We start from the raw sequence: 115,343 nt of genomic DNA on the forward strand, positions 1-115,343 counted from the left end.
TGCCGGACCCGGTGTCGCTGGAGCGGCAGGCGGAGCTCCGCCGGCCGTCTGATCTTCCGGGTCAAGGGATCACCGCCCGGCTGGGCGCCGGGCGGTGACCGGGTCGGTGGTGCCGGGGGGCCGTCAGGCCAGGCCCGCCACCAGGTCGGCGACGCTCTTGCGGCGGCCGGTGTAGAACGGGACCTCCTCGCGGACGTGCATCCGCGCCTCGGAAGCCCGCAGGTGACGCATGAGGTCGACGATGCGGTACAGCTCGTCGGCCTCGAAGGCGAGGATCCACTCGTAGTCGCCGAGCGAGAAGGAGGCGACGGTGTTGGCGCGCACGTCCGGGAAGCCGCGGGCCATCTTGCCGTGGTCGGCGAGCATCCGGCGGCGGTCCTCGTCCGGCAGCAGGTACCAGTCGTAGGAGCGCACGAACGGGTAGACCGAGACGTAGTCGCGCGGGGTCTCGTCGGCCAGGAAGGCCGGGATGTGCGACTTGTTGAACTCGGCGGGGCGGTGCAGCGCCATGTTCGACCAGACCGGCTCCAGGGCGCGGCCCAGGCGGGTGCGGCGGAAGAGGTTGTACGCCTCCTGGAGCTCGTCGCTCGTCTCGGCGTGCCACCAGATCATGACGTCGGCGTCGGCGCGCAGACCGGACAGGTCGTACGTGCCGCGGATCGTGATGTCCTTGGCGGCGAGCTGGTCGAAGAGCTCCTGGACCTCGTCGGCGTAGCCGGCCCGGTCCTCGGGCAGATTGTCGCGCAGCTTGAAGACGGACCACAGGGTGTAGCGGATGACCTCGTTGAGGTCCTTCGCCTTCTTACCGGCGTTCGGGATCTTTTCGGGCGCACTCATACGCCTATTCTCGCCCGTCACGAAGAGTGCCCTGCACCAGGGTGGGTGGTTTTCGACGTGGCGATGATCTCGTCGGCGGCGCGGTCGCCCGAGGCGATGCAGGCGGGGATGCCCACGCCCCCGTACGCGGCGCCCGCGAGGGCGAGGCCGGGCAGCCCGGCGACGGCGGCGCGGACGCGCTCCACCCGGGCGAGGTGGCCGACCGGGTACTGCGGCAGGCCGTCGATCCAGCGGGTCACGGTGGCGGCGACGGGCCGGGCGGCGAGGCCGGTGGCGGCGGCCAGGTCCTTGAGCGAGACGTCGACGAGGTCGGCGTCCTCGCGGTGCACCTGCTCCTCCTCGCCGTACCGGCCGACGGAGGTGCGCAGCACGAAGAGGTCGGGGGCGGAGTCGGTCACCCACTGCCACTTCTGGCTGGAGAAGGTGGACGCCTTGATGGTGTGGCCGTCGACGGGCGGGACGAGGAACCCGGAGCCGGGCAGGCCGGGGCCGCCCTGGACGTCGGTGCGGCGGAAGGCGAGGGTGACCAGCGCCATGGAGGCGTACTCGACGGCGGCGAGCTCGGTGGCCGCGGCCGGCGCGTGGCCGGCGAGCAGCGCGGCGGCGGGCCCGGCGGGGGTGGCGAGGACGACGGCGTCGGCCGCGTACGTACGCTCCGGGGTCACGACCTGCCAGCCGGTGGCGCCGGTGCGGTGCAGTGCGGTGACCGGGGTACGGGTCAGGATCGTGCCGCCCGCGGCCCGGATCGCGTCGGCGACCGCGCCGGGCAGGGTGCCGACGCCGCCCCGGATGCCGGCGAACACGGCCCCGCCGAGGCCGGTCGCGGCGCCGGCGACATCGGCCGGCGTGGCCGCGCCGGCCTGCTGCACGGCGCGGACGGCCTCGGTGAGCGTGGGGTGACGGCGCGCGGCGGCGAAGAGCGCGGGCACGGCGGCCTTCATCGAGATGCGGTACGCGTCGCCCGCGTACACCCCGCCGAGGAGGGGCTCCACGAGCCGGTCGACGACCTCGTGGCCCATGCGCTCGGCGACGTACGCGCCGATGGCGATGTCCTCGCCGATCTCGGTCGGCGGCAGCTCCCGGTCGCGGCCGATCCGCGCCACGGCCTCGGCGGACAGCAGGCCCTCGACGGCGTGACCGTCGCCGGGGACGCCCATGACGTGGCCCTTGGGCATGGGGACGAGTTCGCCGCGTGACCACACGGAGGCGGTGGTGGTGGCGGGGGCCTGGAGGCGGCCTTGGAGGCCGACCCGTTCGGCGAGCGCGACGGCCTCGGGGCGGCGGGCGAGCAGCGACTCGGCGCCGAGGTCGACGGGGGCGCCCGCGATCTCCCCGGCGAGCAGCTTGCCGCCGAGCCGCTCGCCGCCCTCCAGGAGGGTGACCCGCGCGCCGGACGTGACCAGGCGGTGGGCGGCGGCGAGGCCCGCGATGCCGCCGCCGATGACGACGACGTCCGGTCCGGGTGCGGGGTGCGACTTCGCGTTCGTGGGGCCGTTCATGGGACCACTCTCTCAAATCGCCCCCGGCGCTCCCGATCCGAGGCCGGACCGTGACCGCTTCGCGATCGTGGAACGGCAACCCGCTCCGTGGCCGGGACGTCCAACCGGCACCACGACACCATCACCTTGGGGGGTACGGATGCGAGGAACGCGTACGGCGAGAAGGCGCGCGGCCGTGGCGGCGGCGCTGCTGACCGCGTCGCTCGTCCTGACGGGCTGCGGCTCGGGGGACGGCGGGGCGAGCGCCGCGGGCGACAGCAAGAGGGACATGAGCGCGGCGAAGCCGGCGTACGGAGGGCCCGAGGCGGCGGACGGGTCCGGGACGGGGGGCGGGTCCGGGACGGCGGCGGACGGGTCCGGGACGGCGGGCGCGAGCGGGGCGAAGGGCCGGGCTCCGGCCCGTACCCCCGCGGTCGCCCAGCACGTCATCCGCACCGCCGAGCTGTCGGTCGAGGTCAAGGACGCGGCGAAGGCGACGGCCGCGGCGCGGCAGGTGGCCACGCGTGCGGGCGGGCACGTCGAGAACGAGTCGACGGAGCGGGTCGACGACACGCACGTCGTCTCCCGGATCGTCCTGCGGGTCCCGCAGGAGCGCTACGACTCCGTCCTCGCCGAACTGGCGGGCGCGGGCAGGCTGCTGTCCCGCAAGGCGGACGCCAAGGACGTCACCGACCAGGTCGTGGACGTCGACAGCCGCATCGCCACCCAGCGGGCGAGCGTGGCGCGGGTGCGGACCCTGATGGACCGGGCGACGAAGCTGGCCGACGTGGTCACCCTGGAAGGCGAGCTGAGCCGCCGTCAGGCCGACCTGGAGGCGCTGCTCGCTCAGCAGGCGGCGCTGAAGGACCAGACGACACTGGCGACCGTCACCCTCGAACTCACGGAGCCGGAGTCCGCCCCGGCCGACGACGACAGCGACCGCCCGGGCTTCCTCGACGCCCTGGCCGGCGGCTGGAACGCCCTGGTCTCGGCGGCCGCCTGGCTCCTCGTCGTCCTCGCCGCGCTCGCGCCGTGGCTGGCGGTGGCGGCGCTCGCGTACGCGCTGTGGCGGTGGCTGGTCCGCCCGCGGCTGCGGCGCCGCCGTCCGCGGCCGGAGCCGCAGTCGCGCCCCTGGAGGGTCAACGCGGCGGGCGTCCCGGCCCAGCCGACGCCCCCCGAGGGCGAGCGGACGGCAGGACCGGTGGCCGAACCGGTGGCCGAACAGGAGGGCTGAAACCGCCCGGAAGCCCGGGAAGCCCTGAAAGATGGCTCCCATGAGCGAACGACTGGTGGTCATCGGTGGTGACGCGGCGGGCATGTCCGCCGCGTCGCAGGCACGCAGGCTCAAGAAGCCCGGGGAGCTGGAGATCGTCGCCTTCGAGCGGGGGCACTTCAGTTCGTACTCGGCCTGCGGGATCCCGTACTGGGTCGGCGGCGGGGTCGGGGCCCGGGACGAGCTGATCGCCCGGAGTCCCGAGGAGCACCGGGCGCGGGAGATCGATCTGCGGATGCGGACCGAGGTGACCGAGCTGGACCTGCCCGGGCAGCGCGTGCGGACCCGGGACCTGGAGTCGGGCGCGGAGGGCTGGACCGGCTTCGACAAGCTGGTGATCGCGACGGGGGCGCGGCCGTCGCGGCCGCCGCTGCCGGGGATCGACGCGCCGGGTGTGCACGGGGTGCAGACGCTGGACGACGGCCAGGCGCTGCTCGACTCGCTGGGCCGGGCGCCGGGGCGGCGCGCCGTGGTGGTGGGAGCCGGGTACATCGGCGTGGAGATGGCGGAGGCGCTGCTCGGCCACGGCTTCGAGGTGACGGTGCTGAACCGGGGCGAGCAGCCGATGGCGACGCTCGATCCGGACATGGGGCGCCTGGTGCACGAGGCGATGGACGGGCTCGGCATCACGACGGTCGGTTCCGCGGCCGTGACGGAGGTCCGCGGGGGTGCGGACGGGCGGGTGCGCGCGGTGGTCACCGCGTCGGGTGACGAGTATCCGGCGGACGTGGTGGTGCTCGGCATGGGCGTGGTGCCGGAGACCTCGCTGGCGCGGGCGGCGGGGCTGCCGGTGGGCACGTACGGCGGTCTGCTGACCGACCTGTCGATGCGGGTGCGCGGCCACGAGAACGTGTGGGCGGGCGGGGACTGCGTGGAGGTCCTCGACCTGGTGTCGGGACGGGAGCGGCATGTGCCGCTCGGCACGCACGCGAACAAGCACGGCCAGGTGATCGGCTCCAACGTGGGCGGCGACTACGCGACGTTCCCGGGTGTGGTGGGGACGGCGGTGTCGAAGGTGTGCGACCTGGAGATCGCGCGGACCGGGCTGCGCGAGAAGGACGCCCGGGACGTCGGGCTGCGGTACGTGACGGTGACGATCGAGTCGACCAGCCGGGCGGGCTACTACCCGGGGGCGGCGCCGATGACGGTGAAGATGCTGGCGGAGCGGCGGACCGGGCGGCTGCTCGGGGTGCAGATCGTGGGCCGTGAGGGCGCCGGGAAGCGGGTCGACATCGCGGCGGTGGCGCTCACGGCCGGGATGACGGTGGAGCAGATGGTGGCCCTCGACCTGGGCTACGCGCCGCCGTTCTCGCCGGTGTGGGACCCGGTCCTGGTGGCGGCGCGGAAGGCGGTGGCGGCCGTTCGGGCGGCGGGCTGACCCGAGCGGCAGAGTGACCGCGGGTGACGAATTGCGACCATGGCGGCACCGTGCGTGACTCTTCACATGATCAGACACAACGTCGTGCGTGCGCTCTGCGCCGCCTCGCTCGCCCTCGCCCCGCTCACCCTGGCCGCCACACCGGCGTATGCCGTGACCTCGTGCACGGTCAACGGCGTGCCCAGCTCCGGCCCGAACGTGAACGGCACCGCGGGGTCCGACTACATCGTCTGCTCCCGCGTCGAGAGCGGAACCACCGTCAACGGCCTCGGCGGCGGCGACTCCATCAACCTCACCGGCCCGATGAACGGCGTCGTGATCGGCGGCACCGGCAACGACAGCATCACCGCGTCGTCGGGCGTCACCGTGAACGGCATCATCGACGGCAGTGACGACGGCGACTTCATCAGGGTCCCCGGAACGAACAACGGCATCGTCGCCGGCAGTGCCGGCAACGACTACCTGCAGGTGGGCACGAACAACAACATCGTGGACGGCGGCACCGGCCTCGACTTCTGCCGGGTCGGCTCGGGCAACCCGCCGACCCACTGCGAGGGCTGAGCCCAGCCCTCGCAGCTCCTCAGTCCCCGCACGCGCGGGCGGTCGTCAGCGGGCCGTCCGCGTGTGCACGTAGTCGACCAGGCGGGTCAGCGCCTCCGGATCGGTCGTCGGCAGCACCCCGTGACCGAGGTTGAAGACATGGCCCTCCAGGTCCTTCGCGGCGGCCAGGACCTCGTCCGTCTTGGCCTCCACGGCCTCCCGCGAGGAGAAGAGGACGGCCGGGTCGAGGTTGCCCTGGAGCGCCTTGCCGGGGCCGACGCGGCGGGCGGCCTCGTCGAGCGGGACGCGCCAGTCGACGCCGACCACGTCGGCGCCCGCCTCGCCCATGAGGCCGAGCAGCTCGCCCGTACCGACGCCGAAGTGGATGCGCGGGACGCCGTACGAGGCGACCGCGTCGAAGACCTTCGCGGAGGCCGGCATCACGGAGCGGCGGTAGTCGGCGGGGGCGAGGGCGCCCACCCAGGAGTCGAAGAGCTGGACGGCGGAGGCACCGGCCTCGATCTGCACCTTGAGGAAGGCCGAGGTGATCTCGGCGAGGCGGTCGAGCAGGTCGGCCCACAGCTGCGGGTCGCCGTACATGAGCGCCTTGGTGTGCTCGTGGTTGCGGGACGGGCCGCCCTCGACGAGGTAGCTCGCGAGGGTGAACGGAGCGCCGGCGAAGCCGATGAGCGGGGTGGACCCCAGTTCGGCGGTGAGCATCCCGATCGCCTCGGTGACGTAGTGGACGTCCTCGGGGGTCAGGTCGCGCAGCCGGGCCAGGTCGGCGCGGGTGCGGATGGGCTCGGCGACGACGGGGCCGACGCCGGGCTTGATGTCGAGGTCGACGCCGATGGCCTTGAGGGGGACGACGATGTCGCTGAAGTAGATGGCGGCGTCCACCTTGTGCCGGCGGACCGGCTGCAGCGTGATCTCGGTGACCAGCTCGGGCCGCATGCACGACTCGAGCATGGGGATGCCCTCGCGGACCTTGAGGTACTCGGGCAGGGACCGCCCGGCCTGCCGCATGAACCAGACGGGCGTGTGGGGCACGGCCTCGCGCCGGCACGCCTTCAGGAACGCGGAGTCGTACGTCTGCGGCTGGTGCTTCGTCTGGTTCGTCTGGTTGCCCTCGGGGCTGTGGTTGGCGCTCACGCCCAGAATCTTCGCATGTGGCGAGAAGCCGCTCGCCCGGCCCGGGTGTCCCTCCCTGCGCGCGGGCCCCGTTCCGCCTACTCTTCCCCGCATGGCTGCGGCTCAGGGACATTCTTCCGATCATTCCGACGGCATTCGAGGGACGGAGAAGACGGCGGGCGACAGGGTGGACCCCACGGACACGAACCCGCTGCCGCCCGCGTTCCGGCGGGCGGTCGAGGGGCTGCGCGCGGTCCGGCTGCGGCCGGAGATCGAGGTGGACCCGACCCGGCCGCCGCAGCGGCTCGCCCCGTACGCGTACGCCCTGGAGGCGGCGGTCGTGGCGGGCGAGGAGGACCTGGCGGACGGGCGGCTCGTGCTGCTGCACGACCCGGCCGGGCACGACGCCTGGAAGGGCGCCTTCCGGCTGGTCACGCTGGTGCGGGCGGAGCTGGAGCCGGAGATGGCGGCGGACCCGCTGCTGCCGGAGGTCTGCTGGTCGTGGCTGACCGGGGCGTTCGAGGCGCGCGGGCTCGCGTACGAGGAGGCGAGCGGCACCGTCACGATGGCGGGCTCCCACTATTTCGGGGGACTCGCGGAACGGCGGCCGGCGACGCAGATCGAGATCCGGGCGTCGTGGACGCCGCGGGAGGGTCCGGCGGGGGTGCCGGACACGGGGACGCACCTGGCGGCCTGGTGCGATCTGCTGTGCCAGGTCGCGGGGCTGCCGCCGTCACCGGCCGAGCCGGGGGCCGGGCCGGGGGCGGGGACGACGTCGGGCGCGGGGGTCGTCTCGCTGCCGCAGCGGCGGGGGCCGCAGCACCCGTAGGCCGCGCGGAGAGCGCGGCGGGGGCCGGCGAGGCTCGAAGAGGGTCGTTTTTCGGACACTTTCGAGTGGGGCGGGACCCCGGTTCGCATGAGGCTCGTACGATGATCGATCGCGCGTCCGAATTGCCCCAATTGTTACTCACTAAATCGTGATCTTTCCCTAAAGGCGGGCGGCCCTGCTGCCGAAGGAGTCAGTGACCCCTTCAAAGCAACGGGTTCGCCCCCGGCTTCTTCCCCGAGCCGGCTCCGTCCCGCACCTTCCCCAGGAGGCCTGGTGTCCGTTCTCCTCGAGCAGCCCGCAAGCCTGGTCGCCTACCGCCCGAACAAGCCGACGGCCATGGTCGTCGTGGCCGACCCGCGCGTCCGCTCCACCGTCACCCGCCACCTGTGGGCGCTCGGGGTGCGCGACGTCATCGAGGCGTCGTCCATCGCGGAGGCCCGTCCCCGCGTCGGCAACCCGCGCGACATCTGCGTGGCCGACGTCCACCTCCCCGACGGCAGCGGCCTGACCCTGCTGTCCGAGACCCGCGCCGCGGGCTGGCCCAACGGCCTCGCCCTCTCGGCCGCCGACGACATCGGCGCGGTACGCAACGCCCTGGCCGGCGGCGTCAAGGGCTACGTCGTCACCGGCACCCGGACGAACATCGGGCACCCCACCCGCCCGGGCGCCGCCCCCATCGGCTCCGCGGCCGCCCGCCTCGGCCACCGCCGCCCCCCGGGCGCCCCGAGCCACCCGGGCGGCTACCGCGAGCTCTCCGGCCGCGAGGTCGAGGTGCTGCGACTCGTCGCGGAGGGCCAGTCGAACAAGGCCATCGGCGTCTCCATGGGCCTCTCGGCCCTCACCGTGAAGTCCCACCTCGCCCGCATCGCCCGCAAGCTGGGCACCGGCGACCGGGCGGGCATGGTCGCGGTGGCGCTGCGCACCGGGATCATCCACTGAGCGGCGCACCGCGAGGTGTGATCCGCCCGCGCGCCGCCCCTCCCGTGTGACGGTGGGTGACGGCTGTCGAGCGCCTGTCGACGGAACGTTCCCTCTCTGTCCGGCCAGTCGGCCGTTCCGAGCGTTCCTTCGATGGGCGCTTGCCATTGACGGATACCCTTGACAGGTGACCGACGCCCAAGACACCGCGAGTGACACCGCACTGCGAACCACCGGGGGCGCCCCCTCGGACGACGACGTCCCTGCGCATGGGCTGCCGATCCCGCTGCTCGAACCGCGCGAGGGCATTCCGCCCGTCGTCGCGACCGACGACGCCCTCGCCGAGGTGATCGCCGCCTTCGCCGCAGGCCGCGGCCCGGTCGCCGTCGACGCCGAGCGCGCGTCCGGCTACCGCTACGGGCAGCGCGCCTATCTCGTCCAGCTCCGCCGCGAGGGCGCGGGCACCGCGCTGATCGATCCGGTGGGCTGCCCCGATCTGTCCGGTCTCGGCGAGGCGCTCGCCGGCACCGAATGGATCCTGCACGCCGCGACCCAGGACCTGCCGTGCCTGCGCGACATAGGCATGGTGCCGACGCGGCTCTTCGACACCGAGCTGGCCGGCCGGCTCGCGGGCTTCCCCCGGGTGGGTCTGGGCGCGATGGTCGAGTCGGTCCTCGGGTACGCCCTGGAGAAGGGCCACTCCGCCGTCGACTGGTCCACCCGGCCGCTGCCCGAGCCCTGGCTGCGGTACGCGGCGCTCGACGTGGAGCTCCTCGTCGACCTGCGCGACGAGCTGGAGAAGGAGCTGGACCGGCAGGGCAAGCTGGAGTGGGCCCTGGAGGAGTTCGACGCCATCGCCTCGGCGCCGCCCGCCCCGCCGCGCAAGGACCCCTGGCGCCGTACGTCCGGGATGCACAAGGTGCGCAGGCGCCGCCAGATGGCGGTGGTACGGGAGCTGTGGACGGCCCGTGACCGCGTGGCGCAGCGGCGCGACGTCTCCCCCGGCAAGGTGCTGAGCGACTCGGCGATCGTGGAGGCGGCGCTCGCGCTGCCCCCGAACGCGGGCGCGCTCTCGGCGCTGCCCGGCTTCGGGCAGCGGATGGGCCGGCGTCAGCTGGAGCAGTGGCAGGCGGCGGTGGACCGGGCGAAGGGCCTGCCGGACGCCGAGCTGCCGCAGCCGGGCCAGCCCGTGGCGGGCCCGCCCCCGCCGCGCGCCTGGGCCGACAAGGACCCGGCCGCGGCCGCCCGCCTCGCCGCGGCCCGCACGGCGGTGTCGGCGCTCGCGGAGGAGCTGAACCTCCCCCAGGAGAACCTGATCACGCCCGACACGGTCCGCCGGGTCTGCTGGGAGCCGCCGGCCCCGGTGAACCCGGACACGGTCGCGGCGGCCCTGACCGGCTACGGCGCGCGCGCCTGGCAGGTGGGCCTGGTGACGCCGCTGCTGGTCACCGCCCTGGCGGCGAAGGCCTGAGCGGGAGACGTCCAGAAGAGACGAGCATGGCGAAGCCCCCGGTGCACGGCACCGGGGGCTTCGCCATGTCCCGGTTCTGTCACCGCTCGACTGAAGCGCTCTTGGTCCGGCCCACTCCTGGCTAACTTTCTGAACATGATCAAAAATGCGACCACGACGGGAACGGCGAACGACGGCTACGCGAAGTGGCTCGACGACTTCACCACCGAGCGCGAGCGCCGCGCCGCGCTCGGCGACCCCGCCTGGGAGGCGGGCGCCCGGCTGCCGGACGCGCTGATACGGAGCATCCAGCGCTTCCAGGTCGGCGAGGACGGGGACGGCGCCCGGCTCAGGGCGAAGGCGCGGCGGGCCGGCGACCGGGTCTACGCCGAGGCGATCGACCTGTTCGTCGCGGAGGAGCAGAACCATGCCCGGATGCTCGCCCTGCTGCTCTCCGCGGCCGGGGCGCCGAGGCTGGCCGGCCACTGGAGCGACACCGCGTTCCTGCGGCTGCGGCGGCTGCTCGGGCTGCGTGCGGAGCTGCTGGTCCTGATGGTGGCCGAGGCGGTGGCCCTCCGTTACTACCGGGCACTGCGCGACGGCTGCACGGACCCGCTGGCCGTGGCGGTCGCCGCCCGGATCCTGGCCGACGAGGAGCGGCACGTCCCGTTCCACTGCCGGCGGCTGCGCGAGGGCTTCGCGCGACTGCCCGCCCCCGGCCGACGCGGCGCGACCCTGGTCTGGCAGGGCCTGCTGGCCACGGCCGCACTCGTCGTCGCCTACGACCACGGCCCGGCCCTGCGGGCCCTCGGCGTGCGCCGGACCGCCTTCGTCGGGGACGTACTCCGAGACTCGGGGGCGATGGCGGCGGCAATGGACGGGCGGGGCCCGCTGCCGCGCCGCTGATGCGGCCCACCGATGTCGACGCGCGGACGCCCCTCGTCCGCGCCACGGCGCCGGCTCGCCTGTCGGACCGCATCAGGATCGTGTGGCGCGGGCGGCCGATGGCGCGACCGGGCGCCGATGTGTGGCGGCTCCGGGGGCCGGGCGGGGTGTGACGTTCGCCGCTCCCGGCCCGGGGACTGGGCAGCTTGGTTACTCGTAAGTAGCATGGGGGTAGCAAGCGCGCGCTTAGCCGCGTGCCGGGCGCCACGCGTCCGCGCAGCAGCAGTGCCATCCCGCACCCTGGAGGAGAGCCATCGTGCCTCGTACCGTCAGGGACGTCGTCTTCGTCGACGGCGTCCGTACCCCGTTCGGCAAGGCGGGCCCGAAGGGCATCTACCACGAGACCCGCGCCGACGACCTCGTCGTCAAGGCCATCCGGGAGCTGCTGCGCCGCAACCCGGCTCTCGACCCGGCGAAGATCGACGAGGTCGCCATCGCCGCGACCACGCAGATCGGCGACCAGGGCCTGACCCTCGGCCGTACCGCCGGCATCCTGGCGGGTCTGCCGCAGTCCGTGCCGGGCTACTCCATCGACCGCATGTGCGCCGGCGCGCTGACCGCCGTGACGTCGGTGGCCGGTTCGATCGCCTTCGGCGCGTACGACGCCGTCATCGCCGGTGGCGTCGAGCACATGGGCCGCCACCCCATGGGCGAGGGCGTGGACCCGAACCCGCGCTTCGTCAGCGAGAAGCTGGTCGACGAGTCCGCCCTCTTCATGGGCATGACGGCGGAGAACCTGCACGACCGCTACCCGAGCATCACCAAGCAGCGCGCCGACGAGTACGCCGTGCGCTCGCAGGAGAAGGCCGCCAAGGCGTACGCCGACGGCAAGATCCAGCAGGACCTGGTGCCGATCTCGGTGCGCCGCACCGACCCCGCCGGTGGCGAGACCGGCTGGGGCCTGGTCACCGCCGACGAGCCGATGCGCCCGGGCACCACCCTGGAGTCGCTGGCGAACCTGAAGACGCCGTTCCGCGTCCACGGCAACGTCACCGCGGGCAACGCGGCCGGCCTGAACGACGGCGCCACCGCCTCGATCATCGCCTCCGAGGACTTCGCCCGCGAGAACAACCTCCCGGTGAAGATGCGCCTGGTCTCCTACGCCTTCGCCGGCGTCGAGCCCGAGGTCATGGGCTACGGCCCGATCCCGGCCACCGAGAAGGCGCTGGCCAAGGCCGGCCTGTCCATCTCGGACATCGGTCTCTTCGAGATCAACGAGGCGTTCGCCGTCCAGGTCCTCGCGTTCCTGGAGCACTACGGCATCGCCGACGACGACGCGCGCGTCAACCAGTACGGCGGCGCCATCGCGTACGGCCACCCGCTCGCCTCCTCCGGCGTCCGTCTGATGACGCAGCTGGCCCGCCAGTTCGAGGAGCAGCCGGAGGTCCGCTACGGCCTCACCACCATGTGCGTCGGCTTCGGCATGGGCGCCACGGTCATCTGGGAGAACCCGAACCACAAGGACGCCGGAGGCAGCAAGTGAGCACCACCGCAGAGCTTCTGAAGGGCGCCGCCGAGCTCTTCCCGGACGAGGTCGTCACCTCCGCCCACGTACGGCACTTCGAACTCCCCGCGGGCGCGGGCCGGTTCGCGCTGATCACGCTGGACAACGGCTTCGACCACACCAAGCCGACCACCTTCGGCCCCGCGTCGCTGGCCAACCTCAACACGGCGATCGACCAGGTCGAGGCGGAGGCCGCGAACGGTGAGATCGTCGGCGTCGGGATCACCGGCAAGCCGTTCATCTTCGCCGTCGGCGCCGACCTCAAGGGCGTCGAGCTGCTGAAGAAGCACGAGGAGGCCCTGGCCATCGGCAAGGGCGGCCACGACGTCTTCAAGCGCCTCGCGGGCCTGGCCGTCCCCACCTTCGCGTACTACAACGGCGCGGCGATGGGCGGCGGTGTCGAGGTCGGTCTGCACTGCACCTACCGCACCGTCTCCAAGGCCCTGCCGGCCTTCTCGCTGCCCGAGGTCTTCCTCGGTCTGGTGCCCGGCTGGGGCGGCTGCACGATCCTGCCGAACCTGATCGGCGCGGAGAAGGCCGTCCAGGTCATCATCGAGAACTCGCTGAACCAGAACCGCCAGCTCAAGGGCAAGCAGGTCTTCGAGCTCGGCATCGCCGACGCGATCTTCGAGGGCGCCGACTTCCTGGAGCAGTCCCTCATCTGGACCGCGTCCGTCCTCAAGGGCGACGTGTCCGTCGAGCGCCCGGAGATCGACCGCGGCGAGGGCTGGGACCAGGCCGTCGCCAAGGGCCGTGCCGTCGCCGACTCCAAGGTGCACGGCGCCGCCCCGGCCGCCTACCGCGCCCTCGACATCATCGAGGCGTCGAAGGACGGCGACCTGCAGAAGGGCTTCGACGCCGAGGACCAGGCCCTCGCGGACCTGATCATGGGCGGCGAGCTGCGCTCCGGCATCTACGCCTTCAACCTGGTGCAGAAGCGCGGCAAGCGCCCGGCCGGCGCGCCGGACAAGTCGCTGGCCCGCCCGGTCACCAAGGTCGGTGTCGTCGGCGCCGGTCTGATGGCCTCCCAGCTGGCCCTGCTCTTCCTGCGCCGCCTCGAGGTGCCGGTCGTCCTGACCGACATCGACCAGGAGCGCGTCGACAAGGGCGTCGGCTACGTGCACGGCGAGATCGACAAGCTGCTCGGCAAGGGCCGGATCAACCAGGACAAGGCCAACCGCCTCAAGGGCCTGGTCTCCGGTGTCCTGGACAAGGCCGAGGGCTTCTCGGACGCGGACTTCATCATCGAGGCCGTCTTCGAGGAGATGTCCGTCAAGCAGACGGTGTTCGCCGAGGTCGAGGCCGTCGCCCCGGCGCACGCGATCCTCGCCACCAACACCTCCTCGCTCTCCGTCAGCGAGATGGCGTCCAAGCTGAAGCACCCCGAGCGCGTGGTCGGCTTCCACTTCTTCAACCCGGTCGCGATCCTCCCGCTCCTGGAGATCGTGCGCGGCGAGCAGACGGACGACGCCTCGCTCGCCACCGCCTTCGGTGTCGCGAAGAAGCTGAAGAAGACGGCCGTTCTGACGAAGGACGCCCCGGCGTTCGTCGTGAACCGCATCCTGACCCGCTTCATGGGCGAGATCCAGAACGTCATCGACGAGGGCACCTCCGTCGAGACGGCGGAGAAGGCGGTCGAGCCGCTCGGCCTGCCGATGTCCCCGCTGGTCCTCCTGGAGCTGGTCGGCCCGGCGATCGGTCTGCACGTCTCCGAGACCCTGAACCGCGCCTTCCCGGAGCGCTTCAAGGTCTCCCCCAACCTGAAGGCCGTCGTCGAGGCCGGCAAGCGCGGCTTCTACGTCTACAACGCGGAGAACGGCTTCAAGCCGGAGCTCGACCCCGAGGTCGCCGCGCTCCTCAAGCAGGGCGACGTCGTCCTCACGGAGGAGCAGGTCCGCGACCGCGTCCTGGACGCGGTGGCCCAGGAGATCGGTCTGATGCTGGAGGAGGGTGTCGTCGCCGAGGCGCAGGACATCGACCTCTGCCTCATCACCGGCGCGGGCTGGCCCTTCCACCTGGGCGGCATCACGCCGTACCTGGACCGCGAGGGCGTCTCGGAGCGCGTCAACGGCAAGCGGTTCCTGGCGCAGGGCGTGGCGAGCGTCCCGGCGTAAGGCGCTGCCGGAGCAGTAGCGGCGCAAGGCAGTCGCCGCGTGACTGCGCGGCGGACGAAGGCGGATGCCCGTCCCTCGACGAGGGGCGGGCATCCGTCCGTAGGGCCCGTGTCGTCCCCGCTCCACCCACTCGACCCTCTGTTCGGGAGGTGATCAAAGGGTGGCAGAATAGCGCGTCTTGTCCTCGACAGAACGGCTTTCGCACCATGTCGAACCACGACTCCGGCCCCAGCCGCCGCACGTTCCTGGTGGCGGGCACCGCCGCCCTGGCCGTGGGCGGCCTCGCCGGAATCGCACTGTGGGGAGACGACGAGACCGACAAGAGCAGGAACGTCCCGGCGGCCCCGGCGATCGCCGGCGCGTTCGACATCGCCCGGCCGACCCGGCTGTGGCAGCCGACCCCGCTGAGCAACGTCACCGGGCCGCAGTCGCTGGCCTTCGACGACACCAACCGGTGCGTGTACGTGGTCCAGCTGGTCCAGGGCGGGCTGCGGCTGAGCGGTGAGGAGGCCCCGGTGGACGCGGCGGGGCGGAAGCGCGCCGGGGACCTGTGCGTCACCCGCTTCTCCCGCTCCGGGGAGCAGCTGGGCCGGATGTACCTGCGGGGTTTCGGGCACGGCATCTCCATGGGCGTGGAGCCCCGCGGCGCCACGGTGTGGCTGTGGATGGAGTCCGACGCGCACCCCAAGAGCGGGTTCGGCCGGGCGGTCGCCCGGATCCGCTTCGAGGACGGGGCGGTGGTCGACAACGACGACGCGTCCGTGCGGCACCACCGGATCGCGCCGAAGGGCAGTACGCGGGTCCATCCGGCCGTGGACATGACGACCGGGCGGCTGCTGATCAGTTACGTGGGCACCGACGGGACGCACGGGTATTCCGTACATTCCCTGGACGACGTCGTCGCGGGAGACAGGACGCCGTTGCACAGAATCGACAACGCCGCTTTCCTGGAGAGCGAGACGTTCCAGGGGTGCGCACTGCACGGTGATTTCATCTACCAGCTCACCGGAAATCCCTACAGTAAACCGGGGGGCCGGAATCCCCGTGATTCCGGGGGAAACACCTTCATTTCCTCGATCGATATCCGCACGGGTCGGGTGGCGGGTCATCAGCATGTTTCGGTGGATCCCTCGCTGCGCTTCCGCGAGCCGGAGGGAATTGCCGTGCGCATGGCCCCGGACCCCCTTCTCTGCATGGGCTTCTCGGTGAAGACGGCGGGCCGCAGGAACATCGCCCTCTACGGGTTCCAGCCCGCCGCCACCCGTCACCACGGGTGATCACCCGACGACTTTGCGCAAGGGTTGTACGGGCGAAGGACACTCTTGCGGCATGGTTCGATAACTATTCGGTGAACGGCTGCACCATCTTCACTTCGCGGACACCCCGCGTACCTCGGCCCGTCACCCTTGCCTATACTTTGCGGACGCTTTATGGCGTCTTCACATCCCGACGGTCACGCCCCCCACCGTGGCGCGGTTTCGGCGCGAAGTGACACGCGTCACGGCAACGGCAAGGAGGGGCCGCACGGCCATGAACAAGCAGCAGCGTCAAGCCCTGCTGGGCGCCGTCATCTCGGGCGCCCTGGTGCTGAGTTTCCTCGGCATGATGGTCGCGGTGGTGATGCCGTCCCTCAGGGTCTTCGCCGCCTCCGCCGCCGTCAGCTACCTCGCCGACCTGATGCTGCACAGCGCCCAGTCCTCCACCCTGGACCGGCTGCGCGACTCCCGCTTCGGTCTGACCATCCGCTTCATCATCCGTCAGTTCCTGCTGCTGGCACTGTGCGGTGCGATCGCGGACATCGACTCCTTCGTCGTCCAGATGACCTCGGTGGGACTGCTCCTGCTCTTCGTGCTCCAGCTCGCCTACGGCGCGGTGCTCAAGCACGTCCGCAAGAAGCGCGCGGAGCTGCCGTACACCACCCGCGGCCTCGACATGGAGGTCCTGGGCATCCGGCGCATGCCGCACCCGTTCCTGATGAACAAGCACGTCCGCAAGACGCTGCACCTGGACGTCCCGCTCTTCGCCGGCGCGCTCGGCACCATCGCCACCGACAACTGGCGGTTCGTCACCTACGGCGGCATCCTCTCCGTCTCGGTCGCCTACCTGGCCCTCCTCGTCCTGCTGCCCGGCGCCCGCAACGCGCTGATCCTGCCCGACACCGACGAGGCCATCGACCTGCTCAACGAGGAGCTGTCCCGGTACCGTCCCCAGGTCGCCCTGTACTTCACCTTCGCGGCGATCTCCAAGGACTTCATGTACCAGGTGAACATGTGGCTGGAGTCGCTGGAGGCGATGGAGCTGCGGCCCGTCATCGTGCTGCGCGAGCGGGCCACCCTGCGCTACCTGGACGCCACCGCCGTCCCCGTCATCTGCGTCCCGAAGGCCGAGTACCTGGCCCGGGTCGAGATGCCCGAGCTGCGCGTGTGCCTCTACCCCGGCAACGCCGGCAAGAACGTGCACATGCTGCAGCGCCATGACGTCAAGCACGTGTTCATCGGTCACGGCGACAGCGACAAGGCCGCCAGCAGCAACCGCGTCAGCAAGGTCTTCGACGAGATCTGGGTGGCCGGCCGGGCCGGCCGCGACCGCTACGAGCGCATCAAGCACGCCGTCCGTCCCGAGCAGATCGTCGAGGTCGGCCGCCCCCAGCTGATGTCCCTGCACCGCTGGACCGGCCAGGCAAGCCAGCCCGTCCCCACCGTCGTCTACGCGCCGACGTGGGAGGGCTGGACCGACGACGCCTGCTACACCTCGGTGATCCCGGCCGGCGAGAAGCTGATCAAGGCGCTGCTCTCGCACGAGCAGCAGCTGCGCGTCATCTACAAGCCGCACCCCCTCACCGGCTCCCGGTCCGCCGCGGCGGGCGCCGCGCACCGGCGCATCATCGCGCTCCTGAACGAGGACAACGCCCGCCGCTTCGGCCGGAGGATGACGGACTCGAAGAGCGCGGCGAAGAAGCTCGCCCGGATCGACAAGCGCATCGCCGAGCTCTCCGAGCGCGGCGTCCGCTCCCCGTACCCGGACCTCACCGAGGCCGAGCGCACCGCCCGCATCCGGCGCAGCCGCAACCAGGCCGGGGAACTGTACTGGAGCGCCGTGCCGGACGCGGCCCACCACGTGGTCCTGGACCGCATCCCCGCGCTCAACGACTGCTTCAACCACTCGGACCTGCTCATCGGCGACATGTCCAGTGTGGTCTCGGACTTCATCGCGACCCGGAAGCCGTACGCCATCTTCAATCTGGAGGGCCTGCCGGACCACCAGTTCCGCAACGAGCAGCGCACGGCGTACGCGTCCTATCTGCTGGATCCGGACTGCAACGGTCTGGACGCGGCGCTCGACGCGATGCTCAATCCGGAGCGGGACACGATGGCCGCCTATCGCGAGCAGTTGAAGGATTATCTGCTCGGCCCGGACTATCCGCCGTCCGTCGTCCGCTTCAACGCGGCGGCGACCGACCTGTACGCGCGCGGTCTCGGGGATTTCCCGATCGAGTATCCGGACCCGGCGCAGATCCACGCGTAGCTCCACTCCGAGGTCCAACCGCAGGTCCACCCGCAGGTCCATGCACAGGCCGCGCCCGGCACCCCGCGTACCGGCGCCGCTTTCCGACCCAGGTCGGCACCACCCCTTCACCCAGGAGACCGAAAGACCGTGACCAGCCCCGCCACCCGTCGTCGTACTGTCGCTGTCGTCCTCGCCGGCGGCACGGGCCAGCGTGTCGGACTCTCGATCCCCAAGCAGCTCCTGAAGATCGCGGGCAAGTCGATACTCGAGCACACCCTGTGCATCTTCGAGAACGCCCCCGAGGTCGACGAGATCATCGTGCTCATGGCCGCCGACCACACGGCGGAGGCGGAGAAGATCGTCGCCAAGGCCGGTCTGGGCAAGGTCACCCGGGTGCTGGCCGGCGGCTCGACCCGCAGCGAGACCACGAGCATCGCCATCCGGTACGTCACCGAGAGCCTGGCGGAGGGCGAGGACGCGAGCCTGCTGTTCCACGACGCCGTGCGCCCGCTGCTCTCGCAGCGCGTGGTCAAGGAGTGCGTGGAGGCGCTGGAGCGCTACCAGGCGGTGGACGTGGCGATCCCGTCCTCGGACACCATCATCGTGACCCGCACCCACGGCGACGACGGCGAGTTCATCACCGAGGTGCCGGACCGCTCGCGGCTGCGCCGCGGCCAGACCCCGCAGGGCTTCCACCTGTCGACCATCCGCCGGGCCTACGAGCTGGCGCTCGCGGACCCGTCGTTCGAGGCGACCGACGACTGCTCGGTCGTCATCAAGTACCTGCCGGACGTCCCGGTCCACGTGGTCATGGGCGACGAGTACAACATGAAGGTCACCCAGCCGGTCGACGTGTTCATCGCCGACAAGCTGTTCCAGCTCGCCTCGTCGGCGGCGCCCGCGGCGGCCGGCGAGGACTCCTACCGGGAGGCGCTGCACGGCCGCACCATGCTGGTCTTCGGCGGCTCGTACGGCATCGGCGCGGACATCGCCCGGCTCGCCGAGGGATACGGCGCCACGGTGTACGCCCTCGGCCGCTCCAGCACGGGCACCCACGTGGAGAACCCGGAGCACGTCGAGGAGGCGCTGGCCAAGGCGTACGCGGAGACGGGCCGGGTCGACTACGTGGTGAACACCGCGGGCGTGCTGCGCACCGGCCGGCTGGCCGACACCGACAGCGAGACCATCCGCGAGGCGACCGCGGTCAACTACCTCGCCCCGGTGAACATCGCCCGCTTCTCCTACAAGTACCTGGCCGAAACGCACGGCCAGCTGCTGCTGTTCACCTCCAGCAGCTACACCCGGGGCCGCTCCGAGTACAGCCTGTACTCCTCCACCAAGGCGGCCGTGGTCAACCTGACCCAGGCGCTCGCCGAGGAGTGGGCGGAGGACGGCGTCCGCGTCAACTGCGTGAACCCCGAGCGCACCGCGACCCCGATGCGCACCAAGGCGTTCGGCCAGGAGCCGGCCGGCACCCTGCTGTCCTCCGCGACCGTGGCCCGCAGCGCGCTCGACGTCCTGGTGTCCCGGATGACGGGCCACGTCGTGGACGTCCGGCAGCAGGACCCGACCGGCAGCTCCTCGGCGCAGTCGGGCTTCGAGCGGGCGATCGCCTCGGTCCTCAGCAGCAGCCAGGAAGCGCAGGAGCTCTGAGTTCCGGTCCGCGCCGCGAGGTGGGACGAGAGGGGACGCAGGAGGGACAGGACATGACGTACACGGACGAACAGCCGGGCCACCGGACCAGGCTCTTCCTGGCCGGTGGTTCGGGAACGGTCAGCCGGCCGGCGAGCCACCTGCCGATGATGGGCTGGGGGCAGGCACTCGACCTGTTCCTCACCGACGACCTGGAGGTCGTCAACTGCGCCCGGGGCCGGGCGAGCAGCAAGAGCTTCCGGGAGCGCGGACGGCTCCAGTGGATCCTGGACGCCATGGCGCCCGGGGACTACCTGGTCATCGCGTGGGGCCAGATCGACTGGAAGCCGGACCCGGGCCTGCACACCGAGCCGTTCGAGGACTTCATCGAGCACCTGCGGGCGTACGTCACGGGTGCCCGCGAACGCGGCGGACACCCGATCCTCATGGCGCCGTTCGAGCGGCGCCGCATCGACCGGCACGGCAACGTGAGCCGGTTCCTCGGCGACTACCCGGTGGCCATGCGGCAGCTGGCCCAGGAGGAGTTCGTCCCGTTCGTGGACGTGTACGGCCAGAGCCTGCAGTGGTGGGAGGAGCTGGGCCCGGAGGACACCAAGCACGTGTTCACGTATCTGCGGCCCGGTGAGCCCCTGCTGCCCGTGGTGCAGGACGCCGACAACGTCCACGTGCGGCCCGAGGGCGCCATCGAGGTGGCCCGGTTCACGGTCCGCGCGCTGCTGACGCAGCAGCTGATCCCGGCCCACTGGGTGAAGGACCTCGACCGGCGGACGTTCTCGTACGACGAGATGGGCTGGCTCGACGACGCCACCTTCCTGCACCGCACCAAGTCCCGTGTCACTCCCGCCCGCGATCTGTAAGGCCGGTCCATGAACCACCTGCTGTGCGCCGGCAAGGCCGTCGGCACCGAAGAGAACTCCCCCGGCGTGGTGCACGCCGCGCTGTACTGCTCGGTGCCGCCCTTCAGCGGTGTCGCCCCCGGGGACATCGTCCAGTTCGCGCTCTCCGTCGCCGTCGAGAACGCGCCGTTCGGCTACGCCTATCTCCAGGAGAAGCACTTCGCCGACGCGGCGGAGGTCCTCGCCGTCCAGGACGTGGACTGCTTCCCGAAGCAGCGCTGGTACCGGGTACGGGCGGAACCGGGCCGCAACGGCGTCGGCTTCTTCTCGGTCCGGGTGAGGCGGCCGAAGAAGCAGGAACCCCGGCTGCGCCCGCACATCGCGGTCGCCGTGCCCGACCGGGACACCCGCAAGATCGTCCGCACCGCGTCGCTGCGCGACCGCTCGCTGCTCATCCGCACGATGTTCGCGCCCGGGCTGCGGCTGGTCACCGCCCCCGGCGTGCCGGGCTCGCTCGACGTGCTCGCCGCGGTCCCGCCGGGCAGCGCGCCGGTCTCGGTGACCCAGCCGCGCTCCGGGTCCGCCCAGCTGGGGCCCGACGGCCGGCTGGACTACCTCCCGTACCAGGGGTTCACCGGCTACGACCGCTTCGAGTACACCGTGGCCACCCCGGACGGCGGGAAGGTCACCGCACCCGTGAACGTGTACGTGGGCAACCTGGAGGACCGTCCGGGCGTCTTCCCCGAGCACGGGCTCACCACCGACTTCCGGCCCTGGCAGTGGCCGGAGCTCACCGGCGAGATGCCGTGGCCCAGGACCACCACCACCCCGCAGAACGGATAGCAGGCCCATGACCACCTCCGTGCCCGTGCACCCGCGCGAAATACGCGACGTGACCGTGGTCCTGCACGTCAGGGACCACGAACGCACGCTGCAGGCCTGCCTGGAGTCGCTGCTCGGCCAGACGATCGGTGCCGAGCGGATCGAGGTCATCGCGGTCGACGACGGCTCGACCGACAGCAGCAGCTCCTTCCTCGCGGAGGCCGAGCAGCGGTACGCCGGCTGGCTGCGGGCCGGCCAGTTCCGGCGCGGACTGTCCACCGCCGACGCCCGCAACTGGGGCATGAGCCAGGCCACCGGCCGCTATCTCCTGTTCCTGACGGGCGCGGACCGGCTCACTCCCAGGGCGCTGGAGCTGATGGTCGGCTCGGCCGACGCCAACGAGGCCGACGTGGTGCTGGGCAAGTTGGAGAGCTCCGGCAAGCACGCCGTCGCGACGTCGATGTTCCGCAGGACCCAGGGGTCCGTGGACCTCTACGGATCGCGCGTGTACTGGTCGCTGACGCCGGACAAGCTGTTCCGCACGAGCTTGGTGCGGCGCTGCGGCCTGGAGTTCCCCTCCGACATGACGATCGGCGAGGACCAGGCCTTCACCGCCGCCGCCTTCATCCGCGCCGACAACATCGCCGTCGTGGCGGACGAGCCGTGCGTGGTCAAGGGCCCGGGGCAGACCGGGGCCGTGCCCCTGCCGCAGCGGGTCGCCCTGGTCGGCCGGATGATCTCGCTGCTGACCGCGATGCTGCCCCCGGGCCCGGGCCTGGACCTGCTGATCTCCCGCCACCTGGAGGCCGATCTCGGCAAGGCCACCGGGGCGATGCTGCTCGCCTCGGAGCAGCCCGCCGAGCGGGAGCGCACCCTGTGGGCGGCCGCGGAGCTGCTGCGCGGCCAGGTGCCCGCGAGCGCCCTGGCACTGCTGCCGCGGCCCCTCGCCGTGCGGTACGCGCTGATCGCCGCCGGCCATCACCAGCAGGCCGAGTGGATGGCGGCGTACGAGGCGGACAAGGACCGGCCGGCGCCGAAGAAGACGGTCGAGAACGGGCGGGTCTACTCCCTGCTGCCGTTCTTCCGCGATCCGGCGGTGAACCTGCCCGACGAGCTCTTCGACATCACCGACAAGATGACGGTGAACCAGCAGCTGACGAGCATGCGGTGGAACGGTCCCCTGCTGCTCCTCGACGGCCACGCGTTCTTCGAGCAGCTCAGCACGCGCGAGCGGAACACGAAGGTCGTGCTGCGGCACCGGCTGACCGGGGCGGAGGAGCGTTTCTCCGTCACGGCCCGCCGCGACGACACCCTGCTGAACTCCAAGGGCAAGACCCGGGCGATGGGCCGTTTCTCCACCCGGATCAACCTGCGCCAGATGTCCGACGGCTGGCCGCTGCGCACCGGAGTGTGGGACGTCCACCTGGCGGTGAGCTTCGAGGGGGTCACCCAGGAGGTGCGGCTCGGCCGCAAGCGGTCTCCCGAGGTCGACGTGGTCAGCCGGGCACCGATGGTCTTCGCGCCCTCGGCGACCACGCCCGGTCACGAGCTGGCGGCGACGCCGTTCTACACCCCGGAGGGCGACCTGTCCCTCGAGGTGTCCGAGCGGCTACCGCTGCCCGGAACGCACTGACGACGCATGGTCTCCCACCCGTTGCCACGGTCCGAAGACGAGGCCGTCCTGTGTCAGGTCCTGACGGGACAGCAGCAGGGCGCCCGTGCCGTCGAGCGCGGCGACGACCAGCCGTCCCGCGCCGTCGACGCCCGGCTGCGGGGCGTGCGCGGTGGTCGCCGGGTCGCCGATGGGCGCCCACCAGGTGCCGTAGCTCTCGTTCTCGGTGACGTAGGCGGTGACCTCGATCCCGCCGTGGGCGCCGCACTGGGCGAGCACCGTGCAGTCGTAGTCGCCGATGACGGTCCGCGCCGCGCCGGGGCGGCCCCGGCCGCCGGGGCCGCCGAGCGCCATGACACCGGCGGCCTGGGCGCCGCCCGTCGCGGCGCGCCAGGCGACCAGCGAGTCGTCCCCGGGGTAGCGCCACAGGTACGTGGCGCGCTTCCTGCCGGTTTCGAGGGCGGTCAGGGTGCCGTCGGCCACGGCTATGCCGAAACGATCCCTCAGCTCGAAGCGGCCGCCGCCGGCACCCGCCCAGCGGTCCACGGAGCCGTCGGCGCCCACGGCGAGGACCTCCAGTGGGCCGCCCGTCGGCATGACCGCGGTGAACTCCCCCGTGTACGGGCGGTCGGTGACGTTCTTCCAGCGACCCCAGCGGCCTTCGGCGGAGCGGCTGCGCCGCACGATCCCGCCGTGCCGCAGGGACACCAGGACGTGCACGGACCCGGAGGTCTGGTTGACCACGACCAGGGGTCCGCCGACGACCGGGTCGCCGCTGCCGCCGCCCTCCCCGGACGGCACCCCGAGGTCGTACCAGTCGGTGAGCGGACGGCCGGTCTGGTACTGGGTGCTGACGATCACATGGCCGGCGTCGCCCTGCGGCGCGCGCCGGAGACCGGCGAAGCAGACGTATCCCTCGGTGCTGCGCGCGAGGCTCAGCGGACCTGCCCAGCCCGGGACCTCGACGGACCGGGGACCCTCGAAGGAACCGTGCGCGGTCTCGGTCCAGCGGACGAGGCCGGTGGCGGTGGTCGCGTAGGCCGTCAGGCGTCCGTCGCCGCCGGTGAACAGCCAGCGGCCGGCCGGCGGGCGGGCCGTGACCGGCCCGGGAGCCTCGGTGTCGAGAGGGGCGACCACGCCGGAGTCCGTGTTCCCACCCCTGTTCCTGCCACGGATCACGATCACCATCCGCCTCTCCGCCTGTCCGTCGCCCCGAAGTTTGTCACACGCTTCACCGGGCGTTCACGGGCGGCCGACGGCTCCAGATTCCCGACAAAACCCGATCTGCACACTTTCATACCGTTGCGCCACGAAGGAAGAGACTCAACCCAGCCATGACCGACCACAACACGACGGTGAGCGGCTCGCGCCGCAGGGCTCCCCGCAAGCGCAGGACCGGCCGCATCGTCCTGCTGACCCTGCTCGTGCTCGTCCTCGCCGCCGGCGGGACCGTGTACTGGATGTACTCGAGCATCGACGGCAACATCAAGGCCGTCGACATCACCAAGGAGCTCGGCGACAACCGGCCGCCGAAGCTGCCGACGTCCGGACAGAACCTGCTGGTGCTCGGCTCGGACTCGCGGGCCGGTGCGAACGCCGCGCTCGACGGGGCCGCGGTGAGCGGGGCGCGCTCGGACACGGCGCTCGTGGTGCACGTGCCCGAGGGGCGGCAGAAGGCCACGGCGGTCAGCATTCCGCGCGACACGCTGGTGACGCGGCCGGAGTGCACGCGGCGCGGCGGCGGGACGGCGCCCGAGGCGAAGCGGGTCATGTTCAACTCGGTGTACTCGGGCTTCGGTCCGGCGTGTGTGGTGAAGACCGTCGAGAAGATGTCCGGGGTGCGGCTCGACCACTACATGGAGATCGACTTCGCCGGGTTCAAGGACCTCGTCGACGCGATCGGCGGAGTGACCGTCGACGTCGACAAGCCCATCAAGGACAAGCACACCGGTCTCGACCTCGCCGCCGGTCCGCAGCGCCTGGACGGCACGCAGTCGCTCGCCTTCGTGCGCACCCGGTACGCCGTCGGCGACGGCAGCGACCTGGGCCGCATCGGCAACCAGCAGAAGTTCCTCACCGCGCTGCTCACCGAGGTGAAGAAGCAGGACCTGCTCGGCAGCCCGACCAAGACGTACAAGATCGCCGACTCGGCGACCAAGGCGCTCACCACCGACTCCGAGCTGGCCTCCCTGACCGCGCTCAGCGACTACGCCCGCAGCCTCAACGGCGTGGACCCGGGGAACATGGAGACGATCATGCTGCCGGTCGCCTACGACAAGAAGGACCCGAACCGGGTCGTCGCGTACGAGCCGAACGCCACGCAGCTGTGGACGGCGATCCGCGAGGACAGCGACATCCCGGCGTCGGCGAAGAAGTCCCCGGCGACCGGCGGCTGATCAGCTGGCATCCTCGGGGCATGACACTCCCCCTGCTCGTCGTCGACGGTGCCAATGTGGTCGGTTCGGTTCCCGACGGCTGGTGGAAGGACCGGCGCGGCGCCGCCGAGCGCTTGCGGGACCGGCTCGCCGAGCGCGGCGGGCCGGCGGAGGGCCCGTACCCCGGCCCGTACGAGATCGTGCTCGTCGTGGAGGGCCGGGCCCGGGGTGTCGCCCCGGTGCCGGGGGTGAGGGTCGAGGAGGCGCCCGGCAGCGGGGACGACCTGATCGTGGAGCTCGCCCGGAACGCGGCCGGCCGGCCGTGCCTGGTGGTCACGGCCGACCGGGAGCTGCGGCGGAGGGTGGCGGAGACGGGCGCGCGGTGGGTCGGCCCGCGCGCCCTCCCGTAGGACGTCCCGTCAGTACTTCGCGTCCTGCCCCACCCGGCCGAGCCGGCTGTGCTTGCGCCCGTACAGGAAGTAGACGACGAAGCCGACCACCATCCAGACGGCGAAGCGGAACCAGGTCTCGGCGGGCAGGTTGAGCATCAGCCAGAGCGAGGCGGCGATCGAGGCGATCGGGATCACCGGGACCCACGGGGTGCGGAAGGCGCGGTGCAGGTCGGGGCGCTTGCGGCGGAGGACCATGACGCCGGCGGCGACCACGACGAAGGCGAAGAGGGTGCCGATGTTCACCAGGGTCGCGAGCTCGTTGATGCTGGTGAAGCCGGCGACGATGGAGATGATGCCGCCGAGCAGGATGGTCGGCCGGTACGGGGTCTTGAAGCGCGGGTGCGTGATGGAGAAGAAGCGCGGCAGCAGTCCGTCGCGGCTCATCGCGAAGAACACGCGGGTCTGGCCGAGCAGCAGGATGAGGCAGACGGTGGTCAGGCCGATGGCGGCGCCGAAGCTGATGACGCCCGCGTAGAAGGGGTGGCCGACGGCCTTGAAGGCGTCGGCGAGCGGGGCGCTGACGGAGAGTTTGGTGTAGTGCTCCATTCCGGTGACGACCAGGGCGACCGCCACGTAGAGCACCGTGCAGATGAACAGCGAGCCCAGGATGCCGCGGGGCATGTCGCGCTGCGGGATCCGGGTCTCCTCGGCGGCGGTGGCGACCACGTCGAAGCCGATGAAGGCGAAGAAGACGACGGAGGCGGCGGTGAAGATGCCCATGACGCCGAAGTTGGTCGGCTGGTAGCCGAAGATCAGCTGCACCAGCGGCGCGGTCCAGTCGCTGCCGCCGCCGGGCGGGGTGACGGCCGGCGGGATGAACGGCTTGTAGTTGTCGCCCACGATGAAGAACAGGCCCGCGATGATCACGATCATCACCACGGTCACCTTGATGGCCACGACCACGGCGGTGATCCGGGCGGACAGCTTCATGCCGAGCACGAGGACCGCGGTGAGCACCAGGACGAGCAGGAAGGCGAGGATGTCGAAGGTGCCGCCGGGCACGTCGGGCCCTTCGAGCGCGGCCGGCAGGTGCCAGCCGATGTTGTCCATGAGCGAGCGGACGTAGCCGGACCAGCCGACGGCGACCACGGCGGTGCCGAGCGCGAACTCCAGGACGAGGTCCCAGCCGATGATCCAGGCCGGCAGTTCGCCGATGGAGGCGTACGCGAAGGTGTACGCCGAACCGGCGACCGGCACCGTGGACGCGAACTCGGCGTAGCACAGGGCCGCGAGGGCGCAGACGATGCCGGCGGCGACGAAGGCGAGGGCGGTGGCGGGGCCCGCGTTCTCCTTGGCGACCTTGCCGGTGAGGACGAAAATGCCGGTGCCGATGATGACGCCGACGCCGAACACGGTGAGGTCCCAGGCGGAGAGGGACTTCTTGAGCGCGTGCTCGGGTTCCTCGGTGTCGCGGATCGACTGTTCGACCGACTTGGTCCGGAACAGGCCGGAGTTCCGCGTGGATTGCTGGTCCGTGCTCACGGTCCTACCTCCCTGGCTCGCCCTGGGGCTGCCCGCTCTCAGGCCAGGATGCACGCGGAAGGGCCGGTCGGCACCCCAGGGGGTGAGCCGACCGGCCCAATGGTGACACTCGGTGAGGGAAGCCGGCGTCAGTCCCGCGCGGGCTCCACGGCCTTGGCGCTGCTCTCGAACTTGCCGTCCAGGCGCGAGACCAGACCGGTGACCTGGCGCGCGATGTCCGGCGCGGTCAGGCCGATCTCGGCGAGCACCTCGCCGCGCGAGGCGTGGTCGAGGAAGCGCGGCGGGATGCCGAAGTCGCGCAGCGGCACGTCCACGCCCGCGTCGCGCAGGGCCTGGGCGACGGCGGAGCCGACGCCGCCGACGCGGCTGTTGTCCTCGACGGTGACGACGACGCGGTGGCCCTCGGCGAGCGGGGCGAGGGCCTCGTCGACGGGCTTGACCCAGCGCGGGTCGACGACGGTGGTGGAGATGCCCTGCTTGTCGAGCAGGTCGGCGATCTCCAGGCACATCGGCGCGAGCGCGCCGACCGAGACGAGCAGCACGTCGGGCGTGTCGCTGCCGGCCTCGCGCAGCACGTCCATGCCGCCGACCCGGCGCAGGGCGGGTACGGCGGGGCCGACCGCGCCCTTGGAGAAGCGGACCACGGTGGGGGCGTCGGTGACCTCGACGGCCTCGCGCAGCTGGGCGCGGACCTGGTCGGCGTCGCGCGGCGCGGCGAGCCGCAGGCCGGGCACGACCTGGAGGATCGACATGTCCCACATGCCGTTGTGGGAGGCGCCGTCCGTGCCGGTGATGCCGGCCCGGTCCAGGACGAAGGTGACACCGCACTTGTGCAGGGCCACGTCCATCAGGACCTGGTCGAAGGCGCGGTTGAGGAAGGTCGCGTAGACGGCGAAGACCGGGTGCAGGCCGCCGGTGGCGAGGCCGGCCGCGGAGACCGCGCCGTGCTGCTCGGCGATGCCGACGTCGAACACGCGCTCGGGGAAGGCCTTGGCGAAGCGGTCGAGGCCGACCGGCTGGAGCATGGCCGCCGTGATGGCGACGATGTCCTCGCGCTCCTTGCCGAGAGCGACCATCTCCTCGCCGAAGACGCTGGTCCAGTCGGCGCCGGAGGAGGCGATCGGCAGACCGGTGTCGGGGTGGATCTTGCCGACGGCGTGGAAGCGGTCGGCCTCGTCCTGGAGCGCCGGCTGGTAGCCGCGGCCCTTCTCGGTGAGGCAGTGCACGATGACCGGGCCGCCGAAGCGCTTGGCGCGGGTGAGCGCCGACTCCAGGGCCTCGATGTCGTGACCGTCGATGGGGCCGACGTACTTCAGGCCGAGGTCCTCGAACATGCCCTGCGGGGCGATGAAGTCCTTCAGGCCCTTCTTGGCGCCGTGCAGCGTCTCGTAGAGCGGCTTCCCGACGACGGGCGTGCGCTCCAGGATGTCCTTGCCGCGGGCGAGGAAGCGCTCGTAGCCGTCGGTGGTGCGCAGGGTGGCCAGGTGGTTGGCGAGGCCGCCGATGGTGGGCGCGTAGGAACGCTCGTTGTCGTTGACGACGATGACGACCTGACGGTCCTTGGCGTCGGCGATGTTGTTGAGCGCCTCCCAGGCCATGCCGCCGGTCAGCGCGCCGTCGCCGATGACGGCGACGACGTGGTCGTCCCTCTTCAGGACCTCGTTGGCCTTGGCGAGGCCGTCGGCCCAGCCGAGGACGGTCGAGGCGTGCGAGTTCTCGATGACGTCGTGCTCGGACTCGGCCTGCGACGGGTAGCCGGACAGGCCGCCCTTCATCTTGAGCTTGGAGAAGTCCTGGCGGCCCGTGAGCAGCTTGTGGACGTAGCTCTGGTGGCCGGTGTCCCAGAGGACCTTGTCCTTGGGCGAGTCGAAGACGCGGTGCAGGGCGATGGTCAGCTCGACCACGCCGAGATTGGGACCGAGGTGCCCGCCGGTCTTGGAGACGGCGTCCACGAGGAAAGTCCTGATCTCTTCGGCCAGCTGGTCCAGCTGTTCCGAGGAGAGCCGGTCCAGATCTCGCGGTCCCCTGATACGGGTCAGCAGAGCCACCCGTGCCTCCTTGCTTTGAACTGGTCGAGCTTGCCGATTTGTCGAGTCTAATGTTCCGTCTTGGATCGTGGGCATCGGGCCGGGGGCTTCACCGCCACCCGGATGGCCGACACACCGATGATCCGTGCGGTCGCCGCACTGCTCCGGACGCAGCAGTGCCCGGCGCCGGTTCTCGGCGCCGGGCGGACTGTACGGGGTCCGGGTTACGCGGTGGTGACCGGCGTCACGCGCGGCCCGCGGTCTTCTGCGTGCGGCGGGAGACCGAGTCGATCACGACGGCGGCGAGCAGCACCGCACCGGTGATCATGTTCTGGATCGCGTTGGACATGCCGATCATGTTCAGACCCTGCTGGATCGACTGGATCACGATCATGCCGAGCAGCGCGGACCAGACCTTGCCCCGGCCGCCGAAGAGGCTGGTGCCGCCGATCACGGCAGCGGCGATGACCAGCATCAGCGTGTTGCCGCCGCCGAGGCTCTTGGTCGCGCCGCCGGAGAGGCTCGCGATGAACAGGCCGCCGAAGGCGGCGAGGGTGCCGGAGATCGCGAAGACGGCGATCCGGATCCGGTCCACGTTGATGCCGGCGCGGCGCGCCGCCTCGGCGTTGCCGCCGACCGCGAAGACCTTGCGGCCGAAGAGGGTGCGGCGGGCGACGAAGTCGGCGATCACCAGGACGGCCAGGAAGAGCACCAGGGCGAGCGGCAGGCCGCGGGCGCCGGCGGGCTCGTTCATCACGTACGCGACGACGAAGACCAGGACGGCGACGACACCGGTGCGCAGCAGGATCTCGCTCATCGGGCGGGCCGGGAGCTGGGCGGCCTTGCGGCGGCTGCTGTCGCGCAGCTGCGAGAGCACGTAGAGGGCGACGGCGAGCAGGGCGAGGCCGTACGCGGCGATCTTGTCGGCGAAGAAGTAGTTGGTGAGGTTCTCCACCACGCTGCCGGACGGCGTGTTGATGGAGCCCTCGCCGCCCATCAGCCATTCCTGGAGGCCCATCCAGCCGAGGAAGCCGGCCAGGGTGACCACGAAGGCGGGGACGCCGATCTTGGCGAAGAAGAAGCCGTGCAGCGCGCCGATGACGGTGCCGGTGAGCACCGCGAGCACGATGGACAGCCACTCGTTCATGCCGTGGGTGACCTGGAGGCCGGCCCAGACGGCCGCGCCGACGCCGGCGACCGAGCCCATGGAGAGGTCGATCTCGCCGAGGACGAGCACGAAGACGATGCCGACGGCCATGATGCCGAGGCCGGAGGCGTAGACGGCGACGTTGGCGACCGAGCTCGCGGACAGGAAGTTGCTGTTCTGGAGCTGGAAGACGATCGCGATGACGATCAGGCCGAGGATCACCGGCAGGGAGCCGAGCTCGCCGCCGCGGATCTTGCGGGAGAACTCGGTCAGGTAGCCCTTGAGGCCCTCCTCGCGGACGAGGAGGCGGGGGTCGACGGCCGGGACCGGCGCGGCGGACTGCTCGACGCCCCCGTTCTGCGCGGACTCTTCGGGCGTGGTCTTGGTGAGGTCGCTCACTTCGCGTCCTCCTTCGCAGCCGTACGGGCCTGCCGGCGGGTCACGGCGTTGTCCGTGGCACCCGTGATGGCGGCGATGATCGTCTCGTGGGTGGTGTCGGCGACGTCGAAGACGCCGTTGTTGCGGCCGAGCCGAAGCACGGCGACCTTGTCGGCGACGGCGCGCACGTCGGCCATGTTGTGGCTGATGAGGATGACGCCGTGGCCGCGCTCGCGCAGCCGCTCCACCAGGTCGAGCACCTGTGCGGTCTGCTCGACGCCGAGGGCGGCGGTGGGCTCGTCCAGGATGACGATCTTGGGGTCGCCGATCAGGGCGCGGGCGATGGCCACGACCTGACGCTGGCCGCCGGAGAGGGCGGCGACGGGGATCCGGACCGACGGGATCCGGATGGACAGGGTGTCCAGGAGCTCCCGGGCCCGCTTCTCCATGGCGATCTCGTCGAGCACGGAGCCGGAGCTCAGTTCGCTGCCGAGGAAGAGGTTGGCGACGACGTCGAGGTTGTCGCAGAGCGCGAGGTCCTGGTAGACGGTCGCGACACCGAGGTTCTGGGAGTCGTGGGGCTTGGTGATCTGGACGGGGCGGCCGTCCCACTCGATGGTGCCCTCGTCGATCGGGTGGACGCCCGAGATGGTCTTGACGAGGGTGGACTTGCCGGCGCCGTTGTCGCCCACCAGGGCGACGACCTCTCCGGCGTGGATCTCCAGATCGACATCGGTGAGCACCTGGACGGCGCCGAACCGCTTGGAGACCCCGCGCAACGCCAGCACGGGCGCAGCGGACACGTGAATCATCTCCTTCGCCGCCTGACCGGCGGGGATGTGGTGCAGAAAGACTGAGGGGGTGCAGAAGAGAGGGGAGTCCGGCGCCCCGCCCCCGCTTGCGGGGCGTGGATGTCGGGGCGGGTGCGCCGAACCGTTTCTGCGTGGGGGGCGGGGCGGGACGAGCCGGGCCCGGCGGGCTACTTGATGCCCGCGGCGTCGCAGGCCGCCTTGTACTCGGCGGTGCAGATGTCGGCCGCCTTGTAGACGTTGTCCGCGATGATCGTGGAGGCGATGTTCTCCTTGGTCACGACCTGCGCGTCGTACAGCTTCGCCGGGATGCCCTTGAACTCGCCGGTGAGGCTGTCGACCTGGACCGGGGTGAGCTCGTCGATCTTCTCGCCCTTGAGGAGCTTGACGGCGATCTCGGCGGTGGTCTCGGCCTCGGGCTTGATCTGCTTGTAGATCGTGAAGGCCTGGTCGCCCTTCAGGATGCGCTGGAGACCGGCGAGTTCGGCGTCCTGGCCGCCGACCGGGACCTTGACGGCCTGCTTGTTGAGGGCGGTGATGATGCCGCCGGCCATGCCGTCGTTGGCGGAGTAGACGCCCTGGAAGCCGGTCTTGCCCAGCGAGTCGATGGCGGCGCCCATCTTCTTGTTGGCCTCGTCCGGGGACCAGTCCGGGATGTCCTGCTCGTAGACGACCTTCTTCACGGCGCCGTCGATGACGCTGTGGGCGCCCTTCTTGAACAGCGGGGCGTTCGGGTCGGTCGGCGAGCCGTTGATCATGACAACGTTGGCGGACTTGGCGCCGGCACCGAGGGCCTTCACCAGGGCCTCGCCCTGCAGGCGGCCGATCTTCTCGTTGTCGTAGGACACGTAGGCGGAGATCGGGCCCTCGGCCAGGCGGTCGTACGCGACGACCTTGACGCCCTTGGCCTCGGCCTGCTGGACCCAGGACTTGGTGGCCTTGTAGTCGACCGAGTCCAGGATGATGACCTTCACGCCCTGGGTGACGAGCGCGTCGAACTGCTTCTTCTGCGTCTCGGTGTCCTGCGCGGCGTTGTTGTACTTGACCTCGCAGTCGGAGCACAGGGCCTTGATCTTCGCCTCGATGATCGGGCGGTCGAAGGTCTCGTAGCGCGTGGTCTTGTTCTCCGGCAGGAGCAGACCGATCGTCTTGCTGTCACCGCCGGCCGAGCCGCCGGAGCCGTTGTCGCCGGCCTTGCCGCAGGCGGCGAGGGAGAGGGCCATGGAAACCGCGGCCGTGCCTATGACGACGCGACGCGTCACTGCGTTCATGTGGGGTTGCCTCCCTGACGAGGCCGCGACGTTGCGGCCGAGGTGGCTGGAAGTCAACTCGGCCGTACGTCCGACGTCAAGGAGTAAATCCTTAACGAGACGACAACGGTGCCATTCGTTATCTAAGTGAAGGCAGGAGACTTCGTCTTCATCGCCCCCGACAAACCGCCCATAGCGCCCACAGCGCCCTCCAGGAGCGTCGACTCGCCCATCTCGCTCAGTACGAGCGCGAGCGCGCCGAGCACCTCGGCCCGGCCGCCCAAGGCCCCGGGAGCCACGGAGAGCTGCCGGGCGGCGCTGGGGATGGCGTAGCGGGAGACGGAGTCCCTGATGGGCGCGAGCACCAGCTCGCCGGCCTCGGCCAGATCGCCACCCAGGATCACCCGGCTCGGGTTCAAGAGGTTGCAGAGGTTGGCGACGCCGCTGCCGATGTGCCGGCCGACGTCGGCGATCACCCGGCGGCAGCCGGGGTCGCCCTCGCGGGCCAGCTGGACCACCCGCTCCATGGTCAGGTCGGGCCCGTGGCTGGGCTGGAGCAGCGGCAGGACGTAGCGGGCGGCGGTGAAGGTCTCCAGGCAGCCCCGGTTGCCGCAGCGGCACACCGGGCCCGACTCGTCGAGCGTGATGTGGCCGATCTCGCCGGCCGTGCCGCCCGGGCCCCGGTAGACCCGGCCGTCGATCACCAGGCCGGCGCCGACACCGCTGGCGACCTTGATGTACGCGAGGTCCTTCACGCCCCGGCCGCTGCCCCAGACCAGCTCGCCGAGCGCGCCGAGGTTGGCGTCGTTGTCGACGTGCACGGGGACGCCCAGGCGGGCGGAGAGCTCGTCGGCGGGGTTGATCCCGCTCCAGCCCGGCAGGATCGACGTGGAGCCGAGCAGGCCCGACGACACGTCGATCGGGCCGGGCACGCCGAGGCCGACGCCGATGACCTTGTCCCGGCCGATGCCGGTGCTCGCGATCAGCCGCGTGACCAGCTGTTCCGCCCGGTCGAAGCCCTCCGCGGCGGAGGCGTCGACATCCAGCGGCTCGGCCTCCTCGGCGAGCACCTGGTGGGCCAGGTTGCCGACCGCGACGCGCAGGTGCGTGTGCCCGAAGTCGACGCCGATGACGATGCCGGCGTCGCCGCTGAGCGAGACGCTGCGGGCCCGGCGGCCCCCGGCGGAGGTCGGGGTGACCTCCACGGTGCCGCCGTCCTTCAGCTCCCGCACGATGTTGGAGACCGTGGCGGCGGACAGGCCCGTCGCCCGGGCGATCTCCGCCTGGGTGAGCGATCCGGCCATCCTTACCGCCCGGACGACCCGCTCCAGATTGGCCCGGTGCAGCGAGGACTGCGACCCCGGAGTCTCCATTGACTCTCTCCACCCTACGACGTGTACAAGTTATGAACTCCAAGCTCCGCTGTGGGGCTTGTCGGCGTCAAGTCCTACAGCGGAGCGGAATGCGGACGCAAAAGATCCGGCCCCCGGGGAAGTGAGTCCCCGGGGGCCGGACGGAACGCCGACTCGTTACTTGAGCGTGGCCGAGGTGAGACCTGCCTGGACCTGGCGCTGGAAGGACAGGTAGACCACCAGCATGGGGATCATGGCGATCGTGACGCCGGCGAAGAGCACCGGCAGGTCGGAGGCGTAGCCCTGCTGCTGCTGGAGCTGGATCAGGCCCTGGGTGAGCACGTACCGCTCGGGGTCGTCACCCGTCTGGGGCTGCATCAGCACGGTCGGCAGCAGGAACTGGTTCCACTGCCCCAGCGTGTTGAAGATGCCGACGCTCACCAGGCCCGGCTTCGCCATCGGCAGCATCACCTGGAAGAAGGCCCGGGTGTGCGAGGCGCCGTCCAGGATCGCGGCCTCGAAGACGGCCTCCGGCAGCGTCCTGAAGAAGGAGTGCATGAAGAAGACGGTGAACGGCATCGAGTAGGCGACGTACACCAGGACCAGGCCATGGTAGGTGTTGAGCATCCCGAGCATCTTCACCATGAAGAAGAGCGGGACGAGCGCCAGGAAGACCGGGAACATCGCGCCGGCGACGAAGAAGTAGTAGATGAGCCGGTTGCCCCAGAAGCGGTAGCGCGCGAGCACGTACGCGGCCATGGAGCCGAAGAGCATGGTCAGCGGCACCGAGAACACCAGGACGATCACGGTGTTGAGGAAGTAGTCGCCGATGCCCTTGTGCCAGGCCCGGGTGAAGACGTCGAAGGACCAGTGGGCGGGCCAGCCGAAGGCCGAGCCGGCGATCTGTGAGTCGGTCTTGAAGGAGCTCAGGACGAGCCAGACCAGCGGCAGCACGATCATCAGCGCCCAGAGGGCGAGGAAGCCGTGCGAGAAGACGTTGAGGACGGTGCCCTCGCGGGCGGGGCCGGACGCCGGAGCGCCGCTCTTGCCGGTCTTGCCGCCCGCGCGCTGGCGGGGCACCCCGGCCGTGGGGGTGTCGGACTTCTGGATGGGTGCAGTCATCGTCGGTTCTCCCGCTCAGAACTCGAGGCGCTCGCGGCGGGTGGCGCGCAGCGTGACCACGGACACGATCAGGGTGAGCAGCAGCATCACGACGCCCATGGCGCAGGCGTAGCCGCTCTTTCCGAAGTAGAGGAAGTTCCGCATCATCACGGTGGACATGACCTCGCTGTGGTGGTCGGGGCCACCGCCGTAGTCGCCGGAGGTCATGGTCGAGACGAGGACGAACATGTCCATCGCCACGATGCCGAGGTAGACCCAGGCCGTCTGCACGGAGTCCCACAGCAGCGGCAGGGTGATGCGGAAGAAGGACTGGGCGCGGCCGGCGCCGTCGATGAGCGCGGCCTCGTAGATGTCCTTGGGGATGGACTGCATGGCGGCGGAGAACAGCACCAGGTAGAAGCCGACGCCGTGCCAGACGACGACCGCCATCAGCGCCCAGAGCACGAAGTTCGGCTCGTTCAGCCACTCGACCGGGTTCTCCGCGTCGATGAGGCCGAGCTTGAGCAGCACCCCGTTGAGCATTCCGCCGGTGTCGCTGCGGTACACGGCGCCGAAGAGCACGGCGAGGATCGCGAGCGAGAGGACCTGCGGGAAGAAGTAGACGATCTTGTAGAACTTCGATCCGCCGACGCCGGCCACTCCGCCGGCCCGGCTGCGCCCGCCCGCGTTCACCATGAAGGCGAAGAAGAGGGCGAGCAGGATGGTGATCACCGGGATGAACACCAGGAACAGGATGTTGTGCCAGACCGCTCCCAGGAAGACGTCGTCCTTGAAGAGGGCGACGTAATTGTCGAGTCCGACGAAGGAGAAGGTCTGCGACTGGCCTTTCCAGTCGGTCAGCGAGTAGCCGAACGTCTGGAGGTACGGCCAGATGACGAAGACCAGATAGAGGGCCACGGGGACGAAGAGGAATCCCGTGACGAACTTGTACTGCCCTTTGCGCATGGCGTGGCGTTCCTGTCCCTGGTGTTGCCGGTGTTCCCGGCTGTTCCCGGCTCGGTGGTGCGCGAGATCAGTCGCGGTGGTTGTTCTTGGCCGCCGGGTCCTTGGCGGCCTTGTCGACCGCGGCCTGGGCCCGCTTCAGCCATTCCGCGGGCTGGATGCGCTTCGCCATCAGCTCGTTGGAGGCGTTCTGGATCTCGGTGTCCATCTCGCTGTACCACTCGGTGTAGAGGAACCGGAAGGTGTTGGTGCCGGCCTTCTTGGACGCCTCGACGGTGGACTGGGTGCCGGGGCGCAGCTTGACGCTCGGGTCCACGCCGTCGGCGAGGATGGTGAGCGAGTTGGCCTCCTTGGCGAAGAGCGTCGACCACTCCTTGGAGAGCATCATCCGCATGAACTCCTTCGCCTCGGCCAGGTTCTTGGCCTTGGCGGGGATGATGAAGGGCTCGCCGGAGCCGGCGCGGATCGCCTCGTACGGCATCTTGCTGCCGGGCAGCAGGGGCATCGGCATGAACTTCATGTCGAAGTCGGCCGGGGTCTGGTTGAGCTGCTCGTTCTCCAGCCAGGAGCCACAGGTGATGAAGGCGGCCTTGTACTGGTTCCAGCGGGTCTGCGACTCGGTGTGGGTGAGGCCGTTGGTGCCGGGCATGAGGTAGCCCTTCTCGACCACCTCGTAGATCGCCTCGACGGCCTCCTTGGCGGCGTCGGAGCCGACGAACGCCTTGGGGTCGAGGTTGTCGATCGCCTTCATGGCGTCCAGGCCGCCCTTCTTGGCGATCAGGTCCATGATGGCGACGTTGATGTAGTACGGGTACTTGCCCTGATGGGCGAGGCCGCCGATGCCCTGCGCGGTGGCGTCCTTGCAGATGGCGAGGAACTCGTCCCAGGTCTTCGGCTCGCTCCAGCCCTTCTCCTTGAAGAGCTTGCCGGAGTACCACAGGCCCCACACCGTGTAGATGTAGTTGAGGGCGACGGTCTTGCCCTCCAGGATGCCGGCGTCGAGGGTGCCCGGGATCAGGGTGTCGCGGACCTTCTTGGCGGGGTCGTCGACGGACGGCGCGTCGAGGACCTCGGCGAGGTCGAGCAGCTGGCCGTTCTTCTGCAGGACGTCGATCTTGATCTTCTGGGCGCCGGAGTCGTCGACGAGGTCCGGCGGGTTGCCCGCGTTGAAGCGGGGCTGGAGCTTGCCGGTGATCTCCTGGGTGCCGGTGTGGGTCGCGGTGATGCCCCACTTCTTGTTGAAGCTGGCCTCCCACGCCTTGGCGTAGTCGTCGCCGTAACCGCCCTTGAAGACGACGACGTCTATCTTTCCGCCCTTGGCGACGCCGAACGGATTGTCCTTCGTCTTCTCGCCCTTGGGCTTCTCGGAGCCCGTGTCGTCGCCGCCGCTGGAGGCGCACGCCGACAGGAAACTCATCGTGGGCACCGAGATCAGACCGAGTGCGGCGGAACGCTTGATCAGATCGCGGCGGCCGAGGCCCCCGTTACCGGGGGCGTCGTTCTGGGCGGAGGTGGATCCCATGCTCAAGTCCTCGCCTTCATTCAGGACTCAGGCGGTGTACCGGTCGCCCGTACAGAGTTCGCCTCAGGCGAAGGGCCCCGCCACCGCGGTCAATTGCAGCTGGGTCGTGCAGGCGTCGGGCGTCGTCGTCATTGGTACGTGGTACGACGGGCTGGACGCCGACAGGTATAGTCCACTTCCCGTCATCGGAGCAAGATCGAAACCGGCTTTCCTCCGCAGTCTTCTCCGAGTTGAGACCTGCGGGATATCCGCGGTATTTCTGCCCCGATTCCTCCCCCCGCCCGTCCCTTCATTTTGCCGTCAACACCCTTGACAGCCCCTGCCGTTTGCCCTTCCCTGGGATCTTGCGCGGTGAGTTTGACAACGTTGTCTACAACCAGCGGCAGGAGTGGCGACACGGCATGCACCTCCCTCTCAGAGCACTCTCGCTCGCGGCGTCGGCCGCACTGGTCCTGAGCCTCACCCCTTCGGTGGCTCAGGCGCTTCCCGGCCTATCGGATGATTCCGCCGGTACCACCCGGGAGTTCAGCACCTCCTTCGAACCGGACGAAGCCCAGCCGACCTGGCGCAACACCGTCGAAGTCGGCCCCGACGGACAGCAGCGCACCTCGGGCGTCGACGGCGGATTCGTCACCGGGATCCCGGGCAATGTCACCGACCGGGTGACGACCGTGCGCGCCAGTGGCGAGAACGCCGGCGCCGGTGAGGTGAAGGAGAACCTGGTCGACCTCCAGGCCGGCACCAAGTGGCTGGTGTTCGAGCCGACCGCCTGGCTGGAGTTCGACCTCGACCAGCCGGTGAAGCTGGCGACGTACGCGCTGACCTCGGCCAACGACGCCGCCGAGCGCGACCCCCGCGACTGGACCCTCAAGGGCTCGACGGACGGCAGGGAGTGGACGGTCCTCGACACGCGGTCGGGCGAGAGCTTCGCCAAGCGCTTCGAGACGAAGTCGTACGACGTCCCGGGCGCGGCCGGCGGCGCGGGCACGGCGTACGCCCACTACCGCCTGGAGATCACCAGGAACGCGGGCGCGGGCCTCACCCAGCTCGCCGACGTCCAGTTCTCGAACGGCGACACCTCCCAGCCCGTCCCCGAGGAGATGCGCAGCGCCGTCGACCGCGGCCCCAGCGGCTCCCCCACCGCGAAGGCGGGCGCGGGCTTCACGGGGAAGCGCGCGCTGCGCTACGCGGGCACCCACAAGGGCGACGGCCGGGCGTACTCGTACAACAAGGTCTTCGACGTCGACACCCGGATCGTCCGCGACACCGAGCTGTCGTACGAGATCTTCCCGTCGATGTCGGCCTCCGAGGCCGACCTGAACTACCCGGCCACGAACGTGTCCGTGGACCTCGCCTTCACCGACGGCACCTATCTGAGCGACCTGGGCGCGCGGGACTCGTACGGCGGGCTGCTCACCCCGCAGGGCCAGGGCGCGGCCAAGCGGCTCTACGTCAACCAGTGGAACCGGGTGACCGCCCGGATCGGGGACGTCGCGGGCGGCAAGACGGTGGACCGGATCCTGGTGGCGTACGACTCCCCCAAGGGCCCGGGGAAGTTCCAGGGCTGGATCGACGACCTCTCGATCGCGCCGAGGACGCCGCAGCAGCCGTACGACCGCCTCTCCGAGTACGCCTCGACGGTCCGCGGCACCAACTCCTCCGGCTCCTTCTCGCGCGGCAACACCTTTCCGGCCACGGCCGTGCCGCACGGCTTCAACTTCTGGACGCCGGTCACCAACGCGGCGACGCAGAGCTGGATCTACGAGTACGCGCGCGGCAACGACGCGGACAACCTGCCGGCCCTCCAGGCGCTGGCCGTCAGCCACCAGCCGAGCCCGTGGATGGGCGACCGGCAGACCTTCCAGGTGATGCCGTCGGCCGCCGCCGGCACCCCGCCGACCGAGCGGGTCGCCCGCGCGCTGCCGTTCCGGCACGCCGACGAGACGGCGAAGCCGTACCTCTACGGCGTCACCTTCCAGAACGGTCTGAAGGCGGAGATCGCCCCGGCCGACCACGCGGCCGTCATGCGCTTCACCTATCCGGGTGCGGACGCGAGCGTCATCCTCGACAACGTCACCGACCAGGGCGGGCTCACCCTCGACCCGGAGAACCGCTCCTTCACCGCCTACTCGGACGTGAGGAGCGGTCTGTCGACGGGCGCGGGCCGGATGTTCGTCTACGGCGTCTTCGACGCGCCGGTGACGGACTCCGCGGCGCAGGGCGTGAAGGGGCACCTGCGCTTCGACGCGGGCGCGGACCGCACGGTCACGCTGCGGATCGCGACCTCGCTGATCTCGGTCGACCAGGCGAAGGCCAACCTCGCGGACGAGATCCCGGAGGGCACGTCCTTCGACACCGTCCGCGAGCGCGCCCAGGACGCCTGGGACGCGGTGCTCGGCCGGGTCACCGTGGAGGGCGCGAGCCACGACCAGCTGGTCACCCTCTACTCCAGCCTCTACCGGCTCTACCTCTACCCCAACTCGGCCTTCGAGAAGGTCGGTTCGCGGTTCATGTACGCCAGCCCGTTCTCCGCCCCGGCCGGGCCCGACACCCCGACCCGGACCGGCGCGAAGGTCGTCGAGGGCAGGCCGTACGTCAACAACGGCTTCTGGGACACCTACCGCACCACCTGGCCGGCCTACGCGCTCCTCACCCCGAAGAAGGCGGGCGAGCTGGTCGACGGTTTCGTGCAGCAGTACAAGGACGGCGGCTGGATCTCCCGCTGGTCCTCGCCCGGCTACGCGGACCTGATGACCGGCACCTCCTCCGACGTGGCCTTCGCCGACGCGTACGTGAAGGGCGTCGACTTCGACGCGGAGGCGGCGTACGAGGCGGCCCTGAAGAACGCGACCGTCGTCTCGCCGAGCCGGGGCACGGGCCGCAAGGGCATGGTGACCTCGCCCTTCACCGGCTACGCCTCGACCGACACCGACGAGGGGCTGTCCTGGTCCCTGGAGGGCTACCTCAACGACTACGGCATCGGCAGGATGGGCCAGGCGCTCTACGCGAGGACCGGGAAGATGCGGTACGCGGAGGAGTCCGCGTACTTCCTCGACCGGGCCCGCAAGTACGTCACGCTCTTCGACGCGAAGGCCGGCTTCTTCCAGGGCCGGGACGCGAGCGGCGCCTGGCGGGTGCCCTCGGAGTCGTACGACCCGCGGATCTGGGGCTACGACTACACCGAGACCAACGGCTGGGGCTACGCCTTCACCGCCCCGCAGGACTCCCGGGGCCTGGCCAACCTGTACGGCGGCCGCGCGGGCCTCGCGCGGAAGCTCGACGCGTACTTCTCGACGCCGGAGACGGCGAGCCCGGACGTGGCCGGCTCGTACGGCAGCGTCATCCACGAGATGACCGAGGCCCGGGACGTGCGGATGGGCATGTACGGGCACTCCAACCAGGTCGCGCACCACGTGCCGTACATGTACGACGCGGCCGGGCAGCCGTGGAAGACGGCCGAGAAGGTCCGCGAGGTGCTCTCCCGGCTCTACACGGGCAGCGAGATCGGGCAGGGCTACCACGGCGACGAGGACAACGGCGAGCAGTCGGCCTGGTTCCTCTTCTCCTCGCTCGGCTTCTATCCGCTGGTGATGGGCGGCGGGGAGTACGCGATCGGCTCGCCGCTCTTCACGAAGGCGACCGTGCGGATGGACAACGGCCGCACGCTGGTCGTGGAGGCGCCGCGGAACAGCGCGAAGAACATCTACGTCCAGGGCGTGAAGCTGAACGGCGTGGCGTGGAAGTCGACGGCGCTGCCGCACGACCTGCTCGCGAAGGGCGGCACCCTGAAGTTCGACATGGGTCCGGAGCCCTCGGCCTGGGGCACGGGCGCCTCGGCGGGCCCGGTGTCGATCACCAGGGACGACAAGGTGCCGGCGCCGCGGACGGACCTGGTCAGGGGCGCGGGCCCGCTGTTCGACGACACCTCGGCGACGTCGGGCCCGGTGGCGGGCGCGGTCGAGCTGCCGGTGGCCGCCCCCGGAAAGGCGGTCCAGTACACGCTGACCTCGTCGGCGGACCGGGCGAAGGCGCCGGCGGGCTGGGTGCTCCAGGGCTCGGCGGACGGCGTGACGTGGACGGACCTGGACCGGCGGTCGGGCGAGTCCTTCGCGTGGGACCGGCAGACCCGGGTGTTCACGGTGGCGGCGCCGGGCTCGTACGCGAGGTACCGGCTGGTGCCGGCGGGCCCGGGCGGCGAGTTGGCGGAGATCGAGCTCCTCGGCTGACGCGTACACGGGCAAGGGCCCTCTCCCCGAGCGGGGAGAGGGCCCTTGCCGTACTGATCCTTAGCCGCGGATCAGGTTGCGCAGCACGTACTGCATGATGCCGCCGTTGCGGTAGTAGTCCGCCTCACCGGGGGTGTCGATGCGGACGACCGCGTCGAACTCGACACCGGTGTCGGTGGTGACCTTGACCGTGCTCGGGGTCGTGCCCTCGTTCAGCTCGGTGATGCCGGTGATGGAGAAGGTCTCCTCGCCGGTCAGGCCGAGCGAGTCGGCCGACTGGCCGGCCGGGAACTGCAGCGGGAGGACGCCCATGCCGATGAGGTTCGAGCGGTGGATGCGCTCGTACGACTCGGTGATGACGGCCTTGACGCCGAGGAGGGCCGTGCCCTTGGCCGCCCAGTCGCGGGACGAGCCGGAGCCGTACTCCTTGCCGCCCAGGATGACCAGCGGGATGCCGGCGGCCTGGTAGTTCTGCGAGGCGTCGTAGATGAACGACACCGGGCCGTCGGCCTGGGTGAAGTCGCGGGTGTAGCCGCCCTCGGTGCCCGGCGCGATCTGGTTGCGCAGGCGGATGTTGGCGAAGGTGCCGCGGATCATGACCTCGTGGTTGCCTCGGCGCGAGCCGTAGGAGTTGAAGTCACGACGCTCCACACCGTGCTCGGTGAGGTACTTGCCGGCCGGGGTGTCGGCCTTGATGGCACCGGCCGGGGAGATGTGGTCGGTGGTGACCGAGTCGCCGAGCTTCGCGAGCACGCGGGCGCCCGTGATGTCGGTGACCGGGGTGGTCTCCATCGTCATGCCCTCGAAGTACGGGGGCTTGCGGACGTAGGTCGACTGCGGGTCCCACTCGAAGGTGTTGCCGGTCGGGATCGACAGCGCCTGCCACTGGGCGTCGCCGGCGAAGACGTCCTGGTAGGACTTGGAGAACATGTCCTCGCCGATGGCGTTGGCGACGACGTCGTTGACCTCGGCCTCCGACGGCCAGATGTCCTTGAGGAAGACCGGGTTGCCCTCGGTGTCGACACCCAGCGCGTCCTTGGTGATGTCCACCTTCATGGAGCCCGCGATGGCGTACGCGACGACCAGCGGCGGGGAGGCCAGGTAGTTCATCTTGACGTCGGGGTTGATGCGGCCCTCGAAGTTCCGGTTGCCGGAGAGGACCGAGGTGACCGCGAGGTCGTGGTCGTTGACGGCCTTGGAGACCTCCTCCGGCAGCGGGCCGGAGTTGCCGATGCAGGTGGTGCAGCCGTAGCCGACGAGGTTGAAGCCGACCTTGTCGAGGTACGGGGTCAGGCCCGCCTTGTCGAAGTAGTCGGTGACGACCTTCGAGCCCGGGGCGAGGGTGGTCTTGACCCACGGCTTGCGGGTCAGGCCCTTCTCCACGGCCTTCTTCGCGACGAGCGCGGCGGCGACCATGACGTACGGGTTCGAGGTGTTGGTGCAGGAGGTGATGGCCGCGACCGTCACCGCACCGTGGTCGAGCGTGTAGGTCGTGCCGTCCGGGGCGGTGACCTGGACCGGGTTCGACGGGACGCCGTTGGTGACGGCCGGGGCGTCGGAGGCCGGGAAGGACTCCTGGCCCGCCTCGTCGACCATGTCGACGTAGTTGCGGACGTCCTGCTTGAACTGCTCGGCGGCGTTCGCGAGGACGATGCGGTCCTGCGGGCGCTTCGGGCCGGCGATCGACGGGACGACCGTGGAGAGGTCGAGCTCCAGCTTCTCGGAGAAGTCCGGCTCGGCCTTCGGGTCCAGCCAGAGGCCCTGCTCCTTGGCGTACGCCTCGACGAGCGCGACCTGCTGCTCGGAGCGGCCGGTGAGCTTGAGGTAGTTCAGGGTCTCGTCGTCGATCGGGAAGACCGCGGCGGTGGAGCCGAACTCCGGCGACATGTTGCCGATGGTGGCGCGGTTCGCGAGGGAGGTGGCGGCGACGCCCTCACCGTAGAACTCGACGAACTTGCCGACGACACCGTGCTTGCGCAGCATCTCGGTGATGGTCAGCACCAGGTCGGTGGCGGTGGTGCCGGTGGGCAGCTCACCGGTCAGCTTGAAGCCGACGACGCGCGGGATGAGCATGGAGACCGGCTGGCCGAGCATGGCGGCCTCGGCCTCGATGCCGCCGACGCCCCAGCCGAGCACACCGAGGCCGTTGACCATGGTGGTGTGGGAGTCGGTGCCGACGAGGGTGTCGGGGTACGCCTGGCCGCCCCGGACCATGACCGTACGGGCCAGGTGCTCGATGTTCACCTGGTGGACGATGCCGGTGCCCGGCGGGACGACCTTGAAGTCGTCGAACGCGGTCTGGCCCCAGCGCAGGAACTGGTAGCGCTCCTTGTTGCGGCCGTACTCCAGCTCCACGTTCTCCGCGAAGGCGGAGTTCGTGCCGAACTTGTCGGCGATGACGGAGTGGTCGATGACCATCTCGGCCGGGGAGAGCGGGTTGATCTTCGCCGGGTCGCCGCCGAGCGCCGCGACGGCCTCACGCATGGTGGCGAGGTCGACGACACAGGGGACACCGGTGAAGTCCTGCATGATCACGCGCGCCGGCGTGAACTGGATCTCCTGGCTCGGCTGGGCCTGGGAGTCCCAGTTGCCGAGCGCCCGGATGTGGTCGGCGGTGATGTTCGCGCCGTCCTCGGTGCGGAGCAGGTTCTCCAGGAGAACCTTCAGGCTGTAAGGGAGGCGCGCGGAGCCCTCGACCTTGTCCAGCTTGAAGATCTCGTACGACTCGTCGCCCACGCGCAGCGTGCTGCGGGCGTCGAAGCTGTTCGCCGACACGACAGTCTCCTTCATATATGTGCGCGTTCCACCGCATCCTGCCGCCACGCCACGTCGCCAATCCGCTAAGGTAAGGCTAAGTTAGGTAACCCTTACCGCCAGACTGATGTCGGCGTACGGCAGCGGTGCGCCTCGGCAGATATCTCGATGTCGAGATAACTCTAGTACATCACCGGCGGTCGGTCATGCCCCGGCCCGCCCGGGATCACGCGTGGCGGAGGTCGCGGCGGCGCCCCTCCCCCGCGCCGGGTTCCGGGAGGCGCGAGACTGTCGGACGCGGTCGACCACCCTTACGATCACTCGCATGACCGACGGTGTGGTGGGGGCGATCCGGGGCCTGTTCCGAGGGCGGGAACGCGAGGAGGGGACGGACCGGGCGGACGGCGACCTGGCCCGGGTCGACGCGGAGATCACCGCCTTCGGAGAGGCGCTCGCCGCACACCCCTTCATACCCGATCACGAAGCGCACGACCCCGGCCTCCTCGCCGACTACCAGCTCGCCCTGGACTCGTACGACCAGGCCAAACGGGACCTCGTCGGCGACCGGACCCTGCGCGACGCCGCCGACGTGCTGCGCTCCCTCGACACCGGCCGGTACGCCCTGGCCTGCGTGAACGCGGCGCTCGAAGGCCGCCCGCGGCCGCACCGCCTGCCCCTCTGCTTCTTCGACCCGCGCCACGGGCGCGCCTCCGAGGAGGTCCACTGGGCGCCGCCGGGCGGCGCGGCCCGGACGGTCGCCGTGTGCGCGGCCGACGCCGTGCGGCTCGCCGAGGGCAGGCCACCGATCGAGAGCGGGCTGCGCGGACCGGACCCCCGGCCGGCTGCCCGTCCCCGGAGCCGTACGGACGCCCCCGGCACTCCCCCCGCCCCGCCCGCGCCGCCGGCCGCCGAGGCGTACGAGGCGTGGCCGGCGCACACCGGGGTCGGACAGCGGCGGGAGGGCAGGGGCGGGGCGGGGGTGCTGCTCCACCGCCCCGACGCCGGCGAGCCCGCGGTGCTCGTCGTCCATCTGGAGCGAGCCGAGAACTCCTGGGTGGAGCTGACCGCCCCCTCGGACGGCGGACGGCCCCGGCAGCCCCTCCCCCACGCGTCCGCGCTGACCCGGGCGGTCGTCCCGGTCCCGGCCGACGGGCGGCCCGAGATCCGCCTCCAGATGCACACCGGGAAGGGGTGGCGGACCTGGCTGCACCCGCTCGACGCACTCCCCTCCCTGAACCCCCTGCTCCTGGACGACGGGCTCGCGTCGGCAGGTTCGTACGTCCTGCGGCACCCCGGCGGCCGGGAGCGGATCCGGGTCACCCAGCACTCCGGCTCCGCCTTCGCGCTCCACGTCCTGCGTCCGGACTTCCGGCCCGGGGAGGCACTGTGCGAGGGGCACGGCGCCTTCACCCGCACGGTGGTCACGCCGCGGAAGCCAGGACTGCTGTACGTGCGGTCGCGCGGGACGTGGACGCTGACGCCGACGGGGAACCCGAAGCGACCGTAGGGCGGCCGGGACTCCGTTCGGACGCGCGCGCGTTGCCGGATCGCAACCGGCGACGGAGGCTCGGAACATGTTCAGCGGCGCGCATGTGATCCTCTACACCCAGGACGCGGAGGCCGACCGCGCGTTCCTCAAGGACGTCTTCGGCTTCGACCACGTGGACGCGGGGCGCGGCTGGCTCATCTTCCGGCTGCCGCCCGCCGAGTTCGCGGTGCACCCGACCGAGGGGGAGCCGAAGAACGAGATCTATCTGATGTGCGACGACATCGCGCAGACCCTCGCGGTGCTCGAGGACCGGGGGGCGGAGGTCTCACGGCCCGTCAACGACCAGGGCTGGGGCCTGGTCGCGGCCGTACGGCTGCCGAGCGGGACCGAACTGCCCCTATATGAACCCCGTCACCCCATTGCTCATACTCCGTCACCCTGATGGCCTACCCCACCGCGAGCGTCATCTCATATCTGAGATAACGTGACGCCATGGCAGACGACTACCTCGTACGCATCGGCAAGCTCATCCGTGACGCCCGCCAGCACCGCGGCTGGACCCAGACCCAGCTGGCCGACGCACTCGGCACCAGCCAGAGCGCCGTCAACCGGATCGAGCGCGGCAACCAGAACATCAGCCTTGAGATGATCGCCCGAATCGGCGAGGCTCTCGACAGCGAGATCGTCTCCCTGGGTTACGCCGGCCCCATGCACCTGCGGGTCGTGGGCCGCCGCCGGCTCTCCGGTGCCATCGACGTCAAGACGAGCAAGAACGCCTGTGTCGCGCTGCTGTGCGCCTCCCTCCTCAACAAGGGCCGCACGGTGCTGCGCCGGGTGGCCCGCATCGAGGAGGTCTTCCGGCTCCTGGAGGTCCTCAACTCCATCGGCGTCCGCACCCGCTGGATCAACGAGGGCGTCGACCTGGAGATCGTGCCGCCGGCCGAGCTGGAGATGGAGTCGATCGACGCGGAGGCGGCCATCCGCACCCGCTCCATCATCATGTTCCTCGGCCCGCTGCTGCACCGCCTGGACCGCTTCAAGCTGCCGTACGCCGGCGGCTGCGACCTCGGCACCCGCACGATCGAGCCGCACATGATCGCGCTGCGCCGCTTCGGCCTCGACATCCAGGCCACCGAGGGCCTCTACCACGCCCAGGTCGAGCCGAACGTCGCCCCCGACCGCCCGATCGTGCTGACCGAGCGCGGCGACACCGTGACCGAGAACGCCCTCCTGGCCGCCGCCCGCCACGACGGCGTCACCGTCATCCGCAACGCCTCCTCCAACTACATGGTCCAGGACCTGTGCTTCTTCCTGGAGGCGCTCGGCGTACGGGTCGACGGCATCGGCACCACCACGCTCACCGTGCACGGCGTGCCCCAGATCGACGTCGACGTCGACTACTCCCCCTCCGAGGACCCGGTCGAGGCGATGAGCCTGCTCGCCGCGGCGGTCGTCACCGAGTCGGAGCTGACGATCCGCCGGGTCCCGATCGAGTTCATGGAGATCGAGCTCGCGGTCCTGGAGGAGATGGGCCTCGACCACGACCGCTCCGCCGAGTACGCCGCCGACAACGGCCGCACCCGCCTGGTCGACCTGACGGTCCGCCCCTCCAAACTGGAGGCGCCGATCGACAAGATCCACCCGATGCCCTTCCCGGGCCTCAACATCGACAACGTCCCCTTCTTCGCGGCCATCGCGGCCACAGCCCAGGGCAAGACCCTGATCCACGACTGGGTCTACGACAACCGCGCCATCTACCTCACCGACCTCAACCGCCTCGGCGGCCGCCTCCAGCTCCTCGACCCCCACCGCGTCCTCGTCGAGGGCCCCACCCGCTGGCGCGCCGCCGAGATGATGTGCCCGCCGGCCCTCCGCCCGGCGGTGGTCGTACTGCTGGCGATGATGGCGGCGGAGGGCACGTCGGTGCTGCGCAACGTGTACGTCATCAACCGGGGGTACGAGGACCTGGCGGAGCGGCTGAACTCGGTGGGCGCACAGATCGAGATTTTCCGGGACATCTGACTGCCTTGAGGACATCTCCTCCGCCCCCTCCTGGCCGGAACTCTCGCCGGTCAGGAGGGGGCGGTTCGCTTCACAGTGGCTGGCCCATCGGCGCAGAACTGATCATGCGCCGAGCCAGTGCGTCGATCTCGGCAAGCAACCGCGCAGGCCGCTGGTCCAGATCGATGGCGTGCTGGTGGAGCACGGTGCCGGCGTGTCGGACGTGGTGGCTGGTGTGCGGCGCGTTGCCCTTCGCGTACACCAGGTGTCCCTCCGGCAGTCCCAAGGCCGTGCAGTAGGCCAACAATTGGTACAGATCCTCGTTCGGGAAACCGCGTCTCTTGCGCGCCTTGTACTTGGCGTCCGCGACGATCATCGGCGTGCCGGACTCTCCGTACCAGACGAAGTCGGGTCGCAGGCGGATGGATTCCCCTTCGTCCATGTGGATGTCCCGGGCCTGGAGGACGCTTCTGCCACCGTAGTCCCGCATTGCCTCCCGCAGTGCCGTGCAGACGAAGTCCTCGTAGACGCCGTTCATGTCGAAGAGGAATCCGTCCATGCGCAGCTGCCCGGGCAGGTGCTCAGCCGACGATCCCCTCAGCACCGTCTCGGCGAGGTGGAGTGCGGGGTGATAGCGGGTGTTGAGCCGCGTCGGATGCCAACCGGGAGGTGTCTATCCCCGTGTGAGCGGTGTGATGTCCGCCAGCCGGGACCGCTGGTGCATCAGGCGCGTACGTACGGTTCGGGGGACACCGGGCAGGCGCAGAAGCCGATCGACAGCCGCGCGGAGGAGTCGGTTCTCGGCGATGTCCGTGGTGAATTCGTCGTACGTCACCTCTACGGGCAGAGGCATTCCGAAGCGGCGCCGGATCTGTTCGGCCTCACGAAACCGCCCGCGTAGGACAGCGGACGACTCCTCGGCCGTCCGATAGCCCTGGAGCAGTCCCTGCCGCAGGGCGCGGTCGATCTGGCGCTCTACGGTGTGAGCGAAGGCCGGGAGCAGTTCGTCGTGCGCGGCCAGTTCGACGGCCCCGTCCCGCCAGCCCCGGGGGTCGCTGCTGTAGCCGATCAGGAAGAGCAGACGAGCGATCGGCACCTTGGGAGCGATCCGCACCGTGACGCCTTCGCCGCCCGGGACGGTCAGCGTGACGGCGCCGACCTTGCTGCCGGCGCGCAGCCGCCAGGCGCCCGGCTCGTACGGGTCCGGCCCGGCCTCTTCGAGGATCCTGGAGGTGACCAGTGCGCGGCCCACGGCGTCAGGAAGTTGGACCGAGCGCGCGGGCCCGTGCTCGACAAGCGGGACGTCGGACGTCACCGCGCGCCGCTCCCTTGGTCCGGTTCCGGCGCGACGGTGCGTGATGCGAGCGCCTTGCGGAGTGCCGGCAGGCCGTAGCGGCTCTCGATGTCCACGCCTTCGCCGTAGTGGTGTTCCTCCAGCAGCGGGAGGATCTTGGTCCGCCATGTCCGTTCCAGCCCGCCCTCGCGAAAGACGCCGGGCTTCATCAGGTACGACGGTCCGATCCGGAAGTCGGGGTCGTCGATGCGGGCGTTGAGGGCCTCCAGCAGGTCCGCGGGCTCGGAGTCCTTCTCCTCGGCCTCCAGCCAGGAACGCAACAGCCCTCGGGTCGGATCGATGCGCGGGGACAGCTCGACGAAGGCGAATCGCCGACGCATCGCCGCGTCGACGAGGGCGATCGAGCGGTCGGCCGTGTTCATCGTGCCGATGATGAAGAGGTTGCGGGGCAGGAAGAAATCCTCGTCGGAGTAGGTCAGGCGGACCGACCGGTCCCGGTATTCGAGGAGGAAGTACAGCTCGCCGAAGACCTTGGCGAGGTTGGCCCGGTTGATCTCGTCGATGACGAGGAAGTGCGGGATGTGCCTGTTGCCCTCCCTGCGGGCCAGTTCGGCGAACTCCCGCAGGGGCCCGGCCGTGAGCCGGAAGGCGACCTCGCGCGTCCCGGGGTCCTCGCGAGGGCGGAAGCCCTCGAAGAAGTCCTCGTAGGAATACGACGGGTGGAACTGGACCAGTTCGACCTGTTCCCGGCCGCCGCCGAAGAACTCGGCGAGCTCCTGCGCGAGGAAGGTCTTTCCCGTCCCCGGAGGGCCGTAGAAGATCAGCTGCCTTTCGTCGTCCAGCAGTTGCCTGATCTCCTGCAGCCAGTCGAGGCGGTGTACGTGGAGCTTTTTCCGCAGCTCCTCGGTGGGCTCGGGCAGCTCCACCTCGCGGCGAGCGGTGACGGCCAAGGGATCGGCGCTGATCACGGCGCCGTCGGCCAGGGCCTCCTCGACGAGCTCCTCGTCACTGACCCCGAGGCCGTCGACGATGGCCTTGACCGTGGTGAGGTCGACCACGTCGTGCCGCACCGAGAGCTTCTGACGCAGCTCCTGCGGCAGCCTGTCCAGAGCGAAGCCGTCGCTGCCCCACTCCACAGGGCGCCAGAGCGTGCGGCTTCCGTCCTCGGCGACGAGCTGCTCGACGTTGCCCGTGATCTTCCCGGAGTGGAGCCGGCCGTCGGAGAGCGCGCACACCGTGTCGCCCGGCCGCATCCTGGCGAGGAAGGCGTGCAGCTCCTCGACGAGCTGCGGCTTCTCGGTGTACGTCGCCGTCGACCCGTAGTCCTCGTCGACGAAGACACGCAGCTGTTCCTTGCTGATGCCCTGGGTCGCGACCGGTCGCAGGCGAGCGGCGGTCAGGGACACCCTCCCTTCGGGGAGCCACGCGCGCCGGAACAGGTCGGGACCGGCGGAGTGCGGCCCCCGCACCAGCCAGGCTCGGCTGGGCCCCGACCACACCTGGTCGAGGAAGTCGGCGAGCGGCCGTCCGTCCTCGGTCTTCCACTCCATCCACCCGTTGCAGCTACGGCCCACGAGGATCTCCCCCGCCGCGGAGGGCGAGTTGCATTCCACGTCCTCGACCACTTCGAGCCAACCCGGCCACGTGGCTGTTTCGCGTATCACCCCGTCCGCGAGCAGCCGTTCGCGCAGCCTGTGCGAGGAAGGCGTCTTCTCCGGGAAAGACGGGACGACGTCGGGTCGCGCCGGGGAGCCCGCGAGCACCATCATCTTCTGGCTGCCGTTGGTCCCGCTCTCGGAGAGCAGCCGGCCTCTGGCCGTGGGCCCGCCGTACGGCAGGCGGAGCTGGAACTCCGGGTACGAATCGAGCATCGGTGTCCTTGGGTCGGAGGGTACGGCCGGGTGCATTGTGCGGCGCTCGTGATCCGCTTCGGCACCGCTTCGCGCGTTTCCGGCCATCCCCGGTGCCTCGGCGGTCACAGAACCGGCCACGCATTGCCGTGTGTGGCCGCCGACGTTCATGATCTACGGCAGAACACCGTCGGAGCGAGGGGGGAACGGTGGGCGCCGACGCAGCGAACGTGCCGACCAGGCAGCGGCACACCGAGGAACTCCTGGTGGCGGTGTCGATGACGTCCGCGCAGCTCGCCCAGGCGGTCGGCCGGTTCGACGGTGACACCCCGGCGATGGTGACGGCCGCCATCCGCACGGCCGAGCGCGCCTTCGCGGAACTCGACGCCTGCTATGACGTCATCGACGACGCTTCGAAGACGGGCAAGGCGATCGCCGCCCGATTGAGTGCCCTGCTCGCAGCGGAGGCCGAAGAGCACATCGGCCCGGAGCTGGATGCCCTGGAAGCGGTCTCCACTCGCGTCCGCGGCACGGACCGGACCCGTCTGCTGCTGCACCGTGTCCTCGGACGGGAGGAGGCGGCCGAGCGCGACCTGCCTGCTGTGTGCCGCCTCGCCGGGTCGGATCTGCCCGGCCTCCCTTCCTCGTACACGGACGAAGCGGGTTTCGACGACTTGATGGCGATGGCCGCCCGCGAGGAGGAGCTGGCGCCACGACTGCGTGAAGTTCACGCCGAGCGCCTCCGTAGAGTGGCCGCCCACCTGGTCCGCGTGGTGGAAGAGGTGGCGGCCATGTGCTTCGCCGACGAGGCCTTCGCCCAGGAATCGGTCGACGAGGCGCGCCGGGCCCACGAGCTGTGGCTCCAGTGCCTGGCGGAGCGCCGGCGAGACCTCGGATAGCCGGCTGCGTCTTCGCCCGTACGTCACCGGTCCCCGGCCGGATACCGTGTGCGGTGCGACCGGAAACGTCGGCTCTGCCTCCCCACGTCCGAGCAGAAAGGCCCCTCGTGCACATCGCTCCCCTGAGTCCGCATGACCCCGTCGAGCTGGGCGGCTACGAGCTGCTCGGCCGCATCGGGCACGGTGGCATGGGGCAGGTGTACCTGGGCGAGTCCCCCGGCGGGGAGCCCGCCGCCGTGAAGGTGATCAAGCCGTCGGTCGTGGACTCCGAGACGCGGCAGCGCTTCGCCCAGGAAGTGGAGATCCTCAAGACGATCTGGGGTGCGCGCATCGCGGCGCTGCTCGACGCCGATGCGGAGGCCGATCCGCCGTGGCTCGCGACCGAGTACATCGAGGGGCTCGACCTGAGCCGGCACGTGGCACTTCACGGGCCGCTCCCCTCGCTGCTCACCGCTTCTCTCGGGGCGACGCTCGCCGAAGCGCTCGCGACCGTGCACAAGCAGGGTCTGCTGCACCGGGACCTCAAGCCCGCCAACGTCCTGCTCGGCCCCAACGGGCCGAAGATCATCGACTTCGGGCTCGCGGTCTTCGCCGAGTCGAGCGTGTCGCTGACCGCACCCAACACCGTCGTCGGCACTCCCTCGTGCATGGCGCCCGAACAAGCGAGAGGCGACCGGCCGCTGACACCTGCGGTCGACGTGTACGCGCTGGGCGCCGTGATGCTGTTCGCCGCTTCCGGGCACCTCCCGTACCAGGCGGCCAACATCCACGTCCTCTTCCATCAGGTCACCGACCCGGAAACGGCTCCCGACCTGTCGTCGGTCCCCGACGAGCTGGTGCCCCTGCTGACGGCCATGCTCGCGCACCAGGCCGAGGACCGGCCCGCCCTGAGCGACGTCGTACAGCAGTGCCGCGCGGTGATCGAGGCGCAGGGCTACAAGGTCGCCCAGGCACGGCGTCGGCTCACGACGCACACGGCGGCACCCTCCCACCTGCTGGACAGCCTGTTGCCGACGGTTACCGCACCGTCGGCGCCCACCGCCCTGATGGACCCAGCGGTTGCCGAGACGGCGACGACCATGGTGCTTCCGCCGAACGCCCCCGAGCGGACGCCCACGCTCGTCGACCGTTCCGCGTCACACCCCGGCTCGACTGAACCCTCGCCCGCTCCCGCCGCTCCGGAACCCGCCGCAGGCACGGATGGCACCGCGTCCGCCCCGCCGGCCGCTGCCGGTTCGCCCCGTAGCCGCTCCGGGCAGCGGCTGCATTCGGCTCAGGCCCGGATCACCGCCCAGCGGCTGCGCGAGGCGTACGCGGCCCAGGCGGCGTTCTGACACCGCCAGACCGTTGGTGCCGGCGGACCCGCGATACTGAAGGGCCCGCCACAACCGTCACGAAACAGCACAGGAGGCCACGGGTGACCGCCGTCCAGACCAGCACCGAGCAGTACGGCGACGCGTCGGACGCGGCAGGGCAGGAGCAGTTCCCCGCAGGCGCGCAGGTGCTCGTACGCGACGAGGTGTGGCTGGTCAGGAACGCGGTGCCGACCACTGACGACGGCACGCGGGTGGAAGTGGTCGGCGTCTCCGACTTCGTCCGGGATCAGGAAGCCGTGTTCTTCACACGGTTGGACACCATCGAACTGATCGACCCGCGCGACACCCGGCTGATCGCGGACGACTCCCCGAACTACCGACGCTCCCGGCTGTTCCTGGAGGCCGTGCTGCGCCGCACGGCGCTGCCCCAGTCCGAGCGGCGGCTCGCGCTCGCGGACTCCTTCCTCCTGGACCCGCTCCCCTACCAGCGCCGCCCCGCCGAGCTCGCGCTCTCCGGCGCCAATCTGCGGCCCCGGTTGCTGATCGCGGACGTGGTGGGCCTGGGCAAGACGCTGGAGATCGGTCTGACGCTCGCCGAGCTCATCCGCCGCGGCCGGGGCGAGCGCATCCTCGTCGTCACGCCGCAGCACGTCCTTGAGCAGTTCCAGCACGAGCTGTGGACGCGGTTCGCCATTCCGCTGGTCCGCCTGGACTCGGTGGGCATTGAGCGGATCCAGCGGGAGATCCCCGCCGGCCGCAATCCGTTCACGTTCTTCAAGCGCGTGATCGTCTCCATCGACACGTTGAAGAACACCGACCAGTACCGTCACCACCTGGAGCAGATCCGCTGGGACGCGGTCGTCATCGACGAGTCGCACAACCTGATCAACCGTGGTTCCCTGCGAAACCAGCTGGCCCAGACCCTGGCGCCGCGCACCGACGCCCTGATCCTCGCCTCCGCCACGCCCCACAACGGCGACGCGAAGTCCTTCGCCGAGCTGATCGCCCTGCTCGACCCCGCGGCCATCCGTGACCCGGAGAACTACCGCGCCGAGGACATCGAGCACCTCTTCATCCGTCGTACGAAGATCAGCACCGAGGTCCGCGAACAGATGAAGGGCCAGTGGGCGGACCGCGGCCCGTCGCAGGCGGTGCACTGCGCGGCCACCCCTGCCGAGGAACGGATCTTCAAGGAGCTGGCGACCGTCTGGCTGCCTCATGACGGCAACCCGTCCGTGAGCTCGGTGCCGCTCTTCCCGTACACCCTCCTGAAGTCCTTCCTCTCGTCCCACGCGGCGCTCAAGGCCACCGTGACCGCCCGCGTCAAAACCCTGGAGAAGAAGGACGACCCCCAGGCCACGGCGGCGGAGCTCTCCGCCCTGCGCCGGCTCAAGGAGCTGACCGCGGACCTGACCGAGGCGGACTCGGCGAAGTTCGGCGCGCTGGTGGAACAGCTGAAGGGCATCGGCGTCGGCCCATCCTCCGACACCCGCGTCGTGGTCTTCTCCGAGCGCGTCCAGACGCTGGAGTGGCTCGCGACCGTCCTGCCCGCCGTCCTCGGATTCCGGGGCCGCGCGGCCAAGGAGTGCCTCCGCGTCATGCACGGCGGTCTCTCCGACGAGCAGCAGATGCAGGTCGTGGAGGAGTTCGGGCTCGCCGGCGCTCCGGTACGGATCCTGCTGACGGGCGACGTCGCCTCCGAGGGTGTCAACCTGCACCGCCAGTGCCACCAGCTCGTCCACTACGACGTGCCGTGGTCGCTGATCCGCATCGAGCAGCGCAACGGCCGCATCGACCGTTACGGGCAGGCCCACCCGCCGCAGTTCCGCGCCCTGATCCTCACCAGCGAGACCGAGGGCGCGAAGGACGACACCCTGGTCTCCGAGCGGCTCCTGGAGCGGGAGGACGAGGCGCACCGCTCCCTCGGCACGGCGGAGGCCGTCACGGGCCTGTACCGCGCCGAGGCCGAGGAGAAGTCCCTGATTCAGGATCTGCTGCGGGGCAGGAGCGTGGACAAGTCCCTCGACGGGCGCCGGGCCGGCGAGGACGCCGGCACGGCGGCGATGGACGACTTCCTCGCGGACTTCTTCGGTTCGGTCGGTGAGGAGCCGAAGGCGGAGGCCGGCGACGACGTCGAGAAGGCGTTCGGAGGCGATGCCGGCACGGGTACAGGTGCGGGTGTGGGTACGGCCTCCGTACTCCCCCGCCTCTTCGACTCGACCGCCCACTTCCTGGACGAGGCGCTGCGCGAGGTGTATCCGGACGCCCGCGACCGCCTGGACCTCGACCGTGACGAGCAGTCGGGCCTGCTGTCCTTCCGTCCCCCGGCCGACCTCCTCCACCGCCTCAAGGCGCTGCCAGTGGACTACCTGCGCGAACAGCGGCTCCGCGAGCGGCTGTTGGTCACCTTCAACCGACGCCTGGCCCAGCACTCGCTCCAGCGGGCCCGCGAGGCGGGTTCCACCTCCAGCTGGCCGGAGATCTCGCTGCTGACCGATCTGCACCCGGTGGTCGAGTGGCTGACGGACAAGGTCCTTGTGCGGCTCGGGCGCCAGGAGGCGCCGATGATCACGGCTGAGGTGGCGGAGCCCACTTATCTCGTCCAGGGCGTGTACTCGAACGCCCTGGGCAGGCCGACGGTCGTGAAGTGGATGGGCGTGACCCGGAGCGGGACCGTGGACGACGACATGGTGTCCCTCCTTCGCCGCTCCGGGGTCGGCCCGACGATGGCGAACAAGCTCCGCTACCGGGACCCCGCCCCGCTGGTCGGCGCCATCCCGGCCGTGCTGGAGGCCGCCGAGGCTTTCATGGAGCAGCACCGGGACGCCTGGGACCGGCCGCTGCGCGAGTCGATCGAGCGCCATAAGCTGCGCCTCGGCGACTGGGAGCAGCCCACGCTGGCGGGCGAGCGCACCAAGCAGCGCCTCACCGACCTCGCCGACGACCTGCTGACCACCGGGCAGCGCCCGATGCTGCGCGTCCTCGCGGTGCTGCTGCCCGACCCCGACGCGCCACCGGCCGCGTCCGCGTCCCTGTCCGCCGCGCCCACCGCCCTCTGAGAGAGCCACTGTCATGACGTACGACTCCCTGGTCAACCGCGGCGACTACTTCTCGGCCCACTACCTCGCCGAGGTGCTGCCCAAGGACCTCAAGACGGGCCTGCTCCAGACCTGGAAGGAGCGGGAGGAAGCCGCCAAGCCGCCGGCCGGTACGGACGCCGAGGCGGCGGCCTCCGAGGACGCGGGCCTGCTGCGCGAGGACGCCAAGCAGGCCCTGCCCGTCACTCCCCGGGCCGGACTCCGGGCGCTGCGCCGCGACTACTTCCGGGCCCGCTCGTTCTTCGCCCTCCCCGAGGACGCCGAGGGCACGGCCTCCACGCCCGACACCGGCGACGACGCGCTGACGTACGAGGCCCCCGCCTGGCGCGAGCGGCTGCGGGCGCTGAACGCCGAGGTGCTGCGCGCACTGGGCTATGACGCGAAGCCGGGCGCGCTCACCGTGGAGCGGGCGGGCCAGAGCTACGACATCCCCGTCGCGCACGCCGAGAAGGGCCTCGTCGCCGTCGACTGCGGCTGGGCCGCCGAAGCGGACGCCGCCCTGGACCCCGACGGCCCGGGCCGTCTCCTCGACCCCGTCGTCCTCGACGGCTCGAACAGCCTGGCCACCGGTTCCAAGCTGGCCTCGTTCCTGTTCGCCTGCGACGAGGCCCCGCGCTACGTGCTGCTGCTCGTCGGCGGAGTCGTCGTCCTCGCCGACCGGATGGCCTGGGGCGAGGGCCGCTACCTCGCCGTCTCCCTCGACACCGCGCTGCAGCGCAACGACACCCGTCCGGGCGGCGAGATCGACACCGTCGCCGCCCTGTTCGGCGCCGACTCGCTCCGCACTCCCGAGGAAGGCGGCGAGAACCCCCTCGCCGAACTCGTCGGCAAGTCCACCAAGCACGCGGTGGGCGTCTCCAGCGAGCTCCGTGACGGACTCCGGCGGAGCGTCGAGCTGATCGCCAACGAGGTCCTGGAGCGCCTGCGCGAGCAGGGCGTGCACCCGCAGGACATCGGTGAACTCGCCGACCTGGGCCGTCAGTTGACGCGCGAGTCGCTGCGGTACCTGTACCGCATCCTGTTCCTCTTGTACGCCGAGGCCCGCCCGGAGCTCGGCATCCTGCCGTCCGACTATCCCGAGTACCAGCTGGGCTACGGCCTCGGGCGGCTCGGCGAGCTCGTGGCGGAACGTGATCTCGTCGACGAGAAGTCCCGCCGGGGCTTCTACCTCTACGAGTCCCTGGACCTGCTGTTCCGCAAGGTCCAGGACGGCTACCGGCCGCGCCGTACGCACGGGGAGACCGCCGAGGAGGCCGACACCGCCGGCGCCGTCGGCTCGAAGACCAGCGAGGACCTCGGCCTGCGCTTCGAACCCCTCCATTCCACGCTGTTCGAGCGGGACTCAATCAAGCTGATCGGCGCGGACACCGTCGCCGACCCCCGCCACGACGCCGATGAAGCCCTCGCCCGGGGCGAGCGCGTCCGGTACCTCGACACCCGGCTCCGGAACGCCACCCTGTACGAGGTCCTGCACAAGCTCATGCTCACCAAGGGCAAGAAGGGCGAGCGCGGCGGCTTCATCTCGTACGCCCAGCTGGGCATCAACCAGCTCGGCGCCGTGTACGAGGGCCTGATGTCGTACTCCGGCTTCATCGCGGGCGAGGAGCTGTACGAGGTCGCCAAGGGCGGCGACCCGAAGGACGGATCCTGGCTCGTGCCCAAGTCCAAGGCCGACGAGTACCCGGACTCGGTCTTCGTCCGGCGCCCGGACCGGGACACCGGCGAGGAGCTGCGCGTCCGGTACGCCCCCGGCTCGTTCGTCTACCGTCTCTCCGGCCGCGACCGCCAGACCTCGGCCTCGTACTACACCCCGGAGTCGCTCACCAAGGTCACCGTGCAGCTGGCCCTCCAGCACCGCCTGGACCAGGAGGACACGGTCACCGAGGCGCGCGAACTCCTCGACTGGAAGATCTGCGAACCGGCCCTCGGCTCGGGCGCGTTCCTCAACGAGGCCATCAACCAGGTCGCCGCCGAGTACCTGCGCCGCCGGCAGAAGGAACTCGGCCGCTCCATCGACACCGAGCAGTACGCCGTCGAACTCCAGAAGGCCAAGGCGTACATCGCCCTGCACAACTCCTACGGCGTCGACCTCAACGAGACCGCCGTCGAGCTGGCCGAGGTGTCGTTGTGGCTCAACACCATGCACCCCGGCATGGAAGCCCCCTGGTTCGGCCTCCACCTGCGGCGCGGCAACTCCCTGATCGGCGGCCGGCGCGAGGTGTACGGCCCCGAGCGCCTGAAGAAGGGCGGCTGGCTCGGCACGACGCCGGAGCGGTACCCGCTGGCGGACGCGCAGGCGGGTGTGCCGCTCCCGGAGGGCGCGGTGCACCACTTCCTCCTGCCGGCGAAGGAGTGGGGCGCGGTCGCCGCCGAGAAGGAGGCGAAGGCGCTGGCGCCGGAGGCCGCGAAGGCGCTCGGCGCGTGGCGCAAGGCGATCACGAAGTCCCCGACGCCCAAGCAGACCGCCCGCTTGCAGGGCCTCGCCCGGCGCGCCGAGTACCTGTGGGACCTCGTGGTGCAGCGGCTGACGATCTCCGAGCGGGAGATCTCGCGGCGGGTGGATGTATGGGAGGCGGAGCCGGAGTGGCTGCGCAGGCCCAAGGAAGCCGTGCCCCGGGAGAAGGTGCTGGCCGACCTCACGGCGGTGGACACCCCGTACTGGCGGCTGAAGAAGCTCATGGACACGTGGTGCGCCCTGTGGTTCTGGCCGGTGCAGGAGGCCGGGCTGCTGGACGGGACGGACGCGCGGTACGAGCGCGCGGAGGTCGTACCCGCGTCGCAGGGCGGAGACGGTGCGGGAGCGGCGTCGCCGTCGGCGTCGGCGTCGGACGTGATTCGTACGTACGAGGAGGTGGACCTCCTCGGCAACGTCACGGTGAAGGAGGTCAAGCGCAGCGACATCGACAAGCGGCGCAAGGGCACGCGCAAGGGCGAGCAGTCCTTCGCGGGCCAGCGCCGCGACGTCATCCCGCTGGCCAACCTGGACGACTGGCTGGACTTCGCCGAGGCGCTGCTGGGCACGCACGACGTGCCGGCGGAGTCGCTGGTGGCCTCGTTCGATTCGCTCGACGCGCTGGAGCGGTACGAGGACGAGCTGCCGGACTGGATGGGCATGGACCGGTCGTATTGGCTGGAGGGGCGGTTCCCGTGGGTGGGCGTTGCGGGGGACGTGGCGAAGCAGCAGGGCTTCTTCCACTGGGAGTTGGAGTTCGCCCAGGTGTTTGGGGGGCGGGGCGGGTTTGACCTGCAGGTGGGGAATCCGCCGTGGGTGAGGCTGGACTGGAAGGAGGACTTGGTTCTCGCCGAGCTGGAACCCTGGTTTGCGCTGACGGAAAAGCCTGGCGCATCGGAGTGGGTGCTACGCAAGGGCGAACTAGTGGGCGCCAGTGGCGCCACCAGCGATCTCAATTACGTCCAGAACGAGTTGTCAATTCACGCGGGGACTAGCTCCACTCTCAGCAGCTCAGCCGTATACCCTCTACTGGTGGGCACTCGGGGCGATCTTTATCGGGCCTTCATGGCACAAGTTTGGCGACATGGCGCAAGGAATGGAACCGCAGGCCTGATCCACCCAGACAGCCACTTCAATGGAGTCAGCGAGGGAGCCATCCGCGCGGCCGCATATCGCCATCTGAGGGTTCACGCCAGCTTTATAAACGCAGCCAACTGGGCCTTTGAGGACCTCGCGAGGAAGCAAACCTTCGCCCTCCATATTTACGGCCCGGAAGGGGAAATCTCTTTCTCACACATCAGCTCCCTGTACGGCGCTACCGTACTGCCAGATTCGTTGAACCACGATGGCACAGGCGAAGATCCCGGAGTAAAGCACAGCGGCTCATGGGATGTACGGCCACACCTGAATCGCGTTGTGCACGTAGATAGCGCGTTGCTGACGCGCTGGCACGCACTGACGGGCTCGACCGCGCCAGTAGCCCAAACCCCGCTGCTTTATCCAGTCTTGCGTAGCGAACAGGCGGCCATCGAGGCTCTCGCTTCCCACCAATGCCATTTGGCCGACTTTAATCCTTCCATCACCAGCGGGTACAACGAGGCAAACGCGAGGCGAGACGGGATCATCCGCTGGGGAAACACGGTTGTCTCTGAATTCAAGGAAGTGATTCTCCAGGGTCCCCACTTCACGATGAGTCAACCCTTCTCAAAACAACCCAAGAGACCTTGCCGAAGCAACAAGGACTGGGAATCGTTCACCCTTTCCCACCTACCAGCTGAAGCGGTCCCCATCACCAATTACGTAAGAGCGGTAGACGAGTCGGAGTATTTGTCGGCACAGAACCACTGGAATGGAGCTCCGTCCTCGTCGTACTTCCGCCTGGCCTGGCGCCGAATGCTCAACTTTAGTAACGCGCGCAGCCTTCACGCCGCCCTGATCCCTCCAGGCCCCACACATGTACACACAGTGCAATCCATGGCACTATCCAGCAATCATCTCACGGCTCTCAATGCAGGCTTCTGGGCATCGCTTCCCCTTGACTATTTGCTACGAATCACCGGCCGCGGAGACCTTCAGCTCACTGAGGCACGGAAAATGCCCGCACCAGACGCCAAGCACCCGTTGGCTCCTGCCCTCCTGCTGCGGACCCTCCGTCTGAACGCCCTCACGAACCACTACGCCCCCCTCTGGGAGGAGCTGTTCGACCCGCGTTGGGCGGGTTACGAGGACTGGACCTACCCCTGGCCAGGCCTGAAAGCTCTCGCCGCGGGACTGAAGTCCAGCTGGGAGTACGCCACCCCGCTCCGCTCCGAGCACGAACGGCGCGCCGCACTCGTCGAGTTGGACGCCCTCGTCTCCGTATGGCTCGGCATCACCGCCGATCAGCTCGTCGCGATCTTCAAGTCACGCTACCCGCAGCTGCACGACTACGAGGCGAGGACCTGGTTCGACGCCAACGGTCGCAAGATCGCCGAGAACTTCAACACGTACGGCCACGGCCAGACCAAGCAGGACTGGCTCGACTTCGAAGCCCACCTCGCCGACCCCGCGAACACCCCGCCCCCCGCCGGCTACGTCGCGCCCTTCTACAAGGCCGACCGCGAAGCCGAGATGCGCGCAGCGCACGCGCACTTCCAGGCGCGGCTGGACAAGGAGATCGCCCTCGGGCGATGGACACCCCCGGCGCGCAAGGCGGCCGGGGAGAACGCGGCGTGACATGCGGCTGCCCCGGACCCTTCGAGGTCCGGGGCAGCCACCTCGTTGCACTACCGGCTCGCGAAGCCGACGAAGGCGGTCCACGCAGATCCGTCGACCACGAGCCCAGGCCGGTTCGTGTCCTTGGAGTCGCGCACATGGACGCTGCCCAGGCGTTCAGCCACCTCGACGCACTCGCCGCCTTCCTCGCTGCTGTAGCTGCTCTTGACCCAGACCAGCCCAGCCCCCTGCGTCGTCCCCACCATGGTCTTCATAGCTCTCCCAGCAACTTCTCGACGTAGCCGAGCGACGCCTGAGGTGTGAGTGCTTGCGCGCGCAGGATTCCGTACTTGATCTCCAGGCCCCACACGAGCCGCCGCTCGCTGTGTACATGACTCACGTTCTGGACCTCAACGTACGCGATCCTGTGCCCTTTACTCGTCTCCATCACGGTGAACGGGCCAGCCAGGCCGGCGTTCTCCTCACTGTCCAGAGGCATCACCTGGATCTCGACAGCCCGGCGGTGACCGGCAAGCAGAATCTGCTCCAACTGACCTCGCAGGACAGTCCGGCCACCGATCGGTCGACGCAGCACTGACTCGTCGATCACGAAGCTCATGAGCGGCGACGGGCGCTGGGCGAAGATCTCCTGACGCGCCAGCCGGGCTGCGACGCGCCGCTCGATCTCCTCCTCGTCCAACGGCGGGCGCATCATCCCGAAGACGGCTCGCGCGTACTCCTTCGTCTGTAACAGCCCCGGCACGGCCTGGTTGGCGTACACATGGAGCTAAACCGCCTCCGCCTCCAACTTCGCCGCATCGCGGAAGAACGCCGGGTACTGCGCCCGCGCCACCTCCTCCTTCATCTCCTTCAGGACCTCGCCCGCATCGAGCAACTCGTCCGCCTGGTCGATGAAGCGCGGCGGCGGAACCCTTCGCCCCTGCTCGTACACCGCGATCGTCGAGGCCGAGTACCCCAGCCGCGCTCCGAACTCCGCCCGCCCCACCCCGGCCCGTACCCGGAGCCGTTTCAACTGGCGGCCGAAGACGCGCAGGATGCCAGAGCCGGGGTCCGGCGCCGCGTCACCGTCCGGTTCGTCGTCGTCCGGCTGCTGGGTGGGTTCGTTCATGCGCGCCATCACCTCCACCGGCCAACGCCGCTCCGCGTCGGCCGTCACGCTCCGCGCCGCCTACAGGCACCGACACGTCGCCTACCGCTACCCCCTGTAAGCGCTGCGTGTCTTACTCGGCGTAAGCGGCGCACGCCAGCCTGTGTCCCATGAACAGCGAAACTTCCACCGCACCGGCGGCCCTTGAGTTCGCCATGCGCTTCACGTCCTCCCCGCGCGGCGCCCGCCTCGCCCGTCGGCTCGTCTCTCACCGCCTCGACGCGTGGGGGCACCCGTGCGCCTCCACCACCAACGAGACGCTGACGCTCATCGCCGCCGAGCTCACCAGCAACGCCGTGCGTCACGGGCACGTCGCCGGGCGGGACTTCCACCTCCGGCTCACCGGCTCGGCCGACACCCTGCGTATCGAGGTCACCGACACCCGTACCGAACGCGTACCTCTGCTCTCCACCCATGAGCCGCCCGGGGACGCCGAGTCGGGGCGCGGGTTGCTCGTGGTGGCGCGGTTGGCGAGCCGGTGGGCGGTGGCGCCGCGCGTGGGGGCTCCCGGGAAGACCGTGTGGGCTGAGCTGTGCCTTTCACGCCAATGACCAGCAGGTTTCGGAAACGGGCCGACCGTCTGTCCGTGCGTGCCGCTAGCGTCGTCCGTCCGTGTGTGCAGTGTGTGCACCGCACGGGAAAGTCCAAGAGGGAGACAGCGAACGTGAGCACCACCCACACCGACCCCGCCCCCGGCTACCGCATCTCCGTCGTCGACGAGGATCCGTTGCGCGCCCGGCGCGAGGCCCGCGAGCTGCTCGCCGCGCTCGTCGAGACCGATCCGCAGGCCGCGCTCGACGTGCCGGCCCGTCCCGTGGGCACCAGCGAGGCCGAGACTTTCAAGGGCGGGCCGGTCGCTGACCTGCTCGGCCTGGTGTTCGGCGGCGGCTCCCTGGCCGCCGCGGCCATTCAGATCTGGCTGGCCCGGGTGCCGCAGCGGACCGTCGTCGTCACGCGGCCCGACGGTGCGACGCTGACCATCTCCGGCAAGCAGGCCCGCGCGGACGACGCGCAGATCGAGCGTTTCCTCAGCGGAAACGCGGGTCCGGCCGGCGAGGGCGACGAGCAGGACGGGCCGGGCGCGGCGTGAGCGACAACGATCGGTACGCCATGCTCATCGGCGTATCCACGTACGACAGCGAGCGGTATCACGATCTGCCTGCTGTGCGGGCGGACCTGCACTACATGCAGGCGGTGCTGGAGAGCACCGAGATCGGCATGTACAACGACTGCGCGATGGTCGCGGAGCCGACGCGCGCCGAGATGCTGCACGCCATCGAGGAGTTCCTGGAGGAGCGGCAGGCCAGCGAGACGGCGCTGCTCTACTTCAGCGGGCACGGGGAGTTCTGCGAGGCCGACGGGCAGCTGTACTTCCTCACCCGGGACACCGATCCGGACGACCTGCCGGGCACCGCCGTGCCGGCGGAGTTCCTTGAGCGGATGCTCCAGTCCTGCCGGGCCGCCTCGAAGGTCGTGCTGCTCGACTGCTGCTCCAGCGGCTCCGTCGTCCAGGGGTGGACGGCCAAGGGGGCGTCCGATGGCAGCGAGCGGCCCGCGCCCAGCACGCTGCTCCGGCCGACCGGCGTGTACTTCATCACCGCCTCGGACGCCCTCCAGGCCGCCTCGGCGATGGCGCCGGCCGGGTCCTCGCTCGGCACCTCCCGGTTCACCGGCGAGATCGTCGAGGGGCTGCGCAGCGGTCGGATCAAGGACAGCGGCTGGGTCACGCCGGACGACCTCTTCGAGTATCTGACTGCGCAGATGGTGCGGAACGGCGTGCCTGAGGAGCAGCGGCCCACGAAGTCCACCTTCCGTGCGACGCACACCCTGCCCCTGGCCCGCTCGGTGGCGCGATCCGTCCAGCTCCCCGAACCACCACGGGACATTGCCGAGGGCGGACTCCCGCCCTCCTCGGCCCTGCTGAAGGCGCGCAGTCTCGCCGCCCAGGACGCACAGGACGGCGTCGACTGGCAGCGCCTCCTGCGGTACTACGTGCACTGTCTGGGGGCACAGGCCGCGTCGGGCATGCTGCCCGACCGGGACAGCGGCCGGGACTCCGCGTACTTCCTGCTGGGGAAGGGTTCGGAGGAGATTCAGTCCGGGCTGGAGTCCGGTCTTCGCGCCCCTGCCCAGCTGCCCAAGCCGAAGAGCACCGGTGCGAAGGTCGACGAGGCCGCACTGCAGGAGTACTGGTACGGGTATCCGGCCGTCACCCTGCCCGAGCGCGGTGGTAACGGCGGACGTCGGGCCGCGGTGCGCATCGCGCCGTTGCTCATCCAGCCGATGGAGCTGGCACCGGACGAGAACGGCATCGACCAGCTGAGGCCGAGCGGTGTGCCCTTCCCGCACAGCGGCGTGCTCACGGAACTGCTGGAGGACGAAGAGGCCGCCGAGCTGCTCGCCCGCTGGCAGCCGACCTGGCAGGAGGGAAACGCCACCCAGATGCTCAAGGCGGTGCGGGAACTCCTGACACGGCTCGAACTCCCGGAGCTGGAACCGCTCGATCTGTCCTCGCTGAGCGACCGTTCCGTCATGGACTCGCTGCGTCCGGGCGCCCACAACGCCGCGGTCCTCCTCGCACCGTCAGGCCTTGAGCGGACCGCCACCGCCGGCCTCGTGGAGAACCTGCTCCAGATGTCCACGCGCACCGCCCAGATCTCCGGTACCGCGCTGGACGCGCTTCTGACCGGTGGTGGCGATGGCGGAACCCTGGGGCGCGGCGCGCCGGTCGTGGTCTCCCCTGGGCCCTGCAACGAGAGCCAGGCGCAGGTGATCACGTCCGCGATGACCCGGCCGCTCACCGTCTCCACCGGGCCGCCCGGCACCGGGAAGAGCGAAGTGGTGGCGGCGGTGGTCGCCACCGCGGTCGCCGCCGGACAGTCCGTCCTCGTCGCGTCCACGAACAACGAGGCCGTGAACGTGGTGGCCGAGCGCTGCGACGCGATCTCCCCCGGGCTGCTCATGCGGACGGGGAACAAGGAGGCCCTGGAAGCCGAGGCGGCGAAGCTGGAGCGGCTGCTCGCCCAGCCGGTCGAGGGCCCGGCGCGGAGTTCGTCGACCGTGGCGGGCGACCTCAGGAACCGGCACGCCCGCGCCGCCGTGCACGAGGCCGAGGCGGCGCGATTGATCGGCGAGGAGGCGCAGCTGCTGGAGCTGCTGCGGGAACGTGCGCGCCGCGCGGACGAGCTCCAGCTGCCGGTGGAGCTGCTGGACCGGGCATGGGCCGAGGGCGGAGCCGCCGCGCTCGCCGGCTGGGAGGAACGGGCGCGGAGGGCTGCCGCAGCCCGGTGGCTCTCTTTCGGCCGATGGCGCAGGGGGCGGGCCCTGTCCGCGTTCGTCGACTCGGTTGGTGAGACCTCGGCGGAGGCATGGCCGACGTGGGCCTCGGAACGGCCGGTGCCGCCCGAGCTCCTGCTTGCCCTCGCGGAGGTCGCGGCGGTGGAAGGCACGCTCAGGAGCCTCGTACCGGAACATCTCGCCCTGGACGAGGAGGCGCTGAAGCAGGCGCGTCTGGAGAGCCGCGCGGGCTTGTCGGAGACCTCCGGCGAGCTGGCCCGGGCCGTGTCCGCCGAGGCCATGGCCCGTGGGCGGTCGCTGATGACCCAGCGGCTCCAGGCCCTCCGTCAGCGCTCCAACTTCCGGAAGAGCCAGCGCAATCTGATGGCACACATGAAGGGCTGGGCCATCAGCACCCACTCGGTTCGCCAGCTCGAACTCGCTCCGCAGCTCTTCGACCTCGTCGTGATCGACGAGGCCAGCCAGTGCTCGATCCCCTCGGTGCTGCCTCTGTTGTTCCGGGCGAAGCGGGCGCTGATCATCGGCGACCCGATGCAGCTCGGGCACATTCCCGGGGTCACGGCTCAGCAGGAGCGGCAGGCCCGCGTGCGGGCGGGGCTGAGCGCGGCGCAGCTGGAGGATCACCGGCTCACGTACCACGTGTACGCCTCGTACCATGCCGCCGCGCAGCACGGTGAGGAGGCACTGCTGCTCGACGAGCACTACCGGTGCCATCCGGCGATCGCCGATGTCGTCAACGGTTACTGCTACGCGGGACAGTTGCAGGTCCTCACCGACGTCAGGAGGCAGGTGCCGGCGCTCGATCCGGTCGGGCTGAGCGATCCTGCTCCCGCGCTGGGCTGGGTCGATGTGCCGCACGGCGCGTCCGCGCTGGGCCCGGGTGGCCGGTCCTGGCGGAATACGGCGGAGGCCAAGCAGGTACGCGAGACGGTGGACGAGCTGCTCGCGCGGCTTCCGGACGATGCGACGGTGGGCGTCGTGACTCCGTTCCGCGCCCAGAAGGAGGCGCTGGCACGGGTGTGGGCGGACGACGACCGTGTCCGGGTCGGTACCGTGCACGCCTTCCAGGGTGGGCAGCGGGACGTCATGGTCCTCAGCCCGGTGGCGACCGGCAACACCCCTCCCCGCACGACGCACTGGGTGGCGAGTGAGGTCAACCTCTGGAATGTCGCCGTCACGCGGGCCAAGTCGCAGCTGATCACGGTGGGCAGCCATGCCTTCTGGCAGGGACAGGCGGGGCTTCCGGCGCTCCTTGCGGAGCGGTCGAAGGTGCTGGATGCGGGGACCACGGTGGACGGGACCGGTATGGCCTTCGACGCGAAGCCCCGCAGCGTCCTGCGTGAGGAGCTCACGGACCGGCTCCAGGACTACCTCGGTCGCCGTGGCGTCACCGATCTGGAGCGCGAGGCGGTGGTCGGCGGACACACCGTCGATCTGCTCTTCACCGCGGACGGGGCGAACACCGCGGTCCTCATCGACACCGGCCCCCAACACGGGCAGGACCCGGCCCGCCATCTGCGGTTGACGCACGCGCGGGGCGACCTGCTGCCGGGGCTGCCGTCCGGCGGGTCCGGGGCGAAGCCCGGACTGGTGACACGGACGGTCCGCGTGCCGGCCTGGCGGATCCTGGCCGGCGAGACGCCGCTGGAGCCGCTCTTCGTCTGAGCCCGCACCACGACAGGGTCAGGGCTGCAGGCTCCGGACGACGTACGTCATGTGCTGGACGCTGCCCTTCTGCAGCCAGACCCCGGCGTTTCCGGTGCCTTTCGGGCCCTGTCCGTGCGCGCAGTCACGCAGCCAGGTCTCACCCTTGCTCGCCGCCGCACCGCGGAAGTCCGGCAGCGCAAGGACTTCCCGCGCGGCGGCCCGGATGGCGGCGGTCCGGTCGGGGCCTCCTGTCGGCACCTTCAGGAGGACGAACGACTCGTCGGTGGTGTAGCGCAGAACGCCCCAGGGCGGGCCGCCGCTGCCGGAGGAGGGGCCGCGAGCGATGCTCCGGCTGGACTCGATGCCGTAGTCACCGTACGCAAGCCCGCGGACAAAGCCTCGATCGCTGCGGTTCAGATCGCGCCACACGAGCCAGTCCCAGCGTGGCTCCACGGCCGTGCCGTGTTCCACGAGCCGGGCGGTCACTTCGGGGAAGCCGCCACCGAGGACGGCGGCGGTCCGCCAGGGGGTGAGCGGCACCAGGGCGTCGAGGGCACGCAGCGACTCCTTCGCCGCGTCGGTCCGGTCGGCACGGACAGCGCCCAGGTCGAGCAGGAGGTCCGCCTCGACGGCGGGATCGACGCGGGCGACCAGGTCACGGACGGCATGACCGAGAACGTCGTCCCACTCGCCGGGCATCATGACGCGTATGCCGAGCCCGTTCCCGGTGGACCGGGCGTGTTCGAGCATCGCGGCCTGATGAGCCTCGGAGCGGTCGGGCCCCGTCACGGGGCGCAGCGGACTCACGTCGGCGTCCTGGGACAACGCGTCGGCCAGCACCGACAGCTGTGCCTCGTCGGCGAACGGGGCGTCGACCCAGGCCGGATGGTGGCGATGGCTCTTTCTCACGCTCCACAGGTCCTCTCGCACCCCAATGGCGAGTGCGTCAGGGTGCAGACCCGCACGGGGCGGCAGATTCCACAGCGGCACGACAGCCGCTTGTACAGCTGGACTCAGCTGCCGGTACGCCTGACGGGCGTGCCGCTTCACCGGCAGGACGGGAACGTACAGCGGTTCGGACATGGCGGCTCCCCCTCGGCTCTGCCCGCGTCCTCTTCCCTCGCGCCTCTCCTCGTTGCTCCCGCTTTCCGTTTCAGGATCGGCCGCGATTGCTGTCGCGCGTAATGACGCCTTTTCGGTCTTCGTGGCTGGAACGTTCAAGAACCTGGTAGCGCTGTGACCAGCGAGGTACTGTTCGTGAAGCTCGGCAGCCGAACCCCCCGACGTCTGCGCGCTCATGACTGTGCGTCTGCCGTGGCACCGCTTGCCGACCACGGCCGTGCTGCGCCCGGCTGCTCCACGATTGGGCCCTGCGTTGTGAACCGTCGGATCGACAACCGCTCCTTCCTGGACCTCGCGAAGGACGTCGCGACCCGGCACGAGGCGGCATAACCCCAGCTCACCCAGAACGCAGGAAGCTCTATACGGTGGTACGGATCATCGTGGCATTGGCAAGACAGAGGGGACCGTCGTGAAGCCCACCATGGCCGCCGCGCAGTTGCGCGGCAGTCTGACGCAGTACCTCACGACGACGTACGCCCTCGCCGACGAGGACACGCGGCGCGCCCTGGAGCGCTTCCTCGGGCACCCCGAGACGGGGATCTTCCGGGGGCCGTACCTCCGGATCAGGACGCCGTTCCATGTCGCCGACGACGGCTGGCAGCGGGAGCTGGAGTGGACGGCGGGGTTCCCCGGCTTCGCCCCGTACCGGCATCAGGCCAGGGCCTGGGGCCGCCTGTCCACGTTGCACGGCCCGGCCCGGCCGACCCTGGTGACCACAGGGACAGGGTCCGGCAAGACGGAGTCGTTCCTCATCCCGGTGCTCGACCACTGTCGCCGCCAACGCGCGCAGGGGCACCGGGGCGTCAAGGCCGTCCTGCTGTATCCGATGAACGCGCTCGCCACCGATCAGGCCGGCCGCATCGGCGACTACCTGGCTCGACCCGAGCTGGCGCAGGTCACGGCCGGTCTGTACATCGGTGACCGGCCCGACACCGACTTCCGCCGGGTGATGACGCGGCGCGAGGAGATGCGCGTGTCACCGCCGGACGTGCTGATCACGAACTACAAGATGCTCGACCTGCTGCTCCAGCGGGGCGAGGACCGTCCGCTGTGGGAGGGCGCCGACCTCACCTACGTCGTGCTGGACGAGTTCCACACGTACGACGGGGCGCAGGGCACCGATGTGGCCATGCTGCTGCGGCGGCTCGCCGCAGCGACGGGTGCTTCGCGGCCGGGCAGGCCGCTCGGGTCGATCTGCCCGGTGGCGACGTCAGCGACCCTGGGCGAGGGCGCTCCGGGCAAGGAGGCCGGCGGCATCCTCGACGTGGCGTCGCGGGTGTTCGGGATGCCCTTCCCGGCCGATGCCGTGGTCGGTGAGGAGCGGATGTCGGCCGAGGAGTTCACGGGCGCCGTGGACTACGAGCTCCCCGAGCCGCCGACCCCGCAGGAGGTCATCGAGTTCTCCGGCGGGCCCGGCGTGGAGGCCAAGCCCGATCTGCTGGACCTGGACCGGCTGGCCGAGCGGCTGCTCGGCCGTTCCGGCCTCGACGCGTTCCGCATCGGGCGCCTGCTCAAGCGCCACGACTTCACCCACGGCGTGCTGTCGCTGCTCGGCGGGGAGCCACTGGACGAGTGGGGGCTGCGGGACCGGCTGGCCCGCTTCGGATACGCGTGGGGGCGCACGGCACGCGAGAATCCGCAGCTCGTCCTGCAGGCGCTGGCCCGGTTCGTCGCCCTGCTGTCGGCGGCCCAGGACCCGGAATCCGACGAACGCCGGCCTCGCCCGCTGCTGCACATCGAGGCACACCTGTGGGTCCGCCCCGTCACCCGTGTGCTGCGGGGCATCGGGGCGACGCCCGAGTTCCGCTGGTACGAGGACGACCGCACCGCGGCTCGCCGGGCCGCTCTGCACGCCGCTCCGGTCACCGACGAGGAGTCCGACGGCTCGTCCGGTGGCTGGCCGTCGTCCTCCTCCCGGCCGCAGCCGCTGCCCGGGGCCGACACCGCGGTCCGGCCGGCCGAGGTGCATCTGCCTGCGGTGTACTGCCGCAACTGCGGCCGCTCCGGCTGGGCGGCCCTGTCCCCGGAGGCGGATCCCCAACGACTGGTCATGGCGCAGGACCGGATCTGGCGGTCCGCCGTGGGCCGGGACAAGCGGCGCATCCGCTACTTCATCGCCGCCACACAGAGCGAGCGGCAGCAGACGCTGGACGCGCTGACCGGCGCGCGGCCGTCGGAGGCGGGTGGGGTCGACCCGCTGTCGGTGGTGGTGCTGGACGGCGGCCAGGGCACGTATCGGCTGCCGACGCCGTCGGACGCGGGCGAACTGATCGACGCCTGGTTCGCCCTGGCCGTGCTCGACAAGAAGTCGGCCGACCGGGCCGCCAAGGACGACCGCTGCCCGGCCTGCCACACCGACAACAGCATCCGGTTCCTCGGTACCGCGCAGGCGGCGCTCGCCTCGGCGACCGTCACCCAGCTGTTCACGGGCGGCGACATCGCGCTCGTACCGGAAGAACGCAAGACGCTGCTCTTCAACGACTCCACCCAGGACGCGGCCCACCGGGCCGGGTACGTCGCGAACGCCTCGTACAAGTTCTCGCTGCGCTCGCTGCTCGCACACAACCTGGACGAGTCGGGTGCCCCGACCGCGCTCAACGACCTGATCGGGCACGTACTGGAGTCGGTGGACGACCCGGAGGCGCTGGCCGCCGTCGTGCCCCCCGACCTCCATGACGAGCCCGGCGTCGACCGCCTCCTCTCGGGACGCGGCACCGGCGACGCTCGGACATGGAAGCTGATCGGCGAGCGTCTCGCGTTCGCCACCGTCATGGAGTTCGGGCTGCGCAGCCGCATGGGGCGCACCCTGGAGCTCACGCGGACCGCTGCGGCCGAAGTGGTGGTCGCGGAGCCCGACCGCGTCACGGCTCTCGCCCGCGACATCCATCTGTCCCTGCCGGGCCAGCTGCTGGTCACGGGCGGGCTGCCCACGCCTGACCGCTACCTCGCCTACGTCCGCGGCCTGCTGGAGCGCCTCCGGTTGCGCGGCGCGGTGCACCACCGCTGGCTCGACACCTGGATGAAGGAAGCCGGCACGAACCGGTACCTCATCTCCGGTCACAGGCCGGAGGGCATGCCCGCGTTCCCCGAGGGGGTCGCTCCTCCTCGCTTCCTTCTGGACGGGCAGAAGGACAAGTCCGAGTTCGACACGCTCACCGGGCGTCTCGGCTGGTACCAGGACTGGACCCGTCGCTGTCTGGGGCTGGACGCCGCCGGTGCCACCGAGTACCTGCGCCGGCTGCTGCCCGCCCTCGCCGACGAGCGGGTGCTCGCGGTGCGCACCACCCGTGACCGGCAGACGCGGCTCTACGGTCTGCAGCCGGGGCACATCGAGGCGCGGCTCCTCGACGACGCCGTCGTCAACAAGGCCTTCGTCAGCTGCGAGGACTGCGGCTGGCAGCAGGTGGTGGCGCCGGAGCGCCGCACCCGCTGGTACGGGCATCCGTGCCCTCGCTACCGGTGCAAGGGGATTCTGACCGCACCCCAGCCGGGCATGCCGCGCAGCGGCTCCAGTACTTCCGGGTTCGGCTCGACGGTCCGCGAGCGGGACTACACCGGCGACTACTACCGCCGGCTCTATCTGACCGGCGGGACGTTCCGCGTGGTCACGGCGGAGCACACGGGCATGCTCAGCAGGCCGGAACGCGAGCGGGTCGAACGCAGCTTCAAGGCGGGTACGCATTACACCGACCCGAACGTACTGTCGTGCACCCCCACGCTGGAACTCGGCATCGACATCGGGGAACTGTCGGCCGTCCTGCTCGGCTCGCTGCCCAAGGGCCCCGCCAACTACGTACAGCGGGCGGGCCGTGCGGGACGTCGTACGGGCAATGCGCTGGTGGTCGCGTTCGGCGGTCGCCGCGCCCGGGATCTGTACTACCTGGACCAGCCGCGCGAGATGATCGCGGGGAGGATCCTGCCTCCCGGCTGCTATCTGTCGGCCGTGGAGATCCTGCGCCGTCAGTACACGGCAAGGCTGCTGGATCTGGCGGCTCGCGGCGAGCTGCGAACGTCCGACGGTGAACTCTTGGCGCCGGTGCCCCGGCTGTCCTCCGCCCTGTTCGGCACCACCGGCTGGTGTCAGGACCTGGCGGACGCGGCGCAGACCCACGGCGCCACGCTGGTCGAGGAGTTCCTCGACCTGTTCCCGGCCGGCAGCGGCGCGGACGACTCGGAAGTCGGCGTGTCGGCCTACGCGGCGGAAGAGCTCAGGGCATACGCCACCAGCGGCATCGTCAGGGCGCTGCAGGAGGCGGAGGAGGACTGGACCGGGCGGCGCGAGGAGCTCCGTCGCAGGATCGCGGCGATCGACGAGGCCGCCGGGCATCTGGTCCGCACGGACGTCGTACAGGACCGTGAGCGCCGGGAACTGCTCGCCGAGCGGCGCAGCGCCGGGGATCTGCTGAGGGAACTGAGCCAGTCGAGTGCGCACGGCACGCTGGTGGAACTCGGTCTGCTGCCGAACTACAGCCTCACCGACACCACCACCCAGCTGGAAGCGACGCTGTACTGGACGGAGACCCCGGACGACGAGGAGGACACCCGGTCGGAGGGCCCGGCCGGGGGCCCGGCCAAGCGGGTGTACCGCAGCGAGACGAGGGACTACGAGCGCTCCCGCAAGCTGGCCCTGACCGAACTGGCGCCTGGGAACAGCTTCTACGTCAACGGCTATCGGCACGTGGTGCGCGCGCTCGACGTCGGCACTCCAGACCGCCGTGCCTGGGCGGAATGGCGGCTGTGCCCGGCGTGCGGATACGCCCGTACGCACAATGCCAAGAAGGACACCAGTCCGTGCCCTCGCTGCGGCGGGCGGGAGATCGCCGACGCGGGCTGCGTGCAGCACGTGCTCCAGCCGAGGCGCGTCGTCTCGCGCGACAAGCGGGACGACGCCCGGGTGCGTGACGACCGCGACGAGCGGGACCGCCGGCACTACGCGGTGCTGACGACGGTCGACATCGATCCCGAGCGGATCATCCCCGGTTCCTGGCGGCACGAGACGGCCGTCTTCGGTGTGGACTTCACCCGGCAGGCGAAGATCCGTACGTTCAACCTGGGGCTCGACCGCGAAGAGGGCAGCAGCACCGTGCCCCTCGCCGGCGTGGACGTGCGGCTCAATCCCTTCTATGTGTGCACCAGTTGCGGCGGCGCTACGGCCGAGGGGCGTCCCGTCGTGGACGTGCCCCAGCACGCACTGACGGACTCCGGTGCGGCGAGCACCGCGGCCGCCGCACACCACTTGCTGTGGTGTCCGCGGCGCCGGATCAAGGGAAACGCGACGGCCGGATCGGACGGGCAGCAGGGCAAGGGGGAGGACGTACCGCTGCTGCTCGCGCACGAGCTGACCACGGAAGCGGTGCGCATCCTGCTGCCCGCCTCCGTGGCCCGTGCAAAGGAACGGCTGGCGTCGTTCACGGCCGCGCTGTTCGCGGGCATCGCGGCGCAGTACGGCGGCGATCCCGACCACATCGACATCGCCGAGGCGACGATGCCCGACCACACGGGCGTCGACGGCTCCGACTGGCCGCGGCGGTTCCTCGTGGTCTACGACCGCCTTCCGGGTGGCACCGGCTACCTGCACCGGCTCGCATCCGCCGACGGCTTCCGGGACGTGCTGCTCAAGGCACGGGACGTCATCGAGGGCTGCGCTTGCCTCGAGAAGGGCCTCGACGGCTGCCACCAGTGTCTGCTGCGGCGCGTGCCGGCGGGCGACTACGACAAGGTCAGCCGCAACGAGGTGCGGCAGATGCTGGAGGACCTCCTCGGCGAGGACGGTTCGCGCTGGCGGACGTCACCCGTGGCGACGACCCGGCACATCCCGCTGGAGCGGCAGGCCGAGAGCGACCTCGAGATCCTGTTCATCGAGACGCTCCAGGAATGGGCCAAGCTCACCGAGTCCGGCGCGACGGCCGACGCGTACACCACATCGGCCGGCACGTACGCGCTCGACCTGCGGCTGACGGGGGACGACGGGGCGACCGTGAGCTGGCGTGTGTCGCAACAGCGCGCACTGGACGGCACTCGGCCCGACATACTCCTCGAACGCCTCGACGCGCCCAGCCCGCGGGTCGCCGTGTACCTCGACGGCTACGCCTATCACGCGACCCCCGCGCACAACCGGCTGGCCGACGACGCCACGAAACGGACCGGTCTGCGCAGCGAGGGGCTGCGGGTGTTCCAGCTGACGTACGACGACGTAAAGGAGTGGCGTGAGCGCGTACGGGACACCGGATACGCGGCGGCGGGTCCGGCCGACCCGGTCTGGGAGCCCTACCCGGCAGAGGCGCAGAACCGGGCGCGCGACTACTACAGCCGCATCGGCGGGGGGCTGCCCGGCGAACTGTCCGACGCCGTCTGGGTGAACCCCTCCCGTCTCCTGCTCGCGTACTTGCGTTCGCCCGACGCCTCCCGCTGGCAGCGGCGGGCCGAAGCAGCCGCCGCCGGACTCATCGGCGCGGCCGGCGTCGGGGGCGCCGCCCTGGGGGCCGACGGTCTCGGGCCGGCCCTGCTGTCGGCGTTGCGTGGCGGGGCGGCCACGGGGTCGGCGGGACCGATCCGGCTGGTGTACGGCCCCGACGCCTCCGGCTGCCGACTCGTCCTGGCCGCGGACGGCAGGCGCACCCCGCCCGTGTGGACGGGTCTCACGGTGCTGGACGACAGCACCGAGGCCATGGCCGACGCGCGCACCCACCGGCGGCGCTGGCGGGCGTGGTTGTACTGGAGCAACGTGCTGCAGTTCCTGGACCACGGCGGCGGCGACAGCGTCCAGCTCACCACCAGCCTCCTCGGCGGCTTCGCCACCGAGGTGCTGACCGTGACCGGCGGCGAAGGATGGCTGCCGTCCACTCGGACGGAGATCACCCGGGAAGAGCCCGCACCGGTCGCAGCCGCGGCGTCCGCAGCGGAGGTCGGTGCCGTCCGGGACGCCCCACCGGCAGCCGCGGTCGCCAAGGCGGGCACATCCCCGGCAGCCGGCCGGGCCGCGGGCTGGGACCCGGTGCTCGAGTATCTCGATCCCGACGAGCTCGGCCTCGCCGAGTTGGCCCTGGCCCTGGCCGAGGCCGGGGTGCCGGCGCCCGAGGACGGCTACGAACTCGACGAGCGGGGCTGGCAGGCCGAACTGGCCTGGCCCGCAGCTCGCGTCGGAGTGGTCCTCGCCGCCAGGGACGACGGTCCTGAGCCCGACCACGAGGCCGCGGACAGGGACAAGGCGTTCGCGGCGGCCGGCTGGGACGTCCGTACGGCGACGGCCTGGGACGCCGCGGAGCTGGTCGTCCGGCTGCTCGGACGAGGCCAGGACACGAACCACGACAGCACCAGTGACGGGGAGCACACACGATGACCGCCTCGGGCGTGACGCTGCGCCTGCTCGACAAGGCCGACAAGGAGATCCTCAAGCTCCCTCGTACGGTCAAGGGCGCCTTCTTCGACTTCCAGCACAAATTCAAGACCAATCCGCATACGACCGGTCTCAAGCTTCAGCAGCTCAAGGGAGACAGCAGGCTGTGGTCGGCGCGCGTCAGCGACGACTACCGGGCCTTGCTGATCCGGCTCGCCGAGGACGACTGGCTGATCGTCTCCGTCAAGCACCGCAAGGACGTCTACGACCGACTGTCGGCGCAGGTCAACCAGGTCACCGGTGGTATCGAGTACGTCGACCTGGAGGTCGTGGAGGAGAGCATCCTTCGCCGCCTTCCGGCCCCACCCGCCACTCCTGCGGCCGCGCCTGAAACGGTCAAGCCGCAGGAGCTCTTCGCAGCGTGGTCGGACGCCCAGCTGGCGGAGCTCGGCGTCGCCGAGCCACTGCTTCCGGTCATCCGGACGCTCACCACCGAGGACCAGCTGCTGGGCCTGGTGGAGTACGCGCCCCAGCTCACCGGCGAGGTCCTGCTCGCACTCTTCGACGGCAAGCCGTACGACGACGTCCTCGACCAGGTGACCGCACCCGTCGCCGCCCCCGAGCCGGTCGACCCCGATGACTTCCAGGCCGCGGTGCAGCGCCCGGCCACCGTGGTCACCACGTCCGACGAGGCACTCCGAGAGGCCCTGGAAGGAGGGGACTTCAGCCGCTGGAAGGTCTTCCTCCACCCCACACAGGCCAAGCTCGTGGAACGCCGCTACTCGGGCCCCGCCCGGGTCGGCGGTGGGCCCGGCACGGGCAAGACCATCGTCGCCCTGCACCGTGTACGTCATCTCGTGGGGCAGTTGCCGCCCGGCCGTGACAAGCCGGTTCTGCTGACCACCTACAACAAGAACCTCGCCGCGGACCTCCGATCCCGACTGCTGGAACTGGGCGGCGAGGAACTGCTGGCCCGTGTCGAGGTCAGCCACGTCGACCAACTGGCGCTTCGCATCGTGCGCGAGGCCGAGCCGGGCAACGGCAAGCAGGTAATGGACGACAGCCAGGCCGTCCGGGAATGGCGGGCGCTGCTGGACGAGCTGGGAGAAGAAGGCTGGGACCCCGAGTTCCTGCACGACGAATGGACCCAGGTGATCCTGGGGCAGGCCGTCGCCACGCGCACCGACTACTTCCGCGCCCGGCGGGCCGGCCGCGGCCGGAACATCACCCGCGGTGAGCGCGCCGAGATCTGGCAGTTCGCGGAGCGCTTCACCCAGCGCCTGGACCGGCTCGGACGGCAGACCTGGGACCAGGTCGCCGAGCGCGCCGCCCGTCTGGAAATGGGTCGCGAGCAGCGGATCCTCTCCATCGCGCGCCAACGGGAGGAAGCCGGCGGCCTCGACAACATCCACCTCCAGGACGGATCGGGCGGCTGGCTGCGCTACCGGTACCGGCACATCGTGGTGGACGAAGCTCAGGATCTGCGCCCCGCACACTGGAAAATGCTGCGGGCGATGGCTCCTCGGGAAGCGGACGACCTCTTCCTCGTCGGCGACACCCATCAGCGCATCTACAAGAACCAGGTGACGCTGGGCAGCCTCGGCATCAACATCCGAGGCCGGTCGTCGAAGCTGAGCCTGAGCTACCGCACGACGCGTCAGATCCTCCGCTCCGCGCTCGACGTGCTCGGCGAGACGGACTACGACGACCTCGACGGCGACAAGGAGACGCTGGCGGGCTACCGGTCCGTACTCAGCGGACGGCAGCCGTCGGGGCACTCCTACCCGGACTGGGCCGCCGAGCGGGAAGGCATCGCGGCCCTCATCGCGGGCTGGGACGCCGACCCCGATCTGGCCATTCCGCACGAGCAGATCGCCATCTGCGTGCCGACGAACCAGATGGCCGCCGAGGTCGGCTACACGCTCGGCACGCACGGCATCCGGCCGGTGGAGATCCGTGCCGACGGCCCGCAGGGCGACGGCGGCGTGCACATCGGCACGATGTTCCGGTTCAAGGGACTCGAATACCAGCGGATGATCATCGCGGGCGTGTCGGACGGCCTCGTGCCGCGCGAGGCGGTGAGCCGACTGCGCACGAGCGATCCGGTGCGGTACCGCCACGAGATGCAGCGGGCCCGGTCGCTGCTGTTCGTGGCGGCCACCAGGGCTCGGGACAGCGTCGATGTCTTCTGGCATGGCAACCCCAGTCCGTTCCTGGGCCCCGGGCTGACGCAACAGGAGTAGAGCGGAGCTGGGCGAGAGCCCAAGAACACGCCTGATGGGAGCCCTTTGGGACTGCTCTGGGACTTTCGGCCGCGTCAACGGGCACGACCGTGAAACAGCCGAAAGACGATCTGCCCAGGTCAGTCACTCAGGGAGAGTGAACGTGGCAGGTCACAGAACCGCCAGATCTTTTCCGGACCTCTAGCCGCCGGGGCACGACGTCGAGTACGACGCCCGGCCTCGGGCCGTGTCCGGAGAGCGGCGACCGGCCGACTTTCCGGACGCGGCCGGGCCAACGGATGCCAGAGGGACCCACCGCGTCGTCGATTCCCTGGGCTTCATGGCGGCGTCGATCAGGACCTCCACGGCGGCCGGGGCCCGACGGGGGCTTCTTCCACCTGCAGGCGCAATCCCGTTCAATGAGCGGTGAGTTGATCCGATCGCGGTGAGGGGGACCGGTGGCGGAGGATCCGCAACAAGGTGGCGTTCCTGTACGGCGGCTCGGGGAGGTCGCGGCTCTGATCTCGGCGATGGCGGCGGTTGCCGGCATCCTGCTCGGCGTCTTCGGGGTGCCGTCCTTCCACGGCGCGTCGACCGCGCACTCGCCCGCCGGCTCCGGTCCCCCTGTCGCGACCACCGCGGCTCCATCGGCGACGTCGCCCCTGCCCAGCCCCTCTCTCCCCGCCCTCCCTAAGGGGTGGCACCGGGTTCGGGAAGCTGATCTCACCACGGTGTTCGCCGTTCCGGACGGGTGGACACGGACCGACAAGAACGCGATCCAGAGCGGTTGGGCCTCGCGCGGCGGCACGTACGAGATCGTCGTGAAGCGCGACACCTCGTACGGCCCGACCGCTCAGGCTGCGGCCGAGGGCCAGCTTGCCTGGTACCGAAAGGAAACCGAGTCGTCCATGGCCGGCCTCCGCGCTACGACGCACTCCACGCGCCAAGGCGGCAGGGATGCCGTCTGGCTCGAGCTCGACTACCACTGGCGAGGCCAGACCACCCTCCGCAAACGTGTCGAGGTCTTCGTGGCGGGCGACGCCGGCCGCGTCTACCAGCTCCTGGTCGACACGACCGCGACCGGCAACCACCTCGCCGGACAGCGGGAACTCTTCGAAGCAGCTCGTATGCAACTGATAACGGACGTCGAGTAGTCCGGCCGCTGCGGCTGCGGCGCGGCGCGGCATCGGTGCTTCAGCCCGCGCCCGGCACCATCTCGCCGCCCCGCAGGCGTTCCATGTCCGAGGGGCGGACCTTGATCGCGAGGATGGCGATGACGCAGGAGAGGATGGCGAAGGCCGCGGCCACGATGAAGCCTGCGGTGACGCCGCTGGTGAGGACCTGGTCGCTCCAGGGCTTGGGAAGTTGCTGGGTGCGGGCGAACTGGGCCTTCTGCACGGGGCCCGCCTGGGCCAGGAAGGCCGGGACCTGGGTGTGGGCCTCGTTGCGGCTGACCGTACCGAAGACGGTGACCAGGATGGAGAGGCCGAGCGAGCCGCCGACCTGCTGGGTGGCGTTGAGGAGGCCGGAGCCGGCGCCCGCCTCGTGCGAGGGTACGCCGGAGAGGGCCATCAGGGTCAGCGAGACGAACATCATGCCCATGCCCGCGCTCAGGACCAGCATCGGTCCGAGGATGCTGCCGGCGTACGTGGAGCCGACGTCGATCTGGGTCAGCCAGGACAGACCGGCCGCGAGGCAGATCGAGCCGACGACCATGAAGGGCTTCGGCCCGAAGCGGGGCATGAGTTGGGAGGTGATCCCCGCGAGGACCGCGATGACCGCGCTGACGGGCAGGAAGGCGAGGCCGGCCTGGAGGGGGCTGAAGCCCAGGACGTCCTGCACGAAGAGCGTGAGGAAGAAGAACATCCCGAAGATGGCCGCCGCGAGGCAGAGCATGATGCCGTAGGTGCCGGACCGGTTGCGGTCGGCGAACATGTGCAGCGGGGTGATCGGCTGCCTGGAGCGCCGTTCGATGAACACGAAGCTGATGAGAAGGACGACCGCCGCTCCGAACGAGGCCAGCGTGAGCGGGTCCCGCCAGCCCTCCTGCGCGGCGCGGATGAAGCCGTACACCAGCGCCACCATGCCCAGCGTCGAGGTGAGCGCGCCGAGCAGATCGAAGTGGCCGGGGTGGCGCTCGGACTCCTTGACGTGGCGGGGGGTCAGGAAGGCGATGAGCAGCGCGATCGGGACGTTCACGAAGAACACCCAGCGCCAGTTGAGCCATTCGACCAGCAGCCCGCCGGCCAGCAGGCCGATCGCGCCGCCGCCGGCCGAGACGCCCGCGAACACCCCGAAGGCCCGGTTGCGTTCGGGCCCCTCCTCGAAGGTCGTGGTGATCAGGGACAGCGAGGTCGGCGAGGCGATGGCCCCGCCGACGCCCTGGAGCGAGCGGGCGGCGAGCAACTGCCAGGACTCCTGGGCGAATCCGCCGAGCAGCGAGGCCAGTCCGAAGAGCAGCACGCCGAAGATGAAGACCCGGCGGCGGCCGAGGATGTCACCGGTGCGGCCGCCGAGCAGCAGCAGTCCGCCGAAGGTCAGCGTGTAGGCGTTGACGACCCACGACAGGCTGGTGGTCGAGAAGTTCAGTGCGCTCTGGATGTGCGGGAGCGCGATGTTCACGATGGTGATGTCGAGGACGACCATCAGCTGGCAGGAGGCGATCACGAACAGGGCGATGCCCTTGCCGTCGCCCTGGTGCCGGGGGGCGGCGGTCTTCTGCGAGGTCGTCGGCTTGGGGGTAGTCATGACGCATCGCGCCCTCACCTGAGGGACCCGTGGGCCGGTCAGTCCACCTTTCGACCCTAAGCCCGCCCCCAGGACGTCACCAGTTGATCAAGCAACGGTCCCGCGCCGCCCCGGACGACCCCTTTCAGCCCTCCTTCAGCCCTCCGCGACGAAAGCACGCAGCTCCGCCGCGAGCCGCTCCGGCTGGTCCTCCGCGATCAGCGTGCGGCTGTCCGCGACCTCCACGTGCCGCCCCTTCGGCAGCAGCGCGGCCAGCCGACGCCCGTGCTCGCGCGGCATCATCAGGTCGTCGGCGGCCCAGACCACCAGCGCCGGCCGGTCGAAGGAGCGCAGTCCCTCCGCCGCCCGCAGCAACTCGTCCCTGCGCACGGCGAGGTTGTAGCGGCGGAAGTCGTGCCGCACGGCCGGGTCGGTACGCAGCGGCTCCAGCCATCCGTCGACGACGGCGTCCGGAACCGGTCGCCGGGTGAGCGCCCCGATGCCGACGGGCAGGCGGCGCAGCGCCTTCAGACCGAGCACCCGGGCCATCAGGGTGACCCCGCCGGGGATCCGGCAGGCCAGCGCGATCAACTTGCCGGGCGCGCCGGGCGGGTAGTTGTCGAACGCCTCGCACGAGACGAGGACGAGCCGGGCGAGCCGCTCGGGGTGCCGGACGGCGACGGTCTGGGCCCGGCCGCAGTCGCTCTCGACGAGGGTCACCTCGCGCAGGTCGAGCCGGTCCAGGAACTCCCCGACCAGGTCGATCACGGTGTCCGGCGACAGCGGTACGTCGGGCCGCATCGGGATGCGGTGCGCGCCGTACGGGAGGGTCGGCGCGATCACCCGGTGGTCGGGGGCGAGCCGGGCGGTGACCTGGCGCCAGACGGTGGCGTCGTGGACCAGGCCGTGGAGCAGGACGACGACGGGGCCGGGGCCGCCGGTGTCCTCGTACGCGATGGTCCCGGCGCTCAGTTCGATCTCCGGCATGCCCCTCCGCCTCCCCGTCCGTCACGTGCCCCTCACGCGCACGTGTCCGTCACGTGTCTCACGCGTCCGTCACTCGTCCACGACCGCGAAACCGTCCAGTTCGACCAGGGCCTGATCGTCCCACAGGCGTACGACACCGATCACGGCCATCGCCGGATAGTCGCGGCCCGCCAACCGGTGCCAGATCCGGCCTAGTTCATGCGCGTGGTGCCGGTAGTCGGCGACGTCCGTGGCGTAGACCGTGACCCGTGCCAGGTCGGCGGGCGTGCCACCGGCGTGGCGGAGGGCGGTGAGCAGGTTGGTGAGTGCGGTCTCGAACTGCTCGGGCAGCGTCTCCCCGATCACCTTGCCGTCGCGGTCGAGACTGGTCTGCCCGGCGAGGAACACCAGCCGGCTGCCGGTGGCGGTGACGGCGTGGCTGAAGCCGCTGGGCGGGGAGAGCTGGGCGGGGTTGTGGCGGTGCAGGCTCATGGGCGGACTCCTGCCTCGGCGGGGGTTTCGGGGGAGGGCTGGGAGCGGGGCTCGGCGGAGGTTCGCGAGCCGGCCTCGGCGGAGCTACGGGCGGCCTCGGAGGAGGTCCGCGAGCCGGCCTCGGCAGTGCTCCGGGCGGCCTCGGAGGAGGTTCGCGAGCCGGCCTCGGCAGTGCTCCCGGGGCCGGCTCCCCGGTACAGCTCCTTCGCGATGATCGTTCGTTGGACCTCCGTCGCCCCCTCGTAGATCCTGGGCGCCCGCACCTCCCGGTAGAGGTGTTCGAGGAGGTGGCCGCGCTGGAGTGCGCGGGCGCCGTGCAGTTGGACGGCGGCGTCGACGACGTACTGTGCGGTCTCGGTCGCGAACAGCTTCGCCATCGCCGCGCGGCGCGGCACGTCCGGGTCGCCCCGGTCGTACGCCTCGGCCGCCGCGTACACCAGCAGCCGGGCCGCCTCGGTTCGGGTCGCCATCTCGGCGACCTGGTGCGCCACGGCCTGGAGGTCGGCGAGGACGCCGCCGAAGGCCGGCCGGGCGGCGGTGTGGGTGAGGGCGGCGTCGAGCGCGGCCTGCGCCATCCCGACGGCGAAGGCCCCGACGCTGGGCCGGAACAGGTTGAGCGTCCCCATCGCCACCCGGAACCCCTCCCCCGGCGCACCGAGCACGTCCTCCGGCCCGACCCGGACGCCGTCGAAGACCAGGCTGCCCAGCGCGTGCGGCGCCAGCATGTCCAGTGCCTCGCCGCCGAGTCCGGCCCGGTCGCCGGGGACGAGGAAGGCGGTGACGCCGCGGGCGCCCCGCGGGTCGTCGCCCGTTCGGGCGAACACCGTCACCAGGTCCGCCTCCGGCGCGTTCGAGATCCAGCGCTTCTCGCCGTAGAGGCGCCAGCCACCCGCTTCCCGGTCCTCGACGGCCTCCAGGGACAGCGCGGCGGCATCCGATCCCGCGCCGGGCTCAGAGAGGGCGAAGGCGGCGACGGCGCGGCCCGCGACGACCTCCGGGAGCCAGCGGTCGCGCTGCTCGGGGGTGCCGAAGGCGGCGACGGGGTGGGCGCCGAGGCCCTGGAGGGCGAGGGCGGTCTCGGCCTCCGTGCAGGCGTGGGCGAGGGACTCGCGCATCAGGCACAGGTCGAGCGCGCCGGAGTCGAAGAGCCGGGCGAGCAGTCCGAGCTCGCCCAGGGCGGCGACGAGGGGGCGGTTGACGCGGCCCGGTTCGCCCTTCTCGGCGAGCGGGCGCAGGCGGTCGGCGGCGAGCCGGCGCAGTTCGGCGCACCAGGTGATCTGTTCCGGATCGAGCGAGAATGCGGCCATGGGGCCCTCTCCCGGGCCGGCGAGGCCAGAACCCGTATCGGAAGCCGTATCTGTCAGGAGCGATCTGTCAGGAGCGACCTGTCAGGAGCGGTGTCTGTCAGGAGCGGTGTCGGTGTCTGTCAGGAGCCGTGTCCGCCAGGAGCCTTATCGCGAACCGTTGACTGTCGTCACCATCACGATACGCTCCTTGGGCGACGGCCGACCCCGAACCGATCGGACCGGCCCCCGCAGCCGGACCGGCCCGCCCGGCCCGCCCGGCACGACCGGCCGTTCACGACCGGCCCCCAGGACAGGCGCCACCGCCACGACAGCCACCACCGCCACGACGATCCCACCGACAGGGGGACGGACGCATGGAGCTGACGCCCTCGGCCCACCAGGACACCTTCGCCCGCGACCATCTGCCGCCCGCGGAGCAGTGGCCGCAGCTGCTCTTCGAACTGCCCTCCCTCTCCTATCCCGACCGGCTCAACTGCGGCGCCGAGCTGCTCGACCGCACGGTGGAACGATTCGGCGGCGAGCGCGCCGCCTTCCGGGACGGCGAGGGCGGCGTCTGGACGTACGGGCAGCTGCGCGAGCGGGTGGACCGGATCGCGCACGTCCTGACCGGGGACCTGGGCGTGCGCCCCGGCAACCGGGTGCTGCTCCGCGGCCCCACCACGCCCTGGCTGGCCGCCTGCTGGCTCGCCGTGATGAAGGCGGGCGCGGTCGCCGTCACCGTCCTCGCCCAGCAGCGGGCCCGCGAGCTGGCCGTGATGTGCGAACTGGCCGGCTGCAGCCACGCGCTGTGCGACGTGCGCGCGCTCGACGAGCTGGTCAAGGCCGGGATACCGGGGCTGCGCGTCACGCCGTTCGGCGGCGACGGCCCCGACGACCTGCTGACCCTCTCGACGGTCAAGCCGGACCGGTACGAGGCGGTGCCGACCGCCGCCGACGACGTGGCGCTGATCGCCTTCACCTCCGGCAGCACCGGGCGCCCCAAGGGCTGTCTGCACTTCCACCGCGACGTGCTCGCCGCCGCCGACACCTTCTCCGCGCACGTCCTGCGCCCGGAGCCGGACGACGTCTTCGCCGGCTCCCCGCCCCTCGGCTTCACCTTCGGCCTCGGCGGGCTCGTCGTCTTCCCCCTGCGGGCCGGGGCGTGCGCGGTCCTGCTCGAACAGGCGGGACCGCAGCAACTGCTCGCCGCGATCGCCCGGCACCGGGTGTCGGTGCTCTTCACCGCGCCGACCGCCTACCGGGTGATGCTGGAGGAGCTGGACGCCCCCGGCCACGAGCACGAGCACGACCTCACCTCGCTCCGCCGCTGCGTCTCGGCGGGCGAGAACCTCCCGGCGGCGACCTGGGACGCCTGGCACGAGCGCACCGGCCTGAAGCTGATCAACGGCATCGGCGCGACCGAACTCCTGCACATCTTCATCTCCGCCGCCGACGGCGACATACGCCCCGGCACCACCGGCCGCCCGGTCCCCGGCTGGCAGGCCCGGGTCGTCTCGCCGTCCGGGCGCGAGCTGCCGGACGGCGAGCCGGGGCTGCTCGCGGTGCGCGGCCCGGTCGGGTGCCGCTACCTCGCGGACCCGCGCCAGACGGAGTACGTGCGCGAGGGCTGGAACATCACCGGCGACACCTACGTCCGCGAGCCCGACGGCTACTTCCGTTACGTCGCCCGCGCCGACGACATGATCATCTCGGCCGGGTACAACATCCCGGGCCCCCAGGTCGAGGAGGCCCTGCTCGCCCACCCCGACGTCGTCGAGGCTGCGGTGATCGGCCGGCCCGACCAGCTGCGCGGCGAGATCGTGGTGGCGTACGCGGTGGTGCGGGACGGGGTGCCGCGCGACGGCACGACGGCGGCCGCGCTGCGCTCCTTCGTACGGGCCAGGCTCGTCCCGTACAAGTCGCCGCGCGAGATCGTCTTCCTGGACGCGCTTCCGCGCACGGCGACGGGCAAGCTGCAGCGCTTCCGGCTACGGGACGACGGGCTACGGGACGCCAGGCTTCGGAACGACGGGCTCCGGGATGGCGGGGGGCTCCGGGACGCCAGGCTCCGGAACGACGGAACCCGGGACGGCGAGGGGCTCCGGGACGCCAAGCTTCGGAACGACGGGCTCCGGGACGGTGGAGGGCTCCGGGACGACGGAGCCCGGAACGACGGGCTTCCGAACGCCGGAACCCGGGACGGCGGGGGGCTCCGGGACGACGGGGCCGGACCCGGCGCCCTAAAGTGATCACGTGGCCGAGCAGCACACCCCCCGATCCCTGATCGTCTCGCTCTACGGCGCGTACGGCCGGTCGCCGGACGGCGCGCCGCTGGCGGTGGCCGAGCTGATCAGGCTGCTCGGCGCGCTCGGCGTGGACGCGCCCTCGGTGCGTTCCTCGGTGTCCCGGCTGAAGCGGCGCGGGCTGCTGTTGCCGCGGAAGACGGCGGAGGGCGCCGCCGGGTACGCCCTGTCGGACGACGCCCGGATGCTGCTCGACGACGGCGACCGCCGGATCTACGCCCGCGACGAGCCCCGGCTCGCCGACGGCTGGGTGCTCGCCGTGTTCTCCGTCCCGGAGGCCGAGCGGCACAAGCGCCATCTGCTGCGCTCCCGGCTCGCGCGGCTCGGCTTCGGGACGGCCGCGCCGGGCGTGTGGATCGCGCCGGCCCGGCTGTACGCGGAGACCCGGCACACCCTGGAGCGCCTGGAGCTGTCCCCGTACGTGGACCTGTTCCGCGGCGACCACCTGGGCTTCGCCGCGACGGCGGAGGCGGTGGCCCGCTGGTGGGACCTGCCGTCGATCGCCAAGCTGCACGAGGAGTTCCTGGACGCCCACGAGCCAGTGCTCCGGGCCGGGCCGCCGGCCACGCCGGAGGACGCCTACCGCGCGTATCTGCTCGCCCTGGACTCCTGGCGCCGGCTGCCGTACGCCGACCCGGTCCTCCCCCTCGAACTGCTCCCGGAGAACTGGCCGGGCACCCGCTCGGCGGAGGTCTTCCTGGCGCTGCACGAACTGCTGCACGCACGGGGCGCGGAGTTCGTGCAACCGTGACGGGCCCCCGGGCCGTCCCCGCCGGAGTGAGCACACACATCTCCCGTCCGGTCTCCGGCTGGCAGTGGCTGTCCTGGTGGGCGACGGTGCCCTTCGCGTTCGGCGTCGCCTACGGCGCGAGCGCGCTGACCGCGCGTGCGCGGGCCTACTGCGACGCGGCCTGGGAGCCGCAGCACCGTTTCGTCCATCTCCTGGAGTTCGTCGTCCTCGCGGGCGGCAGCGCGACGGTCGCCTTCGTGACGGCGATGGTGGCCCGCCGTGCGACGCTGTCCGCCTCGCGCCCGGTCCGGGCCTCGGCTCAGCTGCTCGCGGTGGTGGCGGTGCTGCTGACGATCGCCTGGCTGTACGTGGGCGCGCAGGCCACCCCGGACGGCTATCCGGGCGACTCGGGCCTGTGCCCGGCGAGCAACGTCCCGCCGTGGTGGCCGGCCTGGCTGCCCGAGTGAGTCCCCTCAGAGATCCGGTCGGCTGAAGCCCGCCTGGTGGGTGTGGAGCGTGACGGTGGCCTCGCGCCCGCCGAGCATCTCCGCCTTGGCACGCAGCCGGGTGACGGCCGCCGGGCTCGGGTGGCCGTACACGTCGATGGTGCGCAGGCGGATGTGCGCGCCGAGCGCGCGGAACCTCGGCCCGCCGAGCTCCAGGTGGAACTCGAGGGACGCCGAGTCCGGGTGGACGGCGAGGACGGTCATCGTGGCCGCGGGCTCGTCGAGGTAGAAGTGGTAGGCGAGCAGCCGGGGCTCGCGCTCCTCGACGAACGCGGCGAGGTCGCGCATCCCGGCCCGGAGGCCGTCGAGCCCGCCCGCACGGACGTCCGAGCGGTCGACGTAGTACAGCGGCTGCGACGCTGCCATGACGGACGCGTCAGCCCTTGTACTCGGCGATCTGGATCAGGTTGCCGCAGGTGTCGTCGAGGATCGCGACGGTGACCGGGCCCATGGCCACCGGCTCCCGCGTGAAGCGCACGCCGAGCGCGCTCAGCCGCTCGTACTCCGCGCGCACGTCGGTCACGGCGAAGGAGTTCACCGGGATGCCGTCGGCCTTCAGGGCCTCCTGGTACGCCTTGGCGGCCGGGTGCTGGTTGGGCTCCAGGACCAGCTCGACGCCGTCGGGGTCCTCCGGCGAGACGACGGTCAGCCAGCTGTGGCCGCCGAGCGGGACCTCGGTCTTCTTCACGAAGCCCAGCACGTCGGTGTAGAAGCGCAGGGCCTTGTCCTGCTCGTCGACGAAGATGCTGGTCAGGTTGATCCTCATGAGGTGCTCCGGGTGGTGCGGGGGGGCAAGGGCGAGGTCTACGGGTCCTTGCGGCCGGTCGGCGGGCGCCGGCTGCCCGCGCGGTAGGGGTCCGGCCACGGCGCGGCGGGGCCGGCGTAGCCCTGTTCGGCGGCCGCGTGCAGGGTCCAGTGGGGGTCGTAGAGGTGCGGGCGGGCCAGTGCGCAGAGATCGGCGCGGCCGGCGAGGAGGAGGGAGTTCACGTCGTCCCAGGAGGAGATCGCGCCGACCGCGATGACGGGCACGCCGAGGGCGGTGCGGATCCGGTCGGCGTACGGGGTCTGGTACGAGCGGCCGAACTCGGGGCGCTCGTCGGGGACGACCTGGCCGGTGGAGACGTCGAGGGCGTCGGCGCCGTGCGCGGCGAAGGCGCGGGCGATCTCCACGGCGTCCTCGGCGGTGGTACCGCCCTCGGCCCAGTCGGTGGCGGAGATGCGCACGGTCATGGGCCGGTCGGCCGGCCAGACCGCCCGGACCGCGTCGAAGACCTCGAGCGGATAGCGCAGCCGGCCGGCCAGGTCGCCGCCGTAGCCGTCGGTGCGGTGGTTGGTGAGCGGGGAGAGGAAGCCGGAGAGCAGATAGCCGTGCGCGCAGTGCAGTTCGAGGAGGTCGAAGCCGGCCCGGGCGGCGCGCCGGGCGGCTGCGGTGAACTCCTCGCGCACGGCGGTGAGTCCGGCCCGGTCGAGCGCGTGCGGGGTCTGGTTGACGCCGGCGCGGTACGGCAGCGGCGAGGCGGCCACCAGGCGCCAGTTGCCGTCCGGGAGCGGCTGGTCGATGCCCTCCCACATGCGGCGTGTGGAGCCCTTGCGGCCGGAGTGGCCGAGCTGTACGCCGATCGCGGTGCCGGGCGCCTGCGCGTGGACGAAGGCGGTGATCCGGGCCCAGGCGTCGGCCTGTTCGTCGGTCCACAGGCCGGTGCAGCCGGGGGTGATGCGGCCGCGTTCGCTCACGCAGACCATCTCGGTCATGACCAGGCCGGCGCCGCCGAGGGCGCGGGCGCCGAGGTGGACCAGGTGGAAGTCGCCGGGGACGCCGTCCTCGGCGACGTACAGGTCCATCGGCGAGACGACGACCCGGTTGCGCAGGGTCAGTGCGCCGAGCCGGAACGGGGTGAACATCGGCGGCGTGCCGGGCGGGCAGCCGAACTCCTCCTCGACGGCGGCCGTGAAGCGGGCGTCACGCAGGCGCAGGTTGTCGTGGGTGACGCGGCGGCTGCGGGTGAGCAGGTTGAAGGCGAACTGCTTCGGTGGTCGGTCGAGTTGGTCCGCTATCTCCTCGAACCAGCGCAGGCTGGCGGCCGCGGCGCGCTGGGTGGACTCGACGACCGGGCGGCGCTCGGCCTCGTACGCGGCGAGCGCCTCGGGCAGCCGGCCGGGCCGGGCGTCGACGTGGGCGGCGAGGGCGACGGCGTCCTCGACGGCCAGTTTGGTGCCGGAGCCGATGGAGAAGTGCGCGGTGTGGGCGGCGTCGCCGAGGAGGACGGTGTTGCCGTGCGACCAGCGGGCGTTGACGACCGTGCGGAAGGCGGTCCAGGCGGAGTTGTTGGAGCGCAGGCCCCGGCCCTGGAGCGCCTCGGAGAAGATCTTGGCGCAGCGGGCGGCGGACTCGCTCCGGGCCTCCGTATCGTCGCCGAGCTCGTCGAAGCCGGCGGCGCGCCAGACCTCCTCGCGCATCTCGACGATGACGGTGGAGGAGTCGGCGGAGTAGGGGTACGCGTGGAGCTGCATCACGCCGTACTCGGTCTCGGCGATCTCGAAGCGGAAGGCGTCGAGGGCGAAGTCGGTGGCGAGCCAGATGTACCGGCAGCGGTGCGTGGTGATCGTGGGCCGGAAGACGTCGGCCCGTTCCTCGCGGGTCCGGCTGTGCACGCCGTCGGCCGCGACGACGAGGTCGTGGGTGGCGGCGAGCCGGCCGGCCGGCGGGGCCTCGGTGCGGAAGCGGAGCCGTACGCCGAGGTCGGCGCAGCGGGCCTGGAGCAGTTCCAGGAGGCGGCGGCGGCCGAGCGCGGCGAAGCCGTGGCCGGTGGAGGTGTGCAGTTGGCCGCGGTGCGCGATCTCGACGTCGTCCCAGTGCACCAGCTCCTCGCGGAGGGCGGCGTGGACGACGGGGTCGGCGCTCTCGATGCCGCCGAGCGTCTCGTCGGAGAGCACGACTCCGAAGCCGAAGGTGTCGGTGGGCGCGTTCCGCTCCCAGACGGTGACCTCGCGGGCCGGGTCGCCGCGCTTGAGCAGCGCGGCGGCGTAGAGCCCGCCGGGGCCGCCGCCGATGACGGCGATGCGGAGCGGTACGGCCCCGGTGCGGGGGACGGCGGGCCGCGCGGCCTCGGCGAGGAGGGCGGGCGGCGGCACCGCCGCGCTCCGTACCGCGCCGGTGCCGCCCGGCGCGGTACGGGGGCCGGGGGGCGCCACGGGCAGTCCGGGCAGCGCGGGGGCCAGGCCGGTGGGCGACGGCGGGGGGCCGGCGGGCTCCGACGCCGCCGACCGTTCGACGGGCCGGACGGAACCGGTCAGGCACGCCGCCGACCGATCGACGGGCCAGACGGAACCGGGCAGGCACGCCGCCGACCGTTCGACGGGCCAGACGGAACCGGGCGGGCACGCCGCCGACCGTTCGACGGGCCGGACGGAACCGGGCGGGGGCGCCGGTGCCGCCGGTACCCGTGCGCGCACCGCCCCGTCCGCGGGCTCCGTCGCGCCGCGCACGCTCACCGTCCTCGCCATTTCGCCGGGCGTTTCTCGGTGAACGCGGCGTGGAACTCGGCGTAGTCCTCGCCGTGCATGAGCAGCGCCTGGGTGGCCGCGTCCATCTCGACGGAGGCGGCCAGCGGCATGTCCAGCTCGGCGGTGAGCAGTGCCTTCGTCTGGGCGTGGGCCAGGGCCGGGCCGTCGGCGAGGCGGCGGGCGAGGGCGGCGGCGCGGGTGTCGGCGGCGCCTTCCTCGGTGAGTTCGCTGAGGAGGCCGATGCGCTCGGCCTCGGCGGCGCCGACGGGGTCGCCGAGCATGAGGAGCCGGGTGGCGTGGCCGAGGCCGACGACGCGCGGCAGGAGGTAGGCGGCGCCCATGTCGCCGCCGGAGAGGCCGACGCGGGTGAAGAGGAAGGCGAAGCGCGCCGTGGGGTCGGCGACGCGGAAGTCGGCGGCGAGGGCGAGGACCGCTCCCGCGCCGGCGGCGACGCCGTGGACGGCGGCGATCACCGGGAAGGGGCATTCGCGCAGCGCCCGCACGGTCTGCCCGGTCATCCGGTTGAAGTCGAGCAGCTGGGCGGTGTCCATGGAGAGGGTGGCGCCGATGATCTCGTCGACGTCGCCGCCGGAGCAGAAGCCGCGCCCCTCGCCGCCGAGCACCAGGGCGCGGACGGCCCGTTCCCGGGACAGCTCGGCGAGCAGGTCGCGCAGGTCCGCGTAGGCGCCGAAGGTGAGGGCGTTCAGCTTCTCGGGGCGGGCGAGGGTGATCGTGGCGACGCCGTCGTCGATCGTGAGGCGCAGGTGTCGCCAGCGTTCGGTGCGGGTCGCGGAGCCGGTGAAGGGGCTCATTTCGGGAGGACCTCCCTGATTGTGCGCGCGTACGGGTACGGCATCACCATCAGAGGGTATCACTCATCTGTGACCACCGTCACGAGTACGCGATAAAGCCACGCACGCGACGCCCGCCGTAAGCGCGACGTGTGACCACCAGCCGAAGGTCCCGGACCCTGGTCCCCGCCGGAACGGGCGACCGCCCCCTGGAACGAGATGTACGACTCCGTAAGGTTGAAACCAGGACATCACGCCCGCCCGCCCCCACACCGAGCCCGAACGGACCCCCCGCCGTGTTCGAAGTCCCCGCTCCCCCCACCACCTCCTGGCGCCTCGCCCTCCCCCACACCACCGCCGCCGTGCCGCTCGCCCGCGCCCTCGTCCGCTCCGCCCTCACGGAGATCGAGGGCCCGGAGCAGGCCGCGGCCGACTGCCACACGGCCGAGCTGCTCACCGCCGAGCTGGTCGCCAACGCCGTCGAGCACACCCCGGGCGACGGACCGATCGAGCTGGTCGTCGAGCTGCTGCCGACGCCCGGCGGCTGCCAGATCGAGGTCCACGACAGCCACCCCGCCGCCCCCGGCAACCTGGTCTGCCCCGATCCGGCCGCTCCGGTCGACCCCTGGCAGGAGCACGGCCGCGGCCTGCTCCTGATCCGCGCGCTGAGCAGCGACTGCGGGCACCGCCCCACCGCGCACGGCAAGGCGGTCTGGTTCACGCTCCCGGCCGTACCGCGCCGGCGGCGGCCTCAGGAACCGTGACCGCGACGTCCTGCGGAGCCGCGACGGACGCGTCCTCGGAAGGCGGCACCGGGACGGCCTCGGAAGCCGCCGGTTCCGTGCCGAAGCGCGAGTGGCGGCGCCCATACCCGGCGTAGACGAGCCCGCCGACCACCAGGAAGGCCGCGAACTCCAGCCAGGTCGTCCAGCCGGTCCCCCAGATCAGGTACACGCAGAAGCCGACGCCGAGCAGCGGGCTGAGCGGATAGAGCGGGACGCGGAAGGAGCGCGGCAGCTCCGGGTCGCGGCGGCGCAGCGCGATCACCGCGATGTTGACGACGGCCATGACCGCGAGCGTGCCGATGGTGGTGAGGTCGACGACGGCGTCGAGCGAGGCGAAGGCCGCGGGGACGGCGAAGACGGCGGCCACGATCCAGGTGTTGGCGACGGGCGTGGCGCTGCGCGGCGAGACCTTCTCGAAGACCTGGGGCACGAGGCCGTCGCGGGACATCGACAGCAGGATCCGGGTCTGCCCGTACATCACGGCGAGCACGACGGACGCGATGGCGACGACCGCGCCGAAGGCGATGATCCCGCCGCCGACCGTCGAGTGGGTGACCTGGTCGACGACGAGCGAGAGCGCGGCCGGCTTGTCGCCGACGGCGCCCGCGCCGAGCGCCCCGATCGCGGAGAGCGCGACGGCGCCGTAGAGCAGGGTGACGACGCCGATGCAGATGAGGATCGCGAGCGGGATGGTGCGCCGCGGGTTCTTCACCTCCTCGCCGGCGGTGGTGATGGCGTCGAAGCCGATGTACGAGAAGAAGGCGACGGACGCGCCGGCGGTGATCCCGGCCGTGCCGTGGGTCGCGAACGGGGAGAGGTGGCCGGCCCGGAAGGCGCTGAAGCCGATCGCGCAGAAGACGATCAGGATCGCGATCTTGAGCACCGCCATCGCGGCGGTCGCCCGGGCGCTCTCGCGCACGCCGCGGACCAGGAGCACGGCGGCGAGCGCGATGACGATCACGGCCGGCAGGTTGACCACGCCGCCGTCGGCCGGACCGGCGGAGAGCGCGGCGGGCAGGTGCCAGCCGACCAGGCTGTCGAGCAGCTCGTTCAGGTACTGGCTCCAGCCGACCGCGACGGCCGAGACGGAGACGCCGTACTCCAGGAGCAGGCACCAGCCGACGAGGAAGGCGACCCGTTCGCCGAGGCTCGCGTAGGCGAAGGAGTACGAGGAGCCGGACACCGGGATCGCGCTGCCCAGCTCCGCGAAGGAGAAGGCGGTGAAGACGCAGGTGAGCGCGGCGAGCACGAAGGAGACCACCACGGCGGGCCCGGCCTCGGCGACGCTGTCGGAGAGCCCGACGAAGATGCCGGTGCCGACGATGGCGCCGATGCCGAAGCACACCAGCTGGAACAGCCCCATGGTGCGCTTGAGGCCGTGGCCTTCGAGGTCGGCACCGGACTCGGCGAGCAGCCGCTGCGGGGATTTGATCCGGCGGGGGTCGATCCGCGAGGACATGGAGTGGTTCTCATCTCTGGTCGTGCAGGCTCGCTCATGCGGGGTGTGCATGCGAGAGGGGGGTCCGGGCGTTTTGCACCCGGACCCCCCTGAATAAGGCGATGGTAAGCCTCACCGCGCATATTCACCCAATCGGCGGCATTCCCATGCCCTGGCGCGCCTTAGGCCCCGTAGCGGGCGAACTCCCACGGGTCGTGCGCCGAGAACACCTCCACCTCGTCACCGTGGTCACGGAGCAGTTCGCGCAGCCGGGCCTGGGTGCCGAGCCGCAGGTCGCGGTGGACCTCGGAGCGGGTCTGCACCACGTCCATCAGCGGATGCGGCTCCTTCGCGTCCGCCATCTCGCGGTGGTAGTAGTACGCGTCGCCGCAGTGCAGCAACCATCGGCCGGCCGCCTCGTCGCGCACGGCGACCCCGGCGTGGCCGGCGGTGTGGCCGCCGAGCGGGACGAGCCGGATCCCGGACGGCAGCCCCTCCAGGCGTATCGAGTCGAAGCCGAACCAGTCGTCGGCGGGGTCGGCCGGGGCGGGGCGGCCGGGCTCGTAGGTGACCCAGTCGGGCTCGTGCGCCCAGTGCGCCGGGCGGTAGCGGTAGCTCGGGGCCTCGGCGCGCGCGGCTGCGAGTTCGGGGGCGAGCAGGTGCACCTTGGCGCCGGGGAAGTCGGGCAGCCCGCCGCAGTGGTCCACGTCGAGGTGGGTCACGACGACGTGCCGCACGTCGGAGGGCGCGTACCCGAGCCGGGTGACCTGGCGGACGGCCGTCTCCTCCTCGTCGAGCGCGGGCGCCGCCATCGCGACCCAGTCGGCGCCCAGGGTGCCCTCGGGATCGCGGACGTCGCCGAGGCCGAGGCCGGTCTCGACCAGGACGAGTCCGGCGGACTCGGTCTCCAGGAGGAGACAGTGGTTGACGGCGGGGGCGGGGGCCGGGCCGTCGTAGGTGGGGTCGATGGTGCGGACCGAGCCGCAGTTGAGGTGATGGACCTTCGTGACGTCCATGACGTTCGTGACGTTCATGACGGGTAGGCTGCGACTTGAACCGCGCTTCAAGTCAAGCGACGTGGACGGGGGATCGACCGTGGACGAAGGACTGCTGGACATCGCCGAGGTCGCGGAGCGCAGCGGCCTCGCGCCCTCGGCACTGCGCTTCTACGAGAAGAAGGGCCTGATCGCCCCGGCCGGCCGCAACGGTCTGCGCCGCACCTACCACCCGGACGTCCTGGAGCGCCTCGCCCTGATCACCTGCGCGCGCGGCGCGGGCTTCTCGGTCGCGGAGGTGAGCCGCTTCGTGGTGGCACGGCCGTCCGACGCGGACCTGCGGGTCCGGATGACGACCAAGGCCGACGACCTCGACGAGCAGATCGGCCGGCTCACCCGGCTCCGCGACAGCCTGCGCCACGCGGCCGTCTGCGACCACGAACCGATCGTCGACTGCCCCGACTTCAAGCGGGCGGTCGGCAACGTGCGCCAAACGGCAGGGCGTCAGCGGTAGAAGGTCCGGCCGGCGGCGCCGGAGGACACCGACCACACCTCGGTTATGAGCCCGCCGGTGATCCGAAGGGTGTCGGTCCCGCTCCTCGCGACGGTCCCGCCGTCCTCGCCGGTGAAGCTGGCCAGATACGGCCGGGCCACCAGGCCGGTCGGTACACCGCCCACCAGGGCGAGGTCCACCACCGCCTCGCCCTCGGCCGCGAACCGCAGGTCGGTGCGGCTGCGGCGCCACGCCCCGATGATCTCGGCGAGCCCGGCCGGGGTGCGGACGGCGTCGAACGCCTCCGTGTTCGCCTGGGTGTAGCGGAGGGTGAAGTCCGGAGCCATGATCTTCTCGGCGAGCTCCAGCTCACCGTTCCACAAGGCCGTCCACTGGTCGTAGATTCCGGCGCCGAGGCGTCGCAGGTCGTCACCGCTCATCAAGTCCCCCTGTTCGTGGCGGTTGCTGACACTCACGAACGTAACAGGGGGGTCTGACAACGGACCGCCGGACAATGAGGCGTCCGACGACCCGGCGCCGGAGGATCAGGCGTCCGACGACCCGGCGCCGGAGGATCAGGCGTCCGGCGCCTGGGCGAGCGTGGCGACCATGACCGCCTTGATGGTGTGCATCCGGTTCTCCGCCTCGTCGAAGACGACCGAGTGCGCCGACTCGAAGACCTCGTCGGAGACCTCCAGTTCGGTCAGCCCGTGCCGGGCGTGGAGGTCGCGGCCGACGGCGGTGCCCAGGTCGTGGAAGGCGGGCAGGCAGTGCAGGAACTTGACGTCCGGGTTGCCGGTGGCCCGGATGACGTCCATGGTCACGGAGTACGGCGCGAGGGCGGCGATACGCGCGTCCCAGACCTCCTTGGGCTCGCCCATCGACACCCACACGTCCGTGGCCACGAAGTCGGCGCCGCGCACGCCCTCGGCGACGTCCTCGGTGAGCGTGATCACCGCTCCGCTCGCCTCGGCGAGCCGCTGCGCCTCGGCGACGACCGAGTCGGCCGGCCAGTACGCCTCGGGGGCCACGATCCGGACGTCCATGCCGAGCAGGGCGCCGGTGATCAGGTAGGAGTTGCCCATGTTGAAGCGGGCGTCACCGAGATAGGCGAAGGCGAGCTCGTCGAGCGGCTTGGCGCAGTGCTCGGTCATCGTGAGCACGTCGGCCAGCATCTGGGTCGGGTGCCAGTCGTCGGTGAGCCCGTTGTAGACCGGCACCCCGGCGTGGGCGGCCAGCTCCTCGACGACGGCCTGGCCGTCGCCCCGGTACTCGATCGCGTCGAACATCCGGCCCAGCACCCGGGCGGTGTCCTTGACCGACTCCTTGTGCCCGATCTGCGAGCTGACCGGGTCGAGGTAGGTGGTGGAAGCGCCCTGGTCGGCCGCGGCGACCTCGAAGGCGCAGCGGGTGCGGGTGGAGGTCTTCTCGAAGATCAGCGCGATGTTCCGGCCCCGCAGCCGCTGCACCTCGGCGCCCGCCTTCTTGGCCGCCTTGAGCTCGGCGGCGAGTGCGATCAGGCCGCGGAACTCCTCGGCGGTGAAGTCCAGCTCCTTGAGGAAGTGGCGGCCGATGAGGTCGGTGGCCATGGCGTGCTCCTGGGTGCGGTCGGGGGCGTCGAGGGACGAGGACGTTGGAAGTGTATACGTAATTCAGCATTCTTATACAGCCCCACCCCCGCCGCCCCTCCACCCTGCCGGGCGCGGCCGCCTCACCAGCGCGCCCGGCCTACCGGATGCCCCGCATCACCAGCGCGCCCGGCCTACCGGATGCCCCGCATCACCAGCGCGCCCGGCCTACCGGATGCCCCGCATCACACGGCGTCCCGCTCCACCGGGCAGCTCATGCAGCGCGGACCGCCCCGCCCCCGCCCCAGCTCGCTGCCGGGGATCTCGATCACCTCGATGCCCTGCTTGCGCAGATGCGTGTTGGTGGTGACGTTCCGCTCGTACGCGACCACGACGCCGGGCTCGACGGCGAGCACGTTGCACCCGTCGTCCCACTGCTCCCGCTCCGCCGCGTGGACGTCCTGGGTGGCGGTGAGCACCCGGATGTCCTGGAGGCCGAGGGCGGCGGCGATCGCGCTGTGCATCTGCTCGGGCGGATGGTCGGTGACCCGCAGGGACTGGCCCTCGTCGCCCGGCTCGATCGTGTACGAGCGGAGCATGCCGAGGCCCGCGTACTGGGTGAAGGTGTCCCCGTCCACCATCGTCATCACCGTGTCCAGGTGCATGAACGCGCGCCGCTTCGGCATGTCCAGGGCGATGATGGTGCGTGCCGAGCCGGCCGCGAACATGCGGCGCGCCAGCATCTCCACGGCCTGCGGGGTGGTGCGCTCGCTCATGCCGATGAGGACGGCGCCGTTGCCGATGACCAGGACGTCACCGCCCTCGATCGTCGACGGGTAGTCGGCCTGCCCCTCCGACCAGTGGTGGAAGCTGCCCGCCTCGGCGCCGGTGAACAGCGGGTGGTGCTTGTAGATCGCCTCGAAGTGGACGGTCTCGCGCTGCCGGGCCGGCCAGCGCATCGCGTTGATCGACACGCCGTCGTAGATCCAGGCGGAGGTGTCCCGGGTGAAGATGTGGTTCGGCAGCGGGCCCAGCACGAAGTCGTCCAGGTCCAGGGCGTGGAAGCGCACCGAGGTCGGTTCCCGGTGCGCCGCCAGGTACTCCCGCTTGGTCATGCCGCCGACGAGCGCCTCCACCAGGGGCACGGAGTCCATCGATTCGAACACCGCCCGCAGATGGTCCGCCGCGAGCGGCCCGTACTCCTTCTCGTCGAAGACCCGGTCGAGCACCAGCTTGCGCGCCGCCGGCAGCTCCAGGGTCTCCGCCAGGAGATCGCCGAAGAGGTGCACCTCCACTCCCCGGTCCCGCAGCACGTCCGCGAAGCCGTCGTGCTCCTGGCGCGCCCGGCGCACCCACAGCACGTCGTCGAAGAGCAACGCGTCCTTGTTGCTCGGGGTGAGCCGCTTCAGCTCCAGATCGGGCCGGTGCAGTATGACGCGGCGCAGCCGCCCGGTCTCGGAATCGACATGGAATCCCATGCGCCCCATCCTGGCCGAGCGGAGCGCCCCGCGCGTAGTACTCCGCGTGTCACGCGCGCGACGAGGTGGGGTAGTGGCGGAACCGGAACCCCGCCTCGTCGTCTCGTGACTCGCCCCACGGCTCGTCCAGCGGCTCGCCTCCTGGTTCGCGCCCTGATTCGCCTCCTGGTTCGTCTCCTGGTTCGTCCCTTGGTTCACCCCTTGGTTCACCCCTTGGTTCGCCCTGCGGGCGTCAGAGCCGCGGGTCCACCGGCTCCGACTCCAGGGCGAGGACCGCGAACACGGCCTCGTGGACCCGCCACAGCGGCTCGCCCGCCGCGAGCCGGTCGAGCGCCTCCAGGCCGAGCGCGTACTCGCGCAGCGCCAGCGAGCGCTTGTGGCCGAGGAACCGCTGGCGCAGCCGCTCCAGGTTGGCCGGACGGGTGTACTCCGGGCCGTAGATGATCCGCAGGTACTCGCGTCCGCGGACCTTCACGCCCGGCTGCACCGGCCGCCCGTCCTTGCCCAGGGCCACGGCCGCGAGCGGCTTGACGACCATGCCCTCGCCGCCGGCCGCGGTCAGTTCGAGCCACCAGTCGACGCCGGCGCGTACGGACGCCTCGTCGGCCGGGTCGACGACGAGCCGCCGTGTCACCTGGAGCAGGCCGGTCGGATCGTGCTCGACCAGCCGGTCGAGCCAGGCCAGCTGCTGGTCGTGCGGTACGGCGGCCAGCGAGCGGCCGCGCGCGGCGAGCACCTGGAACGGCGCGAAGCGCACGCCCTCCAGACCGTCCGTCGGCCAGCAGTAGCGCCGGTACGCGTCGGTGAACGCGGCCGCGTCGGCCGCCCGTTCCCGCTGCCGGCCGAGCAGCTCGTCGAGCCCCTCGACCCCGCGCGCCGCGGCCTGTTCGAGCGCGCCGAGCGCGCCGGGGAAGACCGCCCGGGAGGCCGCGCCGACCGCCGCGTACTGGGAGCGCAGCAGCCCGGCGGACTTCAGCGACCACGGCATCAGCTCGCCGTCGAGCAGCAGCCAGTCGCCCGACGCGCCGGAGGCGCTGTTCGACGCTGTGAGCTCCTCCCAGAGCCCGGCCGCGCCGATCGCCGCCCGCAGCCGCCCGAGGACCTGCTCGGTCTTGTCCTGGTCGTCGAAGAACGGGCGTCCGGTACGGGTGTGCAGCGCGCCGGTCGGACCGTCGACCCCGAAGTACTCGCGCGCCGCCGCGGCGTCCCGGCAGACGAGCGCGACGGCCCGCGAGCCCATGTGCTTCTCCTCGCACACGACCTTCCCGACCTCGTCCGCCGCGTACTGTCCGAACGCCTCCGCCGGGTGCTCCAGGTAGCCGTCCACCTTCGAGGTCGCGGTGGGCGCCATGGTCGGCGGGAGGTAGGCGAGCAGCCGCGGGTCGACCGCGAACCGGCTCATCACCTCGAGGGCCGCGGCCGCGTTCTCCTCGCGGACCGCGACGTTGCCCATCAGCCGGGTCTCGACGATCCGCCGCCCCTGCACGTCGGCCAGGTCGAGCGGCCGCCCCTGGTGTCCGCCCGGCGCCTGGGCCGCGAGCGGCTTGGCCGGCTCGTACCAGACCCGCTCGGCCGGTACGTCGACGAGCTCGCGCTCCGGCCAGCGCAGCGCGGTCATCTTCCCGCCGAACACCGCGCCGGTGTCGAGGCAGATGGTGTTGTTGATCCAGGACGTGGTCGGTACGGGCGTGTGCCCGTAGACGACGGTGGCCCGGCCCCGGTACTCCTCCGCCCACGGGTAGCGCACCGGCAGGCCGAACTCGTCGGTCTCGCCGGTGGTGTCCCCGTACAGCGCGTGCGAACGCACCCGCCCGGAGGTGCGGCCGTGGTACTTCTCCGGCAGACCGGCGTGGCAGACCACCAGCCGGCCCTCGTCGAGGACGTAGTGGCTGACGAGCCCGTCGATGAACTCCGCGACCTGCGCCCGGAACTCCTCCGGCTCGCGCTCCAGCTGCTCGATCGTCTCGGCGAGGCCGTGGGTCTGCTGCACCTTGCGGCCGCGCAGCCAGCGGCCCAGCTTGTTCTCGTGGTTTCCGGGCACGCACAGCGCGTCCCCGGCGGCCACCATGCCCATGACGCGGCGCAGCACGCCCGGGCTGTCCGGCCCGCGGTCGACCAGGTCGCCGACGAAGACGGCGGTGCGGCCCTCCGGGTGGTGTCCGTCGACGTAGCCGAGCCTGGCGAGCAGCGTCTCCAGCTCGGAGCGGCAGCCGTGGATGTCGCCGATGATGTCGAACGGCCCGGTGAGGTGCCGCAGGTCGTTGAACCGCTTCTCCCGGACGACCTCGGCGGACTCGACCTCCGCCACGCTGCGCAGCACGTGCACCTTGCGGAAGCCCTCGCGTTCGAGTCCCTTGAGCGAGCGGCGCAGTTCACGGCGGTGCCGCTGGATCACGTGCCGGGGCAGGTGCGCCCGGTCGGGGCGGGCGGCGTTGCGCTCCGCGCACACCTCCTTGGGCAGGTCGAGGACGATCGCGATCGGCAGCACGTCGTGCTCGCGGGCGAGCTGGACGAGCTGACGGCGCGCCTCGCGCTGCACGCTGGTGGCGTCGACGACGGTCAGCCGGCCGGCGGCGAGCCGCTTGCCCGCGATGTAGTGGAGGACGTCGAAGGCGTCCTTGCTGGCGCTCTGGTCGTTCTCGTCGTCGGCGACCAGGCCGCGGCAGAAGTCGGACGAGACGATCTCCGTCGGCTTGAAGTGCCGCCGGGCGAAGGTCGACTTGCCGGAACCGGTGGCGCCGACGAGGACCACGAGGGAGAGATCTGTGACGGGCAGCGTGCGCCCGGTCTTCTGGGTGGCGTCGTCGGTCATGCCGCGTCCTCCTTCGTGGTGTCGGTCGTCTCGGTGTTCTCCGTACGGGTGAAGACGGCCAGCTGGGTGGGCGGGCCGACCTCGGGGTCGTCCGGGCCGACGGGGGCGAAGCCGACCTCGTAGCCGTGGCGGGCGGCGACGCCCCCGGCCCAGCTGCGGAACTCCTCGCGGGTCCATTCGAAGCGGTGGTCGCCGTGCCGGACGTGACCGGCCGGCAGCGACTCCCAGCGCACGTTGTACTCGACGTTCGGCGTCGTCACGACGACCGTGCGCGGCCGGGCGGAGCCGAACACCGCGTACTCGAGCGCGGGCAGCCGCGGCAGGTCGAGGTGCTCGATGACCTCGCTGAGCACGGCTGCGTCGTAGCCGGTCAGTCGCTTGTCGGTGTACGTGAGCGAGCCCTGGAGCAGCTTCACCCGGCCGGCCTGCCGCTCGCCCATGCGCTCCAGACGCAGCCGGCGGGCCGCGACGGACAGGGCGCGGGCCGACACGTCCACGCCGACGACCTCGGTGAAGCGCACGTCCTTGAGCAGGGCCTGCACCAACTGCCCCTGGCCGCAGCCGAGGTCGAGCACCCGGGCGGCGTCGGCGGCGCGCAGCGCGGCCAGGATCGCCTCGCGGCGCTGCTCGGCGAGCGGCACCGGCCGCTCCTCGGTGTCGGTCGTCTCGTCGACGGCGTTGTCGACGTCGTCGACGTCCAGGCCGTCGGCCTCGGCGAGCCGGACGAGTTCGAGGCGCTCGGTGGCCTCCCGGGTCAGGGACCAGCGGCGGGAGAGGTAGCGGCTGGTGATGAGCTGCTGCTCCGGGTGGTCGGCGAGCCAGCCGTCGCCGGCGCGCAGCAGCTTGTCGACCTCGTCGGGCGCGACCCAGTAGTGCTTGGCGTCGTCGAGGACCGGGAGCAGGACGTAGAGCTGGTTGAGTGCGTCGGCGAGCCGCAGCTCGCCCTCCAGGACCAGCCGCACATAGCGCGAGTCGCCCCACTCGGGGAACTCCGGGTCGAGCGCGACCGGTTCCGCCGTGACGTCCGCCCAGCCGAGCGGGCCGAAGAGCCGGGTCACGAGCCCGGCCCCGCCGCGCGCCGGGAGCGCCGGGATCTCTATCCGCAGCGGCAGCGGCGCGGCGGCCCGCTCGGGCAACGCCGCACAGCTTCCGTGCAGGGCGCTCTTGAAGACCTTGGCGAGCGCGACGGCGAGCAGCGAGGACGCGGCGTACGGCCGGTCGTTCACGTACTGCGCGAGCGCCGCGTCGGGCGCCCCGCCCCGCCCCTTGCCCCTGCCCTTGCGCACCAGCGCCACGGGGTCCACGTCGAGGATCAGCGCGACCGTGCACCGCTCCGCGCTCGCCTCGGGGTAGACGACGTGCGCGGTGCCGTGCGCGGTGCCGAACGCCTGCGCCTTCTCGGGATGCTTGTGCAGGAGAAAGCCCAGGTCGGTGGCGGGTTTTTCGGCCGTGCCGGTGGTGCTGATGGTCAGGAACATGCGTTCAAGAATGACCTTCGCCGCCGCTCTGCCACAACGGATTTCCGCCCCGGCCCGGAGACCGGTTTCCGCCCCGGCCCGGAGACCGGCCGGGCCGCTACCCGCGCAGGGTGACGGCCAGTTCGGCGATGGCGTCGGGCCCGACCCGGCAGCAGCCGCCGATGAGCCGGGCGCCGGCGGCGCGCCAGCGGTCGGTCCTGGCCGGGTCGAAGGTGGCCGCGCCGCGCCAGCCGCGGGCGGCGGCGTCCCACTGCTCCCCGCTGTTGGGGTAGACGACGACCGGTTTGCCGGTCGCCTCGGCGGCGATCTCCGCGGCGGCCCCTGCGTCGTCCGGGTCGCAGCAGTTGACGCCGACCGCGACGACCTGGTCGTTGCCCGCGACCAGGCCGAAGGCGTCCGCCAGCGGCTGCCCGGCACGGGTGCGCTCGCCCTCGACGGTGTACGAGAGCCAGACCGGCACCCCGCACCCCTCGGCGGCCCGCAGCAGCGCCTCGGCCTCGTCGGCGTCGGGCACCGTCTCCAGGGCCAGGACGTCGGGCCCGGCCCCGGCCAGGACCTCGATCCGGGGCCGGTGGAACCGTTCGAGCTCGGCCGCCGACAGCCCGTACCGGCCGCGGTACTCGCTCCCGTCCGCCAGCATCGCTCCGTACGGCCCGACGGAGGCGGCGACCCAGATCTCCCGCTCGACCCGCTCGCTCGCCGCCCGGGCCAGCTCCACGCTGCGCGCGAGCAGCCGCGCGGCCTCCGCCCGCCCGGTGCCGCGGTGGGCGAAGCCCTCGAAGGTGGCCTGATAACTGGAGGTGATCAGGACCTGGGCACCGGCCCGCGCGTAGGCCGCGTGGGCCGCCTCGATCTGCTCGGGCCCGTCGGCGAGCAGCCGCGCGGACCAGAGCGCGTCGGAGAGGTCACAGCCCTGGGCCTCCAGCTGGTTGGAGAGCCCGCCGTCGAGCACGAGCACCCCTTCGGCGAGGGCGGCGGCGAGCGTGCGGTCGGGTTTCATCGGGTCACCCCAGCTGCGTCTGTACCTGTGCGGAGATCAGCTCCAGGTGGTCCAGATCGTCCAGGTCGAGAACCTGGAGGTAGATCCGGGTGGAGCCCAGTGCACCGTACCGGCCGATCTTGTCCACGACCTCGGCGGGTGACCCCGCCAGACCGTTGGCCTTCAGCTCTTCGACGTCCCGCCCGATGGCGGCCGCCCGGCGGGCGACCTCCGCGTCGTCGCGGCCGACGCAGACCACCAGCGCGTTGGAGTACACCAGCGCCCCGGCCGGCCGCCCGGCCTCGGCCGCCGCCTCCCTCACCCGGCCGAACTGCCGCTCGGTCTCGTCGAGCGAGGCGAACGGGATGTTGAACTCGTCGGCGAACCGCGCCGCGAGCCGCGGGGTGCGGCGCGCGCCGTGGCCTCCGACGAGCACCGGGATCCTCGCCTGGGCCGGCTTGGGCAGCGCGGGCGAGTCGGTCAGCTGGTAGTACTCGCCCTGGTACGAGAACGTCTTGCCGGTCTCGGTGCCCCACAGCCCGGTGACGATCTCCAGCTGCTCCTCCAGGCGCCCGAACCTCTCCTTCGGGAACGGGATCCCGTACGCCCGGTGCTCCTCCTCGAACCAGCCCGCGCCGAGGCCCAGCTCGACCCGCCCGCCGGACATCTGGTCGACCTGCGCGACCTGGATCGCGAGGACGCCGGGGAACCGGAAGGTGCCGGCGGTCATCAGCGTGCCGAGCCGGATCCGCCGGGTCTCCCGCGCGAGACCGGCCAGCGTGATCCAGGCGTCGGTCGGCCCGGGCAGGCCGTCGGCCGCGCCCATGCTCACATAGTGGTCCGAGCGGAAGAAGGCGTCGAAGCCCAGGTCCTCCGTGGCCTTGGCGACCGTGAGCAGGGTGTCGTACGACGCGCCTTGCTGGGGTTCCGTGAAGATTCGAAGATCCATACCTCCATCCTGCACCGTCGGGTGCGCGTCAACCGTTTCGTCAGCGGGTGAGCCCCACCGGCCCTGTCGGGTGAATATCCGCCCCTCGGCGGGCGGCCTCTCGCCAGGCCAGTGACCGGGGCCGGGGACCCGTCGTTGGCTCGGGCGGAGCCGGACCGCCCGGCCCGCGTGCCGGCGGCCGCTGCCGGTGCGTCGCTCTCTCTTGTGGGCCTTTCCTCACCGGAGGGCCCGGGCCGAGGAGGCCGCCATGTCCCAGGAAGCCGCACCGGAGCGGTCCGTGTCCGAGCAGCCCGCCCAGCCACCGCTCCCCCCGGTGCCCGCGCAGCCGGCGGGCGAAGCACCCAAGGGTCTGCTGCAGCAGATGGAGGAGCTGATGGCGGCGCTGACCGCCGACCTCTCCCAGCTCGACGCCGACCTCCAGTCCTCGGCCGACCGCCCGGAGGGCACGACGAGCGCCTGACGGCCGGGCGCGGGCCCTTTCCGGCACCCGGGCACAAGGCCTCATCCCGGGCCCGCGCGGCCCCGGGCCGTGTCGGGCGGGCGGTGCGGGTCCCGGTCGCGCAGAGAGAGCCGGCGGAGCATGGCACGGACGCGGTCACCGGCCTCGTCGGCGGCGTCGATGGCCTCGATGGACTGCCAGTAGAGTCCCTCCTCGTCCGTCGCGCAGGCCACGCCGACGAGGGCGATGCCCACCTCGCCGAGGAGGGCGCCGAGCGCGGTCAGGGCCGTGCGCGCGTCGCCGACGGTCGTGAGCTGCGCGGCGCGCAGCCCACCGGTGCGCAGCGCGGGGTGGTCCACCGCACCGCGTCCCCCTCCTGTCTCGCTGAGCCCGCGGGCCTCGCCACGCAGCTCCAGCGGCCCGGCGAGCGCGAGGTGACTCCCTATCGCCTGGGCGAGGGCCTGGGCCTGCCAGGCCTCCACCACGATGTCCAGTGCCGTACGGCTCTCGGCCAGTGCATGCCGGCCGCTCGCGATCAATCGCTCCGCTTCCATCAACGCCGCCCCCGTTCTGATGACTTACCGCTCACTCATTCCATTACCCAGCGTGAGGCCGACTGAGCCCAAACACCAGAGGAATTCGGAAATCTGTGGACAGGAAGCTCGTTGGGGAAAACTCGATCACTCCGAAGAGTGACGATCGGACGTCCGACGCCCCCGCGTCGGGAAGCGGAGCTCGTTCCGGTCGATCTTCGCCGCCAGCGCCGCCAGCGGATCGATCCCCAACACCTCGCAGAACTGCAGCAGATAGGCGAGCACGTCGGCGACCTCGTCCGTGACCCGGTGCGCCGTGTCCGGGTCCGCCATCACGCGGCCCGACTCCTCCGGCGTCAACCACTGGAAGATCTCCAGGAGTTCGGCCGCCTCGACGCTCAGCGCCGCCGCCAGGTTCTTGGGCGTGTGGTACGGCTGCCAGTCCCTGGCCGCGGCGAATTCCGCGAGGCGGCGCTGCAGGGCCGCCACATCGAGTTCTGTCACCCTTCAGATCTACCAGGTGCCAGATCCACCACCGTCACCCCCGGTACGCCTGCCAGGCCGGACTCACCTGCCGCCCCCATCGCCTCTGCCGGGCCGGGCTCACCTGCCGCCCCCATCGCCTCTGCCGGCCCCGTCGCCCCTGCGGCACCCAGCGCCCCTGCCGTACCCGGCGTACCCGGCGCACCCGGCGCACCCGGCGCACCCGGCGCACCTGCCGTACCCGGCACGGCCGTGACCCCCTCCCCCACCGTCGCCACGAGACGCATGTGCCCGCTCGCGCAGATCTCGGCGGCGAGCGCAAGCAGGGCGCGCGCCTGCCGGGCGTCGAGTCCGTGGTCGAGGCCGTCGGCCAGGACGGTGAGCGTCTGCATGGCCTGCGGCACCTCCGCGACCGGGTCGACGGCGAGCACACCGGGGCCGGTGAGCAGGACGAGTCCCAGGGCGAGATAACGCAGTTCGCCGTCGCCGAGCCGGCCGAGCGGGGTCGCCGGGCGGCCGGTGCGCTCCAGGACGGCCTGCACCGTGCCGGCGTCCATCGACTCCCGTAAGCCCAGGGCCGCCACCGGCCCGGCGCAGCCCGCGCCGGCGAACGCCGCGAGCCGGGCGTGGCGGCGCGGGCATTCCGTCGCCGTGCGGTGCAGCACCTCGGCGAGGTTGCGGCAGTCACGCCACAACCGCCCCTCGCCGACCGGCACGGGCGTCCGCATCCGTCGCGGCATCGGATCGCACGGGAAGACCGAGCGCAGCCCCACGACCATCTGCTCGGCGGCGGCCAGGACGTCGCGCTGCCCCTGGGTCTTGCCGGCGACGCGCAGCGGGAGCAGGGCCGTACCGAGGACGTCGTCGGGGAACGGGGCGCGGGTGACGGGGGTACTGCCGGCGGTGTGCCACTCGGCCTGGACGGTGCCGCGGCCCGGGTCGCGCAGGGCGGTGGTGAGCAGGGTGCGGCCCTGCCAGGTGAGCCGTTCGCCGACGATCCGGAGGTCGGGTTCGGCCTGGACGGCGACGTCGAGACGGACCGGACCGGCCGGGCCGTCGACCGTGCAGCCGATCCGGAAGCCCCGCCTCCCCTGAGTGTCGGGCCGTGCCCGGTCCGGCACGTGGCCGGCCGCGTCCGGCAGCGCCTCGGCGAGGGCCGCCCCCGCGCCGAGCCGCGCGAGCACCTCGTACGCCCGCAGGACGGTCGACTTGCCGCTGCCGCTCGGGCCCCGGAGCAGCGTCACGGGCCCGAGCGGCACCACGGTCCCGCGATGCGCCCCGAACGCCGAGAGCCGCAGCTCCGTGACGGCGGGCCGGACGACCAGCGAGCCTGCCCCCCGGTCGTACGCGCGGGGGTCCGTTCGGGGGGCTGTGCGGGGGTCCGTTCGAGGGTCCGTGCGGCCCCCCTGGTCGAACGCGCGGGCGTCCGGGCGTGGGTCCGTACGTGGGTCCGTGCGGCCCCCCTGGTCGAACGCGCGGGCGTCCGGGCGTGGGTCCGTGCGGGGGGCCGCTCGGAGGTGCCCCTGCTGGGGCACGTGGCCCGGCGTCAGGGTGCGGTCGGGGGCGTTGCCGCCGGTGGTGGTCATGATCGAAAGGTTCGCAGCCCTCCGCACGGCGAACCGTTACGCCTGAACGACCTTCCTACGAACGAGGGATCGCGCCCTCGCCCACGTCCGCCGCGCTCTCGTCCTCGACGCCCTCGACCTCCGTACCGGCCGGCGCGAGCAGGAAGACGTTGCGGTCGACGCGGTGCATCCCGCTGCCGAGGCCGAAGACGACGCCGCTGCTGAAGTCGAGGATGCGCTTGGCGACCTCGGTGTCGGCGCTCGTGAGGTCGAGCAGCACGGGGATCTGGGCGATGAGGTACTCGGCGACCTCGCGGGCGTCGGCGAAGACCTGGACGCGGAGCACGACCATCCGGCGCTGTTCGGCGGCCTCGTACTGGTCGGGGATCGTGCGGTGGTCCACCCTTGACGGCCATTCGTCCCGGCCGCGCAGGGGAACGACCTGGGCCAGGCCCTCCCACTGCTCGTCGGTGACGTCGTACCTCTCGTACCTACTCATGCGCCCATCCTCCCGTTACTCACCCGTTCGGCCCAACACCGACACGGCTGACGCCCTATGATCTCCCGCCGGTGAGGGGCGGCACGGACACCGCACCGCGGGAGATGGGGCAACGACGATGGACCGACAGGCACAGCGATCGACGGACCGACCGGACGACCGGGTCGCTTCCGTACTGCGCTTCACCACGGAGCTGATCGCATGGGTGGCGACTCCGTGGGCGCTGGCCTCGTACTCGTGGGCGCTCGCCGCACTGTCCGTGGTGGTGCTCATCGGGCTGCCGACGGTCTTCGCCACGCCGGGCGACAAGGCCCAGGTGATCGTCCCGGTCCCGGGCCCGGTCACGATCCTGCTGGTGCTCGTCCAGCTCGCGGCGGCGGTGACCGCCGCCTGGGCCGCGTGGCCGGTGTGGGCGGCGGTCGTCGTCTCCGTACTGGCCGCGGCGACGGTGGTGACGGAACGCGGGCGCTGGCGCCGGCTGCTGCGGCGCGGTGGCCGCGACTAGCGCGTGGCCGAAGTGGCCTGAGCCTCCGTGATGCGTGCACCTCACGGGCCGGCTCGTCGGGCGCTCTCCGTCTCGGCCGTCCGGGCGATGTTCCGCGCCATTCCGCCGAAGACGGCGGCATGGAACGGCGCCACGCTCCACCAGTACGCCTGACCCGCGAGGCCCCGTGGGTGGAAGAGCGCCCGCTGCCGGTACGTGGTGCGGCCCTGTTCGTCCCGGTCGACGGCCATCTCCAGCCACGCGAGACCCGGCAGACGCATCTCCGCCCGGAGGCGGAGCAGGTGTCCGCGTTCGATCTCCTCCACGCGCCAGAAGTCGAGCGCGTCGCCGACGCGGAGGCGCTGCGCGTCCCGGCGTCCCCGGCGCAGCCCCACTCCGCCGACGAGCCGGTCGGCCCACCCGCGGACGGCCCAGGCGAGCGGGAAGGAGTACCAGCCGTTCTCGCCTCCCACTCCCTCGATGACCCGCCACAACGACGCCGGGCTCGCGTCGACGGTGCGGCTGCGCTCGTCGGTGTAGAGGCTGCCGCCGGCCCAGCCGGGGTCGGTCGGCAGCGGATCGCTCGGCGCCCCGGGCGGCGAGGCGGAGGACCAGCGGGTGGTGACCTGCGCGTCCCGTACCCGACGGAGGGCGAGCCGGAGTGCCTTTTCGAACGGGATCGGCGTCCCGGGGCCGTCCGGGGCGTACCGCGCGATGTCCCTCTCGGTGCAGATCACCTCGTGCCGCAGCGATTCCGTGAGCGGTCGCGCCAGGGCCGCCGGGACCGGCGTGACCAGGCCGATCCATTGGCTGGACAACCTCGGGGTGAGGACGGGCACGGGGACGATGAGACGCCGGCGGAGCCCGGCGACCGCCGCGTACCGCACCATCATGTCGCGGTAGGTGAGCACGTCGGGGCCGCCGATGTCGAAGGTCCGGCTGATGCCCGGGGGCATGGCGGCGCCGGCCACCAGGTACCTCAGCACGTCGCGGACGGCGATGGGCTGGACCAGGCTGCCGACCCAGCTCGGCGTGACCATGACGGGCAGCCGCTCGGTCAGGTACCGGAGCATCTCGAACGAGGCCGAGCCCGAGCCGATGACGACGGCGGCCCGCAGGACGGTGGTGGGCACGCCCGAGTCGAGGAGGATGCGGCCCACTTCGGTACGGGAGCGCAGGTGCGGCGAGAGACGGTCCGCGGGCACCCCGCGCGGGGTCAGGCCGCCCAGGTAGACGATGCGCCGCACTCCGGCGGAACGGGCCTCGGCGGCGAAGGTGCGGGCGGCGAGCCGGTCGGCGTTCTCGAAGTCCGCCGTCGAGTTCATGGAGTGGACCAGGTAGTACGCGACGTCGACTCCGGCCAGGGCCTCGCGGAGGCTGGCGGCGTCGGTCACGTCACCGCGCACGATCTCCGCCCGGGCGGTCCACGGGAAGTCGCGGAGCTTGTCCGGATGCCGTGCGAGGCAGCGCACGCGGTACCCGCTGTCGAGCAGCTCGGGTACGAGGCGGCCGCCGATGTAGCCGCTCGCGCCGGTGACCAGGCAGCGAGCGCCGTTGGTCGGTGTGGAAGTAGCCATGCGCTGATCCGTTTCACTGATTCCGGAGACGTATGCGCCTTCTGCGGGTTCTTCGCCGGTATCGGCACTGTCGGATGCGGACACGGGGGCGGATGCGGGTGCGGGTGCGGAAACGGGTGCGGGTGCGGATGCGGCCGATTTCGCTCCAACACCGGTCGCAGCGTTTCCGCAGCGTATGGTGAGTGGCATGTCCGACACGACGCACGGGATCACGACGGGTGCGGTGGCGCGGCGCCTGGGAGTCTCGCCGACGACGGTGCGCTCCTGGGACCGGCGGTACGGCATCGGCCCCGCGGTGCGCGCGGACGGACGGCACCGCAGGTGGAGACCCGCGGACGTCGCGATGCTCGAAGAGATGCGCCACCTCACGGCGTCCGGCGTCCCGCCCGCGGAGGCGGCACGCGCCGCCCGGCGCGTACGGGCCCGAGCCGGGGCGACGGCCGTCGCGGCACCAACCGCACGGCCTGCCGAGGCTCCAGCCGCACGGCCTGCCGAGGCGACGGAGCCGGTGGAGCGGGCGGAGCCGGTGGAGTCGCGCATGTCTCCGGCCGACGAACGTTCGCGGAGGCGCCACCGCGCGGGGCCGGGCAGCGGACCGCCCCTCGCCGACGTACGGCAGGAGTGCCGAGGGCTGGCCCGCGCCGCGGTGCGTCTCGACGGTCCGGCCCTGGAGGAACTTCCTCCAGGAGGTCCTGGACCGGTACGGGCTGGTCACCGCCTGGGAGGAGGTGATGGTCCCGACGCTGCACGCGGTGGGCCGCACGTGGGAGTCCTCCGACGACCGTTACGTCGAGGTGGAACACCTGCTGTCCTGGCACGTCTCCACCGCGCTGCGGCGGGCGGCCGCCACCGGCCGGCCGACGGCCGCCTCCGCCGCTCCGGTCGTGTTGGCCTGCGTCCCGGCGGAGCAGCACGCGCTGCCGCTGGAGGCGCTCGCGGCCGGGCTGGCCGAACGGGGCCTGCCGACCAGGATGTTCGGCGCGGCGGTGCCTGCCGAGGCCCTGGACGCGGCGGTACGGCGGTCCGGACCGGCCGCCGTGGCGCTCTGGTCGCAGGCGAGGTCCACGGCGAACCACTCCCTGGCCCGGCACATCGCGGCGACGACGTTCGCTGTGAGGGGAGCGCGCACCTCTCCCCTCGTCCTGCTCGCCGGTCCCGGCTGGCTGGGCCGGACTCCCGGCCCGGGCATGCTGCGGCCGGCCGGACTGCGCGAGGCCCTCGACTCGATCGCGCGCCTCTACGGTGACCGGGCCGCGTCCGCCGGGGGCTGAGGCGACCGGCGGCACACTCAACCGCTCATGAGCCAAGGCCCTTCGGCGCGGACGTCGCACGGCGTGGCGGACGCCGGGGGGAGGGGGAGCGGTGGGGGGCCGCCGGGGCGGTGAGGTGGCCGGTCGTCCGGTGTGCGGTCATGACGGTTCCTCCTCCGGGTGGTGACGCGGTCGGCCCGGGCTCGTCGGCCGCCCGTCGAGCCGTACGGCCGCGGGGCCACAGGACGGCGGTTCGGCATCGGCGGCGTCGGCATCGGCGTCAGCGTCAGCGTCAGCGGCAGCGGTGTCAGCGGCCTCGGCGTCGGCGTCGGCGACCCCGCGTCCCCTTCACGTTCCGGCCTACGAGCCCTGCGGAACAACTCGCATCGTTTGCGCATCGAAGCCGACCGGAAGCACGGGCACGGCCGGGAGAAGGAACTCAGGCGACGCCCCGGGCCTGGCGGAAACGCGCCAGGCCGTCGGAGAGCTCGACCAGCGGGTCGGGGTAGTCGAGGGCGGCCCGGTCGAGTCCGGTGAGCCGCCAGGGCTCGTGGACGGCCGGTCCGTCGAGGCCGGCGAGTTCGGGGACCCAGCGCCGGACGTAGCCGCCGTCGGGGTCGTACCGCTTGCCCTGTCGCACCGGGTTGAGGACGCGCTGGGGCCTGGAGTCCGTGCCCGTGCCGGCGACCCACTGCCAGTTGAGCTGGTTGTTCGCCACGTCGCCGTCCACCAGCAGCCCCAGGAAGTGGCGCGCGCCCTCGCGCCAGTCGATGTAGAGCGTCTTGGTCAGGAAGGAGGCGGCGATCAGCCGGCCGCGGTTGTGCATCCAGCCCTCGTCGGCGAGTTGCCGCATGGCGGCGTCGACCACGGGGTAGCCGGTTCGCCCCTCGCGCCAGGCCGCGAGGTCCGCCTCGGCCTCGGCGCCCCGCCTCCAGCGGTCGTGTCGAGGACGGTAGTCCGCACCCGCCGAGTCCGGCCGGGCGGCCAATACCTGCTGGTGGAAGTCGCGCCAGCACAACTGCCGTACGAACGCCTCCGCCCCGGCACCGCCACGCTTCCTCGCCCGGTGGACCGCCTCGACGGCGGAGACGGCACCGAAGTGGAGGTACGGCGAGAGGCGGGACGTGCGGTCCGCCGCCAGGTCGTCGTGGCGCTCCTCGTACGCGTCGACGTCCTCCGCCAGCCAGGAACCGAGCCGCCTGCGCCCTTCGCTCTCCCCTCCTGCCGCGAGGCCCGGCGACACGTCCGCGATCCCGGAACGCCGTGGCATCCGCTCCGACCGCACGTCCGAGGGCACACGCACCGCCCTCGGGGCGGCCAGAGGCGCCCGCAAAGGCTCGTGGACCCAGCGCCTGTAGTAGGGCGTGAACACGGCGAAGTGGTCCGAGCCGTACGGCGTGAGGTCTCCGGGCGGCACCACGCCGGTCACGCCGTCGTGCACGTACAGCCGGCACCCGTCCGATTCGAGCACCCTGCGCAGCCGCGCCTCCCTCGCCGTGGCGAATCGCGTCACGCCGGCGGCCATGTGCACCTCGTCCGCCCCGGTCTGCCGCACCAGGTCCCTGACCTCGGTCACGGTGTCGCCCTCACGCACCACGAGGCGGCCGCCACGGTCCTTCAGCCCCCGGTCGAGGTCCGCGAGGCAGTCCGCGAGAAAGGCCAGCCGATTGGGCACCGCGAAACCCGCCCGGTCCACGGCCGGGTCACGGACGAACACCGGCACCACGTCCTGCGCTCCGTCGTGCGCCGCCCTCAGCGGCGGATGGTCGTGAACCCTGAGGTCGGACGTGTACAGAACGACGGAGACAGTCATCGCACCCTCCTTGCCAGGCCGCCGGGCACGCACGTCGCCGGCGCACCGCCTTCACACTCCTACCTCCCTGCTTCCGCGGATTGCCGCCTGCCGGATGCGTACGGGCGTGGCGCGCTTCGTCCACGTCGTCCGCATCGACTCCCGGCACGTCCCGCGCGCCGTCCTGAACCTGGAGCAGATGCTCGCTGCGCAAGCGCTGGCCGCGCTCTCGTGACGTGCGCCGGGTGACGGTGCGGGCCGGATGGAAGAAAGGTGAAGGCCATGTGAAATGCAGCCAACCTGATGGCGGCCGCACGCGCGTAGACCGCACCGCCGCCCCAGGACGCGCAGCGCGTCCGACTATCGAACACGATGGCTGAAAATTGAACTACTGCGCGAACGGGACGCTACGGTTTGCGGCGGTTGACGTTTCCAGCGAGAGGAAACCCCTCATGACCTCAGCCGACAGCGCGCCGATAACGGCCCACATCCTCACCGGCTACCGCCCTGAGGACGGTTTCGTGGCCGTCGAGCTGAACCCGCCTCCGGCCGAGTACGTTTGGCACGACGAGCACGCCGAGCAGCAGGAGCAGCGTTACGGCCCGGGAGTGGGCTACCACCAGTGGCTGGCTGTGGACGTACGCGGCGGCGCGGTCTGGTTCGGCGACATCGACTGGCGGGCCTCGCGTGAAGACCTCGACGGTCAGCTGCCCGGCTTCCCCCGCACGGCGCTCGGCGACGGGACCATCCCGGCACCCGGGGTCATGGTGCAGCTTCTCGACCACCTGACCCAAGACGAACGGCGCGGCTGCTCCTGGCGCTTCTTCACCGCCGAGGAGTTGCACGCGCTCGCGCTGCGCGTACTGCCTGCCGTGCAGCGGCTCGTGGACTCGATCCACCGGATCGGACCGGAAGGCGAGCTGGAATGGTCGGCTGAGGCCGCCACCGCCTGGGACGACATCGAGCAGACCGCGGCCCCCACCCTCACCGCCTCCGGCGAGCTCCTCTGGCCCAGGCCCCGGACGACACCGACTCCGGCCTGGCGCATCGAGGTCGGCGCGTTCCTCGACATGAACCCCGACCTGTGCGACCCCTCCTGGGGTCTGGCCACGGACGCGGAACTCGATGCCTACGCCGACTACCGTCCCGAGAGTGGCTACGGCGGTGTACCAGGGCGGATGTGCCGTGCCGCCGACCAGCAGATCGAGGACGGTTTCACCTTCTACGGCCACCGTGCCGCCCTGTACGCCTACCGCGCGCGGGCGTGCGGCGACCGTATTCCGACGGACGCCCGTGTCTGGCTGGAGACGGCAGAGGCGGGTCGGGATGCCTGGGAGGCGGCCAAGCCCCTCGGAGCCACCCTCGCCGACGTCCCGGACTGCGCGTTGGCGGCCTTGGCCGAAGGGTTCCAGAGCACCGCGCACAGGGAGGGGCTGGTGCTGACGGGCCTGGACACCTATCTGCGTCGGTTGCGCGCCGCGGAACGTTCCGCCGTCGACCAACAGCTCGTCCGCGAAGCCGAGGAGGTCAAACGCCTCGAGAACATACTGAAGGACTTCCGCGCCGCACGTAACCGCACCGTGACGCGGGTCCTGGCCTGGTCCGACGGGCGTAGCGACGGGGAAATCGCCCGCCTGGCATCCGTGCCCGACGACTACGTCAGTGACTGGCGGGCCCGCCTGACCGACGCGGAGTCAACCGCCGCACCCCCATGGTGAAGCAGTCCGCGGCGAAGACGCTGCTCTGAAACGCCGGTTCAGCGGCCCTTGTCAGCAGGCTCCAGGATCGCCACGCACTCCACGTGGTGGGTCATCGGGAACAGGTCGAACGCCCTCAGCGTCCGCACCCTGTACCCGCTCTCCCTGAAGTAGCCCAGGTCCCGCGCCAGCGC

General features: G+C 71.4%; 79 protein-coding genes and 4 pseudogenes (1 of these 83 running past the window's edge). 40 read left to right on the forward strand and 43 right to left on the reverse strand.

The window, feature by feature from the left end:
* Window positions 1-123 precede the first annotated feature (123 nt).
* Together hemQ and hemG are read right to left on the reverse strand one after the other, a co-directional pair.
* A complete protein-coding gene (hemQ, locus tag ACWEJX_RS06250) occupies window positions 124-837 on the reverse strand; it encodes a hydrogen peroxide-dependent heme synthase (RefSeq protein WP_403799135.1) in 714 nt (237 codons plus the stop codon).
* Window positions 838-854: 17 nt separating this feature from the next.
* Window positions 855-2,336 carry a protoporphyrinogen oxidase gene (hemG, locus tag ACWEJX_RS06255; RefSeq protein ID WP_451606357.1) on the reverse strand — a complete coding sequence of 494 codons (1,482 nt, stop codon included), beginning with the start codon at window positions 2,334-2,336 and terminating at the stop codon, window positions 855-857.
* A 139-nt stretch (window positions 2,337-2,475) separates the two neighbouring features.
* Here hemG and ACWEJX_RS06260 point away from each other — a divergent pair, with 139 nt between their 5' ends.
* From ACWEJX_RS06260 to ACWEJX_RS06270, 3 genes are all read left to right on the forward strand, one after another.
* Entirely contained in the window at window positions 2,476-3,549 is a 1,074-nt protein-coding gene (locus ACWEJX_RS06260) for a DUF4349 domain-containing protein (RefSeq protein ID WP_451606358.1), read from the forward strand.
* A 40-nt stretch (window positions 3,550-3,589) separates the two neighbouring features.
* On the forward strand, window positions 3,590-4,966 hold the full coding sequence (locus ACWEJX_RS06265) for an FAD-dependent oxidoreductase (protein WP_451606359.1): 1,377 nt from the start codon (window positions 3,590-3,592) through the stop codon (window positions 4,964-4,966).
* 66 nt (window positions 4,967-5,032) lie between these two features.
* The gene (locus tag ACWEJX_RS06270; protein WP_451606360.1) at window positions 5,033-5,527 is read left to right on the forward strand and encodes a hypothetical protein; all 495 of its coding nucleotides are present in this window, start codon (window positions 5,033-5,035) and stop codon (window positions 5,525-5,527) included.
* A gap of 45 nt (window positions 5,528-5,572) precedes the next feature.
* On the opposite strand, the gene hemE is transcribed toward ACWEJX_RS06270, so the two are convergent.
* A complete protein-coding gene (hemE, locus tag ACWEJX_RS06275; RefSeq protein ID WP_451606361.1) occupies window positions 5,573-6,658 on the reverse strand; it encodes a uroporphyrinogen decarboxylase in 1,086 nt (361 codons plus the stop codon).
* 91 nt (window positions 6,659-6,749) lie between these two features.
* Between hemE and ACWEJX_RS06280 the strand changes: the two genes are divergently transcribed.
* The 12 genes from ACWEJX_RS06280 (at window position 6,750) to ACWEJX_RS06335 (ending at window position 22,848) form a co-directional block, all read left to right on the forward strand.
* The gene (locus tag ACWEJX_RS06280) at window positions 6,750-7,466 is read left to right on the forward strand and encodes a DUF3000 domain-containing protein (protein ID WP_451606362.1); all 717 of its coding nucleotides are present in this window, start codon (window positions 6,750-6,752) and stop codon (window positions 7,464-7,466) included.
* A gap of 273 nt (window positions 7,467-7,739) precedes the next feature.
* The gene (locus tag ACWEJX_RS06285; RefSeq protein ID WP_017242457.1) at window positions 7,740-8,405 is read left to right on the forward strand and encodes a response regulator transcription factor; all 666 of its coding nucleotides are present in this window, start codon (window positions 7,740-7,742) and stop codon (window positions 8,403-8,405) included.
* A 166-nt stretch (window positions 8,406-8,571) separates the two neighbouring features.
* A complete protein-coding gene (locus ACWEJX_RS06290) occupies window positions 8,572-9,855 on the forward strand; it encodes a ribonuclease D (protein ID WP_451606363.1) in 1,284 nt (427 codons plus the stop codon).
* 135 nt (window positions 9,856-9,990) lie between these two features.
* The gene (locus tag ACWEJX_RS06295) at window positions 9,991-10,740 is read left to right on the forward strand and encodes a ferritin-like domain-containing protein (protein ID WP_451606364.1); all 750 of its coding nucleotides are present in this window, start codon (window positions 9,991-9,993) and stop codon (window positions 10,738-10,740) included.
* Between the two features lie 295 nt (window positions 10,741-11,035).
* Window positions 11,036-12,262, forward strand: a complete 1,227-nt coding sequence (locus ACWEJX_RS06300) for a thiolase family protein (RefSeq protein ID WP_403799111.1) — start codon at window positions 11,036-11,038, stop codon at window positions 12,260-12,262.
* A complete protein-coding gene (locus ACWEJX_RS06305; RefSeq protein WP_451606365.1) occupies window positions 12,259-14,397 on the forward strand; it encodes a 3-hydroxyacyl-CoA dehydrogenase NAD-binding domain-containing protein in 2,139 nt (712 codons plus the stop codon). Before ACWEJX_RS06300 ends, ACWEJX_RS06305 begins: the two co-directional genes overlap by 4 nt.
* A 206-nt stretch (window positions 14,398-14,603) precedes the next feature.
* Complete coding sequence (locus ACWEJX_RS06310) at window positions 14,604-15,674, forward strand: phage baseplate protein (RefSeq protein WP_451606366.1); 1,071 nt, start codon at window positions 14,604-14,606, stop codon at window positions 15,672-15,674.
* A 253-nt stretch (window positions 15,675-15,927) separates the two neighbouring features.
* Window positions 15,928-17,922 (forward strand): hypothetical protein, encoded by a 1,995-nt coding sequence (locus ACWEJX_RS06315; RefSeq protein ID WP_451606367.1) that lies wholly within the window; start codon window positions 15,928-15,930, stop codon window positions 17,920-17,922.
* A 129-nt stretch (window positions 17,923-18,051) separates the two neighbouring features.
* A complete protein-coding gene (locus ACWEJX_RS06320) occupies window positions 18,052-19,557 on the forward strand; it encodes an SDR family NAD(P)-dependent oxidoreductase (RefSeq protein ID WP_451606368.1) in 1,506 nt (501 codons plus the stop codon).
* A gap of 53 nt (window positions 19,558-19,610) precedes the next feature.
* The gene (locus ACWEJX_RS06325) at window positions 19,611-20,414 is read left to right on the forward strand and encodes a rhamnogalacturonan acetylesterase (protein WP_451606369.1); all 804 of its coding nucleotides are present in this window, start codon (window positions 19,611-19,613) and stop codon (window positions 20,412-20,414) included.
* Window positions 20,415-20,423: 9 nt separating this feature from the next.
* Window positions 20,424-21,236: an Ig-like domain-containing protein gene (locus tag ACWEJX_RS06330; RefSeq protein WP_451606370.1), complete on the forward strand. Its 813-nt coding sequence runs from the start codon at window positions 20,424-20,426 to the stop codon at window positions 21,234-21,236.
* A gap of 7 nt (window positions 21,237-21,243) precedes the next feature.
* The gene (locus ACWEJX_RS06335; RefSeq protein ID WP_451606371.1) at window positions 21,244-22,848 is read left to right on the forward strand and encodes a glycosyltransferase; all 1,605 of its coding nucleotides are present in this window, start codon (window positions 21,244-21,246) and stop codon (window positions 22,846-22,848) included.
* Here the strand turns inward: ACWEJX_RS06335 and ACWEJX_RS06340 are convergent.
* Entirely contained in the window at window positions 22,825-24,015 is a 1,191-nt protein-coding gene (locus ACWEJX_RS06340) for a hypothetical protein (protein ID WP_451606372.1), read from the reverse strand. The genes ACWEJX_RS06335 and ACWEJX_RS06340 overlap by 24 nt on opposite strands.
* A gap of 146 nt (window positions 24,016-24,161) precedes the next feature.
* Here ACWEJX_RS06340 and ACWEJX_RS06345 point away from each other — a divergent pair, with 146 nt between their 5' ends.
* Both ACWEJX_RS06345 and ACWEJX_RS06350 read left to right on the forward strand, forming a co-directional pair.
* Window positions 24,162-25,223 carry an LCP family protein gene (locus tag ACWEJX_RS06345; protein ID WP_451606373.1) on the forward strand — a complete coding sequence of 354 codons (1,062 nt, stop codon included), beginning with the start codon at window positions 24,162-24,164 and terminating at the stop codon, window positions 25,221-25,223.
* A gap of 20 nt (window positions 25,224-25,243) precedes the next feature.
* Window positions 25,244-25,612: an NTP pyrophosphohydrolase gene (locus tag ACWEJX_RS06350; protein ID WP_451606374.1), complete on the forward strand. Its 369-nt coding sequence runs from the start codon at window positions 25,244-25,246 to the stop codon at window positions 25,610-25,612.
* A 9-nt stretch (window positions 25,613-25,621) separates the two neighbouring features.
* Here the strand turns inward: ACWEJX_RS06350 and ACWEJX_RS06355 are convergent, their stop codons facing one another.
* The 9 genes from ACWEJX_RS06355 to ngcE form a co-directional block, all read right to left on the reverse strand.
* Window positions 25,622-27,136: an amino acid permease gene (locus tag ACWEJX_RS06355; protein WP_451606375.1), complete on the reverse strand. Its 1,515-nt coding sequence runs from the start codon at window positions 27,134-27,136 to the stop codon at window positions 25,622-25,624.
* Between the two features lie 128 nt (window positions 27,137-27,264).
* A complete protein-coding gene (dxs, locus tag ACWEJX_RS06360) occupies window positions 27,265-29,184 on the reverse strand; it encodes a 1-deoxy-D-xylulose-5-phosphate synthase (RefSeq protein WP_451606376.1) in 1,920 nt (639 codons plus the stop codon).
* 223 nt (window positions 29,185-29,407) lie between these two features.
* The gene (locus tag ACWEJX_RS06365; protein ID WP_451606377.1) at window positions 29,408-30,709 is read right to left on the reverse strand and encodes a sugar ABC transporter permease; all 1,302 of its coding nucleotides are present in this window, start codon (window positions 30,707-30,709) and stop codon (window positions 29,408-29,410) included.
* The gene (locus tag ACWEJX_RS06370) at window positions 30,706-31,500 is read right to left on the reverse strand and encodes an ATP-binding cassette domain-containing protein (RefSeq protein ID WP_451606378.1); all 795 of its coding nucleotides are present in this window, start codon (window positions 31,498-31,500) and stop codon (window positions 30,706-30,708) included. The genes ACWEJX_RS06365 and ACWEJX_RS06370 overlap by 4 nt, the downstream gene beginning before the upstream one ends.
* Before the next feature lie 167 nt (window positions 31,501-31,667).
* Entirely contained in the window at window positions 31,668-32,768 is a 1,101-nt protein-coding gene (locus tag ACWEJX_RS06375) for a substrate-binding domain-containing protein (RefSeq protein WP_451606379.1), read from the reverse strand.
* A 122-nt stretch (window positions 32,769-32,890) separates the two neighbouring features.
* Window positions 32,891-34,120: an ROK family transcriptional regulator gene (locus ACWEJX_RS06380; protein ID WP_451606380.1), complete on the reverse strand. Its 1,230-nt coding sequence runs from the start codon at window positions 34,118-34,120 to the stop codon at window positions 32,891-32,893.
* Between the two features lie 156 nt (window positions 34,121-34,276).
* Entirely contained in the window at window positions 34,277-35,221 is a 945-nt protein-coding gene (locus ACWEJX_RS06385; protein WP_451606381.1) for a carbohydrate ABC transporter permease, read from the reverse strand.
* Window positions 35,222-35,236: 15 nt separating this feature from the next.
* Entirely contained in the window at window positions 35,237-36,166 is a 930-nt protein-coding gene (locus ACWEJX_RS06390; protein WP_451606382.1) for a carbohydrate ABC transporter permease, read from the reverse strand.
* 67 nt (window positions 36,167-36,233) lie between these two features.
* A complete protein-coding gene (ngcE, locus tag ACWEJX_RS06395; RefSeq protein WP_451606383.1) occupies window positions 36,234-37,685 on the reverse strand; it encodes an N-acetylglucosamine/diacetylchitobiose ABC transporter substrate-binding protein in 1,452 nt (483 codons plus the stop codon).
* Window positions 37,686-38,086: 401 nt separating this feature from the next.
* Here ngcE and ACWEJX_RS06400 point away from each other — a divergent pair, with 401 nt between their 5' ends.
* Window positions 38,087-41,911, forward strand: a complete 3,825-nt coding sequence (locus tag ACWEJX_RS06400) for a GH92 family glycosyl hydrolase (protein WP_451606384.1) — start codon at window positions 38,087-38,089, stop codon at window positions 41,909-41,911.
* Between the two features lie 60 nt (window positions 41,912-41,971).
* Here the strand turns inward: ACWEJX_RS06400 and acnA are convergent, their stop codons facing one another.
* Complete coding sequence (gene acnA, locus ACWEJX_RS06405; protein WP_451606385.1) at window positions 41,972-44,686, reverse strand: aconitate hydratase AcnA; 2,715 nt, start codon at window positions 44,684-44,686, stop codon at window positions 41,972-41,974.
* A 304-nt stretch (window positions 44,687-44,990) separates the two neighbouring features.
* On the opposite strand from acnA, the gene ACWEJX_RS06410 reads away from it, so the two are divergent.
* The 3 genes from ACWEJX_RS06410 (at window position 44,991) to ACWEJX_RS06420 (ending at window position 48,176) form a co-directional block, all read left to right on the forward strand.
* Window positions 44,991-46,172, forward strand: coding sequence for a hypothetical protein (locus ACWEJX_RS06410; RefSeq protein ID WP_451606386.1), 1,182 nt, complete (start codon window positions 44,991-44,993; stop codon window positions 46,170-46,172).
* A 67-nt stretch (window positions 46,173-46,239) separates the two neighbouring features.
* A complete protein-coding gene (locus tag ACWEJX_RS06415; protein WP_451606387.1) occupies window positions 46,240-46,596 on the forward strand; it encodes a VOC family protein in 357 nt (118 codons plus the stop codon).
* Between the two features lie 50 nt (window positions 46,597-46,646).
* A complete protein-coding gene (locus tag ACWEJX_RS06420) occupies window positions 46,647-48,176 on the forward strand; it encodes a helix-turn-helix domain-containing protein (RefSeq protein WP_451606388.1) in 1,530 nt (509 codons plus the stop codon).
* Between the two features lie 70 nt (window positions 48,177-48,246).
* On the opposite strand, the pseudogene ACWEJX_RS06425 reads toward ACWEJX_RS06420, so the two are convergent.
* Window positions 48,247-49,470: pseudogene (locus ACWEJX_RS06425) on the reverse strand (McrC family protein).
* A complete protein-coding gene (locus ACWEJX_RS06430; protein WP_451606389.1) occupies window positions 49,467-51,320 on the reverse strand; it encodes a DUF4357 domain-containing protein in 1,854 nt (617 codons plus the stop codon). The pseudogene ACWEJX_RS06425 and the gene ACWEJX_RS06430 overlap by 4 nt, the downstream one beginning before the upstream one ends.
* A 188-nt stretch (window positions 51,321-51,508) precedes the next feature.
* On the opposite strand from ACWEJX_RS06430, the gene ACWEJX_RS06435 reads away from it, so the two are divergent.
* The 4 genes from ACWEJX_RS06435 (at window position 51,509) to ACWEJX_RS06450 (ending at window position 61,779) form a co-directional block, all read left to right on the forward strand.
* Entirely contained in the window at window positions 51,509-52,198 is a 690-nt protein-coding gene (locus ACWEJX_RS06435) for a hypothetical protein (protein WP_451606390.1), read from the forward strand.
* Window positions 52,199-52,305: 107 nt separating this feature from the next.
* Window positions 52,306-53,532: a serine/threonine-protein kinase gene (locus ACWEJX_RS06440; protein ID WP_451606391.1), complete on the forward strand. Its 1,227-nt coding sequence runs from the start codon at window positions 52,306-52,308 to the stop codon at window positions 53,530-53,532.
* 83 nt (window positions 53,533-53,615) lie between these two features.
* The gene (locus tag ACWEJX_RS06445) at window positions 53,616-56,573 is read left to right on the forward strand and encodes an SNF2-related protein (protein ID WP_451606392.1); all 2,958 of its coding nucleotides are present in this window, start codon (window positions 53,616-53,618) and stop codon (window positions 56,571-56,573) included.
* A gap of 13 nt (window positions 56,574-56,586) precedes the next feature.
* Window positions 56,587-61,779, forward strand: a complete 5,193-nt coding sequence (locus ACWEJX_RS06450) for a class I SAM-dependent DNA methyltransferase (protein WP_451606393.1) — start codon at window positions 56,587-56,589, stop codon at window positions 61,777-61,779.
* 50 nt (window positions 61,780-61,829) lie between these two features.
* Here the strand turns inward: ACWEJX_RS06450 and ACWEJX_RS06455 are convergent, their stop codons facing one another.
* A complete protein-coding gene (locus ACWEJX_RS06455; RefSeq protein ID WP_451606394.1) occupies window positions 61,830-62,033 on the reverse strand; it encodes a DUF397 domain-containing protein in 204 nt (67 codons plus the stop codon).
* Window positions 62,030-62,887 (reverse strand): annotated as a pseudogene (locus tag ACWEJX_RS06460) (helix-turn-helix domain-containing protein). Before ACWEJX_RS06460 ends, ACWEJX_RS06455 begins: the two are co-directional and overlap by 4 nt.
* Window positions 62,888-63,036: 149 nt before the next feature.
* On the opposite strand from ACWEJX_RS06460, the gene ACWEJX_RS06465 reads away from it, so the two are divergent.
* From ACWEJX_RS06465 to ACWEJX_RS06475, 3 genes are all read left to right on the forward strand, one after another.
* Window positions 63,037-63,477: an ATP-binding protein gene (locus ACWEJX_RS06465; protein ID WP_451606395.1), complete on the forward strand. Its 441-nt coding sequence runs from the start codon at window positions 63,037-63,039 to the stop codon at window positions 63,475-63,477.
* A 113-nt stretch (window positions 63,478-63,590) separates the two neighbouring features.
* Window positions 63,591-64,016 (forward strand): effector-associated constant component EACC1, encoded by a 426-nt coding sequence (locus ACWEJX_RS06470; RefSeq protein WP_451606396.1) that lies wholly within the window; start codon window positions 63,591-63,593, stop codon window positions 64,014-64,016.
* Entirely contained in the window at window positions 64,013-67,888 is a 3,876-nt protein-coding gene (locus ACWEJX_RS06475; protein WP_451606397.1) for a caspase, EACC1-associated type, read from the forward strand. The genes ACWEJX_RS06470 and ACWEJX_RS06475 overlap by 4 nt, the downstream gene beginning before the upstream one ends.
* An 18-nt stretch (window positions 67,889-67,906) precedes the next feature.
* Here the strand turns inward: ACWEJX_RS06475 and ACWEJX_RS06480 are convergent, their stop codons facing one another.
* On the reverse strand, window positions 67,907-68,953 hold the full coding sequence (locus tag ACWEJX_RS06480; protein ID WP_451606398.1) for a beta family protein: 1,047 nt from the start codon (window positions 68,951-68,953) through the stop codon (window positions 67,907-67,909).
* Between the two features lie 448 nt (window positions 68,954-69,401).
* On the opposite strand from ACWEJX_RS06480, the gene ACWEJX_RS06485 reads away from it, so the two are divergent.
* The 3 genes from ACWEJX_RS06485 to ACWEJX_RS06495 all read left to right on the forward strand — a co-directional run bounded on the left by ACWEJX_RS06485 (window position 69,402) and on the right by ACWEJX_RS06495 (window position 79,704).
* Window positions 69,402-76,331 (forward strand): DEAD/DEAH box helicase, encoded by a 6,930-nt coding sequence (locus ACWEJX_RS06485; RefSeq protein WP_451606399.1) that lies wholly within the window; start codon window positions 69,402-69,404, stop codon window positions 76,329-76,331.
* Window positions 76,328-78,571, forward strand: a complete 2,244-nt coding sequence (locus ACWEJX_RS06490; RefSeq protein ID WP_451606400.1) for a UvrD-helicase domain-containing protein — start codon at window positions 76,328-76,330, stop codon at window positions 78,569-78,571. Before ACWEJX_RS06485 ends, ACWEJX_RS06490 begins: the two co-directional genes overlap by 4 nt.
* Before the next feature lie 437 nt (window positions 78,572-79,008).
* Window positions 79,009-79,704 carry a hypothetical protein gene (locus tag ACWEJX_RS06495; RefSeq protein ID WP_451606401.1) on the forward strand — a complete coding sequence of 232 codons (696 nt, stop codon included), beginning with the start codon at window positions 79,009-79,011 and terminating at the stop codon, window positions 79,702-79,704.
* A 40-nt stretch (window positions 79,705-79,744) separates the two neighbouring features.
* Here the strand turns inward: ACWEJX_RS06495 and ACWEJX_RS06500 are convergent, their stop codons facing one another.
* From ACWEJX_RS06500 to ACWEJX_RS06515, 4 genes are all read right to left on the reverse strand, one after another.
* On the reverse strand, window positions 79,745-81,298 hold the full coding sequence (locus ACWEJX_RS06500; protein WP_451606402.1) for an MFS transporter: 1,554 nt from the start codon (window positions 81,296-81,298) through the stop codon (window positions 79,745-79,747).
* Between the two features lie 135 nt (window positions 81,299-81,433).
* Window positions 81,434-82,264 (reverse strand): alpha/beta fold hydrolase, encoded by an 831-nt coding sequence (locus tag ACWEJX_RS06505; protein ID WP_451606403.1) that lies wholly within the window; start codon window positions 82,262-82,264, stop codon window positions 81,434-81,436.
* Between the two features lie 69 nt (window positions 82,265-82,333).
* On the reverse strand, window positions 82,334-82,735 hold the full coding sequence (locus ACWEJX_RS06510; RefSeq protein WP_451606404.1) for a RidA family protein: 402 nt from the start codon (window positions 82,733-82,735) through the stop codon (window positions 82,334-82,336).
* Complete coding sequence (locus ACWEJX_RS06515; RefSeq protein WP_451606405.1) at window positions 82,732-84,042, reverse strand: acyl-CoA dehydrogenase family protein; 1,311 nt, start codon at window positions 84,040-84,042, stop codon at window positions 82,732-82,734. Before ACWEJX_RS06515 ends, ACWEJX_RS06510 begins: the two co-directional genes overlap by 4 nt.
* 353 nt (window positions 84,043-84,395) lie before the next feature.
* Between ACWEJX_RS06515 and ACWEJX_RS06520 the strand changes: the two genes are divergently transcribed.
* From ACWEJX_RS06520 to ACWEJX_RS06530, 3 genes are read left to right on the forward strand one after another with little or no spacing between them, the layout of a single operon-like run.
* Complete coding sequence (locus tag ACWEJX_RS06520) at window positions 84,396-86,270, forward strand: AMP-binding protein (protein ID WP_451606406.1); 1,875 nt, start codon at window positions 84,396-84,398, stop codon at window positions 86,268-86,270.
* Window positions 86,271-86,274: 4 nt separating this feature from the next.
* Window positions 86,275-87,075 (forward strand): PaaX family transcriptional regulator, encoded by an 801-nt coding sequence (locus tag ACWEJX_RS06525; protein WP_451606407.1) that lies wholly within the window; start codon window positions 86,275-86,277, stop codon window positions 87,073-87,075.
* On the forward strand, window positions 87,072-87,521 hold the full coding sequence (locus ACWEJX_RS06530; RefSeq protein WP_451606408.1) for a hypothetical protein: 450 nt from the start codon (window positions 87,072-87,074) through the stop codon (window positions 87,519-87,521). The genes ACWEJX_RS06525 and ACWEJX_RS06530 overlap by 4 nt, the downstream gene beginning before the upstream one ends.
* Window positions 87,522-87,527: 6 nt before the next feature.
* Here ACWEJX_RS06530 and ACWEJX_RS06535 read toward each other — a convergent pair whose 3' ends face one another.
* The 4 genes from ACWEJX_RS06535 to ACWEJX_RS06550 all read right to left on the reverse strand — a co-directional run bounded on the left by ACWEJX_RS06535 (window position 87,528) and on the right by ACWEJX_RS06550 (window position 91,876).
* A complete protein-coding gene (locus ACWEJX_RS06535; protein WP_451606409.1) occupies window positions 87,528-87,926 on the reverse strand; it encodes a hypothetical protein in 399 nt (132 codons plus the stop codon).
* Between the two features lie 10 nt (window positions 87,927-87,936).
* Window positions 87,937-88,326, reverse strand: coding sequence for a VOC family protein (locus ACWEJX_RS06540; RefSeq protein ID WP_451606410.1), 390 nt, complete (start codon window positions 88,324-88,326; stop codon window positions 87,937-87,939).
* 38 nt (window positions 88,327-88,364) lie between these two features.
* Entirely contained in the window at window positions 88,365-90,752 is a 2,388-nt protein-coding gene (locus tag ACWEJX_RS06545; protein WP_451606411.1) for a bifunctional salicylyl-CoA 5-hydroxylase/oxidoreductase, read from the reverse strand.
* A 296-nt stretch (window positions 90,753-91,048) separates the two neighbouring features.
* Window positions 91,049-91,876: an enoyl-CoA hydratase family protein gene (locus tag ACWEJX_RS06550; RefSeq protein ID WP_451606412.1), complete on the reverse strand. Its 828-nt coding sequence runs from the start codon at window positions 91,874-91,876 to the stop codon at window positions 91,049-91,051.
* 275 nt (window positions 91,877-92,151) lie between these two features.
* On the opposite strand from ACWEJX_RS06550, the gene ACWEJX_RS06555 reads away from it, so the two are divergent.
* Window positions 92,152-92,619, forward strand: coding sequence for an ATP-binding protein (locus tag ACWEJX_RS06555; protein ID WP_451606413.1), 468 nt, complete (start codon window positions 92,152-92,154; stop codon window positions 92,617-92,619).
* Here the strand turns inward: ACWEJX_RS06555 and ACWEJX_RS06560 are convergent.
* Complete coding sequence (locus ACWEJX_RS06560) at window positions 92,573-94,099, reverse strand: amino acid permease (protein ID WP_451606414.1); 1,527 nt, start codon at window positions 94,097-94,099, stop codon at window positions 92,573-92,575. The genes ACWEJX_RS06555 and ACWEJX_RS06560 overlap by 47 nt on opposite strands.
* Window positions 94,100-94,260: 161 nt before the next feature.
* The gene (locus ACWEJX_RS06565) at window positions 94,261-95,112 is read right to left on the reverse strand and encodes an MBL fold metallo-hydrolase (RefSeq protein WP_451606415.1); all 852 of its coding nucleotides are present in this window, start codon (window positions 95,110-95,112) and stop codon (window positions 94,261-94,263) included.
* A gap of 61 nt (window positions 95,113-95,173) precedes the next feature.
* Between ACWEJX_RS06565 and ACWEJX_RS06570 the strand changes: the two genes are divergently transcribed.
* On the forward strand, window positions 95,174-95,587 hold the full coding sequence (locus ACWEJX_RS06570; protein WP_451606416.1) for a MerR family transcriptional regulator: 414 nt from the start codon (window positions 95,174-95,176) through the stop codon (window positions 95,585-95,587).
* Here ACWEJX_RS06570 and ACWEJX_RS06575 read toward each other — a convergent pair.
* The 7 genes from ACWEJX_RS06575 to ACWEJX_RS06605 form a co-directional block, all read right to left on the reverse strand.
* Complete coding sequence (locus tag ACWEJX_RS06575; protein ID WP_451606417.1) at window positions 95,578-96,006, reverse strand: nuclear transport factor 2 family protein; 429 nt, start codon at window positions 96,004-96,006, stop codon at window positions 95,578-95,580. The genes ACWEJX_RS06570 and ACWEJX_RS06575 overlap by 10 nt on opposite strands.
* A gap of 135 nt (window positions 96,007-96,141) precedes the next feature.
* Window positions 96,142-97,155 carry an ornithine carbamoyltransferase gene (argF, locus tag ACWEJX_RS06580; RefSeq protein ID WP_451606418.1) on the reverse strand — a complete coding sequence of 338 codons (1,014 nt, stop codon included), beginning with the start codon at window positions 97,153-97,155 and terminating at the stop codon, window positions 96,142-96,144.
* 224 nt (window positions 97,156-97,379) lie between these two features.
* A complete protein-coding gene (locus ACWEJX_RS06585; protein ID WP_451606419.1) occupies window positions 97,380-98,612 on the reverse strand; it encodes an arginine deiminase in 1,233 nt (410 codons plus the stop codon).
* A gap of 232 nt (window positions 98,613-98,844) precedes the next feature.
* Window positions 98,845-101,424 (reverse strand): polynucleotide kinase-phosphatase, encoded by a 2,580-nt coding sequence (locus ACWEJX_RS06590; protein ID WP_451606420.1) that lies wholly within the window; start codon window positions 101,422-101,424, stop codon window positions 98,845-98,847.
* A complete protein-coding gene (locus ACWEJX_RS06595; RefSeq protein ID WP_451606421.1) occupies window positions 101,421-102,902 on the reverse strand; it encodes a 3' terminal RNA ribose 2'-O-methyltransferase Hen1 in 1,482 nt (493 codons plus the stop codon). Before ACWEJX_RS06595 ends, ACWEJX_RS06590 begins: the two co-directional genes overlap by 4 nt.
* Before the next feature lie 97 nt (window positions 102,903-102,999).
* Entirely contained in the window at window positions 103,000-103,902 is a 903-nt protein-coding gene (gene mmuM / locus ACWEJX_RS06600; protein ID WP_451606422.1) for a homocysteine S-methyltransferase, read from the reverse strand.
* Between the two features lie 4 nt (window positions 103,903-103,906).
* Window positions 103,907-104,830: an LLM class F420-dependent oxidoreductase gene (locus tag ACWEJX_RS06605; RefSeq protein ID WP_451606423.1), complete on the reverse strand. Its 924-nt coding sequence runs from the start codon at window positions 104,828-104,830 to the stop codon at window positions 103,907-103,909.
* A gap of 247 nt (window positions 104,831-105,077) precedes the next feature.
* Here ACWEJX_RS06605 and ACWEJX_RS06610 point away from each other — a divergent pair, with 247 nt between their 5' ends.
* Window positions 105,078-105,290 carry a hypothetical protein gene (locus ACWEJX_RS06610; protein ID WP_451606424.1) on the forward strand — a complete coding sequence of 71 codons (213 nt, stop codon included), beginning with the start codon at window positions 105,078-105,080 and terminating at the stop codon, window positions 105,288-105,290.
* Window positions 105,291-105,331: 41 nt separating this feature from the next.
* On the opposite strand, the gene ACWEJX_RS06615 is transcribed toward ACWEJX_RS06610, so the two are convergent.
* The 4 genes and pseudogenes from ACWEJX_RS06615 to ACWEJX_RS06630 form a co-directional block, all read right to left on the reverse strand.
* Window positions 105,332-105,823 carry a DUF6099 family protein gene (locus tag ACWEJX_RS06615; protein ID WP_451606425.1) on the reverse strand — a complete coding sequence of 164 codons (492 nt, stop codon included), beginning with the start codon at window positions 105,821-105,823 and terminating at the stop codon, window positions 105,332-105,334.
* Window positions 105,824-105,949: 126 nt separating this feature from the next.
* Window positions 105,950-106,306, reverse strand: coding sequence for a nucleotide pyrophosphohydrolase (locus ACWEJX_RS06620; protein WP_451606426.1), 357 nt, complete (start codon window positions 106,304-106,306; stop codon window positions 105,950-105,952).
* 209 nt (window positions 106,307-106,515) lie between these two features.
* A pseudogene (locus ACWEJX_RS06625) lies at window positions 106,516-107,610 on the reverse strand (ATP-binding protein); the annotation flags it as partial.
* A gap of 316 nt (window positions 107,611-107,926) precedes the next feature.
* Complete coding sequence (locus tag ACWEJX_RS06630) at window positions 107,927-108,349, reverse strand: cell division protein SepF (RefSeq protein ID WP_403798961.1); 423 nt, start codon at window positions 108,347-108,349, stop codon at window positions 107,927-107,929.
* Window positions 108,350-108,467: 118 nt separating this feature from the next.
* Between ACWEJX_RS06630 and ACWEJX_RS06635 the strand changes: the two genes are divergently transcribed.
* Window positions 108,468-108,854 carry a hypothetical protein gene (locus ACWEJX_RS06635; RefSeq protein WP_451606427.1) on the forward strand — a complete coding sequence of 129 codons (387 nt, stop codon included), beginning with the start codon at window positions 108,468-108,470 and terminating at the stop codon, window positions 108,852-108,854.
* A gap of 41 nt (window positions 108,855-108,895) precedes the next feature.
* On the opposite strand, the gene ACWEJX_RS06640 is transcribed toward ACWEJX_RS06635, so the two are convergent.
* The gene (locus tag ACWEJX_RS06640) at window positions 108,896-110,410 is read right to left on the reverse strand and encodes an SDR family oxidoreductase (RefSeq protein WP_451606428.1); all 1,515 of its coding nucleotides are present in this window, start codon (window positions 110,408-110,410) and stop codon (window positions 108,896-108,898) included.
* Between the two features lie 175 nt (window positions 110,411-110,585).
* On the opposite strand from ACWEJX_RS06640, the pseudogene ACWEJX_RS06645 reads away from it, so the two are divergent.
* A pseudogene (locus tag ACWEJX_RS06645) lies at window positions 110,586-111,681 on the forward strand (MerR family transcriptional regulator).
* A gap of 418 nt (window positions 111,682-112,099) precedes the next feature.
* On the opposite strand, the gene ACWEJX_RS06650 reads toward ACWEJX_RS06645, so the two are convergent.
* On the reverse strand, window positions 112,100-113,473 hold the full coding sequence (locus ACWEJX_RS06650; protein WP_451606429.1) for a cryptochrome/photolyase family protein: 1,374 nt from the start codon (window positions 113,471-113,473) through the stop codon (window positions 112,100-112,102).
* 500 nt (window positions 113,474-113,973) lie between these two features.
* Between ACWEJX_RS06650 and ACWEJX_RS06655 the strand changes: the two genes are divergently transcribed.
* Window positions 113,974-115,170 carry a hypothetical protein gene (locus ACWEJX_RS06655; RefSeq protein WP_451606430.1) on the forward strand — a complete coding sequence of 399 codons (1,197 nt, stop codon included), beginning with the start codon at window positions 113,974-113,976 and terminating at the stop codon, window positions 115,168-115,170.
* Window positions 115,171-115,208: 38 nt separating this feature from the next.
* Here the strand turns inward: ACWEJX_RS06655 and ACWEJX_RS06660 are convergent, their stop codons facing one another.
* Window positions 115,209-115,343, reverse strand: partial view of a class I SAM-dependent RNA methyltransferase gene (locus ACWEJX_RS06660; RefSeq protein WP_451606431.1) — the 3' end only. It continues 1,194 nt past the right edge of the window; only the last 135 of its 1,329 coding nucleotides appear in the window; its start codon lies beyond the right edge, outside the window; its stop codon occupies window positions 115,209-115,211.

Source organism: Streptomyces sp. NPDC004788 (assembly GCF_053601115.1).

Bases quoted from the DNA above. Each gene is read 5' to 3' on its own strand.
- ACWEJX_RS06310 (WP_451606366.1), top strand. From the start codon at position 14,604: ATGTCGAACCACGACTCCGGCCCCAGCCGCCGCACGTTCCTGGTGGCG.
- ACWEJX_RS06565 (WP_451606415.1), bottom strand. From the start codon at position 95,112: ATGAACGTCACGAACGTCATGGACGTCACGAAGGTCCATCACCTCAAC.
- ACWEJX_RS06560 (WP_451606414.1), bottom strand. From the start codon at position 94,099: ATGTCCTCGCGGATCGACCCCCGCCGGATCAAATCCCCGCAGCGGCTG.
- ACWEJX_RS06265 (WP_451606359.1), top strand. From the start codon at position 3,590: ATGAGCGAACGACTGGTGGTCATCGGTGGTGACGCGGCGGGCATGTCC.
- ACWEJX_RS06375 (WP_451606379.1), bottom strand. From the start codon at position 32,768: ATGAACGCAGTGACGCGTCGCGTCGTCATAGGCACGGCCGCGGTTTCC.
- ACWEJX_RS06390 (WP_451606382.1), bottom strand. From the start codon at position 36,166: ATGCGCAAAGGGCAGTACAAGTTCGTCACGGGATTCCTCTTCGTCCCC.
- ACWEJX_RS06610 (WP_451606424.1), top strand. From the start codon at position 105,078: ATGTCCCAGGAAGCCGCACCGGAGCGGTCCGTGTCCGAGCAGCCCGCC.
- ACWEJX_RS06585 (WP_451606419.1), bottom strand. From the start codon at position 98,612: ATGGGATTCCATGTCGATTCCGAGACCGGGCGGCTGCGCCGCGTCATA.
- ACWEJX_RS06505 (WP_451606403.1), bottom strand. From the start codon at position 82,264: ATGCCGGAGATCGAACTGAGCGCCGGGACCATCGCGTACGAGGACACC.
- ACWEJX_RS06540 (WP_451606410.1), bottom strand. From the start codon at position 88,326: ATGAGGATCAACCTGACCAGCATCTTCGTCGACGAGCAGGACAAGGCC.
- ACWEJX_RS06650 (WP_451606429.1), bottom strand. From the start codon at position 113,473: ATGACTGTCTCCGTCGTTCTGTACACGTCCGACCTCAGGGTTCACGAC.
- ACWEJX_RS06490 (WP_451606400.1), top strand. From the start codon at position 76,328: ATGACCGCCTCGGGCGTGACGCTGCGCCTGCTCGACAAGGCCGACAAG.
- ACWEJX_RS06335 (WP_451606371.1), top strand. From the start codon at position 21,244: ATGACCACCTCCGTGCCCGTGCACCCGCGCGAAATACGCGACGTGACC.
- ACWEJX_RS06370 (WP_451606378.1), bottom strand. From the start codon at position 31,500: ATGATTCACGTGTCCGCTGCGCCCGTGCTGGCGTTGCGCGGGGTCTCC.
- argF (WP_451606418.1), bottom strand. From the start codon at position 97,155: ATGGCCACCGACCTCATCGGCCGCCACTTCCTCAAGGAGCTGGACTTC.
- ACWEJX_RS06415 (WP_451606387.1), top strand. From the start codon at position 46,240: ATGTTCAGCGGCGCGCATGTGATCCTCTACACCCAGGACGCGGAGGCC.
- ACWEJX_RS06340 (WP_451606372.1), bottom strand. From the start codon at position 24,015: ATGGTGATCGTGATCCGTGGCAGGAACAGGGGTGGGAACACGGACTCC.
- ACWEJX_RS06330 (WP_451606370.1), top strand. From the start codon at position 20,424: ATGAACCACCTGCTGTGCGCCGGCAAGGCCGTCGGCACCGAAGAGAAC.
- ACWEJX_RS06450 (WP_451606393.1), top strand. From the start codon at position 56,587: ATGACGTACGACTCCCTGGTCAACCGCGGCGACTACTTCTCGGCCCAC.
- ACWEJX_RS06635 (WP_451606427.1), top strand. From the start codon at position 108,468: ATGGACCGACAGGCACAGCGATCGACGGACCGACCGGACGACCGGGTC.
- hemQ (WP_403799135.1), bottom strand. From the start codon at position 837: ATGAGTGCGCCCGAAAAGATCCCGAACGCCGGTAAGAAGGCGAAGGAC.
- ACWEJX_RS06345 (WP_451606373.1), top strand. From the start codon at position 24,162: ATGACCGACCACAACACGACGGTGAGCGGCTCGCGCCGCAGGGCTCCC.
- ACWEJX_RS06295 (WP_451606364.1), top strand. From the start codon at position 9,991: ATGATCAAAAATGCGACCACGACGGGAACGGCGAACGACGGCTACGCG.
- ACWEJX_RS06465 (WP_451606395.1), top strand. From the start codon at position 63,037: ATGAACAGCGAAACTTCCACCGCACCGGCGGCCCTTGAGTTCGCCATG.
- ACWEJX_RS06550 (WP_451606412.1), bottom strand. From the start codon at position 91,876: ATGAGCCCCTTCACCGGCTCCGCGACCCGCACCGAACGCTGGCGACAC.
- ACWEJX_RS06455 (WP_451606394.1), bottom strand. From the start codon at position 62,033: ATGAAGACCATGGTGGGGACGACGCAGGGGGCTGGGCTGGTCTGGGTC.
- ACWEJX_RS06420 (WP_451606388.1), top strand. From the start codon at position 46,647: ATGGCAGACGACTACCTCGTACGCATCGGCAAGCTCATCCGTGACGCC.
- ACWEJX_RS06385 (WP_451606381.1), bottom strand. From the start codon at position 35,221: ATGACTGCACCCATCCAGAAGTCCGACACCCCCACGGCCGGGGTGCCC.
- ACWEJX_RS06350 (WP_451606374.1), top strand. From the start codon at position 25,244: ATGACACTCCCCCTGCTCGTCGTCGACGGTGCCAATGTGGTCGGTTCG.
- ACWEJX_RS06325 (WP_451606369.1), top strand. From the start codon at position 19,611: ATGACGTACACGGACGAACAGCCGGGCCACCGGACCAGGCTCTTCCTG.
- ACWEJX_RS06640 (WP_451606428.1), bottom strand. From the start codon at position 110,410: ATGGCTACTTCCACACCGACCAACGGCGCTCGCTGCCTGGTCACCGGC.
- ACWEJX_RS06575 (WP_451606417.1), bottom strand. From the start codon at position 96,006: ATGAGCGGTGACGACCTGCGACGCCTCGGCGCCGGAATCTACGACCAG.
- ACWEJX_RS06260 (WP_451606358.1), top strand. From the start codon at position 2,476: ATGCGAGGAACGCGTACGGCGAGAAGGCGCGCGGCCGTGGCGGCGGCG.
- ACWEJX_RS06615 (WP_451606425.1), bottom strand. From the start codon at position 105,823: ATGGAAGCGGAGCGATTGATCGCGAGCGGCCGGCATGCACTGGCCGAG.
- ACWEJX_RS06510 (WP_451606404.1), bottom strand. From the start codon at position 82,735: ATGAGCCTGCACCGCCACAACCCCGCCCAGCTCTCCCCGCCCAGCGGC.
- ACWEJX_RS06400 (WP_451606384.1), top strand. From the start codon at position 38,087: ATGCACCTCCCTCTCAGAGCACTCTCGCTCGCGGCGTCGGCCGCACTG.
- ACWEJX_RS06480 (WP_451606398.1), bottom strand. From the start codon at position 68,953: ATGTCCGAACCGCTGTACGTTCCCGTCCTGCCGGTGAAGCGGCACGCC.
- ACWEJX_RS06500 (WP_451606402.1), bottom strand. From the start codon at position 81,298: ATGACTACCCCCAAGCCGACGACCTCGCAGAAGACCGCCGCCCCCCGG.
- ACWEJX_RS06605 (WP_451606423.1), bottom strand. From the start codon at position 104,830: ATGGATCTTCGAATCTTCACGGAACCCCAGCAAGGCGCGTCGTACGAC.
- ngcE (WP_451606383.1), bottom strand. From the start codon at position 37,685: ATGGGATCCACCTCCGCCCAGAACGACGCCCCCGGTAACGGGGGCCTC.
- ACWEJX_RS06380 (WP_451606380.1), bottom strand. From the start codon at position 34,120: ATGGAGACTCCGGGGTCGCAGTCCTCGCTGCACCGGGCCAATCTGGAG.
- hemG (WP_451606357.1), bottom strand. From the start codon at position 2,336: ATGAACGGCCCCACGAACGCGAAGTCGCACCCCGCACCCGGACCGGAC.
- ACWEJX_RS06535 (WP_451606409.1), bottom strand. From the start codon at position 87,926: ATGGCAGCGTCGCAGCCGCTGTACTACGTCGACCGCTCGGACGTCCGT.
- ACWEJX_RS06430 (WP_451606389.1), bottom strand. From the start codon at position 51,320: ATGCTCGATTCGTACCCGGAGTTCCAGCTCCGCCTGCCGTACGGCGGG.
- ACWEJX_RS06270 (WP_451606360.1), top strand. From the start codon at position 5,033: ATGATCAGACACAACGTCGTGCGTGCGCTCTGCGCCGCCTCGCTCGCC.
- ACWEJX_RS06595 (WP_451606421.1), bottom strand. From the start codon at position 102,902: ATGTTCCTGACCATCAGCACCACCGGCACGGCCGAAAAACCCGCCACC.
- ACWEJX_RS06515 (WP_451606405.1), bottom strand. From the start codon at position 84,042: ATGGCCGCATTCTCGCTCGATCCGGAACAGATCACCTGGTGCGCCGAA.
- ACWEJX_RS06280 (WP_451606362.1), top strand. From the start codon at position 6,750: ATGGCTGCGGCTCAGGGACATTCTTCCGATCATTCCGACGGCATTCGA.
- mmuM (WP_451606422.1), bottom strand. From the start codon at position 103,902: ATGAAACCCGACCGCACGCTCGCCGCCGCCCTCGCCGAAGGGGTGCTC.
- ACWEJX_RS06630 (WP_403798961.1), bottom strand. From the start codon at position 108,349: ATGAGTAGGTACGAGAGGTACGACGTCACCGACGAGCAGTGGGAGGGC.
- ACWEJX_RS06520 (WP_451606406.1), top strand. From the start codon at position 84,396: ATGGAGCTGACGCCCTCGGCCCACCAGGACACCTTCGCCCGCGACCAT.
- ACWEJX_RS06590 (WP_451606420.1), bottom strand. From the start codon at position 101,424: ATGACCGACGACGCCACCCAGAAGACCGGGCGCACGCTGCCCGTCACA.
- ACWEJX_RS06410 (WP_451606386.1), top strand. From the start codon at position 44,991: ATGACCGACGGTGTGGTGGGGGCGATCCGGGGCCTGTTCCGAGGGCGG.
- ACWEJX_RS06315 (WP_451606367.1), top strand. From the start codon at position 15,928: ATGAACAAGCAGCAGCGTCAAGCCCTGCTGGGCGCCGTCATCTCGGGC.